The sequence below is a fragment of the Microbispora siamensis genome (assembly GCF_016863095.1).
Lineage (GTDB): Bacteria > Actinomycetota > Actinomycetes > Streptosporangiales > Streptosporangiaceae > Microbispora > Microbispora siamensis.
In genome coordinates, this window is record NZ_BOOF01000042.1 from 1 (window position 1) to 105,124 (window position 105,124).

Sequence of the window (105,124 nt, forward strand, 5' to 3'; positions counted from 1 at the left end):
TTGGTAGCGGGGACAGGATTTGAACCTGCGACCTCTGGGTTATGAGCCCAGCGAGCTACCGAGCTGCTCCACCCCGCGTCGGCTCTACGAGGTTATCCCGGTATCGGGCGGGAGGCAAACCGGAGCCCCGCGCCCGTGGGGACGCGGGGCTCCGGAAGGTCAGCCGCTCGGTGTGGGGCTGGGAGTCGCACCGGCCGGCGGGCTCCCGCTCGCACTCGGACTGGCGCTCGCGCTCGGGGCGGGAGACGCCGTCGCGGCGGGCGTCCCGCCCTTCAGCTTGGCCAGGTCGTCCAGCGCCTTCTTCAGCGAGGTCTGCGCATCGCCGTACGCCTTCCAATCGGGCGGGTTCGCCGACAGCGCCTTCTGCGAGTCGTCGTACGCCCGCTGGGCCCGGTCGAGCGCCGACGTCAGCGCCGAGGAGTTCTCCGGCGGGGTGACCTGCCCGGGCGGCTGGTTCGGCGTCTGCTCGGGCGGTGTCGCCACGGTGCCGCCGAACACCTGCTCCAGCGCGTTGCCGAGCGTGGGGCCGAAGCCGACCTTCTCGCCGTACAGCACGAGCACCCGGCGGAGGGTCGGATACTTGCCCGAGGTCTCCGCGCGCGGCTGGATGTAGACCGGCTCGACGTACAGCAGGCCGTTGCCGAACGGCAGCGTGAGCAGGTTGCCGTACAGCACGTCGGTGCCGCCGCCGCGCAGCAGGTTGAGCTCGGTCGACACCGTGGTGTTCGACTCGAACAGGTTCTGCGCCTGTGGCGGACCCTGGATCGCCGTCGTGCTCGGCAACTGGAGGATCTCCAGTGGCGGGTTCGGCGTGGCGGCCGTCGCGTCGACCGCCATGAACGCCGCCATGTTCTGCCGCTGGTTGGGCACGAACGTGGTCGTCAGCGAGAAACGCTCGGTCTCGCTGCCCGGCATCTTCATCGTCACGTAGTACGGCGGCTGCTTGCTCTTGCCGGTCGCCGGGTCCTCGGGGACCTTCCAGAAGTCCTGGCCGCCGAAGAACGCGTTGGCGTCGGTGACGTGGTAGGAGGTGAGGATCTCCCGCTGGGCCTTGAACAGGTCGGCCGGGTAGCGCAGGTGGGCGCGCAGCGCCTGGCTGATCTGCGACGCCGGCTTGACGACCCCGCCAAAGGCCTTCTCCCAGGTCTTCAGCACCGGGTCGGACTCGTCCCAGGCGTACAGGGTCACCGTGCCGTCGTAGGCGTCCACGGTCGCCTTGACCGAGTTGCGGATGTAGTTGATCTCGTCCCTGGGCACCTGCGGCACACCGAGGCGGCTCGACTGCACGTCGGTGGTCAGCGACTCCAGGCTCTTGCGCTCGGAGTAGGGGTAGGAGTCGGAGGTCGTGTACGCGTCCACGATCCACACGATCCGCCCGTCCACCACGGCCGGGTACGGGTCGCGGTCCAGCGTGAGGAACGGCGCGACCTGCTGGATGCGCTCCACCGGCTCGCGGTTGTAGAGGATGCGGGACTCGGAGTTGATGTTCGAGTTCAGCAGCAGGTTGGTCTCGCCGTACTTCACCGCGTAGAGCAGGCGGCGGAAGAAGTTCCCGATCGAGACGCCGCCCTTGCCCTCATAGGTGCTGTTGACCTGGCCCGTGTTGTTCTGCTGGTCGGCGCCCGGCTGTCCCTGCTGCGGGTAGTCGAGCTCGATCTTCTTGCCCGACTTGGGACCGCCGACGATCGAGTAGTCGGGCGAGTTCTCGCCGAAGTAGACGCGGGGCTCGTAGTCGCCGAGGTCGCCGACCGGCGGGATGTCGCGCTCGCTGAACTCCGGCAGGCCGCTGCTGTCCACCTTGTTGCCGGGCGCGGCGACGAAGCCGAACCCGTGCGTGTAGACCAGGTGGTCGTTGATCCAGTTGCGCTGCCCGTCCGGCGGGCGGCCGATCTCGCGGACCGCCACCACCGTGTCGCGCGGCTTGCCGTCGACGGGATACCTGTCGATGTCGAGCTGCTCGGGGAACTGGTAGTAGCCCTTGATCTGCTGCTTCTGCTGGAACGTCGGCGACAGCAGGCTCGGGTCGAGCAGGCGCATGCCGGGGATGGCCGACGCCTCGGTCTGCAGCACGGATGCGTCGGTGTCGGTCTTGGCGCTGTACTCCGTGACCTTCGCCGTGTCGACTCCGTAGGCCTTTCGGGTCGCGTCGATGTTGCGCTGGATGTACGCCTGCTCCTTGCTCTGCTGGTTCGGCTTGACCTGGAACTGCTCGACCAGCGAGGGATACACGGTGCCGATCAGGACCGCCGACAGCACCAGCAGCCCGAACGCCACGCCCGGGAACATCCCGCCCGGCCTGATGACGCCGGCGAAGAAGATCAGCGCGCAGATGAGGGAGATGACCGCGAGGATCCCCTTCGCCGGGAGCACCGCGTGCACGTCGGTGTACGACGCGCCGAAGACCTTGCCGCGGTCGGAGAAGACCAGGCTGTACCTGTCGAGCCAGTAGGCCGCGGCCTTGAGCAGGACGAACACGCCGAGCAGCACCGACAGGTGCGCCCGGGCGGCCCGGGTGGCGTGCACCCCGCCCGGCGAGGAGATCCGGAACCCGCCGTACAGGTAGTGCACGACCACGGCCGCGATGATCGACAGGACGACGGCCGTGAACAGGAAGTTCAGCAGCATCCGCAGGAACGGGATCGTGAACACGAAGAACGACAGGTCGAGGCCGAACTGCGCGTCCTTCTCGTTGAAGGGCGTGCGGTTCACGAACTGCAGCCAGATCCTCCACTGTCCGGCCGTGGACGAGCCCGTGAACAGGGCCAGCACGCCCAGGCCGACCAGGAAGACCAGCCGCCGGTGGGGATCGAGGGCCACCCGGTAGCGGTCGGCGCCCTGCGGCGCCCCGAACATCCCCGGCCCGAACATCGGGCGGGTGCGGTGCGCGAGCACCATGTTGCCGCCCACGACGGCGATCATCAGGGCGGCGCCCACGACGAACAGCACCACCTGGGTGAGCAGCATCGTGGAGAAAACCGAGGAGAAGTTCACCGAGTCGTACCAGAGGTAGTCGGTGTAGATCCCCGAGAAGACCAGCAGTAACACGACGATCGCCACGACGGCGATCAGCACGGGTATCAGAAGGCGCGGCCGTCGGGGCAAGCGCACCGCCCGTCCGGCTCCGGGGCTCCGGAAGCTCAACGCTCAACCCCTTGTCTCAGATTGGCAGGGCCATGATTGTCAGAGGGCAACGGTCCGTGCTTGGAAACCTACACTGCGGCCGGCGTGGTCGTGGTAACAGATCTGATCGTTCTCGTGACGCCCTCCCGCCTCAAGACGGGCAGGTCACGGCCCCGCGCCCGCGGCGTACGCTCAGCCGGCCGGGCAGACGGGGACCTCGCCCGAGTGATCGCGCAGGGCGTCGATTGCCTTGATCGCGCCGTCCAGCGTCTCGACCCGCACCAGGCGCAGCCCGGCGGGCGCGGCCTTGACGGCGTCGGCGCAGTTGCCGGCGGGCGTGAGGAAGACCGTGGCGCCGGCCCGGCGTGCGCCCACCATCTTCTGCTCGATGCCGCCGATCGGGCCGACCTGGCCGGCCGGGTCGATCGTGCCGGTGCCCGCGATCGACATGCCTCCGGTGAGCGCCCCCGGCGTCAGCTTGTCGTAGATGCCCAGCGAGAACATCAGGCCCGCGCTCGGCCCGCCGACCTCGCCGACGCTGATGTCGACCTTGAACGGGAACCGGTAGCCCGAACGCATCTGGACGCCGACCTTGGACTTGCCGTCCTTGCCCGCCACGGTGCCGACCTGCACCTGCGTCGAGGCGCCGGCGCGCCTGACCGTGAACGTCACCTGCTCGCCGGGCTTGTGGCTCTGCACGGACGACGCGACGGACGTGAGCTCGCCCACCGCCGTGCCGTCCACCGCCGTGATCTCGTCACCCGGCTTGAGCTTCCCGTCGGCCGGCGCCCCCTTGTCGGTCTGCGCGACCGTGACCACCTTCTCGATGGGGATCTTGAGCGCGTTCAGCGCGGCGGCGGTGGCCGACTGCTGCGAGTCGGTCATCTCCTGCGTGTTCTGCTCCGCGACCTGCTGGGCCGAGGTGGACTTCGGGAACAGCGTCTCCTCCGGCACCACGGCGACCGTCGGGTCGAGCCAGCCGCGCAGCGCGGTGAGCAGGTCGAGACGGTTGTCGGGCCCGCCCTGGTAGGCGACGGTGACCAGGCTCAGCCTGCCCTGTGTGGGATAGGTCTCATGGCCCGAGATCGTGATAACCGGTTTGCCCTTGACGTCCCCGATCGTGTTCTCGGTGGGGCCGGGGCTCAGCACGACGTACGGCACCGGCAGCATGGCGCCGATCACGGCCAACGCGAGCGCGAGGAAACCCGCGACCAGCAGGGTCAGAGCGCGTCGGGACATGGACGAACTCTATGCGTTCCGGGCTCCTGGCATTCCGCGGGCGCTAATCGCAGGCGCCGACCCACTCGGCGTCCCCGTCGGCGAACACCTGGTGCTTCCAGATGGGCACCTCGTGCTTGAGATCGTCGATCAGCCTGCGGCAGGCCTCGAACGCCTCGCCGCGGTGGGGACAGGCGGCCGCCACGACGACGGCGATCTCCCCCAGGCGCAGGTCGCCCACCCTGTGGACGGCCGCCAGCGCCGTCACCTGGTGGTCGGTCGCCACCTTCTCCGCGACCCTGCGCAGGTGCTCCTCCGCGGACGGGTGCGCCGAGTACGACAGGAGCGTCACCGGCCTGCCGCCGTCCTGCTCGCGTACGGTGCCGACGAAGACCGCCGTGCCCCCTGCGGCGTGGTCCTCCACCGCGCCCAGCACCTCGTCCACGGACAGCGGGGTGTCGCGAATGCCCAGCAATCGGATGACGTCCACGTTCCCGAGATTAGTGCCTGAACCCGATCAGGTGCGGCGCTTCCGCCGGGCGGCGCGGACGATCGCAGCCGTGCCGATGACCGCGACGGTCGCGCCCGCGGCGGTGATCGTGGCCTCCTTGCCCGACAGGCGGCGGCCGACGACCGCGTGCCTGCCCTCGGACAGTTCAAGCAGTTCCCGCAGGGCCGCCTCGTTGGTCCAGGCCGGCTTCCAGCCCGCCTCCCGCAGCGCCACGCCGTCGACCACCCACGGATAGACCACGTAGTGCAGGTCGGTCGCGGCGGTCGGCGTGATGCCGAGCCGGTGCAGCCGCTGTGCGGTGCCGAACGTCACACCCGCCGGCAGCTCGAACCGCTTGAGGCCGGAGATCTCCTCCACCTGCTCCATCTCCAGCCAGCCCTCGGAGCCGACCGCCACGACCCCGCCGACCCGGCCGAGGGCGGCGGCCTCCAGCGCGGACACCAGGTCGTCGACGTGGCAGAACTGCCAGCGCGGCAGGCAGCCCTTCACGACCAGCAGCCGGGGCGCCTCGAAGTGGCGGGTGATGACGGTGTCGACGCCCGGCCCGACCAGGGCGGCGGGCCGCAGCACGGTCACCTCCAGGCCGGGATGCGCCCGCAGCGACCGCCGCACCAGGGCCTCGATCTCCAGGTGATCGCCCACCAGGCCGGTGTCGGGCTCGGCCGCGACCGGGGCGTCCTCGGGCAGGGGCACCGGGTTGTCGGCGGCGGCGCCGTACACCATCGCGCTCGTCACCAGCACGACCCGCCGCACCCGGGCCGCGGCGCAGGCCGTGAGCACGGTCTGGGCGGCGCGCAGGTTGTAGCGGCGGCGCTCGGCGGGATCGGTGTCGAGCGACTCGTCCGTGCCGAGATGCACCAGGACGTCCACGTCGGAGATCCGGTTCGCCAAGAGCGGATCACGAATGTCGAGGACTCGCCAGGTGACGTCCGGGACGTCGCCGCGCTGCTCGTCGATGGCCACCACGCGGCGGAAATCCGCAGACGAGGCCACCTTTGCGAGGAACGCCCGGCCGAGACCGGAGGCGGCGCCGGTGACGGCGACGACGGGGGGACGCAGGCGTTTCGAGGTAGGCACGAGGTCCTCACTTTGCACTGATCCGCCCCACGGCGGATAACGTGGCGGATGTGGACTCCTCCATCCTGCACGAGGTGGCGCGGTGACTGACCTGCCAGGTCGCGAAAACGACCCCAACGACAATCCGTTCGCCATGTTCGGCAGCCCGGAGCAGATCGCCGCGGCCATGCGGCAGTTCGCCGACATGCTGTCCGCCTCGCCGGAGGCCGGGCCCGTCAACTGGGACATGGCGAAGAACATCGCACGGCACGCCGTGGTCGCCGAGGGCGATCCGAGCGTCATGGAGGGCGAGCGACGCCAGATCGTCGAAGCCCTCAACCTGGCCGACCTGTGGCTCAACGAGGTGACCACGCTGCCGAGCGGCGTGACCACCCCGCAGGCCTGGAGCCGGTCGGAGTGGATCGAGAAGACGATCCCGGTCTGGAAGCAGCTGTGCGATCCCGTCGCCGCCCAGATGGTGGAGACGATGGGCGGCACGCTCGGCGGGGCGGGGCTGCCGCCCGAGGCGCAGGCCATGGCCGGGCCGCTCATGGGCATGCTCAGGCAGATGGGCAGCATGATGGTCGGCCAGCAGATCGGCCAGGCCCTCGGCTCGCTCGCCCGCGAGGTGGTCGGCTCCTCCGACATCGGCCTGCCCCTGTCGGACACCGCCGCCCTGCTGCCCGGAGGCGTCGCCGCCTTCAGCAGCGGCCTGGAGACGCCCTCGGACGAGATCCGTCTCTACCTCGCGCTGCGCGAGGCGGCGCACCACCGGCTCTTCCAGCACGTCCCGTGGCTGCGGGCGCACCTGCTCGGCGCGGTCGACGAGTACGCCCAGGGCATCACGGTGGACGTGTCCGCCCTGCAGGACAAGCTCCAGGGGCTCGACCTCAGCGACCCGGAGCGCATCCAGGAGGTCCTGGGCGGCGGCGAGCTGCTCAAGCCCGAGGAGACCGAGCGGCAGAAGGCCGCGCTCTCCCGGCTGGAGACCGCGCTCGCGCTGGTCGAGGGCTGGGTGGCCACGGTGGTCGACGCCGCCGCGGAGGGCAAGCTCCCGTCCGCCGCTGCGCTGGCCGAGACCGTACGGCGCCGCCGTGCCACGGGCGGCCCCGCCGAGCGGACCTTCGCCACGCTGGTGGGCCTGGAGCTGCGCCCGAGACGGCTGCGTGAGGCGGCCGCCCTGTGGAAGGCCCTGGGCGACGAGCGCGGGATCGAGGGCAGGGACGCCGTCTGGGGTCACCCCGACCTGATGCCCACCGCGGACGACCTGGACAACCCCGAGTCGTTCGTGAAGGGCGAGGCCGAGTTCGACCTGTCCGCGCTGGAAGAGCCCAAGGAGCCCGGCTCCGGCGGGGAGACCGGCGAGTAGGGTTCGCCGCCTGTCGGTAGGCTGCGCCGGTGAGCCTGCATCGTGACGCGCAAGCCGTACTGGCCGGATGGGTCGCGCCCACCCCCGAGGAGGAGCGGCTCCGCGAGGAGTTCCTGACGCACCTGCGCAGCCACGAGGACGCGATGTGGCGCGAGTGCGCTCCCGGCCATCTCACGGCGACGACGGCCGTCCTGTCGCACGACGGCGAACGGGTGCTGCTGACCCTGCACCCCAAGGCCGGGATGTGGCTGCCCATGGGCGGGCACTGCGAGACATCCGACGCCACGCTCGCGCAGGTCGCCCTGCGCGAGGCCACCGAGGAGTCGGGCATCCCCGGCCTGGTCCTGCTGGACGGGCCGCTCGCCCTCGACCGGCACAAGGTCTGGTGCCACCCGCCGCACAGCTGGCATCTGGACGTCGAGTACGGCGCGGTCGCGCCGCCGGGAGCCGAGGCGGTGATCAGCGACGAGTCCCTCGACCTGCGCTGGTTCCCCGTGGAGGAGATCCCGGAGCTGAGCGACGAGGCCACCCGGCGGCTGGCCCGCCGCGCCCGGTCGCTCCGCCGCGCCTGACTTCTACACGATTCGTGCACGTCACTCTTACATCGCCGTGCGCAACCGCTGGCTAGGGTCGGACCGTGACCAAGGTTGACGTGGGCGGCGAGATCGTTTCTCCCCCGCGCCGGAGGCTCCGGGTCCCCCCGCTCCTGGCGTGGATCGCGGTGGCGCCGTTCGCGGTCTGGGCGGCGGCCCGGCTCGCCGGAATCGACAGCGCCGTCCACATCTGGGGAGTCGGCGTCGCGCTGATGACGGGCACGCCGTACGTCGCGGCCGCGTCGCTCCTGGCGGTGCCGATCGCACTGGCCGCCCGCCGCGCGGCCGTGATCGCGGTGGCGGTGGCGGCGTCGGTCCTCCTGGCGGCCGTGGTCCTGCCCCGTGCGGCCGGCTCGGCCCCCACGGCCACCGGGCCGTCGCTGCGGATCCTCACGGTCAACCTCTTCTTCGGCGCGGGCGACGCCGCGACCGTGGTGGACCTCGTACGCAGGCTCGATCCGGACGTGCTCAACACGCAGGAGCTCACCCCCGAGGCCGTCCGGGCGCTGGACGAGGCGGGCGTGGGGACGCTGCTGCCGTACCGGCACCTGGAGGACGGGCCCGGGCCCTCGGGCAGCGGGATCTACGCCCGCCATCCCCTGACCGCGGCGCCCGACTTCGTGCCCGAGGGCGGCCACAACATGCCGAGGGCCCGGCTCGCTCTGCCGTCCGGGCCGCCCGTGGAGATCGTCGACGTGCACACCCTCGCCCCGCTGAACGGCCATGACGTGGCCCAGTGGACCGCCGAGCTGGCGGCGCTCCCGGCCGCATCCCCCGGCGTCGTACGCGTCCTGGCCGGCGACTTCAACGCGAGCCTCGACCACGCGGCCCTGCGCGCGGTGCTGGGGCGGGGATACGCGGACGCGGCCGACGCGACCGGCGACGGCCTGACCACCACCTGGCCGGCCGACAGGCGGTACCCGCCGTTGATCACGATCGACCACGTGCTGTACGACGAGAGGGCGTCGGCGGTGAGCACCAGCGTTCACAAGGTCCCGGGCAGCGACCACCGGGCGTTCTTCGCCGAGCTTCGCCTCCCCCGGAGCCTGTGACCCCTACGAGCAGGACTCAGGTCAGCAGGGCCCGGGTGTTGTCCCAGCCTTCGAGACCCAGGTCGAGACGGGCCACGTCCTCCGGCTTCCTGAGCCGGTGCCAGCCGGGACCGGTGGCGACCATGCGAGGGCCCGGCGCCCGGCGGCGCATCGCCGCGACGACGTCGGGTTCGTCGAGGTCGGGCGCGGCCCACTCGGGGACCGGCAGGCGCGCCGCCACGGCGACGGCGCCGCCGCCCTCGGCCGGGCAGACCGCGAGATGCGCCCGCCCGAGCTCCCGGAAGAGCTTTCCGATCAGCAGCGGCGGCAGGTCGGGGGCGTCGGCGCTGACGATCACCGCCTCGTCCGCCGGAGGCAGCGCGGCGAAGGCGGCGGCGGGTGAGGCGATCGGCAGGACGGGCGTGCCAGGCCAGGCGATGTCCTCGAGCCCCGGCACGCCGGCCGACAGGATCACCGGCCGCACCAGTTCGAGCCCGGCGACCATCTCGTAGGTGTCCTCGGCCATCGCCGTCAGGAACTCGGCCGGGTCGACGCCGGGCGGAGCGGCGTCGGCCATGCCTGGCGTGACCAGCACCGCGGCGACCCTGGTCAACACTCCTCCGGCGCGCCGTTGGCCGCCATCGAGAAGCCCTCCAGGAAGCCCCTGGCGCGTTCCGCCCGGGGGTAGCGCTCCACGAGGGCCCAGAACCGCGGGCCGTGGCTCGGCACGAGCAGGTGGACGAGCTCGTGCATGATGACGTAGTCGACGACCCAGGCCGGCATGCCCCGCAGCCGCGCCGACAGCCTGATCGTGCCGTGGTCGGGGGTGCACGAGCCCCATCTGTGCAGCTGGTTCTCCACCCAGCGCACACTGATCGGCACGGCCTTTCCGTCCAGGTAGCGCGCCGACAGCTCCGTCGCCCGTTCGAGCAGGTCGTCGTCGCTCGGGTGTCTTCGCTGCTCCTTGGCCGCAAGGCGGTCGAGCATGCGGCGTACCCACTGCTCCTCGTCGGTCGTGCTCAGACCAGCCGGAAGCAACACGATGGTCTTGTCTCCATCGCGGTACGCGGAAACGGTTCGCCGCCGTCGTGCGCTCCGACGAACCTCGACTGTCTCGGGGGGCACATATGAAAGGTAGCCGACACGCGCCGAATTCCACAGGGGGTGGTACACGTTCTCCCTGGTCAATCGGGCGAACGTGACCTTGCGGGCGTGAAAACTACGGGGTTGCGGATATTCACCAACCACGATCACCCCGGTAATTATCCACAGCCCCGCTGGTTCCGACGCCGAGCCTTCCCGGCGTATGGCAAGGTCTTGCGACTATGAGACCTCGCCTCAAGCCCGTCCTGCGCCGGATCGAACGGGACGGCCGCACGCTGCAGTTCGGCGTCCATCCGCTGCGGGCCGTCGTGCTGACGGGCGTCGAGCCGCCCGTACGCCGCCTGATCGACGGACTGGACGGCACCCGCACCCTCCGGCAGGCGGTGGCCGGCAGCGGCCTCGACGAGGCGTCCGCCCAGGAGGTGGTCGCGAGGCTCGCCGCGCACGGCCTGATCGAGGACGCCGCGGCCCGGCCGGAACCCCTCGCCGGCCTGCCGCTGGCCGAGCGGGACCGCCTCCGCCCCGAACTGGACAGGCTGTCGCTGACCTCCACCGACGGCGGCATGAGCGCCCTGTCGGCGCGGCGGGCGGCCCGGGTCCGCGTGTACGGCGCCGGCCGGGTCGGCGCCCGGGTCGTCACCCTGCTCGCCGCGGCCGGTGTGGGCCACATCTGCGTGGTCGATCCCGGCACGGCCACCGCGGGCGACGTGGTCCCGGGCGGGCTCGGCCGGGCGGAGACGGGGATGACCCGCGAGGAGGCCGCCGTGCTCGCGGCCCGGCGGATCTCCCCCGCCGTCAACGCCTGGCCGGGACGGGCCGCCTCCCGTCTGTCCGACGGCGGGGTCCGCCCCGACCTCGTGATCCTCGCGCCCGCCGACCCGCTCGACGCCACGCTGGTCCACGAGATCGTCGCCGAGGGCGTGGCACACCTGCTCGTCTGCGCCTTCGAGGGGCACGGCTCCGTGGGGCCCTTCGTCGTCCCCGGGCTCACCCCCTGCCTGCGCTGCCTCGATCTCACCCGCCGCGACCGGGACCCTTCCTGGCCGCTCGTGGGCGCCCGGCTCGGGGGTTACCCGGCGGGCGAGATCGCCTGCGACGTGGTGCTGTCCTGCCTGGTCGCCGCGCAGGCGGCCGGTCAAGCGCTGGCCTATCTCGACGAGGGACGCGTGCCCGGCGGCCTGCTGGAGGTGTCGCCCGGATGGCGCTGGCGGCACCGCCGCCTGGACGCGCACGACAGGTGCGGATGCCTGCGCGACGACGTCGCCGGCCGCATCGCGTGAGTGTCACGCCTCTCACCAGCGGAAACTCACGTCACGGCAGCGATGGTGTGACCAACGTCATAGACCGCCTATTTCCCCGAATGGCTCGCGACCGCCGGAGCCGCTGCGGCCAGCCGATCGGAAATTGTGGTCGAAAGCACCCTTCATCGCCGACAATGGTCGTGTGAGTGACCTTCCCCACCGTGCCGTGACCCGCTCGGCGAAGCTCGCGACACTCCCCCTCGGGTTCGCCGGCCGCACCGCGCTCGGATTGGGCAGGCGGCTCGGTGGCGCCTCCGCGGAGATCGTCGCCCAGGAGATCCAGCAGCGTACGGCCGACCAGATCTTCAAGGTGCTCGGCGAGCTCAAGGGCGGGGCCATGAAGCTCGGCCAGGCTCTGTCGATCTTCGAGGCCGCGCTTCCGCCCGAGATCGCCGGGCCGTACCGGGCGACGCTGACGCGACTGCAGGACGCCGCGCCGCCGCTTCCGGCCACCACCGTCCACCGCGTCCTGACCGAGCAGCTCGGCGACGACTGGCGGGAGAACTTCCTGGAGTTCGACGACCGGCCGAGCGCCGCGGCGTCCATCGGGCAGGTGCACCGCGCCGTGTGGCACGACGGCCGCCCGGTCGCCGTGAAGATCCAGTATCCGGGGGCGGGCAAGGCCCTGATCTCCGACTTCAACCAGCTCGCGCGGCTCGGCAAGCTCTTCGGCGCGCTGCTGCCCGGCCTGGACATCAAGCCGGTCCTGGCCGAGCTGAAGGAGCGGGTGTCCGAGGAGCTCGACTACCTCAAGGAGGCCGAGGCCCAGCACGCGTTCGCCGAGGAGTTCCGCGACGACCCGGACTTCCACGTGCCCGCCGTGATCGCGGCCAACGAGCAGATCCTCGTCTCCGAGTGGATGACGGGAACCCCGCTCTCCAGGATCATCGCCGACGGCACGCAGGAGGAGCGCAACCACGCCGGTTTGTTGTTCGTCCGCTTCCTGTTCTGCTCTCCGGCCCGGGTCGGGATGCTGCACGCCGACCCCCACCCCGGCAACTTCTGGCTGATGGAGGACGGGCGGCTCGGCGTGCTGGACTTCGGGGCGGTCAACCGCATGCCCGGCGGCTACCCCGTCGCCTTCGGCACGCTCACGCGCATCTTCAACCAGGGCGACATGGAGACGGTCGTGCGCGGACTGCGCGCGGAGGGGTTCATCCGCCCGCACATCGAGGTCGACGTCGACGCCCTGCGGGCCTTCCTCGCGCCGTACGTCGAGCCGACCCGGGTCGAGGAGTTCGCCTTCAGCAGGCAGTGGCTGCGGGAGCAGGCGGCGACCGTGGCCGACCTGCGGCCGAACAACGTGGTCCGCCAGCTCAACCTGCCCGCGTCGTACGTGCTGATCCACCGCGTGCACGCGGCCGGCGTCGGCGTGCTGTGCCAGCTCGGCGCCACCGCCCGCTTCCGCGACGAGGTGGTGCGCTGGGTCCCCGGCTTCGCCGACGAGACGGGCGAGTCCGAGGACAGCGCGCTCGCCCTCACCTGAGCCGGCCGCTCGGGGCTATCGGCCGCCCCGGCTCTCGACCGTCCGCAGGTTCTGGTTGATGATGCAGCGGTTGATCCCTCTCTTGCAGTTGCCGTTGAGGGTGTTGGTGAAGACGCTGACGCTCGACACCTGCTGGATGCCCGCGAACGTGACCGCGCTGTTGGCCGCGGGGGCGTTCACGTTGCGCCGGCCCCCCGATATCTGCTTGGGCGGGCTCTTGATGGTGGGTGCGTTCGAGGTGTTGGTGCCCCCGGTGACCTGGGTCCCTCCGTCACCGTCGCCGTGACCGTGGCCGCTGCCATGACGGGCCACCCGGAACGCTCCGGGAACCGGCGCGGCCCCGGCCCCCGGCATGACCGAACCCCACAGTCCGATGACGAGCGCGGTGACGGCGAACCGTCGCGCAGCCGCCACGAGATCAAGCGCGCCTGACGTCCGGTCGCCCATCCAAGTCCCACCCACTGCTCGCGCATCGTTCCGCCTGCCGCCCGTGACCATCCGGCCCCGGTGGCGATCCCGCTCATACCCCGTGATCCCGGTGGGCTCCCACGGCAGGCGATCTTCTGTGCGTCCGGTGATCTCTTCTTTACGGAGTACGGCCTGCACGGAGTACGGCCTGCACGGAGTACGGCCTGCACGGAGTACGGCCTGCACGGGAACGGCCGAAGGCCCGGGCCGTTCGCCGGGCCCGGGCCTTCGGATCGCACTGTTCGCACCGTCGGTGGCGCGTCAGGGTCGCGTCAGATGCGCGCCAGCGCGGAACTCAGCCGCCGGGACGCGCGCTCGGCCTGCCGGCGTGCCTTCTGCACGCTCCTGATCCGGCCGGCCAGCCGCTCCTGCGCTGCCTCCTCGTGGAGGGTCCGTATTCGCTCGTGCGCCAGTTCTTGATGCAGATACAGGGTCGTGATCGGGGAGATGCTCATCTGGATCGGTTCCTTCCGGAATGAACTGCTGTGCTTGCTGGTCAGGCGGCGACAGGAGACTTGCGCGGGCGCCCACGGGGACGCTTGCGGGGCACGACGACCCCCCTCAGGATGAGCTCCCCGCCCCAGACGCCCCAGGGCTCCTCGCGCTCCAGCGCGCGGGCCAGGCAGGCCTTCTGGATCGGGCAGCCGCCGCAGAGCGCCTTGGCGAACTCCACGTCCTCGGGAGACTCGGCGAACCACAGGTCGGGGTCGGTACGACAGGGGATTTCGGCTTCGATCAGGTCCATGACCGGGGCCGCCATCTGCGTCACCTCTTTGAATGGATTGGTCTGGGTGTCCTCGTTGTGGGGTGTGGATTCGTGGCCGACAAACAAGAAGGCCGCGGATCCTGGTGCGGATCCGCGGCCCGGAGAGGGAGACCGGTCAGGGTATGACTGGTCCTCTCCAGGCATCGTGCGGACCCTGCGCACCGCCGCGAGCGGCGGTGCGGATCTGCTCATCGCCCATCGGCCGGTTGACATAGACCGGAAGGTGGGCGGGGTTGCGGTGGCTGGCCAGGCGGGCGAACGCGCCGAAGGCGGCCGAGCCCGCGACTCCGGCGACCGGAGCCAGGGCAGAGGCGGCCTCGCCACGCCGCAGTTTCGTCGGCATGACAATGGCGGCCGGGCATGCGGAGGCGAGCCACAGCGTGCGGGACGTCGTCATGTTCCTCACTGGACTCACCTCCATTTCAGTGCGATCGCGCCGGACGGAAGCGTCCGGCTGACATGTCCAAGACCCTAAACCGCCGCGGCAGGGCGGGCAACCTATTTTCTACCTGCGATTTTCACGACTTCGTGACATCGGGATGCAGCGCGGGCGACACCCGGATCAAGCATTCCTGGACCACGGAGACCGCCAGCTCCCCGGTGGCGGTGAACATCTGCCCGCGGGCGAGCCCGCGCGCCGCCCCGGACCAGGGCGACTCCTGGGCGTACAGCAGCCATTCGTCGGCACGGAAGGGCCGGTGGAACCACATCGCGTGGTCCAGCGACGCGCCGGACACCGCCGAGGACCCCCAGGCCAGCCCGTGGGCCAGCAGCACGGTGTCCACCAGGGTGAAGTCGCTGGCGTAGGCCGCGAGCACGACGTGCAGCAGCGGGTCGTCGGGCAGGTCGGCGTCGTACCGGAACCAGACGTTGTTCTCCGGGGTGACCAGGGCGGGGTCGTGGGCGGCCTCCCACGTGAGCGCGTTCACGTATCGCGCGTCCACCGGGCGCGGCTTGGCCAGCAGCTCGCGCCAGCCCGGCTCGTCGCCCACGACGTCGAGCATCCGCTCCTGGAAGGTCGGCAGGGTCTCGGGGTCCGGCACCCGCGGCATGCGCGCGGCCTGGTGGCTCACGCCCGGCTCCTCGATGTGGAACGACGCCGACATCGAGAAGATCGCCTTGCCGTGCTGGATGGCCGTGATGCGCCGGGTGGTGAACGACCGCCCGTCGCGCACCCGCTCCACGTTGTAGACGATCGGTACGGCCGGGTCCCCGGGCCGGATGAAGTAGGCGTGCAGCGAGTGCACCATCCGGTCGGACGGCACCGTACGGCCGGCCGCCACGAGCGCCTGCGCCGCCACCTGGCCGCCGAAGACCCGCTGGATGCGCTCCTCCGGACTGCGCCCCCGGAAGATGTCGAGCTCGATCGGCTCGAGGTCGAGCAGGTCCAGCAGCTCCTTCAGGGCCGAGTTCACAGGGGCCTCCAGCGCACGCGGGTATTACTCGTCGGTAACACTATCGGCGCCGCGGCAGAGCTCGAGGACCGCGTCGCCGTACCGCTCAAGTTTGACGCGTCCGATTCCGGCGATCGCGAGCAGGTCCTCCTCTGAGGTGGGCACCCGCTCGGCGATGGCCTGGAGGGTGACGTCGGTGAAGACGACGTACGCCGGCACCTTGGCCTCCTTCGCCTCCGCCGTGCGCCACGCCTTGAGCCGTTCGAGCAGGGCCTCGTCGTAGTCCGCCGGGCAGGTCGCGCAGCGGCCCAGCTTCTGCTCGGCCGCGACCGAGAGCGTCTTGCCGCAGATCCGGCAGTGCAGCGGCGCCGCCGACCGCTTCGCCCGGCCGCCCTGGCCTCCCGGCCGCTCGGGCCGGGCCAGGCTCGCCGTACGGGGGGACAGCCCGTCGAGGAAGCGCGACGGCCTGCGGGCGCGGCGGCCTCCCGGCGAGCGGGCGAGCGCCCACGACATGTGCAGGTGCTCACGGGCGCGGGTGATCCCGACGTACAGCAGCCGCCGCTCCTCCTCGATCTGGTCCGGCGTCTCCGCGTAGACGATCGGGACCATGCCGTCGGTGAGGCCGACGAGGAAGACCGCGTCCCACTCCAGGCCCTTGGCGGCGTGCAGGGAGGCGAGCGTCACGCCCTCGACCGGCGGCGCGTGCTGCTCCATCGCCCTGCGCTCCAGTTCGCCGACGAACCGGGGCAGGTCGGCGCCCTCGGCCGCCATGTCCTCGGCCAGGTCGGCGAGCGCCTTGAGCGACTCCCACTTCTCCCTGGCCTTGCCGCCGCCGGGCGGCTCCGCGGTGAGCCCGATGCCCGACAGGATCGCGTGCACGGCGGGCGCCAGCGGCTCCTCGGACGACGACCGGGCCGCCCCGCGCAGCAGCACCACGGCCTGGCGCACCTCGGGGCGCTCGAAGAACCGCTCCGCGCCGCGCAGCAGGTAAGGCACGCCGGCGTCGGTGAACGCCTGCTCGTACGCCTCCGACTGGGCGTTGACCCGGAACAGCACCGCGATCTCGCGCGTGGGCACGCCGTCCGCCATCAGCTTCTTGACCGTGAGCGCGACGCCGAGCGCCTCGGCCTGCTCGTCGTCGTACTCGGTGAAGACCGGTTCGGGTCCGTCCGGCCGCTGGGCGACCAGTTCCAGCCGGTGGGGCGAGCGCGCCATGACGCGGTTGGCCAGCGTGACCACCTGCGGGGTCGAGCGGTAGTCGCGCACCAGCCTGATCACGGCCGCCGAGGGGTGCTCGACGGCGAAGTTGGTCAGATAGTGGGGCGTCGCGCCGGTGAACGAGTAGATGGTCTGGTTGGGGTCGCCCACCACGCACACGTCGTCGCGCCCGCCGAGCCAGGTGTCGAGCAGCAGCTTCTGCAGCGGGTTGACGTCCTGGAACTCGTCGACCACGAAGTAGCGGTACTGCTGGCGGATCTGCGCCGCGACCTCGCGGTGCTCAGTCATCACCGCCGCCGTGAGCTCCAGGATCGTCTCGAAGTCGATCAGGTTGCGCTGGCGGCGCAGGTCCTCGTACCCCTCGAACAGCCGCGCCACCTCCTCGGGCGCGATCGGCGGGGTGCGGCGGGCCTTGGCGGCGGCGGCCGGGTAGTCCTCGGGGCCGATCTGGGTGACCTTCGCCCACTCGATCTCGCTCGCGACGTCGCGCAGCTCGCCGCGGTCGGGGTTCCTGCGCAGGCGCCTGGCCGCCTCCACGAGCAGCGGCAGCTTCGACTCGACCACCTGCGGCGGGTCGCCGCCGACCACGCGCGGCCAGAAGTAGCTGAGCTGGCGCAGGGCCGCCGCGTGGAACGTGCGGGCCTGCACGCCGGGCGCCCCGAGGCCGCGCAGCCGCTGCTTCAGCTCGGCCGCCGCGCGGGTCGTGAAGGTCACGGCGAGCACACCCTGCGGCTCGACGACCCCGGTGTGCACGGCGTACGCGATGCGGTGCGTGATGGCGCGGGTCTTGCCGGTCCCCGCCCCGGCGAGCACGCAGACCGGTCCGCGCACCGCCTGGGCGACCTCGCGCTGCTCGGGATCCAGACCGTCGAGGACGTCCAAGGAACGGCTCCCAACATGCGTTGCGGACGTTGTTACTGGCATCATCCTTCCAGCAGCCGACCGAGCGTGTCCCGGGGACCGGTCGGCGCACGACGCGACATCGGGGAGGAACACGCCGTGGCCACCGCGGTCCGAACTGCTTTAGGGATGGGCGTCGCCGCCCTCGCCGCCCTCATGCTCGCCCCGCCGGACGCCCACGCGGCCACCTCGGCGGGCGACCCCGTCCATCACCCCTCCGCCTCCCCGGCTCCGTCCGCGGCGCCCTCCGCCGGGCCCTCCCCGTCGCCCACCGCGAGCCCGTCACCCTCGCCGTCCCCGTCGGCCTCGCCCTCGCCGGCGCTCACGCCGCCCGACGTGCGGATCCGCACCTACGCGTACGGCTCGCACGCGCGCCAGATCATGGACGTGTGGTGGCACACCGCCGGCCCGCGGCGCCCGGCCGTGTTCGTCATCCACGGCGGCTGGTGGTCCGGGGGCGACAAGAAGTACATGACGTCGATCAGCCGCAGCTACTCCCAGCTCGGCTACACCGTCGTGAACCTCGACTACCGGCTGTCGGGCGACGCGGCCTGGCCGGCGCAGCGCACCGACGTGCTGACCGCCGTCAACGCCGTGCGCAGGCACGCGGCGTTCTTCAACACCGACCCCGACCGTTACGTCCTGGTCGGGTTCTCCGCCGGAGGTCACCTCGCCACCGCCGTCGGCGCGTACGGCGACGGCCGCCCGGGCCTGCGCGGCGTCGTCGGGATCTCCCCGCCCGTCTCGCCGCTGTCGGCGTTCGCGGACGGCAGCGTGTTCGGCAGCAAGGAGCAGCAGAAGCTGCGCAGGGCGGCCATCAGGCTGGCCGGCGGGTGCACGCCGGCCAAGTGCCCGCGCGTCTGGTCGAGCATGGAGGTGCCCTTCCACGCCTCGGCCGGTGACCCGCCGATGCTCACCGTCCACTCCTCGGAGGAGTTCGTCCCGCCCTACCAGAGCGAGATTCTCAAGGAGTCGCTGGAGAGCGTCGGGGTCCAGATGACCGTCAAGACGATGGCCGGCACCCAGCACAGCGCCCCGCTGTACCGGGAGCCGGGGGTCGCCGAGACCGTCCAGGCCTGGATCGTCGCCCGCCTGGGGCGTGTGGCCCCGTAGCCGGGAACACGCGGCGCGTCCGCGATGTTGCCATGACTGCTCTCGGCAACAGTGATGCGCACGGAAGGGACGACAGATGGCGCTGACGGTTTACACCACGAGCTGGTGCGGCCCCTGCAAGCGGTTGAAGAGCCAGCTCACCCGGGAGGGCATCGTCTTCAGCGAGGTCGACATCGAGCGCCACCCGGACGCCGCCGATTTCGTCGCGAGCGTGAACAACGGCAACCAGGTCGTCCCCACGGTGGTCGCGGACTGCCACACCATGACCAACCCCTCGGTGGCCGAGGTGAAGCGGCACCTCGAAGGCGCCTGCTGATTCACCAGCCGGTGTCGGGGATCGGCGCTCCGTACCAGGTCTCGATCAGCCGCCGGGCGATCGAGACCTGGCCGGGCAGCACCAGGTCGCCCGAACGCACCGCGGCCTCCAGTTCCTCCCGGGACAGCCAGCGGGCCTCGGCGATCTCCTCCAGGTCGGGACGCAGGTCGGTGGTGACGGCGCGGGCGAAGAAGCCGAGCATCAGGCTGCGCGGGAACGGCCAGGGCTGACTGCCGAGATAACGCGGCGCGGTGACGGCGACGCCCACCTCCTCCAGGACCTCGCGGACCACCGCGTGCTCCAGCGACTCCCCCGGCTCGACGAACCCGGCGAGCACCGACATCCGGCCCTGCGGCCACTCCGGGCCCCGCGCGAGCAGGATGCGGCCCTCGTCGTCGTGCACCAGCATGATCACCGCGGGGTCGACGCGCGGGAAGTGCTGGCTGCCGTCGCGCGGGCACACCCGCATGTGGCCCGACGCGGTGACGTCGGTGAGGCTGCCGCACCTCGGGCAGTACTCGTGCGTCGCGTGCCACGCCTCCAGGGCCACCGCGTAGACGAGGAGCCCGGCGTCGCGGTCGTCCAGCAGCACCGCGGCCTCCCTGAGGCCCGCCGCGTCGCCGGTGCTCTGGGGGGATTCGGGAAGCGGCGCGTTGACCGCGAAGTAGGCCACGCCGTCCTCGTCCACGCCCAGCAGGTAACGGGTGCCCTCCGGCGCCTCGGCCGGCGAGGTGAGCACCAGGGCCGCGCCGTCGGTGAAGCGGCGGACCAGCGTGCGGCCGTCGTGGATGAGGAGGACTCTCGTCTTCTCCGCCTCCCACGCGCGCCGCAGCCATTCCTCGTCGCCGCGCAGTGCCGCCGATCTGTCGATGGCGCTCCTCGCCAGGAGCAGGGGGCCGAGCAGTCCTTCGGGGATTTCCACGCCGTCATCCTTCCACTGCCGCCGCCCCGGCAATCTTCCGGCCAAGAGATCGCGATCCCGCTAGGATGCAGTCGCTTAGGTTAGCCTTACCTATGGAGGGCCGGTGCGGCTGTACCTCACCACGCTCAACCCGACCGACTCCGTGACCGGCGGATTCCTTCCCGCCGCGGCCGCGCTGGGCTGGGACGTGACGATACTCACCGACCAGCCTGATCGGTATTCGGGGTACGACGTCGTGGCGGCCGACGTCCGCGACCCCCGGGCGGTGATCGACGCGGTGGCCTCACACCACCGGCCCGATGTGATCTTCTCCAACTCCGACCATCTCCAGGCCGCCACCGCGCTCGCCGCCGCGTACTTCGGCCTGCCCGGCAAGGACTGGCGGGCCTGCGTCACCGCCAAGAACAAGGCGCTCACCCGCCGCGCCCTCGCCGCCGTCGAACCCGTCAGGTCCGTACGGCTGCCGCCCGGCGGGCAGGTGCCCGAGGACCTGCCGTACCCGGTCGTGGTCAAGCCCGCGCTGGGCGTGGCCAGCGAGGACGTCGTACTGGTGGACGACCGGGACGCGCTGGCCGCCGCCGTCGCGGAGATCAGGGAGCGGCGGCCTGAGGAGGTCCTGGTCGCGGAGGAGTTCCTCGACGGGCCGCTCCGCACGCTGGAGACGCTGGGCGACGGCGACGTGCGGCACGTGCTCGGCGGGTTCGCGACCACGCTCGGCCCGCTGCCGCACTTCGTGGAGGAGCGCCTGGACTGGCGGCCCCCGGACGCCGGCCACCTGCCTCACCTGAGCGCGGCGCTCGACGCGGCGGGGATCGGCTTCGGCGTGTGCCACACCGAGTATGCCGTCACCCGGGACGGCCCCCGCGTCATCGAGATCAACTACCGGCTGATCGGCGACAACTGCGACTTCCTGCTGGCGGACCTGCTCGGTGTCCCCCTGCACCAGTGGATCCTGCGCGTCCACGCGGGCGAACCGCTGCCGGTGTTCGATCCGGACGGCCTTCGCGCGGCGTACGGGGCCGTGGTGAGCCTCGTGGCCGAGCGCTCCGGCACGGTCACCGCCGCGCCGCCCGACCTCCACCCGGCGGACCTGTCCCCGCCCGGTACGGAGGACGGCGTACGGCTGTGGCACCGGGCGCTGCGCGAGATCGGCGATCATGTCGAGGTGACGGGCACGAACCGCGACTATCTCGGCCTGCTCCGCGCCGTCGGCCCGGACCGCGCGAGCGTCGACACCGCGATCGACACCTTCAGGAAGGAGCACCCTTGGGTGCTCGCATGATCCCGGCGGCCCCCGATGACCAGGAGACCACGGACCGGGAGCACTACCTGGCCGCGCGGGTGCTGAACGCCCTGCTGCGGGAGGACTACGCCGGGATCTCCGCCAGGGTCACCCACGACAAGGACGGGGTCGCGATCGTCCTCACCTCGGGACGGCGGGTCGGGCTCACGGCGGGCAACCCGTTCCAGGACTTCGCCACGGCCCCGTACGAGCGCCTGCGCCTGGCGGAGGTGCTGGAGACGCTGGAGGCCGTCGCCCACCCCGCCGACGCCGAGGGGGTCGCCGCCTTCGAGCGGGAGTGTCACGAGACGCTCGCGGCCCTGGAGACCCACCACCGGATGCGCGGCGAGGTGGCCCGGCGGCTGCGCGAGCGGCACGGCCTCATCCGCTACGAGTCGCTGGCGGCCGCGGTGGACCATCCGCTCTACCCGACGGCCCGGTGCCGCCTCGGGATCTCCCCCGCCGGCCTGGCGGCCTACGCCCCGGAGTTCGCCCCGGAGTTCGCCATGCGGTGGACGGCGGCGCCGCGCGAGCGGGTGACGCTCTCCCGGCCGGACCTCCCCGGCTGGTGGCCCGCGCCCGGAGACGTCGGGCTGCCGCCCGGCCTGGCCCGCACGCACGTGCTCCTTCCCGTCCATCCGCTGACGGAGCCGCTGGTGGCCGGGCTTCCCGGGCTGGTCGCGGGCCCGCGGCCCTTTGTGACCGTGCGGCCGACCCTGTCCACCCGTACGGTCGAGGTCTCCGAGCGCGTCCATCTCAAGGTGCCGCTCCCGGCGAGCACGCTGGGCCTGCGCAACCGCCGCTCGATCAAACCGGGCACCCTGCGGGACGGCGCGCTGGCCGAGTCGCTGCTGCGCGAGATCCTGGCGCGCGAGCCCGGCCTGCGCGTCTGCCTCGCCGACGAGCAGACCTACGGGCACGCGGAGCACGAATACCTGGGCTGGCTCGTCCGCGCCCTGCCCGAAGGGGAGATCGTGCCGGTCGCGGCCCTGCTCGCGCCGCTCGCCGACTCCGGTGGGCGGCTCGTCGTGCACGAGGTGGCCGAGCGCCACCACGGCGGCGACGTGGAGGCGCTGCTGCGCGACTACCTCACGGTGCTGCTCGCGTGGAACGTCACGCTGTTCGTCCGGTACGGCGTCGCACTGGAGGCCCACCAGCAGAACCTCGCGCTGGTGTTCGGCGACGGGCCCATGCGGCTGCTGGTCAAGGACAACGACGGGCTGCTGGCCTCGCCCCTGCGGCTGCACGCGGCGGGAATCGAGGCGCCCGGCTTCGGCGACGAGCGCATGCTGACCGACGACCCCTACGCGCTCGCCGACGTCTTCGTGACGATCACCCTGCATCTGGCCGCCACGGCCGTGGCCCACGGCGTACTGCCTGGCTCCGGCGCCGCGGTGGTCACACAGGCGCTCAGGGCCGCGCTGGAGCCGTACGGGGACGACCCGATGGCCCGGCTGCTGCGGGCCCGCACGCTGGAGGCCGCCCGTCTCACCGGCAAGTCGATGGTCGTCGCCGGGACGCTCGTGGCCAAGGACCGCACCGGGGCCAGGGACGTCAACAAGTTCTACGGCACGACCGGCCCCAACTATCTGAGGGGTGCCTGAGCATGGACCGCCTCCTGCTGGACCCGCACGCCGCCCCGGCCGAGGAGGCGGCGCTCGGGGCGCTGCTGCGCTGCTGGCTGCGCGAGGTCGGCGGCCCCCGTGGCCATGTGCGCGCCGCCGGGCCCCACCTGACGCTCCGTGTGGCCGGCACACTGGTGCGCGTACGCGCCCGCGGCGGCATCGCGCTGCGCTTCGACGGCCCGCCCGAGCACCTGGCGGAGGGACACTGGCGGCCCCTTGACCTGCCCTCCCTCGTCGCACTGGTGGAACGGGAGCTGGATGGCGGCAACGCGGAGTTCGCCGCCCAGGTGCGCGCCGGGCGGGAGGCGGTCGCCGCGATCCTGGCCGCCCGGGCGCGGGCCGTCCCGCCCGCCGACCCGTGGCTCGCCTCCGAGCAGGCCCTCGTGGCCGGGCACCCGTTCCACCCCGCTCCCAAGGCCCGCTCGGGCGACGGCTGGCTGGACTACGCGCCGGAGACGCACGCGCGGTTCGCGCCGCGGCTGCTCGGGGTGCGCGCCGACCTGGTCGCCCAGGAGGGCGACACGGCGGCGCTCGACGCGTTCGGCGACGCGCCTGCGGGATACGTCCCGCTGCCCGCCCACCCCTGGCAGCTCGACCTGCTGGCCGCCGAACTGCGCGAACCGCTCGCGGACGGGCGCCTGCTCGACCTCGGGACCGGCCCCCGCGCGGTCGTGCCCACCTCGTCGGTCCGGACCGTGTACGACCCGGGCACCGGCATGTGCCTGAAGTTCAGCCTGGACGTGCGGATCACCAACTGCGTGCGGAAGAACGCGTGGTATGAGCTGTCCGGCGCCGTCGAGCTGACCCGGCGGCTCGGCCCCGTCTTCGAGCGGCTGGCCCGGCGCTTTCCCGGCACACGGTGGCTGCCCGAGCCCGGCTACCGCTCGGCCGCCCTCGGTACCCGGCTGCTCGAAGGGCTCGGAGTGATCGTCCGTACCGGCCCGTGGGCGGTGTGCGGGCCGGGGACCACGCCGGTCCTCGCCGGCGCCCTGGCCGCCGGTGCGGACGGGGTGCCCGAGGCCGTCCTGGCGCGCCGGACGGCCGACCCGGTCGCGTGGTGGGAGGCGTACGTCGAGCGCGTCGCGTTCCCGGTGCTCGACGCCTTCTTCCGGCACGGCGTCGTGCTCGAAGCCCACGTGCAGAACGTGCTCGTCGGGTTCGACGCCGCCGGTTGGCCGGTCGAGGCGGTCTTCCGCGACCTGGAGGGCACCAAGCTGGTCGCGGGCCGCCACGACCTGACCGGCGTGCCGGGCGAGGTGGCGGGCCCCCTGTCGTACGACGCCGCGCGCGGCTGGGACCGGGTCGCCTACTGCCTGTTCGTCAACCACCTGGCGGAGGTGGCCGCGACAGCGGCCGATACAGGGGCCGATACAGGGGCGGACGGCGTGCTGCGCTCGTTGTGGGCGGTCGCCCGGGAGTGCCTGGAGCGCTACGTGGCGGACCACGCCACCGACCCGGCCGCGCCGCTGACCCGGTTGCTGGCCGGGGCGCCGCTGCCGGCCAAGGCCAACCTGGGCGTGCGCTGGGCGAGGGCGGCCGACCGGGCCGCCGGATACGTGCCCGTCCCGAACCCGTTCGGCGCGGCGGAAGGAGAGCGCCGATGAGCATCGAGGTTCCGGCGGGCGTGCGGAGGGCCGCCGAGTCGCTGGACGACGTCCCCGCCTACGTCTACGACCTGGCCGGGCTCGCCCGCCACGCGGCCGGCGTACGGGCCGCCCTGGCGGGAACGGAGATCTGCTACGCCGTCAAGGCCAATCCCGACCCCGAGGTGCTGCGGACGCTCGCGCCGCACGTGGACGGCTTCGAGGTCTCCTCCGGCGGCGAGTTCGCACACGTCAGGGCGGTACTGCCGGAGGTCCCGCTGAGCTTCGGCGGGCCGGGGAAGACCGACGCCGAGCTGGCCCTCGCCTCCTCGGCACACCGGTGGCACGTCGAGAGCCCGGCCGAGTTGCGCCGCCTGCGCGAACCGGCGGACGTGCTGCTGCGGGTCAACCTCGACGTGAACGTCACCGGTGCGGCCCTCGCGATGGGCGGCGGTGCCACGCCGTTCGGCATGGACCCGGACGGGATCGCCGAGTGCCTCGCCCTGCTCGGGTCCTCGCCGGTACGGCTGCGCGGCGTCCACGCCCACCTCGCGAGCGGCCTGGCCGCCCCCGGCCTGCTCGCGCTCGCCGAGGCCGTCCTCGCGTACGGCAGGAGCCTCGGGCTGCGCGAGTTCAACCTGGGCGGCGGCATGGCCGTCTCCTACACCCGCCCGGAGGAGCGGTTCGACTGGGCGGCGTACGGCGCGGACCTGCGGGCGCTGGCCCGGCCGGGCGAGACGCTGCGCGTGGAGCCGGGACGCGCCCTGACGGCCTACTGCGGGTGGTATCTCACGACGGTGCTCGACGTGAAGCGCGTCCACGGGGAGCGCTTCGCCGTGCTCTCCGGCGGCACGCACCACCTGCGGACCCCGGTCACGAAGGGACACGACCAGCCCTTCGCCGTCCTTGCGAGAAGCGGGGAGGGCGAGGACGGGCGGGTGACCCTGGTGGGCCGGCTCTGCACCCCCAAGGACGTCTTCGCGCGCGGGGTGACCGCCGCACTCGCCGTCGGCGACGTCGTGGCCTTCGCCATGGCCGGGGCGTACGCGTGGAACATCTCCCACCACGACTTCCTCATGCATCCGAAGCCGACGTTCCACTACCTGCGCTGAACCTCACCAGGACAGGGTCAGCGTGCCGTGGAGGACCTTGGCGGAGTTCGCGAGGCGGGCCTGGTTGAGCGACCTGATGACGTCGAGCCGGGCACGGTTCCGGTCGATGACTCGGTTCTGGGCCTCGACGTGGACCGTGCGGCGTACGGCGGAGTAGCCGGTCTCGGCCCGGCATTCCGCGTCCGCGACCGCCGTGTCGATCTCGGCCCGCGTGCCGCGCGGCTTGGGGCTCCGGCCGATCGAGTCGTCGTTGACGGTCGCCGCCCAGCGCCGGTCTCCGGCGGCCTGGTCGGTGCTCCGGTAGTCGAAGCCCTCCGACCGCATGCAGTCGCTCCACTCGCGTTCGGCCGCCGCGATCCGCGGGTCCTTGAGGGCGAGGTCGGCCGCGCTGTCGACGTAACGCGGAACCTCGTCCTCGTCGAACCTCTTGTCGGCATCCGCCGGGGCCACGCCCCGCGCTCCCCGGTTCAGCAGGGCGTCGGCCTTGGCCATGCAGCCTCCAGGCGGCACCGTCCGCCCGCGGAACCGCCGGACCTTCCCATACAGCACATAGAACTCATCGTCGGGGATGGAGTACGACGGGACGCCGGTCATCTCATCCGGATGCCGTCCTTCCTGCAGATATCCGGATTTCTTGGCCTTTTCAGGGTCGAGCCATCCGAGGAGATCGACGTTGCGCAGGTCGGTCACCGGTTCGACGGCGGGAAACCGGAAATCGAGCCCCACATGGCGCATGCATTCCTCCATCAGCATGAACCGGGCTCGTATTACCTGGGCGCGATCCTTCGCACCGAGACTGTAGGCGTCGAGAGGGAGCGTGAGATCCGGCGGTTCCGGGGAATGTAGCCCCGCCAACGCCGAACACCCGGCCACCGCCGCGACGCAGGCCACCGCCATCGCCATCCGCAAAACCGACATAGGCCATTCATAGCCGATCATGAATAGTCGGCGTCGGCGGAACAAGTATTCGCGCTCGCGGAGAATCCCGATCCCGGCGGGGGACGTTTGCGGCAGGTTCGTCGTTCATGACCGATTCACAGAGCCGGTTTTCCTCCTCTCGGTGCGGCTTTCCTTCACCTCGCCGCCCCCTCCGAAGAATCTCCTTCCCCTCACTCCCCTGTTACTTTCCGTGGCGTTCCGGAAACCTTCCGTACCATCAGATGGAGGAGCAGGAGAGGATGGCGACATGGCCCTCACGAAGCCGACCAAGCACGGCAGGCACGACCACCCCGTCCCACAGAAGCAGGACGCTCCCGTCCCCGACGATCTCGTCTCCGACGAGCACGAGCCCCCAGAGGCCGGGAAGCCCGAAGAGCCCCAAGAGCTCCCTGACGAGGTGCTGCACCTGTGCATGCAACTCCACGACGCCGGTTATCGGGCGGAAATTCGTCTCGGGCAGGTCGTCGTGACGCCGCCCATGGGAAGGGAGAGCACATACATCGTCGACAGGCTCTCCAATCTGCTGATCCCTCTGAAGCTGGCGAACGGCTGGCGGTTCCACCACAACTGGGGGGTGCACATCCCGCCGTACCAGGACCTTCGGCTGCCCGACCTGATGGTCGCCCCGGACGAAGTCGAGCAGCTCGATACCATGCGCATGCGCGGGTACTGCGCTCTTCTGGTGGTGGAGGTGTGCTCGCCCGGTACGTACAAGGTCGACTGGCAGGAGAAGCCGCTCGACTACGCGCGGGCGGGCGTACCGCTCTACCTGATCGTGGACCCCGTGACGTCTCCGCGCAGAGTGACGCTGATGAGCGATCCTCTCTCCGATCTGAAGCCTCTCGACTACCACCGGCAGGCGTACCGGCAGATCGTCACCGTCGAGGAGGGCGAGGTCCTGGAGTTGCCCGAACCGTTCGGGATCAAGATCGAGACGAGCGCGCTCTTCGACTAGTGCGGTGACCGCAAACGTTCATCGGGTCGGGTGATTACGCGACATGAGTAGCTGATCGTCCCAGCAGCCCTGCAACGGGTGACCTCGGGGTCAAGAAGCACAAAGGCCTGCCAATCGGCGAATGTCGGCGCGGATCGACCGCCGCAGCAACCATCTCAGCGCCGGCTCCAGCAACTTCTCAGAGGTCACGCGCGGGGTGACGCGCACGTGGAAGGTGAAGCGGCACCGTTCCTCGCCGAGCGGCTCGACCAGCCTGCCGCCCTCGGCGTCGATCCCCGAGGTGGTGCGCCAGGCAAACGAACGACCCGGCTCCACCTGGATGACCTCGCCGCCGTTGCGATAGGTCCGGCCCGCGAACCGCATCACCTCAGCAGTGGTCGTGCCCACCTGGACGATGCCTTCGGGTCGCGGCGCCATCGTCTTGACGCCCTTCCGCCAGCGTGGATCCTGGCCGTAGTCAGCGACGATCGCCCACACCAGCGCGGCCGGGCAGGCGATTTCCCCGTCCTCTTGAAGCTCGATCATCCGGCAATGCTAGAAGGCTGGTCGAGCTACAACTGAACCCGGTGAACGTTTGCGGTCACCGCACTGGGGATCCTGTCCGGAGGCCGCTGGAGGCGTCCGGGTCACAGTGCGACCAGGCGTCCGCCGCGCCCCTGGAGGCGGACAGCGGCCAGGGCGCCGGAGGCCGACGCGACCACGAGCAGCACGCCGCAGGCCGTCGCCACGGTGTGCGTATCCCCGGCGATGGCGGCGCGCAGGCCCTGGACGGCCCAGTATCCGGGAGAGGCCGGTGCCACGGCGGCGGCCCACCCCGGCAGTGCGTCGAGCGGGACGAGCGCGCCACCCAGGCTGCTGAACAGCATGCCGCCGATGTCGTACGCCGCCGACAGTTCGCCCGTGCTCCGGACAAGCACGCCGAGCAGCGCGCCGACTCCGAGCAGGGTGCAACTCCAGCAGAGCAGGACGCCCAGCAGCGGGAGCGGGTGGGGAACGCTCAGGTCCAGGGCGCACACGCCGAAGCCGATGATCAGCACCTGCTGGGCGAGCAGAGCGGCGAAGACGGGCACGGCCTTGCCGACGAGCATCTCCGCCGGGTGGAGGGCCGTGCCGCGCATGCGGTCCCAGGTCCGGCCGAGCCGTTCGGTGAGAATCGTATTGCCCGAGATGCTGAGCGCGAGCAGCGAGAAGGTGACCAGCGTGCCGACGACGGCCTGTTCCGTGCCCGCGGCCCGCCCCTGTGCGGCCACGTAGAGCGGGCGCAGCAGGGTGAGGAAGGCGAGCGGCAGGATCATCCGGCTCAGCAGCGGGCCGGGCTCGCGCAGCATCAGCAGCAGGTTGTGACGGACCAGGACGCCCGTACGGAACACGGACTCACGCGGCGACATCACGAGCCTTCCCGGCTTCCAGTGAGCGATAGAGATCGTCCAGGCTGGGACGGCGTACGTCGACGGAGGTGGGCGTACGGCCCGCGGCGAGCAACGCGGCAAGGTCGGCGCCGGGGTTGACGGTCGGCAGGCGCAGTTCGGGCTCGGCGGGGTCGGCGAAGGTGACCCTGAGCTCGCCCGGCAGGCCTCGGGTCAGCTCCTGCTGGGTGCCGCGCGCGACGACCCGACCGGCTCGGGCGAGCGCCACGGTCGCGTCGAGATCCACGAGTTCCGGCAGGTAGTGGGTCGTGTAGAGGACCGCGGCACCCGCCTCGGCACGCGCCTTGACCGCTGCCAGCAGGGCCGAGCGGGTCTCCGGGTCGGCGCCCGCGGTCGGCTCGTCCAGCAGCAGCAACGGCGGCGAGCCCACCATGGCGGTGGCCGCCTGCACGCGGCGGCGCTGGCCGCCGGACAGGACGCCGGCGAGCCGGTCCGCGAGCGGGGCGAGGTGAAGCTCGTCCAGGACGCGGGAGATCTCCGTGTCCCTGCGCCGCCCGCGCAGCCCGGCCAGCCCGGCGAACAGCCGCAGGTTGTCGCGCACGCTGACGCCGTTGTAGAGCGCGAACTCCTGCGGAGCCATGCCGAGCAGCCGACGTACGGCACGACCGGAACGACCCGCTATGCGTACCTGGCCCGCATCGGGGCGTACGAGGCCGGTGACGACCTCGACGAAGGTCGTCTTGCCCGCTCCGTTGTGCCCGATCAGGCCGACGATCTCGCCGGACGCGACCGCGAGGTCGAAGCCGTCGAGCGCGCTACGCCGGCCGTAGCGCTTCACCAACCCCTCCGCGACGAGCATCCCGCCCCCACCAGGTCTACACCGTATACGTCTACACTGTATACACGTGAGTGGCAGGAGGGAAGAGATCCTGGACGCCGCGCTGGCGATCGCCGACGAGCACGGCATCGGCAAGGTCTCGATGCGTGCGCTGGCCGAGCGTGTCGGAGTGACGCCGATGGCGCTGTATCGGCACGTCAGCGACAAGGCCGAACTCCTGGACGGCATGGTCGGCCGGCTCCTCGCCGGGCTCCTGCCGCCCGACGCGGGGCAGGATCAGGCGTGGGACGAACGGCTCGCCGCCCTCGCGCACGCCGTTCGTACGATGACCCGGCGACATCCCTGGGCGGCGCAGTTGCTCTTCTCCCGGCCGGCGGTCACACCGGACGCCGTACGAGTGGTGGACCTCATCTACACCGCACTCATCGAGGCCGGGGTTCCGGACCGCGAGGTGCCCCGGCTGGAGCGCCTGATCGCCACCTTCGTGATCGGATTCGCCGCCTCCGAGGCCTCCGGCCGCTTCGGCACCGGCTCCCTCGACCCGCGCGGCCGCCGCGGCCGGCTGCCCGAGGGCGAGCTTCCCGGCCACAGCAGGCTCGCGCCGTGGCTCGACCTGCCGTCCGACCTCGACACCGAGTTCGAGGCCGACCTGGACGACCTGATGCGTCTGATCAAGGCCGTCGCGGGCGGGCAGGACTGACCGCGGGCTCCCGCGGCGTGCGAGCCTCGCGATCCGGCGACGGCCGGCGGCTCCCCTGGGTCAGTCCTCGGGAACCCGCTGGATGAACGCGGTGAGGCCGTCCGCGTCGAGGAGGTCCACGGGACGGACGGTCTCGTTCGAGCGGACGTAGTGGAAGGCCGCCCCGACCTTCTCCAGCGGCACCCCGGCCAGCGCGGCCCACGCCACCCGGTAGGCCGCGAGCTGCACCGACGCGGTCTCCGCGGCCCTGCCCTGCGGCCGTTCGCCGGTCTTCCAGTCGACCACCACATAGCCGTCGCCCTCGCGGAAGACCGCGTCCATCCGCCCGCGCACCAGGCGGTCGCCGATCATGGTCTCGAACGGAATCTCCAGGTCGACCGGCTCACGCGCGGCCCACTCGCTCTCCTCGAACCGCTCCTGCAGCTCGGCGAGCTGGACGTCGGTCTCCGACATCTCGTCGGCGGCGCCCGGCAGCTCCAGGTCGTCGATCAGGCGCTGCTGGCCCCAGCGCGACTCCAGCCACCGGTGGAAGGTGGTGCCCCTGCGCGCCAGCGGGGCGGGCCTGCGCGGCACCGGCCGGCGCACCTGCCGGGCGAACGCCGCCGGATCCTGGGCCAGCGTGACCAGCGACGACACCGACAGCCGCGACGGCAGCTCCACGACCGCCCCGGCCCGCTGGCGGTTCGTCTCCCGCTCGCGCAGCAGCAGGTCGGTGTCGCGCGCCCAGGCCCGCATCCGCTCCCGGTCCCGGTCCCTGAGGAGCACGTGGCCGTCGGCCGCCGGGGGCGGGCCGTCGCCCATCATCGCCTCCTCCACGAGGCGGGCGCCGTCGAGGATCGCGTCGCGTACCGTGACGGACGGCCACTCGGCCACGGGCGGCTCGGCGAGCAGCGGGTTGTCCGAACTCTCCGGATCCTCGGCCCAGCGGACGACGCGGGCGCCCGCCTCGCGGATCTCCCGCAGGAACTCCGAGGGTTCCAGCGGCCGCGACGAGGTCCCCCAGCGGTAGCCGGAGGCGATCAGCAGGTAGTGCGCCCTGGTGACGGCGACGTACGCCAGCCGCCGCTCCTCCATCAGGTCACGGTCGCGGCAGCGCTCGTCGAAGGCGCCCAGCGCCTCCCGGTCCAGCCCGGCCAGCTCGGGCAGGTCCGCGCTGTCCCCCCGCAGCGGGTACGGCAGCTTGCGCGGGTTCTCCGTCCACCGCGAGTTGGTGACCGGGGTCGCGGGGAAAATGCTCCCCTTGATCAGCCCGCCCTTCTGGGAGGTGAGCTGCGACAGGCCCGGCACCACCACGACCGGCCACTCCAGTCCCTTGGAGGCGTGGACCGTCATCAGCTTGACCGTGTTGCTGTCGCCGACGCGCCCGGCCTCCAGGCCGAACTCCTCGCTCTCCGCCGCCTTCAGGTACGCCAGGAACGCGCCGAGCGTCGGGTCCTCGGAGTCTCCGGCGAAGCGCGAGGCGGAGTCGAGGAAGGCGTCGAGGTCGGCGCGGGCGGCCAGCGGGCTGCCTCCCCTGGCGGCGACCTCGACGTCGAGCCCGAGCCGGCGTTCGATCTCGCTGATCAGGTCGGGCAGCGGCTGCCCGGCATGGGCGCGCAACTGGCGCAGCTCGCGGGCGACGGCGGGCAGCCGCATCCGCGCGAGCGGGGAGAACCGTTCCAGCCAGTCGGGCCGGTCGGGCAGCTCGTCGAGCGCGTCGATCAGGCTGCCGCGCTCCTCGGCGAGGTCGGCGACGACCTGATCGAGCGGGTCCTCCGGGCGCGGCCCTCCCCTGGCCGCCCTGATCTCCTTGTTGAGCTCGCGGGCCAGGTCGCCGAGCACCTTGAGGTCGGCCGGGCCGATCCGCCAGCGCGGCCCGGCGAGCAGCCGGACCAGCGCGTCCCCGGCGGTCGGGTCGTACAGCGCCCGCAGGGTCGCCACGATGTCGGCCACCTCGGGCACGGTGAGCAGCCCGCCGAGGCCCACGACCTCCACGGGGATCCCCCGGGCCTCCAGGGCCCGGCGCAGGGCCGGGAACTGCGACCGCTTGCGGGCGAGGATCGCGACGTCCTGCGGCTGCAGGGCGGGGCCGCGCTTGGCCCGCTCGCCCTCGCCCCAGGGCAGGCCGTCGGGGGCGCCCTCGCCGTGCAGGATCCCGGCCAGGCCCTCGGCGATCCACTCCGCCTCGTCCTCGGCCGTCTCGTGGAAGGCGCACAGCACCCGCCCCCGGCCCGCCCGGTTGCCGCCCGGCACCAGCACCGGCACCTCACGGGCCTCCCGCCGCAGGGGCGCCTGGATCCGGGCCGCGACGCCGAGCACGTGCTCGCCGTTGCGGAAGCTGACCGACAGCCGCCGCACCTGCGCCGGATCTCCGGACGCCGACGGGAAGTCCCGGGGGAACCGGGACAGGTTGCCCGCCGACGCGCCGCGCCAGCCGTAGATCGACTGGCAGGGGTCGCCGACAGCCGTGACCGGGTGGCCCCCGCCGTACAGCGAACGCAGCAGCACGAGCTGGGCGTGGCTGGTGTCCTGGTACTCGTCGAGCAGCACGACCGAGAACCGGGACCGCTCGGACGCGCCGACCTCCGGGTGCCGCGAGGCGATCCGCGCGGCCAGCGCCATCTGGTCGCCGTAGTCGATGACCTCCCGGCCGCGCTTGAGCCGTTCGTACGCCTCGACCATCGGCAGCAGTTGCTCGCGGACGGCCTGGGTCTCCACCGGCTTGCGCTGCTCCTTGACGATGCGCCCGGTCAGCGAGGCCAGGCGCTCGCGCAGCCAGTCGCCGACCTCGCGTACGTCCGCCGGGTCGCGCAGGTGCTCGGCCAGCTCACCGGCCAGTTCGAGCACGGCGGCGGTGACGCTGGGCGGGGACAGGTCCACCCGGTCCATCGGCCCGTCGTACTGGCCGACCACCCGGGCCGCCATCTGCCAGGCGACGGCGGGCGTGACGAGCCGCATGGTGGGCTCGAGCCCCTCCCGCAGCGCGTGGTCGGTCACCAGCCGGGCGGCGTACGCGTGGTAGGTGGAGACCGTCGGCTCGGAGTCGAGCAGCTCGGGCTCGACCAGCCCTGCCGCCGCCAGCCCGGCCAGCCGCTGGCGCACCCGCTCGGCCAGCTCGGCGGCGGCCTTGCGGGTGAAGGTGAGGCCGAGGATCTGCTCGGGCCTGGCCAGGCCGTTGGCGACCAGCCAGACCACCCGCCCGGCCATGGTCTCGCTCTTGCCGGATCCCGCTCCCGCCACGACCACCATCGGCTCGGGGGGCGCCTCGATGACGGCCGCCTGCTCGGGGGTGGGCGGGAGGATCCCGAGCCGGCCGGCCAGCTCACCGGGCGTCAGCACACCTGTCCTCCGTTGTCGTTCACAGGGCAGGCGATTTTAGCGGCACAGGTGCGGCAGCCGTCGTTGACCGTGGCGACGAACACGTTGGCGGACATGCCGGTCGCCACCGTCTTGACCAGGCTCTCCGCCCAGTCGGGCTCGGGGTCGTCGGCGAGCGCCCGCTGCGCCTGCTCCCTGGCGTCCGCCGACTGGCCGGCCGCCTTGCCCAGGTGCAGCAGGGACGCGCCGCCCGGCTGGACGAGGCCGTGCCGTTCGAACGCCCCGAGCGTCGTGGCGAGCTGGTACACCCCGAGCTGCGGATGCCGGTCGATCTCGGTGTCCTTGGGCTTGCCGCTGCCGGTCTTGATGTCGATGATCACGGCACGGCCGGCCTCGTCCCGCTCGACCCGGTCCACCCGGCCGGTGATCTGGATGTCGTGACCCGGCACCCGTACGGTGAACGCCTCCTCCACCGCGACCAGGTCGCGCGGCTTGTCCTTCTGCCACCGGACGAACCTGTCGACCATCTGCTCGGCGACGCGGCGCTGCTTGCGGTTGAACCACAGCCCGCCGAAGTCGAACTGGTCCCAGATGTCGTCGAGCCGCTTGACGTAGTCGGTGCCGTCCTCGGTGGCCATCGCGGCGATCGCGTGGACGACCGTGCCGAGGCTCTGGGTGACGTTCGACGACCCGGCCCCGACCGCGGTCTCCAGCATCCAGCGCAGCCCGCACTTGGTGAAGCTCTCCACCGACGACGGCGAGATCTGGACGACGTCGTCGGGCCAGCCGAGCGGCCGGTCGTCGGAGATCGGGGTCAGCGCGTACCACTCGCCGGGATTGGCGCCGGGCACCCCGGCCTGGGCGAGCCTGGCGAGGTGCGCGGCGGCCTCGCGGCGCACCGCCTCGGGCTTGCTCGTGTCGCACACGGCCGCGCGCAGGTCGGCGACCAGCGCCGACATGCTGAGCCACCGGGCCCGGTCGTCCACGGTCGCCGGCTCCACGCCGCCGGGCAGCAGCTCGGTGAGGAACCGGGAGGGCCGTTCGTCGGTGTCCTCACCGCCGACGGCGGTGACGACGAGCCTCCTGCGGGCGCGGGTGGCCGCGACGTAGAACAGCCGCCGCTCCTCGGCGAGCAGCTTGGACGCCAGCGCGGCCGTCGCGGCCTGCGTGGTGTCGAGCGCCGAGCCGCCCGCGAACTCCACCAGCGCCTCGGTGCCGAGGAGCGAGCCGCGCAGGCGCAGGTCGGGCCACAGGCCCTCCTGCACGCCCGCCACCACCACCACGTCCCATTCCAGGCCCTTGGACCGGTGCGCGGTCAGGATCCGTACGGCGTCGCCCTCGGGGGCGGACTCGGCCAGCGAGTCGCCGGCGATCTCCTGGGAGGTCAGGTCGTCGAGGAAGACCGCGACCCCGGCCTTGGGCAGCCGGTCGGTGAAGCGGGCCACGTGGTCGAACAGGGCGACGACGGCGTCGAGGTCCCGGTCGGCCTGGGCGCCCCGCGCCCCGCCCGCGAGGCTGGCCTCCGTCCAGCGCTCGGCGAGCCCGCTGGCCTGCCAGATCTCCCACAGCGTCTCCTCCGCACCCTGGCCGTGCCGTACGGCCTCGCGGGCGGTCGTGATGAGCCGCGCGAGGCGTTCGGCCGGCGCCGCGACGTGCGGCTCGACGCCGCCCAGCTCCCGGGCGTCGCGCAGCGCCGCGACCAGCAGCTCGTCGGACGAGCGCGGGGTGAAGGGCAGCGCCGGCTGGCCCGCCTCCTCCGCCGCGGCGGACTCCGCGGCGACCGCCTCGTGCTCGGCGATCCGCAGGGCGCGGCGCAGCCGGCGTACGCCGATCATGTCGGTGCCGCCGAGCGGGCCGGTCAGCAACTCCTCGGCGGTCGCCACGTCGAGCGTGCCCGGCGCGACGGCGATCCGCAGCAGCGTGATGAGCGGCCGGACGCCGGGCTCCTGCACCAGCGGGAGCTCGTCGCCCGCGACCACGACGGGCACGCCGGCGGTGACCAGCGCCCGCCGCAGCAGCGGCACGTGCCGTACGGCGCTGCGCACCAGCACCGCCATGCGCGACCACGGCACCCCGTCGAGCAGGTGCGCCCGGCGCAGCGTGTCGGCCACCACCGCGGCCTCCTGGCTGGCGCTGTCGGCCAGCAGGACCTTCACCTCGCCCGGGTCCGCGTCCCCGACCGGGATCAGGTCGCGGTGGCCTCCGGTCCTGTTCTCGTGACCCGGTACGGCGGGCAGGCGGTAGGCGACGCGCCGGGAGGCCTCGAGCAGGGCCGGGCCGCTGCGACGGCACACGCGCAGCGCGACCACCGGAGCGTCCCGCCCGTCTCGCGTCGGGAACCGCTCGGGGAAGCGCAGGATGCCCTGCACGTCGGCGCCCCGGAAGCCGTAGATGGACTGGTCGGGGTCGCCCACCGCGATCAGGTCGCGCCCGTCTCCCGCGAGCTGCCTGAGCAGGAACTCCTGCGCCGGGTCGGTGTCCTGGTATTCGTCGACGAGCACCAGGTCGTACGCGTCCCGCTCGCGCCGCCGCACCTCGCCGTCGGCCAGCAGGCCGGCCGCCTCGCGGATCAGCTCCGAGTAGTCCAGTGCGGGCACAGGATCGAGGTCGAACCGGTCCTGGTAGCGGTAGGAGAACAGCCCGGCGGCCTCCCAGTCCGGCCTGCCGTGCTCGCGGCCCAGCTGCACCAGCGCGTCGCCGTACAGGCCGCGCTCGGCCGCCCGGGACAGGAAGTCGCGCAACTCCTCGGCGAACCCCCGGGTCTTGAGCAGCTCGCGCATGTCCGCGGGCCAGTGCCGCGCGCCGTCCTCCAGTTCGCCGTGCAGCAGCCGCCGGATCTCCAGCAGCTGCTCGGGACCGGTGAGCAGGCGCGGCGGCGGCTCACCGGCCAGCACCGCCTCCCGGCGCAGCAGCGCGTACGCGTAGCTGTGGAAGGTGAGGGCCAGCGGGGTCCTGGTGGTCCTGCGCATCCGGGCGGTGATCCGCTCGCGCAGTTCGCCGGCCGCCTTGCGGCTGAAGGTGAGGACCAGCACGCGCTCGGGGTCCACGCCGCGGCGCTCGACCCGGTCGACGACGGTCTCCACGATCGTGGTGGTCTTGCCGGTGCCCGGCCCGGCGAGCACGAGCAGGGGCCCGCTCTCGTGCTCCACGACGGCGCGCTGATGTTCGTCCAGCACGGGAGCCGCGCGACGTCCCACGCCCCCGCGCCGCACCAGCCGGTAGTTCTGACCACTCACAGCACAGCATTCCACCAGATCACTGGGACAGATCGTGCCCGAATGCCCACTCCGTGTCCTAGTGGGGGTGGATCAGCCGGCCGCCGTCACCCGTACGCCCGGCTCGTCGTGAAGGTCGCCGCGATGGGCCTGCCGGAGCCGCTCCAGCGTGCGGCCGGTCGAGGAGGCCGGATCGGCGGTGTACATGACGACCAGCAGGTCGGGCTCCCCGGGCAGGGCCAGGGTCTCGTACGCGAAGTCCAGGTCGCCGAGCTCCGGGTGCCGCAGCAGCTTGACCCCGAAGGTCTTCTCGGCCACCCGGTGCTCCTCCCAGAGGCGGGCGAAGTCCGGGTCGGCGGACAGGTCGGCGACGAGCGGGCCCAGCAGCGGGTCGTCGGGGTGCCTCCCGGCGTACAGGCGCAGGTGGGCGATGGTCTCGGCGGCCACGGCCGGCCAGTCGCGATAAAACGAACGCGCCCGCGGCGACAGGAACGTCTGGCGGGCCATGTTGCGCTCACCCGCGGGCATGGCCGAGAAGCCGTTGATCCGGTCGGAGAGGGCGTTCCAGGCCAGCACGTCCATCCGGGGCCCGATGACGCAGGCCGGCAGGGAGTCGGCCGCGTCCAGGAGCATCCGCACCCCGGGCCGGACATGGGCGAGGGGAGCCCGCTGGTCGTCCGGCGGGCGGAGGAGGCGGCGCAGGTGCGCCCGCTCGGTGCCGTCCATGCGCAGCACCCGGGCGACCGAGTCGAGCACCTCGTCGGAGACGTTGCGTACGCGCTGCTGCTCCAGGCGGATGTAGTACTCGACGCTCACGCCCGCGAGCAGCGCGACCTCCTCACGCCGCAGCCCGCTGACGCGCCGCCGCCCGTTTGCGGGGAGCCCGGCGTCCTCGGGCCGGATCCGGGCCCGGCGAGAGCGCAGGAACCGTCCCAGATCACCATCCATGCGCCCAAGACTAGTACTGCGGTTACCAGTAAAAGGCGTGCGCTGGGTAAGCCCGGCACGCCCCGCCAGAGTGGCTCTCGTCAAGCTCGAACGCGAAGGAGTCACGATGAGCTACGAGAACCTGGCCGGACGCGTCGCCGTGGTCACCGGGGCCGCCAGCGGCATGGGAGAGGCGACGGCCCGGCTGCTGGCCGCCTCAGGCGCGAAGGTCGCGCTGCTCGCCCGCCGCGCCGACCGGCTGGAGGACCTGGTCCGGAAGATCGCCGCGGACGGCGGCACCGCGCTGGCCGTGACCGCGGACGTCACCCGGGACGACAGCGTGGCCGCCGCCGTGGACCGTGTCCACGCCGAGTTCGGGGCTGTGGACCTGGTGGTCAACGCCGCGGGCGTGATGCTGCCCAACCCGATCGACGACGGCCGCATCGACGAGTGGACGCGCATGCTCGACACGAACATCGCGGGCGTCCTGCGGGTGACGCGGGCCTTCACGGCCGACCTGCTCGCCGCTGCGGCGGAGGGCCGTACGGCCGACCTCGTCAACATCTCGTCGATCGGCGCCCACCTCGTCTTCCCCGGCTACGCCGTCTACGGGGCGACCAAGGCCGCCCTCACCCACCTGTCCACGAACCTGCGTGCGGAGTTCGGCCCGCGCGGCGTGCGGGTGACCAACATCGAGCCGGGCCTGACGGCGACGGAGCTGGGCGACCACGTCGACAGCCCGGAGCTCGGGGCGCAGTTGGCCGGGATGTTCCAGGTCATCACGCCCATGACCGCCGAGGAGATCGCCGACCTGATCGGGTACACGGTCAGCCGGGCCAAGCACGTCAACCTCCGCCAGGTCGTCGTGCTGCCGACCAACCAGGCCTGAGCAGGCCCGCCGATCACGGTGTGTGCGGCCGGGTGAGTCGGGTCCGGACGAGGCCGATGAGCGAGGGACCGCCCCTGAAGCACCACAGGGCGATGACGGGATCGCAGATGGCGCAGCCGAAGGACGAGTCATGGGCGAAGGGAATGATCGGGCTGCCCTTGAGGTGGTGAAGGATGTCCCACCCGGTGTGCAGCAGCCAGGCGATCCCGATGAACGTCCACGACTCCAGGCCGCGGTAGGCGCAGTACGCGACGAGGGCGGTGAAGGGGAACTCCCAGCCGCCGAGGCCCCCGCCGCTGAGATAGGCGGCCCCCGCTCCGGCCACCATGACGGCGTTGAAGCGGCGGCGGTGCGGTTCGGGGATCAGCGACATCAGCACGGCGTAGGCGAGGCCGATCAGGATCGGCAGGACAAGACTCATGAGCGTGCGGCTTTCTGGGATGGCTCTCCGATGACGCGAGCAGACGGCCGCACCGCGAATGGTGACGGCGGACCCGCGTCAGAAAGCCAACCAGTCGGCCGGCATCCCTTCCCAGGGGAATTGACGACACATGCCGACGGGATCCCGCCAGGCGTCGGCGCGAGATGCCTAACCCCGGGCCGTAGCAGGCGTACCGGCCAGGAGGAAGAACCGGCGGGACCCGCCTACGCGGATGGACGTCCCTTGCCGGGCACGTCTCCGAGAGGGACATCGCGCAGGATGAGCAGCAGGAGGAGGGCACAGCCCACGGTGAGCGCGATGTCGGCGACATTGCCGACGAAGAGGCCACCGTAGTCGATGAAGTCCACGACATGCCCCTGGGCGAAGCCGGGCGGGCGGAAGAGGCGGTCGAGCAGATGGGAGGTGGCGCCGCCCAGCAGGGTACCCAGCACCAAAGCCCACGCCGGCGAACGCAGCCTCCGCCCGACGTACAGGATGCCGGCGACCGCGGCGGCCGCCGTCAGGGTGAACACCCACGTCGTCCCCTCGCCGATCGAGAACGCGGCGCCGGGGTTCAGCAACAGCCGCAACCCGATCAGCCGCGGGATCAGCGTGATGCCCTCACCGTCCGAAAGCGCGGAGATCGCCCAGAACTTGGAGGCCTGGTCCACGAGAAGAACCACCGCGGCCAGCACGAGCATTCGCCCGTACGGCCGCGTTCCCGATCTCGTCTCCTGCGAACCTCGTCCGTCCGACATCTCTACCTCCCAATCCGCGACGTTCTCGGTTCCGGTCAGGAGGAGAACACCTGGTCGATGACGCGGGCGGTGGCCTTGCCGTTGTCGTGCGGCGCGTAGGTCCGGACGAAGGCCGCGTAACGGTCGGCCAGCTTGGCGGTCACGGTGTCGATGTTCCGCAGGACCTCCACGACCTCGGGCGAGGTCTCCAGCCGCGGTCCCGGGCGCTGCGACTCCAGGTCGAGGTACAGCCCGCGGGACGAGCGATACTTGCCCAGGTCCGGCGTGAACAGCACGACCGGCCGCCCGGTCGCCACGAAGTCGAACATGACCGACGAGTAGTCGGTGACGAGCACGTCGGCGATCAGCAGCAGATCGGCGGTGTCGGGATAGGTCGTCACGTCGATCGCGAAGCCGTCGTGCGCGTTCACGTGGGGGAAGGCCTGCATCATGTGGCCGCGGACCAGCACCACGTGGTCGGCGCCGAGTGCCCGCTTCGCGTCCGCCAGGTCGAGCTTGACCGCGGCGTTCCTGCGGTCGTAGTCGCGGTAGGTGGGCGCGTACAGGACGACCCGCTTGCCCTCGGGAATGCCGATCCGGCGCCGGATCTCCGCCGCCAGCGCGTCACGGTCGCCGGCGACGAGGACGTCGTTGCGCGGGTAGCCCGACTCCAGGATCTCGCCCTCGTAGCCGAAGGCCTTGCGCAGCACGGACGACGCCCACGGGCTCTGCGACAGCAGCAGGTCCCAGCCGCGGACCTCCACGGCCTGGCGGTGCCACACCGGGGGCCGGGGCTCGCGCTTCATGTGGGCCTGGTCGCGGCCGATGTGCTTGACCGGCGTGCCGTGCCAGGTCTGCAGGAGCACCTGGTCCTCACGGGTGCGGAACCACTGCGGCATGAAGTTGTTGGAGACGATGTAGCGGGCGCGGGCCAGCGCCTCGTAGTGCTCCCGGCTGCCCTCGCGGACGACCGTGGGCACCACGCCGTCGCCGAGGCCCAGTTCACGCGAGCCCGGCGGGACGAACGCGCCGTCCCTGACGACCCAGATGTGCTCGCCCTCGTCGCCGCGCCGCAGCCGCTCCTCGTAGATGGCGCGCGGGTTGTCGGAGTAGGCGCGGCCGTCGAAGGAGACGTAGACGGTGGCCTCGCGCAGCGGCCGGGCGCGCTCGGCGGGGTAGAAGGTGCGGCTGAGCGCCCACACGCCCGCCGCGCTCCGCTCGTCGCCGGGCCGATCCTCGGCCGCCACGAGCACCGGCACGTCGTAGCGGGTGGCGACGAACCGGTAGACCCGGCCGCCGATGATCCGGGGGCTCTCGTCCAGCGCGTCGAGGCCGGCGTGGTCGAACCGGGCGGGCACCATGGCCGGGCCGTACCTGCCGGGCGGGGCCACCGAGACGTTCCAGGTGCCCTCGGCCAGCGGCACGGCCGATCCGAAGCGCGGCATCGCGCCGGGCGACAGCCGTACGGTGAACCGCTCGCCGTCGCGCTCGAGCGGCACGCGGATCGTGAGCCCGCCCCGGTGCCGCAGCACGAGGTCGCGCGGGCCCTGGTCGGGGTCGGGGTAGCGGCCGGTGAGCGTGATCGACTCGTCGTGCCACTCGGCCGAGGTGATCACGGGCAGGATCTTGTGGCCCGAGATGACGACGCGGTCGCGCCGGTCGCCCTGCACCGTGACCTCGCGCTCGCCGATGAGCAGACGGGTCTCCTCCGCGCCCTCCAGCATGACGGCCGCGGCCGGGTCTCCCTTGGGCTCGACCCACAGTCGCCGGGACTCCGCGTTGAGCAGGGTGCCGACCGCGAGCGACAGCGAGAAGCGGCTGCCGCCCTCGACCGGGGCGAAGTCGGCCGACATACGGTGCCCGCCGACGCGGGCCTTGCCCCTGGTGATGGGCCGGCCCGGCAGGAAGCCGGTGAGCTCGATGGTGTCGCCGTTCAGCTGCACGCCGGTGAGCTGGGCGCGGGTCGGCTGGTAGACCACCTGCAGCGCCTTGTCGGAGGTCCACACCGGCCGCACCCACCAGCGGGGGCGCACCTGCAGCCCGGCCGGGCGCTCGGTGCGGCCGATCACCGGACCGCGCAGCACGCCCTTGGCGCGGGCGGCGCGGCTCCAGATGACGATCTCGGCCCGCCAGGTGGTGGTGTCCTGGACGGTGTGGCGGCGGCGCAGCACCCGCTTCGCGCCGCGCACCAGGGCCCGCACCCCGGCGCGCCAGCGCAGGGCGAACGGATGCAGCTCGGCCGTGAAGCCGGCCCAGTCGTAGTTGCATCCGGGTTCGCGGGCGGCGTGGGTGGCCTCGGGGCGGTAGGTCCTGCGGGTCTTCATCGTGACCCGCGGCAGCCAGCGGGGGCCGTGCAGCACGACGGTGGCGCGGTTGAACCGCCCGCTGCGGACCGACAGGCCCGCGATGTAGGCGTGTCCGGTCACCCTCAGCCGGTTGCCCACCCAGGTGATGTCGTCGATCTGCGTGACCGGCACGAGGTCGGCTGCCCGCAGGCGCAGCAGCGAGGGGTCGCCGACCTCGACCGGCAGGTCGGCGTACCACCGCAGGCCCCGCCGGACCCGGCGGGAGGGCTCGGCCGCGGCGGCGGCGAGCTTGGCCAGCGCGTCGCTCTCGGCGAGCTCGCCCGGGTCCTGCGTCTCGATCAGGTGGCAGGCGACCCGGCGCCCGACCGGCAGCTCACGCTTGACCTTCGGATCGACCTCCGCGAGGTACGGCCGGAGCGCGTCGATGGTCTGGCGGCGGCGGGCGGGCCCGCGCTTGGCTGCGGCGTCGAGGCGCAGACCCAGGGGACCGACGATCGCCTCACGGTCGACCTCCCGGCGCTGCGCGGGGCTCAGCCCCTCCGCGCGCACGAGCGCGACCAGCGCGTCTATCGGCTCACCGCGGTCGTAAAGCTCCTGGACAGCCCGCAGTCGTTCAGCGACGACGTCGCCCGTGGGTGCGGGTGTCATACGGGAGGCACCACCCTTCGCCAGACCTGTGTTCAGAAAATGGTAATGCCCTCAGAACACTGCCGGACCTGACTCGCGGAAGCCTGTGGATTTCCTGTGAATCAGCGGGTGACGCCCCTGTGGCACGGGGTGACGAGCGGCACTACGCCGGGGGAAGGGCGCCCGTCCGACCGTCCGGGGCGCGGCCTGTCAGCTCCCGGGTCAGGGCCTCGAACGGGCTATCGTGATCACCGGCGACGGTCAGGCGCGGCCGTCCCAGCGGGCCGCGCGCATGTCGGCGCGGGCGCCGCGGACCGGGGTGCCCTCCTCGCGCCACCGGGCCAGGCACTCGCCCTCCAGGCCGGGCGCGGGGGTGCCGTCGGCGTGGATCACCCGCCACCACGGCACGGCTCCGCCCCACAGCGACATCACGCGGCCGACCTGCCGGGGGCCGCCCTCGCCGAGATACTCGGCGACGTCTCCGTACGACATCACCTTGCCGGGCGGGATCCGCTCGACCAGGTCGAGCACCCGCTCCGCGTACGGCGGCGGCTGGCCGCGGCCGTCTCTCAAGCGCTCCACTCAGTGGGCCCGGCCGCGATGATCTCTTCGAGCTTGCCGAACTCGTAGGTGGACGATCCGTTGATCTGCTCGACGACGCCGTTCCTGATGCCGTACGCCTCGCCGTCCTCACCCACGAGCCGGGCCCCCATGAGATCGGTGAGAAGTGCCAGCTGGGCGACCTGCCAGTCGGACCCGGGCTGGCCGGAGAGCCGTCCCGACCAGGTCGCGATCTGGTGCACGGAGTCGCCGTGGCGCGCGACGACCTCGCCCGCCTCGTGCGACCCGCGCAGCTCGAATCCGGCCCGTGCCGAGACGCTCGCGAGTTCGGCGTAGGCGAGCGGTGCATCCCGCTCTACGCGCAGCTCGTACCCCATGAGCCGCGACCCTAGCGAAACTTGACCTGGCTTTGTCACCGGAAACACGAACATCGGGATTACCGCGTCCGAAATGCTGCAGAACGGCGGCCAACATGTGATCACCGGCGGCATCTGGCTACCGGCGGCGCAGCGCGACGGCCGCGGCGCAGAAACCGCCGATTCCGAGGGCGACGGCGATGCCGTAGATCCAGAGCCTAACCGGATCCGGCCCCGGGCGCGCGGGCCCCTGCGCGATCGGGCCCTTGCCGAAATGCGCGTCGTCCTGCACGGACGACGCGTGGCCATATCCGGTCAGCTCCGCGGCCTTGCGCAGGGCCGCCGCCGCGTCCACGACTCCGAATCCGACTTTGTCGTCATAACCCGCGGGCGGGTGAGGACGGGAGGTCGCCGTCAAAGCGCGCGACACCAATTCCGGCGACAAATCCGGATATTTCGCCTTTATTAGTGCGATAGTGCCCGCGACGAGCGCGCTGGCCACCCCGGTCCCCGACACGGCCCCCTTGCGGCCCCCGGCGAGGGTGACGGGCACGCGGTCGCCCGGCGCGGCGACCAGGACCGAGAGGTTGTCGCTGCTGCCCGGGGTCTTGGCGCCCTTGCGGTCGACGGCGGCGACGCCCACCACCCCGGGATAGCCCGCGGGGAACGCCCAGTAGGAGGTGCCGTTCTGCCGGGCGTACGGCGACCGGCCGGCGTCTCCGACGGCCGCGACGAGCACCACGCCCCGCGCCAGCGCGAAGGAGATGGCGTCCCGCTCCACGCGGTCCACGCCGTACGCGGGGACGGGCAGGCAGATGACCTTGGCGCCCCGGCCGGTCGCGTAGCGGATGCCGCGGGCGAGCGGGCTGTCCTGTGTCTCCGCTGCCGGGCCCTCGGGCTCCGCGGAGCCGCCCCCGGGACGGCTCCGGACCACGGGGAGGGACAGCACCCGCGCCTCCGGCGCGATCCCGGACGTTCCCCCGCCGCGCCCGCTCCCGGCGATCGCCGAGGCCAGCGCGGTCACGTCGTCGCCCGGCCGCACCGTGTCGTCGCCGAACGTCGCGCCCGTCATGTCCGGCCCGCGCTCGACCCGGCCGCTCAACTCGGGCACGCCGGTGTCGGGCTGCCCGCCGCCGAGCAGGGCGACGGTCACGCCCGCGCCCTTGCTGACCTTCCAGGCGGCGGCGGCGTTGACGGCGTCGAGCGCCCACCGCGAATCCTCGCCGCCGGGCGCCGGCGCCGCCCAGACCGCCGGTCCGGTGCCCAGGAGGACGGCCGTCAGCGCCGCGCAGAGGGAGGCCGGCCTCAGCACGCGTTCCCCTGTGTGCAGCGGGGGACGTCCGGGGGCTCTCCGAGGGCGCGCGCGATGCGCCCGGCCACGGTCTCGGCCACGGGCCACATCTCGCTGTTCACCTGTTCCTCCAGGGGGACGGAGGCACGCGTCCTTCCGTCGGTGTACCCCACCGTGGAGAAGACGATGTACGGCCCGGCGCCCACCCATCCGGTGCGCTGGCGCTGGGCCGCGCCGAAGGTGTCGGTGACCGTGCCGGGAAAGGCCACGGGCCGTACGCCCACGCGGTCGTCCACGGGCAACTCGCCCGCCGCGTCGGCGCGGGCCTGCTCGCTGGGCAGCACGGCGACGCCCACGGTGACGGCGAACGTCGAGGTCTGGTCGACGTAGGTGGCGCGCAGCACGGCCTGGCAGCCGTACTTGCGCAGCACCGACGCCACCGGCGAGTCGACCGCCGCGGCGCACGCCGCCTCGGGGGCGATGCCCACCCTGCGCGCGTACTGCTGGGCGCGGCCGAGCGCCGTGTACGGAAGCTCCTCGGGGAAGACCATGCCCGCGGGCCAGGCGCGCCATCGCCGGGCCACGTCCTCGGCCACGTAGCGGGCGCGCTCGGCGTCGGTGAGCGGCCTGGACCTGTTCTCCTGGATCAGCCCGACCGACCCGAGCAGCACGTTCACCGCGGCGACGGCGAGGACCACACCCATGATCGTCAGGTAGAGCGAGCGGAAGCGGATGCCGCGCTCGAGTTCGGCCCGTTCCCTGGCCGCCTGGGCGGCGGCGGCCCGTCCCCTCGACGCCGTCCAGGGCCGCGCGCGGGCACGGCGGGCGGACGCGCCGAGCGGCAGTGCCCGCGGACCCGCCCGTCGGAGGCCGGACGGCGTCCGCGCCGTCTGCGGGATGCGGGACTGCTCAGGCGGCATACCTCGATGCTACGTCGGCAGGCCCGTCGGCCAAGGAGCCGGCGGCAGCGCGTCGTCCTCCTCCCGCTGTCGTCTGCGCGCCCGCCTGGTGAGCACGAGCAGGACGGCCACGCCCGCGCCCGAGCCGGCGAAGGCGCCGAGCGCGATGCCGCCGGACAGGAGGATCGCCCCCGTGTCGCGCCGTACGACCATGATCGGGTCGTGGTCGTTCGCGGTCGAGCGGACGGCACGCGACGGATTCTGCACGCCCGGCCCCGACGCCGTGGCGCGGTGGCGGGCGAGGGTGGCCGCGACGCTCAGCGCCCGGTAGGCGTTGACCACCCCGAACCCGGTGCCGGTGTTGTACGGCGCCCGGCGGGCCGGCGACGACGTGAGCGCCTGGGCGACGAGGGCGGGCGACATGCGGGGGTAGCGCGACTTGATCAGCGCGGCGACGCCGGAGACGAGCGCGGTCGCCTGGGAGGTCCCCCGGCCGACCCAGTACTCGTCGCCGGGACCTGCCCCGAGGACGTCGACGCCCGGCGCGGCCACCATCACCGAGGAGTTGCGGTTGGAGAACGAGGCCCGCCTCAGCGTGGACGTGACGGCGGCCACCGAGATCACGCCGGGGATCGCGGCCGGGTAGGAGTACGGCGCGGTCCTCTTGCCCGCGCCGTCGTTGCCCGCCGCGGCGACGAGGACGACGCCCTTGGAGATCGCGTACCTGATCGCCTTACGCTCGTCCTGCGTCGGCATGTCCTTCGACAGCGACAGGTTGATGACCTCGGCGCCGTGGTCCACGGCGTAGCGGATGCCCTTGGCGACCACGGCCTCGTACCGCGCGTCGGAGTTGAACGTCCGGAACCCCGGCTCCTCGTCCTCCAGGATCACCCGCACGGACAGCACCCTCGCCTCCGGCGCGATGCCGATGATGCCGTCGGCGCCGCCGGGACCGTGCCCGTGCCCGGCGATGAGCGAGGCCATGTACGTGCCGTGCAGGCGCACCGGCTGCACTCCGCGCGGGTTGGCCCCGGCCGTGTAGTCCCTCCCGGTGACGACCGATCCGGCGAGGTCGCGGTGATCGGGGTCGACTCCCGAGTCCAGGACCGCGACGGTCACGCCCCTGCCTTTCGTCAGCCGCCAGGCGTCGTCGACGTCGAGCGTGCGCAGCACGTCCTGCTGGCTGAGCCGTACGTCGTCGGCCCTGGCCGGGCCGGGCACGAGGAACGCGCCGCCCGACAGGGCGAGCGCGGCGGCCGACGCGGCCAGGACCTTCCGCCGGAGCGCGGTCAGCACTGCCACTCCTTGGCGGCGCAGTCCGGCGATGCCGGGGCGGTGAGGATCGCCGCGATCTCCTCGGCCAGGTCCTCGGTGAACGAGAACATCGTCTCCCGCTGCTCCCCGAGCGCCCGGGCCGGACGCCCGTCGACCTGCCCCGCCGTCGTCATCACGAGGTACGGCCCGGCCAGACGCAGGATCAGCGACTGGCGCCCGCTCGCGGTGAAGCGGTCGGTCACGGTGCCGGGAAACGCGAGGGGGCGCAGCCCGGGGGCGGCGGAGTTGACGCCGGGAAAGATGGGGATGGCCGAGCGCGCCCTGAGCTCGTCGGGGAAGACCGCCACGCCGATCGTCACCACGATGCCCTGGAGGGCGTCGAGGTAGGTGGCCCGCAGGATCGCCCGGCAGCCGGCGTCCTTCATCTGGCCCGCGATGGCCGCGTCGACGGCGCTGCGGCAGTCGGTGCGCGAGGAGATGCCCACCCGCCGCGCCGACTCGCGCGCGCCCTGCTCGCTGGTGTACGCCAGGGTGGCGGGAAAGATCCGGCCGGCCGGCCAGCGCTCCCACCGCAGCGCCGTCTCGGCCGCCTGTGCCTCGCGCAACTCCGCGGCGCTCGGTCCTCTGGTCAGTTCGGCGACGGCGGCGCTGGCCGCGATCCCGCCCACGATCGCGCAGACGACGGTGATCGCGGAGGCCACGGCCACGGCCGGCCAGGTCCGCGTCTCGCCCACTGCGCCTCCGTTCCCTTCGCGGCCTCCCTCCTCCAGTGACCTTAACGCGACCTACCGACCGCCATCCCCACAAATGCCCTCGGAAAGTACTTGACGCTTCGGAAAGTGAAAAGTACTTTCCTCACTGGAAAGAGGTGGTGACGCGAATGAACCCCGAGGAAGCGGCGCGGAGCCTGGCGACGATCCGGCAGACGCAGGCGAAGGCGCTGTCGGCCGAGCCCTGGTTTCCCACCTGGTACGGCGTCGGCGTGGGACTGTTCGTAACCGGCATGCAGTTCGTCACCGAGCCCGGCACCCCGGTCCCGGTGACGGTGGCCGTGGGGCTCCTGCTGTTCGCCGGCCTGGGCGCGCTGGTCGCCGTGCTGGTCCGCACTCGCAGGATCAAGGCCCACCGCAGTCTGACGCGCCCGAAGATGATCGCCGCCCTGATGGCCTGGATCGGCACGGCGATCGCGCTCTGCCTGGCCCTGGCCTTCACGATCGACGCCGCCGGGGTGGCCTACGCCCGGACGTACGCCGCCCTCGTGATGACCGCGTACCTGCTCGTCACCGGGCCCCTCGCCGGCCGCCTGCTCACCGGGATGCTGGTGCGCCGGGCGGTGGGCGGCTCGTGATGGAGCTCGACCCCGTCATCCACGCGCCGACTCGGCTGCAGATCGTGTCGCTGCTCGCGGCGGCCGAGGAGGCGGAGTTCGGGTTCGTCCGCGACACCGTCGGCGTCAGCGACTCGGTCCTGTCCAAGCACGGCAGCGCGCTGGAGAGCGCCGGATATGTCGCCGTACGCAAGGGATACGTGGGCAAGCGGCCCAAGACGTGGTTCAGGCTCACGGACAGGGGACGGGCGGCGTTCGCCGCGTACGTCGAGAACCTGCAGCGCATCGTCGCGCCCAGCGGCCTCAGCGTGGTGCCGGACGACCGCGTTCAGAGCGTGCACGGCGAAACGGCCGCCGCCTCCTCATCGGGAGGCGGCGGCCGTCGCCGTGTCGTCGCGGATCAGTAGGTCGGCAGGCTGGGGTCGACCGTCTTGATCCAGCTCAGCACGCCACCGCCCACGTGGACGGCGTCGGAGAAGCCGGCGTTCTTCAGGACCGCGAGCACCTCGGCCGAGCGGGCGCCCGACTTGCAGTGCAGCACGATCTTCTTGTCCTGCGGCAGCTTCTCCAGGGCCGAGCCGTTGAGGAACTCGCCCTTGGGGATCAGCACGGCGCCGGGGATGTTGACGATCTCGTACTCGTTCGGCTCGCGGACGTCGATGATCATGATGTCGTCGCCCCGCTCGCGCATCGCCTCGAGCTCGGCCGCGGTGATCGTGCTGCCCGCGGCGGCCTGCTGCGCCTCGTCGGAGAGCGTGCCGCAGAACGCCTCGTAGTCGATCAGCTCGGTGATCGAGGGGTTCTTGCCGCACAGCGGGCACTCGGGGTCCTTGCGGACCTTCACGTCGCGATACTTCATCTCGAGCGCGTCGTAGATCATGAGGCGGCCGACCAGCGGCTCGCCGATGCCGGTGATGACCTTGATGGCCTCGTTCACCTGGACGGAGCCGATCGACGCGCACAGCACGCCGAGCACGCCGCCCTCGGCGCAGCTCGGGACCATGCCCGGCGGCGGGGGCTCGGGGTAGAGGCAGCGGTAGCACGGGCCGTGCTCGGCCCAGAAGACGCTGGCCTGCCCGTCGAACCGGTAGATGGACCCCCACACGTACGGCTTGCCGAGCAGCACGGCCGCGTCGTTGACCATGTAGCGGGTGGCGAAGTTGTCCGTGCCGTCCACGATGAGGTCGTAGCCGGAGAAGATGTCCATCACGTTGTCGGTCGTGAGAGCGACGTTGTGGATGATCACGTTGACCAGCGGGTTGATCTCGCGCACGCTCGCGGCGGCCGACTCGGCCTTCAGGCGGCCCACGTCCGACTGCCCGTGGATCACCTGGCGCTGCAGGTTCGACTCGTCCACGACGTCGAAGTCGACGATGCCGAGCGTCCCCACCCCGGCCGCGGCCAGGTACAGCAGCGCGGGGGAGCCCAGGCCGCCCGCGCCCACACACAGGACCTTGGCGTTCTTGAGGCGCTTCTGACCCGCCATGCCGACGTCGGGGATGATCAGATGGCGCGAGTAGCGGCGCACCTCGTCAACCGTCAGCTCTGCTGCCGGCTCTACCAGCGGTGGCAACGACACAGTTCCACTCCCGTTTTCGTGCCAATGGTCGCGCTCGGCTCCATGGGCCCATCACAAGCTCTTCTCACAACTTAACCGGGGTGGCCCCGCATTCCCCAATCACGCTGTTCGGCGCAGGGGCGCCCTGGTGTAGGCCAGCAGGCGGCGCGCCTCCCGGGCCACGAGCTCCGGATACTCCATCTGCGCCACGTGACCGGCGTGCGGGAGTGTGACCAGGCGCACGTCGCGGAAGACCCGTCCGGCCCGGTGCGCCATGCGGGCGTGGACCAGCCGGTCGCGCAGGCCGTACACGACGAGGGTGGGCACGGCGACCCGCTCGGCCTGCCGCCAGAGGTTGTCGGGGCCCACGCGGAAGTACTCGCGCACGATCGCGCGGGCGCAGCCGACCATGGCCGCCCCCGCGTGCGGCAGGCCGTCGCGGCGGCGCAGTTCCTCTATCGCCTCGCGCAGCCGGTCCGGGTGGACCCGCCCGGCGTCGGCGTAGCACATGCTGAGCGTCGCCTGGACGCGCCGCTCCGGCGGCAGCGCGCTCAGCCAGCGGACGGCCAGTTCGCCCAGGCGCGGGGCGGCCGACATGGCGATCCTGGCCGGGCCGTACCTCGGCAGCAGGTCGGGCAGCGCCGGCGAGACCAGCGTCAGCGACCTGACGAGGTCGGGGCGCGTGGCCGCGACCCGCACCGAGACCGCGCCGCCCATGGAGTTGCCGAAAAGGTGCACCGGCCCCTCCCCCAGGGCCTCGACGAGCCGGACCACCGCCCTGGCGTGGGCGGGGACCGAATAGTCGCCGTCCGCGGGCTCCGGGGAGTATCCGGCCCCGGGCAGGTCGACGGCGACCCCCCGCACCTCGTCGGCGAGCTCACCCATCAGGTCGGTCCAGTTGGTCGCCGAGCCCGCCAGTCCGTGCACGTATATCGCGGTCTCCGGCGGCCCCTCCGGGGTCGTCCGCACATGGATGCGTGCGTCCCCCACCTCGATGAGCCGGCCGGGCCACGGTGGAATCGGCTCGACACCCACGTGTCCTCCCCTGTTCGCCTCGCGTTTCTCGACCATAACCCCGCCCGTACGCCGCCTCGGGCGGCACTCCCGCTACCCCAGCCGCGCGGGATCGATCATCCGGGTTCGCCCCGATCGGCGAGGAGCGACATAAGGCCAATATCGGCCCTATTCGGACATTTCGAAATGCGGATAGGAATCGCAATTCGGACCAAAGCCATCCTATCGGTGCCAACGATGCCAATAAAGCGATAAGTGAATGGCAAAAGCCGCCGACCGCCGTTTGTCACACGGACGGTGAGGAAAACAAGACAATGCAGGGATGATCCACCAAGGGTCATCAGTAAGGGCATTTTCCGAACGACTTGGAAAACGCCGGAGTGTCGGGGCAACAATCCTTCAAGGAGGACATGAAATGCCCAAGTTCAACAACCTGGTCGGGATCCTCGCGATCAGCGCCGCGCTCACCGGTGGCGCCGTCGCCCTGGGTACCACTGTCGCCGCCACCAGCGCGAACGCCGCGACCGTCATGGGCGGCTATGTGGGCGGCGGTGGCTACTACCCCTACGCGAACTACAACCGCAACCGGAACGCGCAGCGGCAGAAGAACAAGGCTCTGAACGCCAACAAGAACAAGAACAAGAACAAGACGAAGCAGTGGCAGCACGAGCGGCAGAACCAGGCCCAGAACCAGTTCCTGCTGCGTGACTTCACGCTCGTCCTCACGCCGTTCCAGAAGACGGACACCGACGCGCGGGCGCTTCCGTACAACTGGCAGTACGGCAACTCGCAGTCGTTCCCGACGACCCGTACGAACAGCTTCAGCGACCAGTTCAACAACCCGCGTCAGGACCAGGACTCCCTGGCTCAGCCGAAGACGAACACGGCCACCGAGGTCAACCCGCGCGTGAAGAAGAAGGACGTCGACGCGGACATCGACGTGGACGTGGAGAAGGAGAAGAAGGAGAAGAAGGAGTACGACAACGACTACCGGCCGTACATCGTGCCCTGACGGGATCCGCACGAGCGGCGTCGGTAGACGTCCCGGCCACGGCGGGTGACGCACCAGCCGACGGCCACCCGTACTCGTGACCGGCGGCCTCACCTGAGCCGGAACCCGCGAGCGACGGGAGATACGCGCGACCGGCGGAGCGGCGGCCACACCCGCCCGGCGGGACGGGCGGCGACCGGATGGCCGTGAGACACGGCGCCGGCGCCACCCGTGTCCGCCGCTCCGTCCGCGGTCGAGCGAGCAGTTGAGAGAGCAGAGCACCCGCGGCGTGTTTCGAGGAGAGGGCCGCCGGTGCCAGGCGAACGCATCGCGCCGCGTCACACACGACGGCGCCGAATCCACTACCACCCGCCCCGATCCCTCAGGGGACCGGGCCGGGGTCGCGATATTCAGAGGAGAAACACCCAGATGTCCGTGTTGAAGAACATCGCCGGGGCCCTCGCCCTCGGCACCGCGCTGAGCGGCGCGGCCATCGTGCTCGGTGGCGCCACCGCCGGCACGGCCAGCGCAGCGACCGTCATGGGCGGGTACGTTCCCGCTCCCTCCGGCGGTGTCCGCTACGTCCGGCCGAGCTACAACCGCAACTACAACACCAACCGGCAGGCCCAGGGGCAGAAGGGCCGTAACAAGAACAAGAACAAGAACAAGAACAAGAACCACGAGTGGCAGCACGCTCGTCAGTCGGAGACCCAGAGCCAGTTCCTGCTGCGTGACTTCACGCTCGTTCTCACGCCGTTCCAGAAGTCGTCGAACGGCTCCGCGGCGGTGCCGTGGAACGCCCAGTGGTCGCAGAACTCCACCGTCCCGACGACGAACACCACCGACTGGAACCAGATGCACAACCGGCCCTGGCAGGACCAGTCCTCGCAGGCCGACCCGCGCACCAACACGGCCACCCAGATCAACCCGCAGGCCAAGACCAAGGATGTCGACATCGACGTCGACGCCGACATCAAGAAGAAGGAAGAGGAGAAGAAGAAGAAGGACGACTACGAGCGTCCGGGGTACGAGCCCGTCCCCTGATCCGCGGCGTCCTTCGCATGGCCGGGATGACCGGTCTCGCTGAGCCTCGGGCCTACGGCCCGGGTGCCGGATGAATGTGCCCGTGCTCACCGGAGCGTGGAGTTCCGCGCCCATCGTGAGCACGGGCACTTTTCGTCGCCCCCACTTCGACCGCTCTTCGCCGCACCCACCCAGGGTTCGTCATCGGGGTCCCCGGCTTCCCTCGGCCGCCACCTCGGGGATTTCGCCCACCCCACCCCCACTCCACCGCGCCGCAGGCTCTGCTCGCGGGCCTCAATCGCCGGGGTCGCCTCGCCCGCCGCGGTCCGCTCCACGCCCTCTCGAACGCCCCCTGGAACGCCGCCATGCGAGACCGTCCACCCCCGTGCGATCCCGGCCTCGGCGGCCTGTCACTGACGCTCCGCGGCGTCTCCGGCCTCCGCCCCGCATCCCGCAGTCGAATCGGACATTACGGGACAAGTCGCTCTTTTCTCCTCCAATTCGTTCCATAGCCTGCTAATAGCTGATCAAAAGCCATAGAGGCGCGTTTGTCGGGTGATGCCGCCGGACATCAACGTATCGCAGGAACCCGGCCCACGGGGGCCATAGAGATATTTCTCTCGAATCTCCAACAGAGAAATATCGAAGGATGCGGGGAATTCTCAATCCTTTTCCAAGGGGGACAGCAATGCCCAAGTTCAAGAAGGTTCTCGCCGGACTCGCACTCGGCACCGCGATCGCCGGGGGCGCGATCGCCATGAGCGCCACGGCCGCGAGCGCCGGCTGCGAAGACGGCTTCTTCGGTATGGGCGGCATGCCCTGCAACAACAACTTCGTTCCCTTCAACTGTAACAACAACAACAACTGCCAGCCGTTCAACAATTGCAACAACAACAACTGGTGCAACAACAACCAGAACAACTGCTTCAACAACAACCAGAACTTCTGGAACCAGAGCGCCTTCTGCGACGACCTCGACAGCGACTCCAACTTCGCCATCGTCGGCCCGTGCGCCACGATCGCCTTCAGCGACAAGACCAACCGCAAGAGCAACTTCTTCAACAACGGCTGGTTCAACAACAACTGCTGGTGGAACAACAACCAGAACAACAACTGGTGCAACAATAACAACAACAACTTCTGCAACTGAGAAAGGCGGGGCCGGCAACGGCCTGCGAGACGACCGCGCCGCTCGGAATCCTGCCAGGTGAAGGGATGACGGAAACGGCCGGCCACACCGTCCTCCACCGCCTTGACAGGAGAACGGCGCCCTGAGGCGCAGTCACGTTCCCGTGGCGTCGAAGGCTCCGTGAGCACTCCACACTCCGGGAACGGCCGTTCGATCCAGCAGAAACAAGGGCTCCGGCGAGACTCTCGCCGGAGCCCTGACTTTTCCCCCGTACGGCGGGCTCAGGCGCCGGGTCAGGCACCGGGCCCGAAGCGACAGTTTCGCGCCCAGGTTCCTGACAGCACGCAAGCCCTCCAGGACGCCTTTCCCGGCCCGGCCGGACCGGCCCCGGCCTTGCGCAGCGGCACGCGGGCGGACGACGCCCACAACACCGCAGGCGCCTCAGGCGCCGTCACCTCCGCTTCCGCCTCACGACGCAGCTCCGATACGTGAACGCCCTCACCGGAAATCGGTCAATCGAGACATTTCTCTTCTAATACCTCTAAGTCAGTTCATAAGACTCTAACTAGTGATCAAAAGGCTTAGATGGCCGTTTGTCGGGCCAGCCTGCTGGAAATCATGACAGCACAGGAAGTTAGGGCTCAATCAAGAGCCCGAAGGACATTTCTCTCAGAAATGCCCTAAACAAATTCAGGGATACTGAATCCTGTCAAGGGGGACACGCATGTCCAAGCTCCACAAGATCATCGCTGGTCTCGCGCTGAGCACCGCCGCCGTCGGCGGCACGCTCGCCCTGGGCGCCGGTGCCGCCGGCGCTGCGACCAGGACCGGCGACGTGGACCGTCCCATCGTGAAGGACGGCCTGGCCAACGGCGTCGACGACAGCACGGGCGGCATCGCCCAGGGCAACCGGGGTATCGGCGAGCGCGGTGAGCGGGAGAACGTCTTCCCCGTCTTCTTCAACCCGAACAACAACAACTTCGATAGGAACGACCGCAACCACAACTTCAACCAGAACGACGACAACTGCTGGTGGAACAACCAGAACTTCTGGAACCAGGGGGCGTTCTCCGACAAGCGGGACGACTTCTCCGGCTTCGGCCTCGTCGCCAAGGACGTCGCGATCGGCTTCCAGGACAAGACGAACAAGGACAACACCTGGTTCAACAACAACTGGTGGAACAACAACAACTGGTGGAACAACAACGACAACAACTGGTGGAACCGCAACGACAACGACCGCGTGAACTGAGAAGGCAGGTCCAGCGGCTACTGCGAGACGATCGCGCCGTTCCGGGAAGATGACGGATCCGGAAAACCTCCCACGAGGTCTCCGACTCCGGCTCACGGACTGGCGCCGTTGAGTGCAGAGACACGTTCCCCGCCCGGCCGGCCGCTCGCTCACCGAGCGACGGCAGCCTGAACGGGAACGGCCGTCAATCCTCCTACAGTGACAACCAAGGGCTCCGGCGGGAAGGTTCCGCCGGAGCCCTGCTCTTTTCCCCTGACCGCGGTCATCGCCGCAACTCCCTTCCCTCCGCGGCCTTTCCTCCGTCCGCGATCGCGACCGCTTTCCGACCTCGCCGACCTCACCGACCAGCCCGGCCGACCCCCGAAAGGCGAACCCAGGTAAGCCGGCGCCCCCGCTCGCCGCACCCCGGACCGCGTCCACTCCTGGGGGGCAAATCGTACCTATCACTACATAAGGCGCATTATCCATCGAATCAAGCCTATACGCAGCTAATCATTAACTAAAAGCAGCAGACGTCAGTTTGTCGGGCCGCCCGGCAGGAAATCACCCTAGCGTCGGAAGCAAGGCTCAATAAGAGCCATGAAGAAATTTCCACCCGCCGCAGGCGGGTGGGAAATACCGATAAACGCAGGGCAATTCGAAATCGAATCCTGTCAGGGAGGAACCATAATGCCCAACCTCAAGAAGATCTTCGCAGGGCTCGCGCTCAGCACCATGGCCGTCGGCGGGGCCGTCGCCATGGGCGCCACGGCCGCCAGCGCCGACGACAACCCCTTCTGGACCAAGAAGGAGGACCGCCCCATCGTCAAGGACGGCGCGGCCAACGGCGTCGACGACAGCACGGGCGGCATCGCCCAGGACAACAAGAAGGGGGAGGACTTCTTCCCGCACGCGTTCTCCCCGAACAACAACCGGGAGCGCAACGACCGCGACCACAACATCAACGACCGACACCAGAACAACTGGTGGGACACCAACAACTGGTGGGGCCAGAACCTCTACAAGGACGACAAGTCTCAGCACGACGCATTCGGCCTCGTCGCCAAGGACGTCGCCTTCGGTTTCCAGGAGAAGGACGACAAGGCCTTCAACTGGCTCAACAACAACTGGTGGGCAGACCAGAACTGGTGGGACCACAACAACAACGACTGGTGGAACCGCAACGACCGCGAGCACAACAACAAGGACAACAACCACAACAACAACGTCTGATCCGCGAGGCCTGACGCCTCGCGCGACACCGCGCCGTCCGGTCGGGTGACGGGAGCCTGTGGGCGGGACCGCCCACGAGTGCCTCTCCGTCACCGGCCGGGGACGACGGCGCCGGTGAGTGCAACCAGGTGTTTCCAGCGCATCCGCGCACTGAGCGGCAGGAAGCCTGGAAGCGCCGTCCACCTGATGGCATGAGACAAGGGCTCCGGCGAGATCCTCGCCGGAGCCCTGACCTTTGCGCCCCCGTTCTCGCCCCGCCGACGCCTCACGCGCCGCCCTGAGAGGACCGGCTTCCGCAGACCGAAGCGAACCCGAACTGGGGATTGAGAGGCACCGCGACGGGGAAGCCAAGCCCGCCCTACCCCGGATTCCGCACAGACACGTCAGGCACGCATGTCGATCAGGTCAGCGGTCGCCTAACCCCAGGCATCGCGCCACAACGCGAGCCCAAATCCCCTCCGGCCGAGTTTGCCGGGAGGCCGCATCGGCAATTAAGACGCCACGGGCGATGACCGGACATACAGGACATCACCCGGACATTTCCGACAGTCACTGGGAATGTCGCACTCGGGCACTCCATCCTTCGAGGAGGACCTCAATGCCCAAATTCCGGAACGTCATCACCGGTCTGGCGGTCAGTACGGTAATGGCCGGCGGCGCGCTCGCCCTGAGCGCCACCACGGCTCACGCAGCCACCCCTGGCACCCCGACCATCAGCAGCAACTGGGGCCACGGCTGGGACCACTGCGGGCGTCGCGGTCGCGGCTGCCGTAACACGGCCGTCAACCGGAACGACTTCCGCTTCTTCAAGTTCAAGAAGGAGAAGAAGATCAGTCGGCCCGTCGTGGCCAACGCATCCGGTGACGCCGTCCTCGAGATCGACGGCGACGACGACGACTGACACTGACGGGTGACACCCACTCGTACGGGGCCGCCGGCGCGAAGCCGCGGTGTCCGGGCCCGCCCTGATCACGCCTCCGCCACCTTCGTGGCGATCGGGCGGCGGTGAACGGGCGACCGAGAGCCTGCGGCCCTGTACGGATCGCCCACCTTCCGTACCGTGAACAAAGCCCCGGCGGAAACGCCCGCCGGGGCTCCTCCGAAACGACCCGGGCTTACGCGGAGCGGCGGGTCTTCCGCTTCTTCGGCGCCTTCTCCTCCTCGTCCGCACCGTCAGAGGCGGCCTTCCTGGCGGCGGAGCCGGAGGCGGCGGCCTTGGCGGCTCTGCCGGGCGACTTGGCCGCAGGGGCGCCCTGGCGCTCCCGTTTGGCCGCCTCGACGCTGGCCCGCAGCGCGGCCATGAGGTCGACGGCCGGCCCGGCCTCGGCCGGAGCCTCGGGAGCGACGACCTCCTTGCCCGCCACCTTGGCCTCGATGACCTCCTGCAGCGCCTCGCGGTAGGCGTCCTTGTACTCCGTGGGATCGAAGTCCGCCACCATCGTCTCGATCAGGGACTCGGCCATCTTCAGTTCCTGGGGACGTACGTCGACGTCCTCCTCCAGGAACCCGAAGTCGGCCTCGCGGATCTCGTCCGGCCAGAGCATCGTCTCCAGCACGAAGACGCCGTCGCGGACGCGGAGCGCGGCCAGCGACTCGCGCTGCCGCAGGGCGACCTTCACGACCGCCACCTGTCCCGACCGCTCCAGAGCGTCCCGCAACAGCACGTACGGCTTGGCGCCCTGCCCGTCCGGCTCCAGGTAGTAGGACTTGGCGAAGTAGATGGGGTCGATCTGGTCCGCGGGAGTGAACTGCAGCACGTCGATCCTGCGGGAGGTGGTCAGCGGCAGGTCGGCGAAGTCCTCGTCGGTCAGCACGACCATCTCGCCGGTCGCGAGCTCGTATCCCTTGGCGATGTCGGAGTAGGGCACCTCTTCGCCGTCGATCAAGCAGACCCTCTTGTACTTGATCCTGCCGCCGTCCTCCCGGTGCACCTGGTGGAATGTGACGTCCTTCTGTTCGGTCGCCGAGTAGAGCTTCACCGGAATCGTGACAAGACCGAACGAGATCGCGCCTTTCCAGATGCTGCGCATAGCCACATTCTCGTCTCTGTGTTCGAACAACGCTATGGTGGGATTCAAGGGAGTTACCTCATGGGCAGGTACCCACTATGGCGGTGCCGTATCCGATCGAGCCGATGCTTGCCATTCCAGGAGAAATGCCCTCCGACCCCGAGGCGTACGCGCTGGAGGTGAAGTGGGACGGCATCCGGGCGCTCGCGTACGTCGACGGTGGCGTGCGGGTTACCGGGCGGCACGGCGCCGACTTCACCTCCCGCTATCCCGAGATCTCCGCCGCCATGGCCCCGCTGGCCGGGCGCAGGGCGGTCGTCGACGGCGAGGTGGTGGCCTTCGACCCCGAGGGCCGGCCCAGCTTCGCCCGGCTGCAAAGGCGCATGCACATCACCGATCCCGCCGGGGCCCACGTGCTCGGCCGGCTGCCGGTCTCCTACCTGCCCTTCGACCTGCTCCATCTCGACGGGCACACGCTGCTGGACCTGCCCTACCTGGACCGGCGGGCGCTGCTCGACTCGCTCGGCCTGGGCGCGCCGCCGTACCTCCCCTGCGAACCGGCGGTGCTGGAGGCGACCAGGCGGCAGGGACTGGAGGGCGTGGTCGCCAAGCGCCTCGACTCGCCGTACCGGCCGGGGCGCAGGGCGGAGTGGTGGATCAAGGTCAAGAACCTGCGTACCGCCGAGGTGGTCGTCGGCGGCTGGCGGCCGGGCAAGGGCCGCCGCGCGGGGGGCGTCGGATCGCTCCTGCTCGGCATGTACGCCGGGGCCTCTCCGGCCGCGTTCCTCTTCGTCGGCCACGTGGGCACCGGGTTCACCGACGCGATGCTCGGCGACATCCTCCGTCTGATTGAGCCGCTCGAGATCGGGCAGAGCCCCTTCTCTGACGGGCTTCCGAGGGAGATCTCCAGGTACGCCCGGTGGGTGCGGCCCGAGGTGGTCGGCGAGGTGGCGTTCACCATGTGGACGCGCGACGGGCGGCTGCGCAACCCTGTGTGGCGGGGCGTGCGCGGCGACAAGGTCCCCGCGGAGGTGCGGCGGGAGGAGCAGCGATGACGGAGAAGGTGCGGGTGAAGGTCGAGGGCCGCCTGCTTGTCCTGACCAACCTGGACAAGGTTCTCTATCCCGACACCGCGTTCACCAAGGCCGAAGTGATCGACTACTACACCCGGATCGCGCCGGTCCTGCTGCCGCACCTCAAAGGGCGCCCGCTCACGGTCAAGCGTTACCCGAACGGCGTCGACGGCCAGTTCTTCTTCGAGAAGAACGTCCCCGAGCACACGCCCGACTGGGTCCGTACGGTGACCCTGCCCGCGCCGGGCAGCACCAAGAACCGCGAGGAGATCGACTTCGCCGTCGTGGAGGACCTGCCGACCCTGGTCTACTACGCCAACCTGGCCGCCCTGGAGATCCACGTGCCGATGTGGCGGGTGGCCAAGGACGGCGAGCCGCAGCCGCCCGACACCCTCGTCTTCGACCTCGACCCCGGCGCCCCCGCCACGATCGTCGACTGCTGCCGGGTCGCCGTCCTGCTGCGGCAGGCCCTGGCCGACGACGGCCTGGAGTGCCATCCCAAGACCAGCGGCCAGAAGGGCATGCAGCTCTACGTCCCCTGGGACCGGGGCCCGGGCACCTCCGACTACGCCAAGGCGCTCGCCCGGCGGATGCAGGCCGAGCATCCGTTCGTGACCAGCGTGATGGCGAAGAAGGAGCGGCCGGGCAAGGTCTTCATCGACTGGAGCCAGAACAACCCGGCCAAGACGACGGTCGCGCCCTACTCGCTGCGCGCCGCCGCACGGCCGACCGCGTCCACTCCCCTGTCGTGGGAGGAGGTCGAGGCGTGCGACAGCCCGGACCAGCTGGTGTTCACCGCATCTGACGTGCTGGAGCGCGTGGCGGAACACGGCGACATGTTCGGAGCCCTCACCGTTTAGCCCGGCCGCCACCCTGGCCGTAGTGTTGGACCTGTCGCAGCCGACCTTCGAACGGAAGGACAAGCAGATGCCCGAGATGGACCCCCTCGACGAGGTGGTCGAGGAGATCTCGATCGAGGCGCCGGAGGCCGACGCGGTCGAGCAGCACCAGCTCGTCAAGGTCGCCGACGACAGGCGCTGGCCCGAGCGCGTCCCGTTCGACGCCGACCCGGCCGACGTGGCCGAGCAGGAGCGTACGGTCGACCTCGACGACGACGACTATCGCTGATCCGGATTACCGACACGTAGGATGAGGCCGCGGGGCGGGAGCCCCCGATGCGCATCTTGCAAGGAGACTGCCGTGACCGCTACCCCGGACGCCAAGCCCCGGGGCACCCGGCTACCCCGGATGGCCCGCCGCCGCCAGTTGCTGAGCGCGGCACAGGAAGTGTTCGTGGAGAACGGCTACCACGCGGCGGCGATGGACGAGATCGCCGAGCGGGCCGGTGTGAGCAAGCCGGTGCTCTACCAGCACTTCCCGGGCAAGCTGGAGCTGTATCTCGCGCTGCTGGATCTGCACGTCGACGACATGGTGACCCGGTGCCGGCAGGCGCTCGAGTCCACCACCGACAACAAGCAGCGGGTGCAGGCCGCCATCGGCGCCTTCTTCGACTTCGTCTCCAGCCAGGGCGAGGCGTTCCGGCTCGTCTTCGAATCCGACCTGCGCAACGTCGCGCCCGTACGGCAGCGGATGGAGCGCTCGCTGCACGAGAGCGCCGAGGCGATCAGCCGGGTGATCCAGGAGGACACCGGCTGCTCCAGCGACGAGGCGCACCTGCTCGGCGTGGGCCTGGTCGGCATGGCCGAGGTGAGCGCGCGCTACTGGCTCAGCAGCCACGGCTCGATCCCCAAGGAGGCGGCGACCCAGTTGATGGCGCGCCTGGCCTGGCGCGGCATCAGCGGTTTCCCGCGCACCGGCTGACCGGAATCCTGTTCGCTTCACGCGATCACCGGGCTGACCGCTCCCTGAGGCGACGACGATGGGTAGGGAACAGCCCTCGCGAAAGGGGAGCCCGATGGAAATAAAGATCGGCGTGCAGTCGGTGCACCGTGAACTCGTCGTGGAGACCGACCTGTCGGCCGAGGAGATCGAGGAGGAACTCCGCAAGGCGCTCGCCTCGGACAAGGGCGTCTTCTCGCTCACCGACACCAGCGGCCGCCGAGTGGTCGTCCCCGTCGACTCGCTCGGATTCGTCGAGATCGGCGAGGACGAGTCTCGCCCCGTCGGCTTCGGCGGGACGCTCTAGCCCGTCTCCGCGATCGTCACCCGCCGCCGACGGCGCGCGCCCACCGCGCGCGCCGTCCCGGCGGCTGACCGTGTTCTCCGCTGACCGTGTTCTCCATGGACCGGCCGACCGGGATCCGCGCGGGTCAGGTGCGTCCGTAACCGCATCCGCGGGGACGGCGGGTCAGATCCGCGTGATGGGGATCCCGCCTCCCGCTGATCGTCGGACAGCCCGCGCTTCCTCTCCGCAACACCGCACGCGGAGTCCAGGTGTTCGGCCCACATCTCGTCAAGGAAGTGCCGTAGCGGCGCGAGGCCCTCATGCTCGCACCGTACATCCGTTTGCCACGTTCGCGACCCATGAACGCCGGACCGGCAGGCGCGCGGGACGGGCTCCCGGCCCTCCCGATCGCCATCGTTCCGGAAATCTGGCCAGGTCGGCGGGGATCGATGGCGCGAATCACCCGCGTCGACGACCTCCGCGCGGAAGCCGTGACGATCACGGGCCGGGCGTGAGGCCGAGGGCGGCCATCCGCTTGCCGTGCTCCTCGGTCAGCCTGGCGAACATCCGCCCGATCTCCGCCAGGTCTTCGCCCTTCTCACCCACCAGCAGGGCGGCGAGCTGCGGCCGGGCGGCGGCGAGCCGCTGCCCCTGGCTCAGCGCCTCGCCGACCATGCGACGGGCCCACAGCGCGAGACGGCCGCACAGCCGCGGGTCGGCGTCCAGCGCGGCGCGCACCCGCTCCACCGCGAACTCCCCGCGGCTCTCGTCGGTCAGCACCTCGTCCACCAGGGCGCTGATCGAGGGAGTGGTGTGGCGCGCCGCCTCACGGTAGAAGTCGCCCGCGATCCCCACGCCGACGTACGCCTTGATGAGCGCCTCGTACCAGTCCTTCGGCCTTGTCTGGGCGTGCCAGGCGTCGATCGCCTCCACGAACGGGGCCATGGCCTCCTCCGGATCGACGCCGAGCGAGGCCAGCCGGTCCCGCAGCACCCGGAAGTGCCCGTACTCGGTCGCGGCCACGTCCCCGAGGGCGGCCCTGTCGTTCAGCGTCGGAGCCAGCAGGGCGGCGTCCTCGGCCAGCCGGAGGAAGGCGGTGAGCTCGGCGTACGCGAGGACACCGAGCAGGTCCACAGTCCCGGGAGAGGAATCACTCATGGGTGCAGCGTACGGCTCCGGGGCCTGCCCGCCGGTGCCGTGCTCGTCACCGGCATCTCTCGCGACACAGCAAGAGCTTTTAGCGAGAAGACGCAGAAAACGGTTCCGTGTTGTGGTATCGAGTAGACTGCTTCGTGGAAGTGCGACCGCACTATGTGGATCAGTACGGTGTCGATCACCGTATCGATCCCTGTGTCGATCCGGGGCCACCCCCGGACCCCCAGGAACCACTGGATGCCGCGGTCGCTGATTCACGACGAGGGCGCGACTGTCCGCGAGGACCCGGACCGGGGAGGCTCTGCCGGCCGGATGTCCCGGAGGGCCGCCTTCGCACTGATTGAGGCAGGCCACGCTGACAACGACGTTCCGAGACCTGGGAGTCATCCCGGAGATCGCCGATGCGCTCGAGACCGAGGGCATCACTTCACCATTCCCGATTCAGGAGATGGCGCTCCCGCTGGCGCTGGCCGGCCAGGACGTCATCGGACAGGCGCGCACGGGCACCGGCAAGACCTATGCCTTCGGCGTCGCCATGCTCCAGCTCGTCGGCAAGCCGAGGAAGAACCGCAAGAAGCCACGCGGCCTGGTCCTCGTCCCGACCCGCGAGCTGGCCCTCCAGGTGACCGAGGACCTGGTCCTCGCCGCCGGGAAGCTGGGATCGCGCATCCTCACCGTGTACGGCGGGCGCGCGTACGAGCCGCAGATCGAGGCGCTCAAGAACGGCGTCGACGTCATCGTCGGAACGCCCGGGCGGCTGCTCGACCTGGTCAAGCAGAAGCACCTCGACCTCGGCCAGATCACCATGCTCGTCCTCGACGAGGCCGACCGCATGCTGGATCTCGGCTTCCTTCCGGACATCGAGCGGATCATCAAGCTGGTGCCGGAGAAGCGGCAGACCATGCTGTTCTCGGCCACCATGCCCGGCGAGATCGTGAACCTGTCCCGCCGTTACCTCACCCAGCCGACCCGGGTCAGGGCGGAGAGCGGCACGGCCGAGGCCGAGACGACCACGCTGACGACGCAGCACGTCTACCGCACGCACCGCATGGACAAGATCGAGATCCTGGCCCGCCTGCTGCAGAGCAGGGGCGCCGGGCTCACGATGGTCTTCTGCGAGACCAAGCGGGCCTGCGACATGGTCGCCGAGCAGCTCAAGGACAAGGGCTTCGCGGTGGCGGCCGTCCACGGCGACCTCGGCCAGGGCCAGCGCGAGCAGGCGCTGCGGGCGTTCCGCAGCGGCAAGATCAACGTGCTGGTGGCCACCGACGTCGCGGCGCGCGGCATCGACATCGACGACGTCACCCACGTCGTCAACTACGACTGCCCGCAGGACGAGAAGGCCTACGTCCACCGGATCGGCCGTACGGGCCGGGCGGGCCGCACCGGCGTCGCGGTGACCTTCGTCGAGTGGACCGAGCTGACCCGCTGGAAGGTCATCAACAACGCCCTCTCGCTGGACTTCACCGAGCCCGTCGAGACCTATTCGAGCTCCCCGCACCTGTACGCGGACCTCGACATCCCCGAGGGCACCAAGGGCGTGCTGCCGCGCGCCCAGCGCTCCCGCGCCGGCCTGGAGGCCGAGGAGATCGAGGACCTCGGGGAGACCGGGCGCACCCGCTCCCGCGGCAAGTCCGGTCGAAGTGATCGGGAGGAGCGCCGCGAGCGCCCCGCCCGTACCCGGGAGCGGCGGCGGACCCGTGGGGGCCGCCTCCAGGACGCCGAGGCTCCCTCCGGGGAGACGGCCGAGGCGCCAACCCCGGTGGAAGCCCCTGTGGAGACTCCCGTCGAGACCACTGTGGAGACCACTGTGGAGACCGCTGCCGAGGCCGCGCCGGGGCGTCGTGGACGCAGGGGCGCGAACGCGGCGGCCCTGACCGGCGCGCTGGCCGACGTCACGGCCGTACGGCCCGGCAAGGACGGCCCAGTCGACGGCCCAGTGGACGGCGCCGAGGCTGGTGACGAGGCCGGAGGCGGACGGGAGCCGGAGGCGGCGACCACGCGCAGGACGACCCGCCGCAGGACCCGCGCCGCCGACCGCGCTTCCGACCATGCCGCCGACCATGCCGCCGATCAGGCGCCCGTGGCCGAGGAGCAGGTGGAGGAGCGCCCGGCCCGGCGCCGCAGGACCCGCGCGGCCGACATCGGCGAGCAGGCACTTCCGGTGGAGGAGCCGGCCGGGAAGGCGCCGGTGGGCGAGGCCGCCCCCGAGCCCGCCGCCGAGCCCGCCGAGCGGCCGGCCCCGAAGCCGGAGCGGGAGCCGGAGCGGATCATCCCGGCCAGTCCGTTCATGATCGTGTTCAGGTCCCCCGACCTCGCGACCGATGACGACGACCCCGCGCCGTCCGCCGCGAGCGAGCGCGCCCAGCAGCGGCGCCGCCCGCCCCGGCCGCGGCCCCGCCGTACGGGGTGAGGGGCCGGCACAGGCCCGTTCGTCGATGAGCACGACCGCAGGGGCAGGGAGGGCACCGGACAACCGGCGCTCTCCCTGCCCCCGTTGCTTTGAGGGCCGCTCCGCCCGCAGTGGGTATGACCTGGACAGGAGGCATGCGCAATGACCGTCCGAAACCCGCGTAGTCGCTTCGGAAGTGTCGCCGGGATCTTCCCTGGGTATCGTGATGCCACGTGAGTGAGCGAGCCTTCAGCAGACGGTCCAGGACGTGGGGCCGGTCCGGCCCATCGGTTCCCGGGATCCGGGGTGAGGTGGAGGAGGCCTCGTGAGCACGCCACGGTTCCTGACCCTCCCTCCGGGTGTCAGCAGTGAGCAGATCGAAACGCCGCTGGGCTCGTTCGCGGCTCTCGAAGCGCTTCCGGTCAGCGGTGTCCCCGAGCGCTGGCCCGCCCTTCTCGTCCCCGGTTTCACGGGGTCGAAGGAGGACTTCATCGCCGTGCTGCAGACGCTCGCGCAGGCCGGCCGCAGGGTGATCGCGGTCGACATGCGCGGGCAGTACGAGACGCCGGGCCCGGACGATCCGTCGGCGTACTCGTGCGCGGCCCTCGGCGCGGACATCGACGCGATCGCCGCGGTGGTCGGCCAGGGCGAGCCGGTCCACCTGCTGGGACACTCCTTCGGCGGGCTGGTCGCCCGCGAGACGGCGCTGAACGGCACCGCCAAGCTCGCGTCGCTCACGCTCATGAGCTCGGGGCCCGCGGGCATCGTCGGGCCGCGGGAGCGGATGGGCCGGGTCATGCTGGCCGAGCTTCCGGAGTACGGCCTCGACTACATGTGGTCGAACCGGATGGAGCCCGAGGCGCTGGCGGCGGGCGTCCCCGACGACATCGTCGCGTTCCTGCGCAAGCGGCTGCTCGCCAACCACCCCACCGGTCTCGTGGCGATGGCGCACGAGGTCCTGGGCGCGTCCGACCGCTGTGCGGAGCTGGCCGGGTGCGGGCTCGACCTCCTGGTCCTGTACGGCGAGCACGACGACGGCTGGCCGCCGCTGCTGCAGGCCGAGATGGCCCGCAGGCTCGACGCCGAGTGCGTCGTGGTGCCCGGAGCGCTCCACTCGCCGGCCGTGGAGGCCCCCGAGACCACCGCGGCGGCCCTGACCCGATTCTGGAACACGGCGGAGAGCCGGCTGCTCCAGCACCAGCACGGATGACCCGGTCCCCATGCCCGGGACGAGCCGCCTGACCGCCCAGCCGCCGGAGTCCGCGACGTGGCTGGTCCACGTCGACCGGACCATGTGGGTGGGCGGGGTGCGCGGCCTGATGCTGCAGGCCCTGCATCCGCTGGCGATGCGGGGCGTGTGGCAGAACTCCAACTTCCGGGAGGACCCCTTCGGCCGGCTGCGCCGCACGGCGGACTTCGTGGGCCGCGTGACGTACGGCAGCCCCGAGGAGGCGGAGGAGATCGGCAGGCGGGTGCGCGCGATCCACCGGACCCTGCGCATCCGCGACCCCGACACGGGCAGGACCCACCGGGTGGACGAGCCCGAGCTGCTGCTGTGGGTGCACTGCGCGGAGGTCATGTCCTACCTGGAGGTCGTCCGCCGTGCGGGCGTCCCGATCAGCGACCGGCAGGCCGACCAGTACCTCGCGGAGCAGCGGCACAGCGCCAGGTACGTCGGGCTGCACCCGGACGACGTGCCCGGCTCCGTCGACGAGATGAACGACTACTTCGCCCGGATGCGGCCGGTCCTGCGGGTCATCCCCGAGTCGGCCGCCGCCGTGCGGTTCCTGCTCTGGCCACGCCTGCCGGAGAACATGCGCTTCCTGTCCCCGGCCAAGCCGGTCTACTTCCCGTTCGGCGCGCTGTGCTACTACACGCTGCCCGACTGGGCCCGCCGCCTGTACGGCGCGCTACCCGAGGTGCCCCAGATCGCGGTCACGGCGGCGTTGCGGGCCTTCCGGCTGACCATGAACACGATCCCCGACGTCGTGCACCAGCAGGTGCTGGACGACGGCACCAGGGCCATGCTGCGGGCCTCGCGCGAGCGCCTGGGCGCCGCCGGATACGACGTCGGCAAGGGCCTCAGGGCGCTGGTCGATCCTCGCCGCCGTCCCGGCCGTACGACGGGCTGACCGGCGTCTCCGCCAGGCCGTCCCAGGGGAGCCGGTCGGGGGAGGCCGCCCGCCCCTCGGGGCAGTGGCGGCGGAAGTCGCACCAGGAGCAGATGGGGCCCGGCTCGGGCGGGAACAGCCGGTCGATCTCGGGCGGCACCGCGAGCGCCCCCGCGCCGTCCTCCCGCCTCGGTGCCGGAACGGCGCCCTTCGCGCGGCCCGCCCCCGCGTTCTGAGCCCATTCGCGGTAGGCGTCGTCGGCCTCGGCCGCCTCCGTCGCGATGTCCTCGGCCCGGCGCAGGTGACGGGCGAGCGACTCGTCGGTGTGCTCCCACTCCGCGACCGTCCCGGTGGGCAGGTGGTGCAGCTCCACCCGGTGACAGGCCCGGCGCATCATGCGGGACGAGGCGATCGCGTAGACGGCCAGCGCGATCGACGAACGGGCGTCGTCGGAGGTCGGCGGGCGGCGGCCGGTCTTGTAGTCGACCACGACCAGTTCGTCCCCGCGCCGGTCCAGCCGGTCCACGCGGCCCGAGACGGCGATGACCGACGTACGCGTGGCGACGGTGCGCTCGACGCCCACCGGCTCGTCACCCGGGTCCAGCGTGGCGACGTAGGAGGAGACCATCTCGCGGGCCCGGTCCCGCCACGTGGCCGACTGCTCCTCGTCCCTGAACCCCTCGCGGATCCAGCCGTTGGTGAGCAGCACGGCCGCCATCACCGGCGTACGCCGGTCGTACGGCTCCCGCCACCACGCGGCCAGCGCGTTGTGGACGGAGGCCCCCACGCTGTTGTGCGCCCACGGGGGCCCCTTCTGCGGAGCGGGCCGGTCGAGATAGGTGAACCGGTAGCGACGCCTGCAGTCGAGCCAGGTGTTCAGCCGCGACGGGGTGCAGGTGTAGAGCCGCCTCGGCATGCCGTCGAGGCCGAGCTGCTCCACGGCCCTACTCGTCGAGGTTCAGCTTGATGCCGGACGCCCCGGTGCCGTCCACGAGCGGCGGCGCCGATTCGGCCTCCTGGGCGCCGGTCAGCGACCCCGACAGCCAGCGGTCGAACTCGGGCTCCAGGTCGCCGATCCTGCCCTCCTCGCCGTGCGCGGGGAGCACCCTCGTCTCGTGCGGCAGCGTGAACAGCCGCTCGCCGATCGAGGTGAGCTGGTCGGCGAGCGCGGGGTACTCCCCACCGAGCTTGCCGGGGCCGTCCATGAGCAGGGTCTTGCCGGTGAAGACCGCGCCGAGGCCCTCGCAGTAGAGCGAGACGCCGCCCGGCGTGACGCCCGGCGTGGAGAGCACCTCCAGCTCGACGTCGGCCACGGAGAACAGTCCCTCGTCCTCCATGTCGATGTCGGGCCAGGTCTCCTCCCAGGTCTGCCGCCACAGGCGCTTGTCCTTGGGGTGCACGGCGATCACGGCCTCGTCCCTGGCCGCCACCTCGATCGCGGCGCCCACGTGATCGGGCAGGCCGTGGGTGCAGATGACGGCGAGGACCTCGCGGTCGCCGACCTTCTCCAGGATCTTGTCGGCGTCCCGCGCCGGGTCGATGACGATGACCTCGTCGTCGTCGCCCACGATCCAGGTGTTGTTCTCGACCTTGTGCTCGTCGCCTTCGATGTCCACCAGGCCCGAGGTCACCACTCGTTCGATGCGCGCTGTCACGGCTCAGAACCTTACTATCCCTCGCGGATCCAGCCCGCCGTTCAGACATCCCCGTCGAGGCGCGGCGAGAAGGCGCCGAAGGGCAGGTCGAGCGCCTGGTCCTGGTCCCGCAGGTCGCGCAGCGACAGGTTGGCCAGCGCGATGAAGCAGCCGGCCTCGACCGGCCAGGCGACCGTCCACAGCCAGTTGCCGAGGGCCTCGCCCACGTAGACGGCCCGGTCTCCCGGCACTCCCCGCCCCGCGCACCACAGCGCCGTCGGATGGCCGCGCGCGTCGATCTTGGCGTGCGGGGGCCCGGCGTCGAAGCCGGCTCCGGGGTCCGGGCCCGGCAGCCCGGCGTACGCGGCGCCGAGACCGATGCCGGGTTCCTCTGCGATGAGCAGCATGTCGGCGGGACCGTGGGTGACCGACGGACCGGAGAGGGCGACGACGCTCGCCCTCGTGCCGGTGCGCTCGTCACCCACCTCGGCGAAGCCCGTCACCAGCCATCCGGAAGGCAGTGGCCACGGCAGCCAGACGGGCACCCTGGCCGCCTCGCACAGGGCCTCCAGAGCGGCCTGCGAGGGCCGCCGGGGCGGCTGGAAGGGCAGGACGTCCCCGTGGGCGGCGCATCTCCAGGAACTCGACCAGACGTTCGGTTCGTGTAGCGGCCCGAAGCACCGCGGACATGTTGGCGCGGTTCTCACAAATATTCACGGTGCTTCCGTGATGTCCGTACGTCAAGAGTCTGCCCGTTATCTAGTCGTAATCTTGGTGATGTGCGGTGCATCAGATGTGTGGGCGCGATCGTCGCCGACGCCGACGGGCGTCTGCTGCTGGTGCGGCGGGGCCGCCCTCCCGGCGAGGGGCTGTGGTCGCTGCCCGGCGGAAGGGTCGAGCCAGGCGAGACCGACGAGCAGGCGCTGCGCCGCGAGCTGCGCGAGGAGACCGGCCTCGACGTCACCGTCGTACGGCTCGCAGGGACCGTGCTGCGGCCCGCCCCCGGCGGCGCGACCTTCGAGATCCACGACTACGTGGCGACCGCCACGGGCGTGCCGGTCGCCGGGGACGACGCCGCCGAAGCCCGCTGGTGGGCGCCGTCCGACCTCGTACGGCTCCCGCTGACCGACGGCCTCGCCGACGCGCTCGCCGAATGGGGGGTCATCGGTCGGTGACCGTGCTGCGCCAGATCGTCAGATGGTCGTCGGCGTAGCCGGCCGACCTGCCGATGGCCACGACCCGGTCGCCGGAGACCGCCACCGCGCCGAGCCACTGCGCCCCCTGGCCGCCGAGGCCGTCCTGCGTGAGTGTCCGGCGCGACCAGTCCAGCCCGTCCTCGGACACCCAGGCGGCGCTGTCGGCCTCGCCGCCGTCCGCGGGCGACCGGTGCGATCCGACGGCGACCAGTCCCCGCCCTGTCGCCGTCACGTCGAGGACCGAGGCGGCGGCGTCGGCGGGCAGCGTGCCGTACTCCCAGCTCGCGCCGTCGTCGGTGGACAGCGCGGAGAACGGGCGGGGGCCGTCCTCGGTCATCGCGGTGCCGACGGCCACCACGCCGGCCTCGGTCGCGACCACGTGGCGCAGCCCGGCCGAGGTGGTGTCCGGCGGCAGGACCCGGCCGCGGGCGTTCCAGTTGAGCCCGTCGGAGGAGACCCAGACCACCCCCGTCTCGCGGTCGGCGGTGCCCGACCCGCCGACGGCCATGAACCCGTCGCGCGTCGCCGTGACGTCGTAGAGGCGCACCCCAGCCCCTCCGGCCGGCATGCTGCCCGGCGCGGAACGGGTGAACCGCTTGAGGTCGGGGCTGAACCACAGGGCGGGCAGCGTCCCGGTGGCGGACCGGTCCTCCCCCGCCAGCACGTAGCCCTTCGGACCGGCGGCCACCACGCCCGGCGCGAGCAGGAAGTGGCCCGCGGGCACCTCGATCGCCGGACCGGGCCGCCAGTTCTTCCCGTCGGCCGAGGTGACCAGCAGCGGCCGGGTCACCGCCGGGTCGGTCGTCGTGCTGCCGACGGCGAGCCATCCCTTTGGGCCGTGCGCGACGCCGCTGAGCGCCTGGCGTCCCGGCCCGCCCAGCAGGTCGGGGAACGGCGCGTCCTTCCAGTTGGCCCCGTTGTTGCCGCTCGTCCAGATCGCGGCGTCGCCGTTGGCCGCGCCCACGGCCACGAACGTGCCGCCGGAGGCGGCGACGTCCGAGGTGTCCCTGGCGAGCCGGTTGAGCCCGGCGATCTCCTTGAGCGGCACGGTGTGCGCCGCCTCGCCCTTCCCCGCGGTGATCAGCACGGGGAGGTTCTCCACGTCGCCGGGCCCGCGCTTGTCGCCGCCCGCCACGAGGACTCCGGCGTCGGTGATGGCCAGCCCGCGCAGCGTCCCGGGGATCCCGCCGAGGTCGGCGCTCCTGGTCCACTTGCGCCCGTCCTGGCTGGTGTAGACGGCGTACCGTTCCCAGGCCGACTCGGCGACCGCCGCCACGCCCGCCGCCGACGCGGCCAGGCCGCGCACGCCCGTCCCCTCCGCGCCGAGCGGCCCTATCGTGCCGCACTGGGTCCAGTCGGCGCCCTCGGGCGAGCAGTAGACCCGGACCTCGCCCTCGTCCGACTTCTGCCGGGTGGGCACGAGCACGAAGCCCTTCTTGGTCACGGCCAGCGCCCCTGGCTCCGCTCGTACGTCCGCCAGGGCCGCGGCCGTGCGCAACCAGGTGCGGCCGCCGTCGTCGGAGCGCAGGACGACCGAGATCGAGTCGCCCGACCCCTGATTACCGGAGCCGGGATCGGCGAGCGCCACCACCCGGTCGCCCCGGGCGGCCACCGCCCGCATCGCCCTGACCTTGTCGGGGGTGCCGATCTGGTCGGTGTCCACCCTCGTCCAGCCGACGCCGTCGGGTGACACCCAGGCGACCGGACCCGCCGTGCCGTCCCGCAGGGTCGTGGCGCCCACGGCGAGGAAGCCGGTCGCGGTCCGCGCCACGTCGGTGATCCTGTCCTGGCTCCAGAACGCGGTGAGCCGGGCGGGGTCCACCGCGGTCCAGGACCGGCCGTCGGAGGAGACCCACATGCCGCGCGCGGCCGGGCCCGCGGAGCCGGGCGCGTCGGTCCCGACGGCGAGCCAGCGGCCGTCGCCGCCCGCCACCCTGCCGACCGCCCCCGGCGCGGACTCGTACCCCGGGGCGTCGGCGACCCGGCCCGTCTGCCAGTGCGCGCCGCCGTCGGCGGACACGAGGAACAGCGGCCGGGCGAGCGGGCTGGTCGTGTCGCTGCCGGCCGCCACCACCGTCGCGCCGGCCGCCGCGAACGCGTTGAGCACCTGGCTGGAGCCGTTGCCCGGCAGCCCGGGCGCCGAGAACGCCGCGTCGCCCGACTGGCCGTCACCGGCGGCGAGGCGCAGCCCTGCCGTGGACGGGCCGCCGGCCCACCTGACGACGGCCACGCCCAGCACGGCTGCCGCGACGAGGACCAGGGCGATCACCGCAGGAGCGACCAGCCGGGCGAACCGCGTGGGTAAGCGCGGGGGGAACCGCCGGACCGGTAGCACCCGCCTGTGGCGGCGTCCGCCGCCCGGACGGGGCGGGCCGGCGGCCACGAGCACGTCGGGCCGGGCGGGGCGGCCCCCCGGCGGACGCCCGATGCGCTCGACCGGCTCGACCGGCGGCTCGTCGTGCTCGGGCTCGACCGGGATCTCGGGGCTCAAGCGGATGCCGCCGGACTCCCCCAGGCCGTGACGCGAGGCGGGCTCGGGCGGCGTGTGCGCCCACACGTGCTCCCCGCGCTCGCCGTGGTCCTGCTCGCCGTGGTCCTGCCGGTCCTGCTCGCGCAGCGGCCCCGAGGGAGGGGTGTCGATCTCGGGAGCGCCGGGCCCGTCCGGGTTCTCTCGGGGGATCTGGGCACGCCGCCGCCGCGGCGGGCCCGAGGCGACCAGCTTGTCCGGCCGGTTCACGATCCGGCGACGCCGGCCCTCCTCCTGCCCGGGAGACTCCTGTGCGGTGAACTCCCCCGGCGACCTGGCACCCTCGCCATGCCAGGTCGCCGGGGCGTCCGCGGGGCCGGGCGGGCCGGTCGCGCCGCGGTCGCCGGGCTCGCCGGGGTCCTCGGGACTCCGGCCGCCGGAGCGGCTGTGGCGCGGTTCGCCCGTCCCGTGCGGCCCCGTCCCGTACGGCGCCGCGTACGGCCTGCGGCCGGTCCTGGGCCCGCGGTCGCGCGGTGCCGCCCGCTCCGGCCCGTCGCCTGCGTCCGTTCCGGGGCGCGGGGCCCAGATGCCGCCGGGTAACTGTGTGCCGCCGGGTAAGTCCGGGTCGGCCGAGTCCGGGTCGGCGATCTTGCGGTAGGGCCGGGTGTCCTCGTCGTCTCCCGGCTCGCCCGTGTCGTCCGGCACCGCGTCATCGGGAGCTGCGTCGTCAGGAATTGGGGCGGCGAACGGAGGCATCGCCCACGGAGACGGGCCGGGCGGCCGGTGGTGCAGCTCCGGCGGGGGCACGGAGGAGGGTTCGCCGTCGCGTCGACGGTCGCGCTCGTGGGGGCCCGAGGCCACGCTCAGTACCTCCTCCCCGGAGAGGTCAATCCGGACCGTTCCACCTGTGGTACGGCAAAGCGATCACAGTGATACCCCATCACGGATCCAGAGCAACACGGGAAAAGCGTGGGGGCCATACCTCTCTAGTGAGATTTATCGGGAGAGGGTCTGAATTGCCCACTTTCGGGCGATTATCAGCACGCCGATGCCGAAAACCGCGAACTGGACGGCCGATCCGATCAGCGCCTCCCAGGGCACCTCGCCCTGTTCCATCGCGCTCCCCATGTCCCCCGAGGCCGCGACGACTCCGAACGCCACGATGTTGTTGGTCGCGTGCAGGGCGATCGGCGCCTCCAGTCCGCCGGTGCGGACCGCCAGCCACCCCATGAGCATGCCGAACGCGAAGACGTAGGCGATCCCCCAGCCCGTGTAGCCGTGCGAGGCGGCGAAGGCCGCCGCGCCCACCAGGATCGCCGGCCACGGATTGCGCAGGTACGCCCCGAACCCCTGGATGATCCACCCGCGATAGGCGTACTCCTCCGCCGCCGACTGGAACGGCACCAGCAGCAGGATCACGATGACGGCCGGGAGGAACTGCTCCCAGCCCGCCCAGCGGAATCCGGGATCCACCCCGGCGGACATCAGCGTCCCCGCCTCGACCGCCTGGCCGAGCACGACCGACACCAGCGCGACCAGCAGGCAGGCCCCCAGCCACCGCCACCGCAGCCGCAGGGCCACCGACGACAGCGACCCCGGCGGTCTTCGCTGGAACAGCCAGGCCGCGCCGAGCACCAGCGGCAGCAGCAGCGCGATGACCCCCAGCTGGAACCCGAGGTCGAGGACGGGATCGGCGAACAGCCGGGTCCCCGTCCGCACCATGGGCACGCCGGTGACCAGCGAGACCACGAAGGCCACCAGGCCGACGGCGATCGAGAGCGCCAGGAAGGCCACGATGATCGCCGCCGTGCCGAGGATCGGCCGCCACCAGCGGTGCAACGGCGTACGGGCCAGGCGGTCGTAACGGGTGCCGGGCGGGGGCGGGACGTCCCAGCGGGTACGCGGGGGCGGCCCCCACGCATACGGCTGTGCGTACGGCCCCGGATACGGCCCCGGATATGACCACTGCGGCTGGGCCGCGGGGTGTGGCGGCGGCTGTGGCAGCGGCTGCGGCGGACCGGCCGGCCAGGCGGTCCCGCCCGCGTACGGCCCGGGCGCCAGGTAGGGACCGGGCATCTGGTTCGGGCCGGCGGCCTGATCCGGGCCCGGTGTCCGGGCCGGATCCGGCTGTGGTTCGTTCATGTGTCCATTCTTCGCGTACCGCGGGCGATCAGCTGGGCGGGGTGAAGGAGCCGGACCGGGGAAGGCCGGCGGCGCGGCCCTTGGCCGCCACCACCAGGGCCATCTTCCGCGACGCCTCGTCGATCATCTCGTCCCCCAGCATGACCGCGCCCCGCTTCTCGACCGTCGTGTAGTACTCGTACGCGTCGAGGATGAGCTCGGCGTGGTCGTAGTCCTCCTGGGACGGCGAGAACACCTCGTTGGCCGCATCCACCTGCGACGGGTGGAGCACCCACTTGCCGTCGAACCCCAGGGCGGCCGACCGCATCGCCACCCGGCGGAAGCCGTCCAGGTCGCGGATCTGCAGGTATGGCCCGTCGATCGCCTGGAGGCCGTGCGCGCGGGCGGCCATCAGGATGCGCATCAGGATGTAGTGGTAGGCGTCCCCCTCGCCGTACCCGGGGGGCTGCTCGCCCACGACGAGCGTCCGCATGCCGATCGAGGCCATGAAGTCGGCCGGTCCGAAGACCAGCGTCTCCAGCCGGGGCGAGGAGGCGGCGATGTCGTCCGCGTTGACGAGGCCCCTGGCGTCCTCGATCTGCGCCTCGATGCCGATGCCGCCCTCGGGCAGGCCGGTGGCCCGCTCGATCTGGCCGAGGAGGGTGTCGAGCCAGGCCACGTGGGAGGCGTCCGCGACCTTCGGCAGCATGAGGCAGTCGAGCCGGTCGCCGGCGCCTTCGACCACCTCGATGACGTCCCGGTAGGTCCAGCGGGTGGTGAGGTCGTTGACCCGGACGACGACCGTCTTCCCCGTCCAGTCGCCCTCCCTGAGCGCGGCGACGACGTTGCGGCGCGCCTCGTCCTTGGCGCCGGGGGCGACGGAGTCCTCCAGGTCGAGGAAGACCTCGTCGGCGGCGAGGCCCTGGGCCTTCTCCAGGAAACGAGGGTTGCTGCCGGGCACCGCCAGGCAGGAACGTCGAGCGCGCATGGGCACACCGTAGCGCGGTGAATAAGCTCTTACTCATGAGGCCGGCGGTGATCGAAGAGGGCGCGAAGAAGTCCAACGTGCTGTGGCTCGGCCTGCCGTCCGGGGTCCGGCTGGCCTGGCACGTGTGGCACGACGGCGCGGTCTACGTGGTGACCGGCGGAGGGGAGCAGTCCCTGCCCGGGCTGGCCGAGGTCGCGGCCGGGCGGGGCGAGATCAAGGTCGTGCTGCGCAGCAAGGACAACGGCGCAGAGCTCGTCCGTTTCCCCGCCGTCGCCGAGGTGGTGGACCAGGCGGCCGCCCCCGAGGCCGTGGCCGCGCTGGCCAAGGAGCGCCTGAACGCCCGCGACGCCGCCGGTCTGACCGCTCGCTGGGCCGAGGGGTCCACCGTCGTACGGCTCGTCCCCAGACCCTGAAGACACAGGGCCTGACCCCGTCAGACGCGTACGGTCTCGGCGGCGTCGGCGGCCTGGCGCTCGGAGCCGAGCCGAACGGTCGCGGTCTGGGCCAGCAGGGCCCCGGCGAGCACGATCACGCCTCCGGTGATCTGGGCGGCCCCCAGGCGCTCGCCGAGCAGCACCCAGGCGATCACCGCCCCCGCGATGACCTCCACCGAGGCGACCGTCGCCCCGACGGCGGCCGACAGCCGCCGCACGGCCGTGACCCCGGTCGTGTACGCGACGACCGTGGCCACCACGACCAGCACCAGGGCGACCACGGCGACGGGGACCGTGTGACCGGAGACCTCGACGGCGCGGGTGAACGCCGGCCAGTCGATGTTCCAGGGCCGGGAGACGGGCAGCAGGACCACCGCCGAACCGAGCATGCCCCAGCCGATCAGCCCCAGCGTGTCCACGTCGTCGCCGAACGAGTCGCTCATCAGGAAATATCCGGCGCAGCAGGCGGCGGCCACCAGGCCGAGCAGCAGCCCGAGCGCGTCGAGGCGCAGGCCCTCCCAGACCTGCACGACGATCGCCAGCCCCACGATCGCGATGAGCGCCCCCAGGTAGGCCGAGCGCGGCAGCCGCAGCCGCCGGACGAACCGCACCCACAGGACCACCAGCACCGGCGAGGTGTACTCGAGCAGCAGCGCCACGCCGACCGGCAGCCGGGTGATGGCCATGAAGAACAGGCCCTGCACGGCCGCCACGGCGATCACGGCGTACGCCGCGAAGAACAGCAGGCGGTCGCGGGGGATGCGCAGCGCGCGCGGCCTGACGACGGCCAGGACCGCGAGCAGGAGCACGCCTGCCCCTGCCATGCGGACCCATACGGCCTCCAGCGGGGTGAGCCCCGCCATGCCGAGGAGCTTCGCCATCGGTCCGGAGAACCCGAAGCAGAAGGCCGAGACGCCCGCGATCGCCAGGCTGACAGCCCTCATCGTCACCTGCCCATGTAATTACCAATAAACGGCTTTGATCCTGTCATAACCCGGAGCGGTCCGCATCCTTGCGTAACCTGACAGAGTGGATCGGATCTTCGTGGCCCGCCTGGCGGGGCTGGCGGTCTTCGACCCGGCCGGCGACCAGATCGGCCGGATCCGGGACGTCGTCGTCTCGCTGCGGGGACCGCTGCTCCCCCGGGTCCACGGCTTCGTCGTCGAGGTCCAGCCACGCCGCCGGGTCTTCCTGCCGATCACCAGGATCACCAGCATCGAGGCCCGCGCCCTCATCTTCACCGGCAAGCTCAACATGCGCAGGTTCGAGTGCCGGGACGCCGAGACCCTGGCCATCGGGGAGATGCTCGACCGCACCGTCGAGTACAAGGGCGAGCGGGTGACCGTACAGGACCTCGCCATGGAGCAGCCGCGGCCGTCCGACTGGCTCATCACGAAGGTCGCGGTACGCCGCGGGACGCGGCGCAGGGGCGAGACCCTGATCGTCGACTGGGACGAGGTCACCGGCTTCGCGGGGATCCAGAAGGACCAGGGCGCGGCCAACCTGCTCGCCGTCTTCGAGGCGCTGCGCCCGGCCGACCTGGCGAACATGCTGCACGAGCTGCCCACCAAGCGGATGGCCGAGGTCGCCGCCGCCCTGGACGACGACCGGCTCGCCGACGTGCTGGAGGAGCTGCCCGAGCGCGACCAGGTGCTCGTGCTGAGCCGGCTGCACCGGGAGCGTGCCGCCGACGTGCTGGAGGAGATGAGCCCCGACGACGCCGCCGACCTGCTGCAGGAGCTGCCCGCCGAGCAGGCCGAGGGGCTGCTGCGGCTCATGGTGCCGGAGGAGGCCGCGCCGGTCCGGCGGCTGCTGACCTACGGCGAGTTCACCGCCGGCGGCATGATGACGACCGAGCCGGTCGTCCTCCCGCCGACCTCCACCGTGGCCGAGGCCCTGGCGCACATCCGTCAGGAGGAGCGGCCCCCCGCCATCGCCGCCCAGGTGTACGTGACCCGCCCGCCGACCGAGACGCCGACGGGGCGCTTCCTGGGGGTGGCGCACTTCCAGCGACTGCTCAGGGAGCCGCCGTCGACGCTGCTCGGCAGCGTGATAGACATCACCGTGGACCCGATCAGGCCCGAGCTCACGGTGCACGAGGTGGCGTCCTACCTCGCGACGTACAACCTGGTCGCGGTCCCCGTCGTGGACGAGCTGAGCCGCCTGCTCGGCGCGGTGACCGTCGACGACGTGCTCGACCACATGCTGCCGGAGGACTGGCGGGAACGCCCATGACAGAACGCCTCGACCAGCCGCGCGAACTGACCTACCGCCTGCGGCTCTACTACGACCCCGAGGCGTTCGGCGAGTTCTCGGAACGGTTCGCCCGGTTCCTCGGCACGGCGCGGTTCATCGTCTACATGACCGTGTTCGTCGGGGTGTGGCTGCTGTGGAACGTGTTCGCGCCGTACAAGTTCGACCCCTATCCGTTCATCTTCCTGACCCTGATGCTCTCGCTCCAGGCGTCGTACGCCGCGCCGCTGATCCTGCTGGCGCAGAACCGGCAGGCCGACCGCGACCGCATCCAGTACGAGCAGGACAGGGTGACGGCCGAGCGCAACCAGGCCGAGATCGAGTACCTCACCCGGGAGATCGCCGGCCTGCGTATGGCGCTCGGCGAGGTGGCCACGCGCGACTACATCCGCTCGGAGCTCCAGCGTCTGCAGGACGAGCTGACCGCGGATCCGCCTAGATCGCGTGGGGCGGGTTCGGAGGATGCCCGCTGAGTCCATAGCATGGATTCATGGCACCATCCCCTGAACTGGTCATGGCCGCGCTGGCGACGGTGAACGACCCGGAGATCCGCCGGCCGATCACCGAGCTCGGCATGGTCAAGAACGTCGACATCTCCCCCGACGGGGTGGTGCGCGTTGGCGTGTACCTGACCGTCGCCGGCTGCCCCCTGAAGGACACCATCACCCGCGACGTCACCGGGGCCGTGTCCCGGATCGACGGCGTGTCCCGCGTCCACGTGGACATGGACGTCATGAGCGCCGAACAGCGCAAGGAACTGCAGACGAAGCTGCGCGGCGACCGCGGGCCGGAGAAGGAGATCCCCTTCGCCAAGCCCGGCTCGTTGACCCGCGTGTTCGCGGTCGCGAGCGGCAAGGGCGGCGTCGGCAAGTCGTCGGTCACGGTGAACCTCGCCGCGGCGATGGCCTCCCAGGGCCTGAAGGTGGGCGTCGTCGACGCCGACATCTACGGCCACTCGGTGCCGCGCATGCTCGGCGTGAGCGAACGGCCCACCAAGGTCGAGGACATGATCATGCCGCCGGTGGCGCATGACATCAAGGTCATCTCGGTCGGCATGTTCAAGCCCGAGGGCAACACTCCGGTGGTCTGGCGCGGCCCGATGCTCGACCGCGCGCTGTACCAGTTCCTCACCGACGTCTACTGGGGCGACCTCGACGTCCTGCTGATGGACCTGCCCCCGGGCACCGGCGACATCGCGATCTCGGTCGCCCAGCGCCTGCCCACGGCCGAGATCCTGGTCGTGACGACCCCGCAGCAGGCCGCCGCCGAGGTGGCCGAGCGCGCCGGGTCGATCGCCGCCCAGACCCACCAGCAGATCGCGGGCGTCATCGAGAACATGGCGTGGCTGCCCTGCCCGCACTGCGACGAGCGCATCTCGGTGTTCGGCGAGGGCGGCGGCCAGACCGTGGCCGACGCGCTGACCCGCACGCTGGGCGCGCGCGTGCCGGTGCTCGGCCAGGTGCCGATCGACATGCGGCTGCGTGAGGGCGGCGACGAGGGCAAGCCGCTCGTGCTGACCGACCCCGACGCCCCGGCGGCCGCGGAGCTGCGCCGGATCGCGGCCGGGCTCGGCAAGAAGTCGACCAGTCTCAAGGGCCTGAAGCTCGACATCTCCCCGGTCAAGCACTAGCCAGACCGGGGCCGGATCAGGTCGCCTCGTTGTCGTACGGCGGGATCTCCCCCACGCCCAGCTCCGGCGTGGGGGCGACCGGCTCGGCCGTCGTCGTCGCCGAGGTGCCGTTCCAGTCGTTCTCGAGGTCGTCGAGCAGGTGCTTGCGCACGAAGTTCTTGGGGTTGAGGTCGGCCGGGTCGAAGTTGGCGAACTCGGGCCCCATGTTGGCCTGCAGGTCGGCCTTCGCGTTGTTGGCCATCTGCCGGAGCTGCCGCAGCGTACGGCCCGCCTGCGAGGCGGCCTGAGGCAGCTTCTCCGGTCCGAAGACGAGTAGGGCGATCACCACCAGCGCCAGGGCCTCCCCCCAGCCGAGTCCGAACATGGCGATCTCCTCCTGCACGTGCGACTGAAATCAGACTAATGCCCGCGCCCCGAGCTGTGGACAGGGGACGCCCTGCTTCATGCGCCCGGCTTCAAGAAGGCCTGTTCATGAAGGCCTGTTCATGAGGGTCGCGCGCTGGGGGCGGGGGCCGCGCCGACCGTGACCGTCGCCGTCCGCACCTCGCCGTCGTGCCGGAACTTGATCCGCACCTGGTCGCCTGGGGCCTTGCTGCGGATGGTGACGATCAGTTCCCGGCTGTCGCTCACGGGCTGGCCGTCGACCTCCAGGATGACGTCCCCCGCGTGCAGGCCCGCCTTCGCGGCCGGACCTCCCGGCGTGACCGGCACGGCGCCGCCCTCCGTCTGCGTCGCGATCCGCACCCCCTGGCCCTGGTAGCTCTGGTCGATCGTGATGCCGATCCTGGAGGTGCGGGCCGTTCCGGTGGTGATGAGCTCCTGGGCGATCCGGCGCACCTGGTTCACCGGGATCGCGAAGCCGAGGCCGATGCTGCCGGACTGCTGGCCCAGCAGGGAGCCGCCGACGGTGGCGATCGCCGAGTTCACCCCGATCACCTGGCCCGCGGCGTTGACCAGGGGGCCGCCCGAGTTGCCGGGGTTGATGGCGGCGTCCGTCTGGATCGCGTTGATGAGCGCGTAGTCAGACCCGGTGCTGCCGCCCGCCTCGACGGGCCGGTTGAGCGAGCTGACGATGCCGGTGGTGACCGTGCCGCTCAGGCCGAGGGGCGAGCCGACCGCGATGACCGGGTCGCCGACCACCACGCCGTCGGAGTTGCCGAGGGGCAGCTCCGGCGCCTTGACGGTCCCGTCGGGCTTCACGACCGCGATGTCGGAGTTGGGGTCGCGGCCGACGACGCGCGCCCCCGAGGAGGTGCGGTCGTTATAGCGGATGCGGATCTCCCCGGCCTGTCCCGCGACGGCCACGACGTGGTTGTTCGTGACGATGTAGCTGCCCTTGATGACGAAGCCCGACCCGGTGCCCGACTCGCTGTTGCCCTTGACCTCCAGCGAGACCACGCTGGGCAGGACCTTGGCGGCCACCCCGGCCACCGACTCCGGCGGCCGGGCCGTGGGCTGTTTCGACGGCGTGCTCAGCGCGTATCCGGGGTCGATGCCGGAGGACGGACGCGTCAGCAGGAACGTGCCCCAGCTCGCCACCCCGCCCGCCACGAGCGCGATGACCACGGCCAGGGCGGCGTACAGCGCGATGTTGGGGCCGCGCGGCTCCCGCTGCGGTGCGACGGGGTACAGCGGCGGCGGGGCCCAGCCGGGGCCCATGCCGTACGGGCCGGTGGACGGCGGAGGGCCGCCCGGAGAGTCCTGCGGCTCCTCCCCCGCGGGAAGGAACTCGGGCCGGTCCGACGCGCCGAACGGACGCGTGTTGTCGGTCATCGCGGCAGTCACTCCTCGCACACGGCGTCATCCGCTGGGCAGCCGCGGTAACGAGGAAAGCGGCACACGACGGCTACGGTGTCCGATCGTATGCCGATTCCTCGTATCAGCGCGAAAGCCCCCTGGTGACGCTGGGTGACGGGGTGGGTGACACGCTCACCACGGGCGCCCTGTTCTGTGCGGGATGCTGTACGAACATCTGGCCGGGCGTCGGGTTCGGGGTGGCCGTGGATCCCCCGGCCATGAGCATGGTGCCGAGGGCGACTGCGGCGCCGGCCATTCCCACGGCGACGTATCCCGCCCGTCGGGCCCTGCCGGGCCGCCCGGGCCCCGATCGTCCCTCGTCCCTGCCCCGGGGCCGGTTGTCCATGGGCCCTGCGGCGTGCATGCCGGGTAGCCGCCCGGCTCCGAAGGCCGGGTGGTCGGGAAAGGGCCGCATACGCGGCGGCAACGGCCCTCCCGGCTCCGCCATGCGGAGCAGCGACATCGTGAGGTCCGCCGGCATGGCGGGCGGATCCATGGACCGCAGGCGGGTCTTCAGCGCCCGCATCGCGTCGACTTCCGCACGGCAGTCCGCGCAGAACGTCAGGTGCGCGAGCGCGCGTTCCCGCTCGTTGTGACTGAGTTCGCCGTCGATGAGCGCGGAGACGCGCTCGCCAAGATGACTCACAGTCCCTCCCTGCTGATTGAAGGGGGGGTTTGATCGCCGTTCCGGTTCGCGGAGGGCGCCCGGTGGTCGAGTGCCTCCCGCAGTTGGGCGCGGCCGCGGTGAATGCGGCTGCGCACCGTGCCGAGTTTCACGCCGAGCGTCGCGGCGATCTCCTCGTAGGACAGTCCCTCGATGTCGCACAGCACCACGGCCGCCCGGAACTCCGGTGCCAGGGAGTCGAGCGCGGCCTGGATGTCGGGCTCCAGGTGCGCGTCGTCGTACGCCTGCGCCGGGGACGGCTCGCGGCCGTGCAGCCGCTCGGCGGCGTCGTCCGCCAGCCCCTCGAAGCGGATGCGCTGCCTGCGCCGCGCCATGTCGAGGAAGAGGTTCGTCGTGATCCGGTGCAGCCACCCCTCGAACGTGCCCGGGGTGTAGCTCGACAGGGACCGGAAGACCCGGACGAAGACCTCCTGCGTGAGGTCCTCGGCGTCGTGGACGTTGCCCGTCAGCCGATAGGCCAGCCGGTAGACCCGAGCGGAATGAGTTCGGACGACCTCCTCCCAGGTGGGAGGCGTCCAGTCGGACACCGAAGTCTCCGCCTGGTGGTCGTGCTCGTCCACCGGCATTCCTCTCTGCAGGATCGTCGCTACAGCCATAGTGCCTGGTTTCGCCCCTTCCTGCGCACCGCGGGCTGAGCGGTCTTGAACAAAGACCGTTCAAAGCGTGCAACGTCCCCGTTGTGGCGTGAGTTCCCGTTCCGGTCCGACTCCCCTAGGCTGCGTCCAAGATGAAGCAGGGGAGGGAGAGGCCGATGGCGACACCGGCCAGCCTGGAGTACGCGGAGGAGTTCGTCCCGGAGGACGAGATCCTGCGGACCGCGCGCCGGCGTGGCATCGAGGTCGGGGCGCGCCCGATCCTGCCCGGGTGCGGAGCGGCGCTCTGCTTCCTCGCCACCGTGGCGAACGCGCGCTCGGTGGTGGAGGTCGGCACCGGATGCGGGGTCTCCGGCCTGTGGCTGCTGCGCGGCATGCGCCCGGACGGGACGCTCACGAGCGTGGACGTGGAGCCCGAGCACCAGCGCATGGCGCGCCAGACGTTCGCGGAGGCGGGGTTCTCCGGCAGCCGCATCCGCCTGATCGGCGGCCGCGCGCTCGACGTCCTCCCCCGCCTCGCCGACGGCGGTTACGACATGGTCTTCTGCGACGCGGCCAAGCAGGAGTACATCGACTACCTCACCGAGTCGGTGCGGCTCCTGCGCCGGGGTGGGGTCGTCGTCTTCGGCGACGCCTTCTGTGACGACCAGGTGGCCGACCCCACCCAACGCGACCCCGACACGGTCGCGATCCGGGAGCTGGGCAAGCTCGTCAGGAACGACGAGCGGCTGCGCCCGCTGATGCTGCCGCTCGGCTCCGGGCTGCTGGCCGCCGTCAAGCTCGTCTGACCGGAGCGCTCACGTCATCTTGTACGCCCGCAGCAGGGTCTGCTTCGCCCCGCAGCGGGCGAACCGCAGCTTGTACGGCTTGCTCACGCAGGCCCAGAACTCGATCTTTCCGCTGTTCATCTTCCGCGTCTTCTGCTCGACGCAGTCGACGTCCTTGTAGAAGTTCATATAGCGGTAGGTGTGACCCTTGTAGCGGATCTTGACCATGGCGTAGCGGTGGTCGGTGCTGCGGTCGCAGATGATGACCGTGTTGCGGTCGGTCAGCGTGGCCTCCGCCAGGGCGTTGCCGTGGCCGTCGCCGATCCGCGCCGTCGCGAGCGGCGAGGCGGACGCGGAGGCGGCGGTGCCGACGGTGGCGGTGGCGAAGGCCAGACCGGCGACGGCCGCGGCGAACAGCAGCTTCTTCATCGCGGTTCCTTTCCGTTTTGTGCGACTTCCACTGTTTTCTTCCAGGGGGTTGGAGAGCGGAAGTCGCCGGAAAGTTCGCAGCGGCGGTCAGGCGCCGTTCACGGAAACGGCGGTGAGGTAGCGGAGGAGCAGGCGGACGCCGAAACCGGTGCCGCCCTTGGTGATCTCGCCCTCGTCGGAGGTGGACCGCGCGGGCCCCGCGATGTCCAGGTGGGCCCAGGGCCGCCCGCCGGTGAACTCCCGCAGGAACAGGGCGGCGGCGATCGACCCCGCCGCGCCCGACATCGTCCTGTCGACGTTGGCCAGGTCGGCCACGTCGGAGTCGAGCATCGCGCGGTAGTCCTCCACGAGCGGCATCCGCCACAGCCGCTCCCCGCCGGCCTCCCCGGCGGCGATCAGGTCCGCGGCCAGCGTCTCGTCGGTGGCGTAGAGCGCGCCCAGGTTCACGCCGAGCGCGACCTTGGCCGCGCCGGTCAGCGTGGCGACGTCGATCACGATGTCCGGGTCCAGTTCGGCGTCCGCGTACGCCAGGGCGTCGGCCAGCACGAGACGGCCCTCGGCGTCGGTGTTCAGCACCTCGACCGTGCGCCCGCCGTACTGGGTGATGACGTCTCCGGGCCGCTGTGCCGAGCCGGAGATGGAGTTCTCCGCGCACGCCACGAGGCCGGTGACCCGCACCGGCGCCTCGAAGGCCGCCAGCGCGCTCATCGCGGCGATGACGGCGGCGCCGCCCGCCATGTCGGTCTTCATCGCCTTCATGCCCTCGGTGGGCTTCAGGGACAGGCCGCCGGTGTCGAACGTGATGCCCTTGCCGGCGAGCACCACGTGGGCGCGCGGGCTCTCCGGCGTGTAGGAGAGCTGGACCAGGCGCGGCGGGCTGACCGATCCCTGCCCGACCGCCCGGATGCCGCCGAACTCGCCGAGCTCGGGCCCCTCCCACACGCGTACGCCGAGCCCGGATTCGGCGGCGACCGCCTTCGCCTGCTCGGCAAGCCAGGCGGGCGTCTTCACCGAGGACGGGGTGTTGACGAGGTCGCGGGCGAGCGCGGTGGCACGCGCGACCGCCTCGCCGCGCTTCAGGTCCCGCTCGTCCCCGCCGACGAAGACGATCTCCCCGACCGGCTTCGTGCGGCTGTTGCCGATGGTGAACGTGTACGCCGCGAGCAGCGCGCCCTCGACCAGGGCGGCCGCATCTCCCTCGGACGGGACGACGACCGACAGCGACGCCCTGCCCTTCGCGCGCCTCGCGACGGCCGCCCCGGCCTTGCGCAGCGCGGCGGCCGAGCCGTCGCCGGTGCCGTACAGCAGGACGCGCCGCACGCCGCCGTCCCTGACGGTGGGCACCTCCACGACCTCGCCCGGCTCTCCCTTGGCCTCGTAGTGCGCCAGCAGCGCGTCCACCGGCACGGGGGACTCCAGCCAGGGCGCTGCGGCAACGACCGGTCCAGCGCTGAAAGGCACGGCCACCAGGTCGGCGTCCGGCGCGGGCCCGGCACCGTGAGGACCGGTGACGCCGTGAGAACCGGTGAGGACCGGCGTGGTCTCGATGGGCACGTCCACCTCCAACAGGGCGGCCCCGGCGCGGGATCACCCGCCGCCAGGGCCGTGAATCGAACAGGTCGGCTGACGGATCAGCCGACCACCTTCTTGAGCGCGTCACCGAGGGCGCTGGCCTCGTCCGCGGACAGCTCCACGACGAGTCGGCCGCCACCTTCGAGAGGGACCCGCATGACGATGCCCCGTCCTTCCTTGGTGACCTCCAGCGGACCGTCACCGGTCCGCGGCTTCATCGCCGCCATGCGTGTATCCCTTCCCGCGTTGTCGGCCGCCCCGGAGGGTAACCGGCGTATTCACGTTTCTGTGATGTTCTATTATCCCGCCTCCGAGCTCAAAAAGGTAACGGCCCGGATCCGGTCAGTGGATCAATGCGGCGGGACACGCGTTGTGGGCGGACCGGACGTGACCCCACACTGGGTGGGGTGAACGCCCGAGCCGCGCTTTTCGATCTCTATGGGGACCACCTTCGCACCCGTGGCGGCCGTGCCTCCGTGGCCGCGCTCGTGAGGCTGCTCGCGCCGCTCGACATCGCGGCGCCGGCCGTCCGTACCGCGATATCCCGCATGGTCCGGCAGGGCTGGCTCGACCCCGTACGGCTGCCGCAGGGACCGGGGTACGCGGTCACGCCGAAATGCGAACGCAGGCTCGACGAGACGGCGGCCCGCGTCTACCGGCGGGGCGACACACCGTGGGCCGGCCGCTGGCACGTCCTCGTGCTCGAACCGGTCAGGGACCGGGCGCGGCGCGAGCGGCTGCGCGCCGACCTCGCCTTCCTCGGGTACGCCCCACTGTCGGAGACGACCTGGATCGGCCCGCGGCCCTCGCCGGAGCTCGACGCGCTGCGGATCCCCGGCCACCGGTTCGACGCCGCGTACGAGGGCGACCCGCGCGACCTGCTCGCGCGCGCGTGGGACCTGGACGCCATCGGCAGCGCGTACGAGGATTGGCTGGCCAGCGCGGCGGACCTGGTGGGCTCGCTGCCGGAGGACGCCCCGGACGATCGGGTCTTCGCGGTCCGCAGCAGACTGGTGCACGGCTGGCGCAACTTCCTGTTCCGCGACCCCGGGCTGCCCGCCGACCTGCTGCCGCCGGGCTGGCCGGGTGAGAAGGCGCGCACCTTCTTCGAGCAGGAGGCCGCCCGGCTGCTGCCAGCCGCCGCCGCGTTCGTCGAGCGCAATCTGACCACGAGCTGATGACGACCTGAATGGAGCCGCCCGAGATGACCGTGACGTATGACGTCGACGAAGCCGTCGCCACGATCACGCTGAACCGCCCCGACGCGATGAACTCGCTGACCGTCGCGATGAAGACCGCCCTGCTCGCGGCCGTGCGGCGGGCCGCAGACGACGCGTCGGTGCGGGCCGTGCTCCTGACCGGCGCGGGCCGGGCCTTCTGCGCCGGGCAGGACCTGCGCGAGCACGCCGACAACCTCGACCGGGGCCTCGGCCTGGCGAACACCGTGCGCGAGCACTACAACCCGGTCGTGCTGGCCGTCGCCACGATGGGCAAGCCCGTCGTGGCCGGGGTCAACGGGGTGGCCGCCGGGGCGGGGGCCTCACTGGCGTTCGCGTGCGACTTCCGGGTGGCGGCCGAGAACGCGAAGTTCTCGATGGCGTTCACCGGGATCGGGCTCGCGCCCGACTCCGGCGCGTCCTGGACCCTCCAGCGGCTCGTCGGCCCCGCGCGCGCCCGGGAGATGCTGCTGCTCGGCGACGTCGTGGACGCGACCAGGGCTCTGGAGCTCGGCCTGGTCGGGCAGGTGGTCCCGGCCGACCGGCTGGCGTCCGCCGCCCGCGACCTCGCCGTACGGCTCGCGCAGGGGCCCACCCGGGCGTACGCCGCGACCAAGGCGGCGCTGGATCACGCGGCGTCGTCCTCCCTCGCCGAGGCGCTGGAGCGGGAGGCGGAGCTTCAGGACGAGTGCGCGGCCACCGCCGACCACGCGGCGGCGACCAAGGCGTTCCTCAACAAGGAGCGGCCCCGCTTCGAAGGCCGGTAGGCGCTTCGAAGCCATCAAACACAGCGAGGGCCGATAGGCGCCTCGAAGCCATCAAACACGGCGAAGGGCGCTGACCTGGGCGGTGACGGCCTCGCGTACGTGGCAGTCTGCGACGTGGTCGTTCACCAGGCCGATGGCCTGCATCAGGGCGTACGCCGTGGTGGGGCCGACGAAGCGGAAGCCCTGCTTCCTGAGCTCCTTGGCCAGCGCCGTGGAACCGGCGGTGCGGGCCGGGACGTCGGCGAGGGTGGCCGGGACCCTGCCGGGCTCCTCGGCGTACTTCCACACCAGCGCCGACAGCCCACCCGGCACCTCCAGGGCGGCGCGGGCGTTGGCGACGGCCGCCTCGATCTTGGCGCGGTTGCGCACGATGCCCGCGTCGGCGAGCAGGCGCTCCACGTCGACCTCGTCGAAGACCGCCACCGCCGGGATCGAGAACCCGGCGAACGCCTTGCGGAAGTTGTCGCGCTTGCGGAGGATCGTCAGCCACGACAGGCCGGACTGGAACGCCTCCAGCGTGATCCGCTCGAAGACCAGGTCGTCCCCGCGGACCGGACGGCCCCACTCCTCGTCGTGGTAGGCGACGTAGTCGGGCGACGTGCCCGCCCATCCGCAGCGGACCAGCCCGTCGTCGTGCACTGTCACCATGCCTCTTCCGCGTCGGCGCGGTCGCCGTCCCAGCCCTCGCGGGCCGTGGCCGAGGGCACCTCAGGCTCACGCTCGGCCCGGCTCCCGGCGTCGTCCGCCTGCTTCGTTTCGGCCTGCTTCGTCTCCTCGCGGGCCTGCGGCCGCGCGTAGGACAACTCGGCCACGCGCTGCTCCAGCACCGCGATGCGGGTGTCGCGCTCCCCGAGCGCGACCGAGACGCGGTGCAGCGTCTCGTCCACCGCCTGGGTGCTGTAGCCGACGAGTCCGATCGGCAGTTGGAGCGCGATCAGGTCGGCGGGAGTCATCTGACCGGCCGCGGGCAGGTCGAGCGGCGGCGCGTCAGGGGGGAACTCCGCCATCTCGCCGCCGTGTCCCAGCGAGACCATGACCACGCAGGCGATCACGGCGAGTCCGGCGATGACGAGTACGACCAGCACATACGAATCGTGCCACAACTCTTTTGCGTGCGAGCATGGAAGCATGACGCGCGTGATCGGGCCCGACGACGAGATCGAGCCCGGCTGGGTCGAGGCCGCCTCGCTGCCGGAGGTGTCCGCGCTGGCCCGGGCGGGACACACCGTCGTGGTGACGCTCCCCGGCGACGAGACCGAGGCGATCGCGGCCGCCGCCGCCTACGCCTGGGCGGGCGCGAGCGTCTTCCGGACGTCCCACGACGTACGGCAGGCCCTCGACATGACCGAGGCCCTGCTGGGCCGCCGTCCCCCCGCCCTGACCCGCCGCGGCCTGGCCTGATCAGGACTCGCCCAGCTCCTCGCCCGTGGGGCTGAGGTGGAGGGCAGGCCGCTCCAGCAGGTCGAGCGCCTCCTCCACCGTGGTCGCCCACGAGATCGCGTCGAACACGTTCGGCCGTGTGAAGCCCTGCTCGTACATGCCGTCGACCAGGTCGCGCAGCGGCCTGTACAGGCCCCACGGGTCGAGGACGACCAGTGGCCGCTCGTGCATGCCGAGCACCCGGGAGGTCCAGATCTCGAACAGCTCCTCCAGGGTGCCGATGCCGCCCGGAAGCACGAGGAACGCGTCGGACCTGGCGTCCATGATCCCCTTGCGCTCGCGCATGTCGGCGGTGACGATCAGCTCGGCGGAGTCGGTGTCGGCGATCTCGACGTCGACCAGGGCCTGGGGGATCACGCCGACCGTGTGGCCGCCGCCGTCGCGGACGGCCCGGGCGACCTCGCCCATGCAGGAGACGATGGCGCCCCCGCTCACGAGGCCGTGGCCGCGGCGGGCCAGTTCGGCGCCCACCTCCCGGGCGAGGTCGAGGTACTTCCGGTCGATCTTCTGGCTGGACGAGCAGTACACGCAGACGAACACATCGCAACCCTACTGAGTGGCGGCGCGCCGGTCGGCCTCCACGATGAGACGCACGGCCTCGTCGGGGTCGTCGGTGACCGAGACCAGCTCCACGTCCTGCGGCGAGACCTTCCCGGTGGCCAGCAGCGTGTCGCGGATCCAGTCGATCAGCGGCGACCAGAACGAGACGCCCATCATGATCACCGGGAACGAGGTGACCTTCCGCGTCTGCACCAGGGTCAGCGCCTCGAACAGCTCGTCGAGCGTCCCGAACCCGCCGGGCAGGGCCACGAACCCGCTGGCGTACTTGACGAACATCGTCTTGCGCACGAAGAAGTAGCGGAACTCGATGCCGAGGTCCACATAGTCGTTGAGGCGCTGCTCGTGCGGCAGCTCGATGCCGAGGCCGACCGAGATGCCGCCGGCTTCGAGTGCGCCCTTGTTGGCCGCCTCCATCACGCCGGGACCGCCGCCGGTGATCACCGCGTAGCCCGCCTTGGCGAGCGCCGCGCCGAGCTTCACCCCGAGCTCGTACTCGGGGCTGTCGGGACCGGTGCGGGCCGAGCCGAAGACGGTCACCGCCGGGGGAAGGTCGGCGAGGGCGCCGAAGCCCTCGACGAACTCCGACTGGATGCGCAGGACGCGCCAGGGGTCTTCGTGGAGCCAGCCGGTGGGGCCGCGGCGGTCGAGCAGGCGCTGGTCGTGGGTCGAATCCGGGACGAGGCCGCCGCGGACCAGCGACGGACCCTGCCGGCGTTCGGGTCGGGTGTGGTTCATGACGGTCACGCTAACGGTCGGGGCCGGGAACGATGCAAGACGCACGCACTGCCCGGGCGCCCGCGTCCCAAACGCCCCGCGGCGCGCCGAAAAGAATCTTGAAAAAGATCCTCGGAAGGATGGAACCGGTCGTCGCCGAGGCTCCGTCTAAGAAACGAGGGTGCTGCTCGGGACGAAAGTGGCTTTCCCCACCAAATGGCCGGTGAGGAAAGCCACTTTCTTCTATCTACGGCCAGTTCTACGGCCGGTTTCTGCGGCCGGTCGGGCTCACTCGCCGAGCCAGGCCGTCATCCGCCGCTCGCTTTCGACGATCTTGGCCAGGCTCACGTTCTCCCCCGCCGTGTGGGCGATGTCCGGGTTGCCCGGGCCGCAGTTGACGGCGGGCATCCCGAGGGCCGAGAACCTCGCGACGTCGGTCCAGCCGAGCTTGGCCCGGGGCGTGCCGCCGATCGCGGCGGCGAACGCCGCGGCGACGGGGTGGGTGAGCCCCGGCCGCGCGCCCGGCGCTCCGTCGGTGAGCCGCACGTCGAAGCCGTCGAAGACCTCCTGGACGTGGGCGAACGCCTCCTCCAGGGTGCGGTCGGGGGCGAAGCGGTAGTTCACGGTCACCACGCACTCGTCCGGGATCACGTTCCCGGCCACGCCGCCGCGTACGGCCACCGCGTTGAGCCCCTCGCGGAACTGAAGGCCGTCCACCACCGGGCGCCGCGCCTCGTATCGGGAGAGGACCTCCAGGACCGGCGCGACGCCGTGGATGGCGTTGACGCCCTCCCACGACCGGGCGCTGTGCGCGCGTACGCCCTTCACCGTGACCTCGGCGCGCAGCGTGCCCTGACAGCCGCCCTCGATCAGCCCGTCGGTCGGCTCCATCACGACCGCGAAGTCACCCGTGATCCATTCGGGGTGCGTGCGGGTGAGCCGCAGCAGGCCGCTCCGCTCGGCCTCGATCTCCTCGCAGTCGTAGAAGACGAAGGTCAGGTCGCGGTTGGGCTCGGCCAGCAGGCAGAGCTTGAGCTGGACGGCCACGCCGCTCTTCATGTCGGACGTCCCGCAGCCGTACAGCACACCGTCCTCGACCCTGCTCGGCAGGTTGTCCGCCACCGGGACCGTGTCGATGTGCCCGGCGATCACCACGCGCTCGGCCCGGCCGAGTTCGGTCCGCGCCACCACCGCGTCGCCGTCCCGCAGCACCGTCAGGTGCGGCAGCGGATCGAGCGCCTCCTCGATGGCGTCCGCCAGCGCCTTCTCCGCGCCGCTCACCGATTCGATGTCCACCAGCTGCGCCGTCAGCGCGCCCACGTCCTGGGCAAGGTCAAGCCGCATGCCATCCGACCTTAATCCACGGGTTCACGCGATCTGCACGGTGGCGACGGGCTTGGCGTCCTTGCGCCAGCCGTCGTGCCCGCTGGCGGCCGTCCAGGTCACGCCCGCGAAGCGCACCTGGCGCAGGCCGTACTTCTGCGCGTGGGTGACGTACCAGGCGGCGATCAGCCAGCCGCGCTTGGGCGCGGAGTCCGAGCCGAGCGCCCGCACGAGCTGCTTGCGCGCGGCGTCGGGCTGCGGCGAGACCGGCTTGTCGGACGGGGGATACCAGCAGTGGACGGCCTGGGGCACGCGCCCCATGAACGCCGCCGAGAGGATCTTGGCGTTGTACTCGTGGTCGGCGTAGGCCGAGCCGTCGGCGGAGCGCTGCACGGCCTGGGCCGCCTCGTGCAGCGGCAAGGTCCGGTAGTGCTTCACCTTCTCCAGCGCGGCGAAGAACTTCCGCGCCGCGTAGACCGGGTCCTGCAACTGCTCGGCCGTCCCCCAGCCCTGCGAGGGCCGCTGCTGGAAGACGCCCACCGAGTCGCGGTCGCCGTACGGCAGGTTGGCCAGCTTGGACTCCTGGATCGCGGTGACGTAGGCGATCTGGAGGGCGCGTTCGGGCAGCTTGCGCCGCACCGCGACGGCGGCGATGGTCGCGGCCACCTGGGCCTGCTCGATGTCGAGGTCGAGGGAGCCGTCCGGGGTCTTGATCATGCAGTGTTCGCCGAGAGCGAACGGCTCGGTCCGCTTCAGCAGGTGATAGGCGCCGTAGAAGATGGCCCCGCCCAGCAGGACGACGATGACCATGACGGTCACGACAGGTTTGGTAAGGCGCCGTTCCACGTAGCAGAACCTACCCGTGTGATCAGGGCAGCCGATCCACTCGAATGGAACCGGGAGTGAGCGGGCGGGCGTAGGACGCCTCCCACTGGCCGCCCTGCACACGCTGGAACGACAGCAGGCGGCCGTCGCCCGCCCGGTAGTCGGCGAAGTCGAGCAGGCCGCGCTCGGGCAGACCGGTGGTCCCCTCGGAGCGGAAGGCGGCCGTGCCGCGCTCGATGGGATAGAACTCCAGGCCGTCCACGATGAGCATGTGCCTGGCCGGCACCATGCCCTGGGTCGGCACGTCGGTCCATAACAGGACCTCCAGGTGGAGGGGCTCGCCCTCCTTGCCCGGCCGTTCCTCGACCGACAGCCAGTTGTAGCGCCGGGCACCCTCGTCCAGCAGATACTCCGTCCACTTCTCGCCCTGCATCGTGCAGTGCAACGCGCCGACGGCCCGATAGCGGGCGGCCTCCACGTAGACGGTGTCGCCCACCCTGATCGTGCGGGGATCGAAGAAGTCGGAATCGGCCGCGGGGTCACGCGGCTGCGATTCTCCCGGAGCGGCGGGCGGGGTGCGGACCGGCTCGCGCGCACGCGTGCGCCGGGCGGTGGCGAAGGCGCCCAGCACGACGACGACCGTGGCGAGGCCCAGCACGATCACGATCGCTGTCGTCATGGCGCGCGATCCTACTGGAGGCGGCTCACCGCCGCATCGACGCGCTCGTCCGTGGCGGTGACGGCGATGCGGACGTGGCCGCGCCCGGCGGCGCCGTAGAACTCGCCCGGCGCGACGAGGATGCCCCGCTCGGCCAGGGCGCGCACCTGGTCCCAGCAACCGGTGCCGTCGGTGGCCCACAGGTAGAGCCCGGCGTCCGAGTGCTCGATGCGCCAGCCGGCCCGCTCCAGCGCGGGCCGCAGCACCGCCCTGCGCCGGGCGTACCGCTCCCGCTGCTCGTCGGCGTGCGCGTCGTCGTCGAGCACGGCCGCCGTCGCGGCCTGGACCGGGGCGGGCATCATCATGCCGGCGTGCTTGCGCACCTCCAGCAGCCGCCGTACGAGCCGGGGGTCGCCGGCGACGAAGCCGGCGCGGTATCCGGCGAAGTTCGACCGCTTCGACAGCGAGTGGACCGCGAGCAGGTTCTCGTGGGAGCCCTCGCACACGTCCGGGTGGAGGACGGAGACCGGGTGCTCCTCCCAGCCCAGCTCGATGTAGCACTCGTCGGACGCGACGATCGCACCGCGCTCGCGCGCCCACGCGACGACCTTGCGCAGGTGCTCGGCGGGCAGGACCCGCCCGGTGGGGTTGGACGGCGAGTTCACCCAGACGAGGGGCACCCGCTCGGGGCCCAGCGCGAGGAGCCCGTCGGTCGCGTAGGGCTCGGCCCCGGCCAGCCTCGCGCCCACGTCGTAGGTGGGATAGGCGAGCTCGGGGAAGACCACGCGCTCGCCCGGCCGGACGCCGAGCAGCGTCGGCAGCCAGGCCACCAGCTCCTTGGAGCCGATGGTCGGCAGCACGTCGGCCGGGTCGACCGTGACGCCGTGCCGCCGCCGCAGCCAGCCCGCGGCCGCCTCACGCAGCCGCGGCGTGCCGTACGTCAGGGGATAGCCGGGGCTGTCGGCGGCGGCGGCGAGCGCCTCACGGGCGACCGGGGGCACCGGGTCGACCGGCGTGCCGACCGACAGGTCGACGATCCCGCCGGGATGCGCCCGTGCCAGGTCCTGATAGGGCACGAGCCGATCCCATGGGAAGTCCGGCAACGCAAGCAAAGAAAATCCCCCAGTCGTCACGGACCGCGCTGATCGAATGCGCTGATCAGGCGTCGGTCAGTGGTCCTCACCCTGCGGCGGGAGCGCCGCGACCAGCGGGTGATCCTTGTTGATCTTGCCGACCTTCGAGGCGCCGCCGGGCGACCCCAGCTCCTCGAAGAAATCGACGTTGGCCTTGTAGAAGTCCTTCCACTGCTCGGGAAGGTCGTCCTCGTAGAAGATCGCCTCTACGGGGCACACCGGCTCGCACGCACCGCAGTCCACGCACTCGTCGGGGTGGATGTAGAGCATGCGTTCGCCCTCGTAGATGCAATCGACGGGGCACTCCTCGATGCACGCCTTGTCCAGGACGTCCACGCAAGGCTGCGCGATGACGTACGTCACCTCGGGCTCCTTCTGGGTTGCACGGCTCGACCGCGGGTTGCTAGCCCTAGTATTGCGGTGCCTGCCGACTAGCCGGAACAGGAGGGGGGCAATCGTCGTGGCCCCTCGGCTCGGAGCCCGTCTCGTGGTCGCCATCACCCCCGCCGACGTGGGCAAACGGGTGACGACGCGGCGCAGAGTGCCCGGCGGGCACCGGGACGCCGTCGGCGTGTTGGAATCCTGGCACGACGGGGTGCTCACCGTACGGAAACGGGACGGAAGCCTCGTCGAGATCGCCGAGGACACCCTGGCCGCCGCCAAGGTCGTGTCCGGTGATCTTTCGCCGTAGCGAGGATCGGCCAGATGGATGCATCGCAAGGCCGAGGAGGAGCCCATAGCGGAGCTATGGGCGTCTTTCCCGGGCCCCGCGGAAATTCCGAGCCTGCGAGGAATTTTCGTGGGTGGGGCGAGAACGCAGCGAGGCGCCATCTGGGCGACCGCAGTAGGCTGGAAAGATCACCGGACACGGCCAAGGTCGTGCCGCCCGCGCCGCCTGCCCGGTAATCCCCCCGCGCCCGGTAATCGGCGTGCATGACGTGGACGCCGACTCGGTAATGGCCCAGCGCGCCGCCGCGAACGACCGCCGCGGCGCGGGGAGCATACGCCGCGTGACCATACGTGCCTGCGTCGTGACGATCTCCTCGGCGGCCCTCCTCCTGTCCGCGGCCTCCGCGTGCTCGAAGCCGTCGTCGTCGGACAAGCCGCTGCCGCCCCTGAACCCCCAGGCCGACAGCCTGGAGTCCGGGTTCGGCACCATGGACAGGCTCGTCGAGGCGGCCAAGAAGGAGGGCGCGCTCACGGTCGTGGGCCTGCCCGGCGGCTGGGTCGGCTACAAGGAGATCATCGCCCGCTTCTCCGACAAGTACGGGATCAAGGTGACCTCGATCGTGCCGGAGGCGAGCAGCAAGCAGGAGATCGACACCGCGGCCCGCCTGAAGGGGACGAATCAGGCGCCGGACGTGTTCGACCTCACCCTTGAGGTCGCGGTCGCCAACGCCAAGCTCTTCGCGCCCTACCGGGTGACCGGCTGGGCGGACATCCCCGACGAGGCCAAGGAGCAGCGGGGACGCTGGTACGCCGCCTACGGCGGATACATGTCGATCGGCTACGACCCGAGGAAGGTCCCCGCCCCCGCGTCGTACGGCGCGCTGGTCAGGCCGGGGACGATCGTGGCGCTGCCGGGCGACCCGCGCCGGGTGGCGTCGGCGTTCAGCGCCGTGATGGCGGCCTCGCTCGGCAACGGACTGCCGGACGCCGCGCGGGGCGTGGACCTGTTCGCGCGGCTGAAGAAGGGCGGCATGCTCGGCCGGCCCGACCAGGCGACCGCGGTCGTGGACTGGGACTTCATGAACGCGGCGCGGGCCGCCTCCGGCCGCGGCGCGGCGGCCTGGCGGGTGACGATCCCCAGGAACGAGGTGCTCGCCTCCTACTACATGCAGGCGATCAGCGCCGACGCGCCGCACCCGGCCGCCGCCCGGCTGTGGGAGGAGTTCCTGCTGTCCGACGAGGGCCAGAACCTCTTCCTCAAGGCGTACGCGCGGCCCGCCCGGATGGAGGCGATGGAGATGCGCGACACGCTGGACGGGGACGCCGCCGCCCGGCTGCCGGAGGCGTCCGGCGACCCGGTGATCCTGAACATCCCCGAGCAGGATCAGGCCAAGTCATACGTGACCGCGCATTGGGCCCAGGCAGTCGGCTGAGCCACTCGATCTCGCAGAGGCGACGGAAGCCGTAAAGTGTGTCGTTATCCCAGCAGTCTCACCAGTCGGCATGAGATTGCGGCAATCCCGACACCGGGCACCACGTGTCAGAATGCGAGCCGATCTTGAGGTACGAAACTCCCAGTCTCACCCGATGGAACGCTCGCGCCTACGACAGCTCCTTCGGCTACGTCTCGGCTCAGGGCGCGCCACTGGTGGAACTGCTCGACCCGCGCCCCGGTGAGCGCGTGCTCGACCTCGGGTGCGGCACCGGTGTGCTCACCGCCGACATCGCCAGGCGCGGCGCCCACGTGCTGGGCATCGACGGCTCCCACTCCATGATCGAGCAGGCCATCGCGCACCATCCCGGACTCGACTTCACCGTGGGCGACGGCTACGACTTCACCGTCGCCCAGCCGTACGACGCGGTCTTCTCGAACGCCGCGCTGCACTGGATGAGCCGCGACCCCGACGCGGTGATCGACTGCGTGCGGGAGGCGCTGCGGCCGGGCGGCCGGTTCGTCGCCGAGATGGGCGGCGCGGGCAACTGCGCGGCCCTGACCTCCGCCGTGCTCACCGCCTGGCGTGAGTACGGCCTGCCCGAGCCCGAACTGCCGTGGTACTTCCCCAGCCCGGCCGAGTACGCCCACCGCCTGGAGAAGGGCGGCTTCACGGTCCGGCTGCTGGAGTATTTCGACCGCCCCACCCCGCTCGACGAGTGCCCGAACGGCGCGGCCGACTGGGTCCGGATGTTCGCCGGCTCGCTGCTCGACCGGGTTCCCCCGGCGGCCGTGGAGCCGCTGCTGCGCCGGGTCAACGAGCTGGCCGCCCCCGCCCTGCGCCGGGAGACCGGCTGGATGGCCGACTACGTCCGCCTCCGTTTCGCCGCGGAACGTCACTGACATCTCCACCACGACGGGGCGATTTGCCAGACTATGGACTGGTCTTTGTGAGTGATGGGGAACGCATGAACTTCTGCCTGAGTGACCTCGTGCCACCGCTGCGCTGGAGTGACGCTGCCCGCATCACGACCCTGGCCGACCGGCCCGGCCTGCCGGACGCGTGGTGGCGGACGCTGCCCCTGCACCGGGTGCTCGCCGTCCTGGACGCCGAGGCGCTGGGCGACCTGCTCACCGAGCTCGCGCTCGACCACTGGCCGGCGGCGGCCGTCGGCGACGTGCTGCCCGCGCTGCACGTGCTCGATCCCGACGAGGCCGACGACCCCCAGGTCGCGATCGCGCTCGACCGGGCGGGGTCGTGGCACGGCCTGCTCGCGCTGTCCGGCCGGGAACTGGCCGACCAGCCGTTCGTCAAGGCCCGCCCCGTGCTGACCGCTCTGTTCACCGCCGTGTTCTTACGGATGTCCCCGGACGAGGCCGAGCCTGTCTCCGAGCCGATATCCGAGCGGGTCGAGGATCCTCCGGACGAAGAGGTCGCGGAACAACCGGAACACGAGGTCCCGGACATCCCCGAGCTGATCGACGCCGCGTTCGGCGGCCTGGACGACCAGACCTGGATGGTGGCGCAGAACCGGGTCTTCGCCGACGAGCCGTCCGACCCCGAGCAACTGGCCAGGCTGCTGGCCGTCCACCCCGCCGTCATCCACGATCTCGAAGCGGCCCTGCGTGACCGGCTGTCCCGCTGGCTCGCGCTGCCCGAGGCGAAGCCGTACAACGAGCATCTGGCCTGGCTCACCGACACCTTCGGAGCCGCGGTCCCCAAGGAGCGGTTCGTCACGGCGGCCGAGTGGCACGGGCGCGAGCTGCGCTCGCTGGAGGTGCCCGCCTGGCGGTTCGTGCTCGCCACGCTCCCCGGCCACCGCCTCTTCGGCGACTGGCTCGTGGCCGGCGACATCGAGGAACTGCGGGAGAGGACGCGGAGCCTGATCGCCTCGGCCGAGCGCCCGCCGACCGTCCCCCGGGCACTGGAGATGATCGGCTCTCTCGGCATCCGTCCCGACGTCGCGAGGCAGTGGCTGGAGAGCGTGCCGCAACTGCGCGCCCAGAAGGCGTCCGAGATCGCCCCTGACCGGCAACAGGACCGGCAACAGGACCGGCAACAGGACCGGCAACAGGACCGGCAACAGGTCGGGCTCAAGGACGTGGCGCTGACCCGGCGGTGCTTCCGGCAGCCGGACGGCAGGTGGTGGCTCAGGGTGGACGTCTCCGGCGACCACCTCCAGGGCGGCGAGGTCCCACTGCCCAGCGGGTTCGCCGCGTACGTCGGCCTCGCGCCGGGCGAGGACCGCACCGTGCGCAGCGCCGCCGGTGAGGTCGGCCTCTCCTGGCACGCGCGGCCGGCCCTGGGCTCCCTGCAGCGGATTCTCAGCGAGGTCTCGGCCGAGGAGGGCAGCCACATCTTCCTGACCCTGTCCGAGGAGGGCATGCTGCGCGTACGGCACCTGCCGGCGGCGAACGGCGGTGACGAGACGAGCCGCGCGCTGCGCCTGGTGGGCTACACCGCGCCGAGCGGCACGCCCGAGCAGGCGGCGCGGGTGATCGCGACGCGTGTCGGACTCTCCGCGCCCGTCGGGCGGCCCGAACTCCTCGCGCGGCTGCGAGAACGCGGGGACCGCGACCTGCTGACCCTGCTGGGATAGCCGATGCCCCGGCTCGCGATCTCCCCGGAGTTCCTGCGCGGGCTCGGCGCGCTCACCCGGCCGGTCCGCCGGGACGTCGCCGTCGCGGTACGCCGGTTCCTGCTGAACGCGTCCGCCGCGCCGCACCCCGAGAGGGTGCGCAACTGCCGCGACCCCCGGGTCGCCACCCTGCGGCTGGCCGACCGCCACCGGGGGGTGGTGGTGCGGCAGGAGGACGTCTACTGGCTGCTCACCGTGCTGCCGGACGCCGAGGCGTGGTCGTACGCGCAGCGGCATAGGGTCGGCGTCAACACGGCCATCGGGATCGTCGAGACCTGGGACGCCGAGGCGCTGGAGCGGATCGAGCCGGCCCTGCGCCGCGCGTCGGAGACCGGCGGCCGGCCGCTGTTCGAGAACTGGTGCGACAACGACCTGCTGAACATCGGCATCGACCCCCGCCTGCTGCCGCTGCTGCGGCTGATGACGTCGGAGTCGCATCTCGCGGCCGTGGAGCCGCTGCTTCCGCACAGCCAGTACGCGCCGCTCGCGGCGCTCGCCCGCGGCGGCTCGCTGGCGGCGGCCTGGCGCGAGCTGGACGCCTGCCGCTCCCGCGTCGCCGACGAGATCGACCCGGAGGACCTCCTGGCGGCGCTGCGGCGCAGCCCCGACCGGGCCGCGTTCGCCGCCGACGCCGCCGAGCTCGAGCGCATCCTCACGCTGCCCGGCTGGTGCACGTTCCTCTATCCCCCGCAGCACACGTACGCCAACTGGCCGGCGTACGAGCAGCCGGTGCTGATCACCGGGGGCGCGGGCACCGGGAAGACGGTCATCGCACTGCACCGGGCGGCCCTGCTGGCCCGCGCGGCCACCGGCCCGGTGCTGCTGGTCACGTTCTCGCAGAGCCTCGCGACCGAGCTGTCCGCGCGGCTCGACATGATCATCGACGACGAGGTGGTCCGCAAGCGCGTCGAGGTGGGCAACGTCGACAGGATCGCGCACCGCATCGTCGCCGAGGCGGAGGGCCGCGCCCCCGCCCTCGTCTCCTCCGACGACCTCGCCGAGCTGTGGCAGGAGGCGGCCGGCAGGCGCTTCGGCAGCGCGTTCCTGCTGCGCGAGTGGGAGCAGGTGATCCTCGCGCAGGACCTGCGGACACTGGAGGAGTATCAGGCCGCCGCCCGGCCGGGCCGCGGCGTCCGGCTCGACGCCGAGGCCAGGACGATGGTGTGGGAGGCCGTCCAGCAGGTAGTACGGCGGCTGCGGGAGTCCGGCCGGCGCACCCTGCTCCAGCTCGCGTCGGAGGCGGCGGGCCTGCTCGGGCGGGCCGTGGGCGACCTGCTGGGCGACGAGGCGCCGGGGCGGGAGCCGTACCGGCACATCGTGGTGGACGAGGCGCAGGACCTGCACCCCGCCCAGTGGCGGCTGCTGCGGGCGGCGGTCCCCGCCGCCCCGAACGACCTGTTCATCCTGGGAGACCCGCACCAGCGCATGTTCGACACCCGGGTCGCGCTGGCGGACGTCGGCATCCCCGCCCGCAGGTTCCAGCTGAAGATCTCCCACCGGCTGCCCACCGAGATCCTGTCGTGGGGAGTGCGCCTGCGAGGCGGTGGTCCGGCCGACGGCCTGGTCGCGGGCAACGCCGCGATGTACGGCTACCGCGCGCTGGATCACGGCACGCGCCCGATGGTGCGCGGGTACGTGAACGCGGAGGCGGAGATCGCCGGGCTCGTCTCCACCGTGGCCGAATGGCTGGAGGAGGGCGTGCCGACCGCCCAGATCGCGGTGGCCGCGCGCACCTCCGACCTCGTGCGTACCGCGCGCACCGCACTACGCGAAGCGGGCATCACGGTCAAAGTCACCTCCCTTCACGGCATGAAAGGGCTGGAATTCCGCCGGGTGGCCGTGATAGGCGTGGCTGACGGAATCGTGCCGGCGCCCGACGCGCTGACCCCGGCCGACGAGGACCCGACGGCCCGGGCGCACGATCTGCAACGCGAACGGGGGCTGCTCTACGTGGCGTGTACGCGGGCGGGGGAGCTGCTCTACGTGTCCTATTCGGGGCGCGCCAGTCCCTTCATCCCGGCCTGACGTCCGATCCCCTAGTCTGAACTGCGGATATATTCCCCTTGCCGGTTGGACCTGCATGAATCTCAGCCTTAGCGACATCGTGCCTCCGCTGCGCTGGACCGCGCCCAGCCAGGTAGAGCCGATCGCGAGCGACCCCGGTCTTCCCGACGCGTGGTGGCAGGCGCTTCCCCTCGACCGGGCCTGTGCGGCGGTGGGAACCGGCCAGGTCGCCTCCCGGCTCGCCGACCTCACCATCGCCTGCTGGGCGCACCTGGTCCTCGGCGACATCCTCCCGCTGCTGAGGTTCACCCACCCCGAGGAGAGCCTCCAGACGCCTGGCCCCCGGGAGAGCGTCCACGACCTGTACGTCGACGTGATCGACAAGCTGCTGGCCACCGAGCCCGCGCGGGAGCCGGCCGGGGCGCCGGTCCCGCCGGCCCTCCCCGAGCGGCCGATGCCCGAGATCATCGACGAGATCTTCGCCCGGCTGGACGACCGCCAGCGGGCCATCGCACGCGACCGGCTCTACTTCGACACCTCCCAGCAACCGGGCCAGGCCCAGCGGGCCACGCTGGACGAGCTGGCCCAGCGCTTCTCGGTCACCCGGGAGCGCATCCGGCAGATCGAGCGCGACCTGCGCGACCACGTGATGGACTGGCTGAACGGCCCGTCCGCCGCGCCGCTGAACGCCCATCTGTCCTGGCTGCGCACCCGGCTGGGCTCGGCCGTGCCCGCCGACGACCTCGCCGCCGCCGTGCCGTGGCACCGCACCGAGCTGATCACGCTCGCGATCCCCGCCTGGCGGTTCGTCCGTACGCTCCTGACCGGGTACGAGCAGGTGGACGGCTGGCTGGTCGCGGGCGGCGCGGACGAGCTCAGGGAGAAGACCCGGCAGCTGTTCACCGACGGCCCCCGGCCGCTCGAGGAGGCGGTCTCCCTCGTCGCCCAGCTCGGCATCCGGGAGGACGTCGCCGAGCGCTGGCTGGCGTCGGTGCCGCACCTGCGGGTCATGGAGGGCCACGTCGTCCCCTGGCCGCGCAGCATGGGAGACAAGGCGGAGGCCGTGCTGGCGGTCGCCCGCGCCCCGCTCGCGCCCGAGGAGATCCAGACCCGCATCGGCGAGGACTACAGCCTCGTCGGCATCCGCAACCAGCTCGCCTCGGACGAGCGGTTCATCCGGCTCGACCGCAGTAAGTACGGCCTGCGGCGCTGGGGCGGCGACGAGTACCTCGGCATCCGGGAGATGATCATCCGGGAGATCGAGCGCGCGGGCGGCGAGGCGTCCGTGAGCACGGTCGTGGACAACCTCACCTCCCGCTACGACGTGAGCGAGAGCTCCATCAGGGCGTACGCCGGAGGGCCCGGGTTCGAGCGGACCCAGCGCGGCTACATCAGGGTGGCCGCCCAGGACCAGGCCGAGCCGTACCAGCCGCGCCGGGACGTCTCGATGACCCGCCGCTGCTTCCGCAGCAGGGACGGCCGCTGGTGGCACCGTGTCGACGTCAACGCCGAGCACCTGCGCGGCTCGGGCTCCCCGCTGCCGACCGGTTTCGCCGCGCACCTCGGCATGGCGCCCGGCGGCCAGCTCACCGCCTCCACCGCGTCGGGCGAGGTGGTGATCAGCTGGCACAACCAGCCGACCATCGGCTCGATCAGGAACGTTCTCGCCGAGTACAACGCGTCCGAGGGCGACCACGTCTTCCTGACGGTCTCCGACGGCGGCGAACTGCTGACCCGCTTCCTGCCCGTGGCGGGGGCCGGGCTGCCCGCGATCAACCAGGCGCTGCACCTGATCGGGTACACCGCTCCGGTGGCGTCGGAGGCCGAGGGCCTGCGGCTCATCGGCGCCCGCATCGGTCTGCCCGAGGGGGCCGCCCGCGAGGAGATCCTCGACCGCCTGCGCGAACGCGGCGACCGCGACATCCTGCGCTTCCTGACCTGACACGGGGGTGGGAGAGATGTCGGGGGCAGCACGTAGGCTCGGAGCATGTTGCGGCTCCACGACACCCTGAACCGGCAGGTCGTGCCCGTCGCCCCGGCCGGCTCGCGGATCCTGCGGATGTACACCTGCGCCGCGCACGGGCCCGCCGGTCTCGCCGACCTGCGCCCCGCCCTGCTCGCCGACCTGGTCCGCCGCGTCGCCGAACGCGCCGGGCTGCGGGTGCTCGCCTGCCGTAACGTCTCCGACCTCCTTCACCCGGACGGCGGTAACGGCGATGCCGCGTCTCTCGACGCCGACACGCTCGCGCTCAACATGCGCGCCCCCGAGCACTCCCCCAGGACCAGCGAGACGATGGGCCTGGTGATCGAGCTCATCGGGCGGCTCATCGAGCGCGGCCACGCGTACGCCACCCCGGAGGGAGCGGTGTTCTTCGACGCGGCGTCCTTCCCCACGTACGGCGAGATCTCCGGCAAGCCGGGCTCGGCGTCCGACTGGCCCCTGTGGGAGCCGCTGCCGGGACCGGCCGACGGCGGCGCCGGAGCGGTCTGGGACGCGCCCTGGGGCCGCGGGCTCCCCGGCCGCGACATCGAGTGTTCTGCCACGCCGCTGCGGTTCCTCGGCCCGCGCTTCGACCTGTACGTGGGCGGGGCCGACCTGTGCTTCCCCCACCACGAGAGGGCGCGGGCCCAGTCGAACGCCGCGACAGGTCAGGAGGCGGCCGTTCACTGGGCGCACTCCGGGCGCCTGCTGTTCGAGGGCCGCCCGGCAGGCATCGGAGACGCCGTGCCGCTGTCCGGCGTCGTCGCCGCCGGTCTCGATCCCCTCTCCGTACGGCTGGCCTTGCTGGAGCAGCACTACCGGCGGCCGGTCGACCTCACCTGGGACGCGCTCCGCGCCGCCGACGAGGAACTGCGGCGGCTTCGGCGGCGAGTCGCCGAATGGGCGGAGTCGCCGAGCCGCCCGATCGACGACGCCCACGCCGAGCGCGTCCAGCGGGCGCTGGACGACGACCTCGACACGCCCGGGGCGCTACGCCTGCTGCGCAACCTGGAGGCCGACGAGTCGGTCGCGCCGGGGGCCAAGTTCGAGACCTTCCTCCACTTCGACCACGTGCTCGCCCTCGACCTGCCCGCCGACATCGGCCGCATCTGACGGGCACTCCCCGCGTACGCCGGACGGGCCGGCTCCGGCGCCCGTCCGTTTGTCGGGCGTGGTTCTCGATGTGGACGGGCTTGGTTCTCGATGCGGTCGGGCTTGGGCCGACCCGGCAGCCCCCGCTCCTTTCGTGCACGAGTGCAGCCCGGCAGCTCAACCTGTCGCTCCAACAATTCGCTGCTCAAAGAGTGTGCGAGGCGCGACGGCGTGAAAGAATTCATACAAGTATTCGAATCTAGCGAGGAGGATCGCGATGGATCTGTTTGCTGTCGATCCCGACCGCTCTCCTCGTTCGAATAATGCTGGTGGCGACTGGTGGGATCGGTTGACCGCCGACTCGCCGTTGTGGGCGTCCGGGGACTCACGTGCCTGCGGCTGTGGAGCCGGGAACGAGGAGGTCGCGGACGATGCCGGTGCTGCGGATGGCTCGGAAGCCGGTGCTTGTGGGTCAGGCGCCGGTCGAGACCGGGCCCGGTCGTCGTGGGTGTTGGTGGGTTCTCTTCGTGAGTCGGCGCAGGAGTTGGCGCTGACTCCGCTTCCGGAGGATGTGGACATCTGTCTGGCCGAGGCCGAGGAGTTGATGTTCGCGCGGGATCGGATCACCTCCGCGTTGGCTGATC

General features: G+C 71.7%; 103 protein-coding genes, 1 tRNA gene and 1 pseudogene. 47 read left to right on the forward strand and 58 right to left on the reverse strand.

Features of this window, described 5'->3' with window-relative positions:
• Window position 1 precedes the first annotated feature (1 nt).
• The 5 genes from Msi02_RS31575 to Msi02_RS31595 form a co-directional block, all read right to left on the reverse strand.
• Window positions 2-78: transfer RNA gene (locus Msi02_RS31575), tRNA-Met, on the reverse strand.
• 81 nt (window positions 79-159) lie between these two features.
• The gene (locus Msi02_RS31580) at window positions 160-3,072 is read right to left on the reverse strand and encodes a UPF0182 family membrane protein (protein ID WP_308441843.1); all 2,913 of its coding nucleotides are present in this window, start codon (window positions 3,070-3,072) and stop codon (window positions 160-162) included.
• Between the two features lie 240 nt (window positions 3,073-3,312).
• Entirely contained in the window at window positions 3,313-4,359 is a 1,047-nt protein-coding gene (locus Msi02_RS31585) for a YlbL family protein (RefSeq protein WP_204051584.1), read from the reverse strand.
• A gap of 43 nt (window positions 4,360-4,402) precedes the next feature.
• Entirely contained in the window at window positions 4,403-4,828 is a 426-nt protein-coding gene (locus Msi02_RS31590; RefSeq protein ID WP_079315445.1) for a molybdenum cofactor biosynthesis protein MoaE, read from the reverse strand.
• A gap of 27 nt (window positions 4,829-4,855) precedes the next feature.
• Window positions 4,856-5,926, reverse strand: coding sequence for an NAD-dependent epimerase/dehydratase family protein (locus Msi02_RS31595; RefSeq protein ID WP_239108881.1), 1,071 nt, complete (start codon window positions 5,924-5,926; stop codon window positions 4,856-4,858).
• A gap of 82 nt (window positions 5,927-6,008) precedes the next feature.
• On the opposite strand from Msi02_RS31595, the gene Msi02_RS31600 reads away from it, so the two are divergent.
• From Msi02_RS31600 to Msi02_RS31610, 3 genes are all read left to right on the forward strand, one after another.
• Window positions 6,009-7,274, forward strand: coding sequence for a zinc-dependent metalloprotease (locus Msi02_RS31600; RefSeq protein WP_372974687.1), 1,266 nt, complete (start codon window positions 6,009-6,011; stop codon window positions 7,272-7,274).
• Between the two features lie 29 nt (window positions 7,275-7,303).
• Window positions 7,304-7,846: an NUDIX hydrolase gene (locus tag Msi02_RS31605; protein ID WP_079315448.1), complete on the forward strand. Its 543-nt coding sequence runs from the start codon at window positions 7,304-7,306 to the stop codon at window positions 7,844-7,846.
• 65 nt (window positions 7,847-7,911) lie between these two features.
• Window positions 7,912-8,919, forward strand: a complete 1,008-nt coding sequence (locus tag Msi02_RS31610) for an endonuclease/exonuclease/phosphatase family protein (RefSeq protein ID WP_239108884.1) — start codon at window positions 7,912-7,914, stop codon at window positions 8,917-8,919.
• A 16-nt stretch (window positions 8,920-8,935) separates the two neighbouring features.
• On the opposite strand, the gene Msi02_RS31615 is transcribed toward Msi02_RS31610, so the two are convergent.
• Both Msi02_RS31615 and Msi02_RS31620 read right to left on the reverse strand, forming a co-directional pair.
• Complete coding sequence (locus Msi02_RS31615) at window positions 8,936-9,511, reverse strand: glycosyltransferase family protein (protein ID WP_204051586.1); 576 nt, start codon at window positions 9,509-9,511, stop codon at window positions 8,936-8,938.
• Entirely contained in the window at window positions 9,508-10,023 is a 516-nt protein-coding gene (locus tag Msi02_RS31620) for a M48 metallopeptidase family protein (RefSeq protein WP_204051587.1), read from the reverse strand. Before Msi02_RS31620 ends, Msi02_RS31615 begins: the two co-directional genes overlap by 4 nt.
• Before the next feature lie 200 nt (window positions 10,024-10,223).
• On the opposite strand from Msi02_RS31620, the gene Msi02_RS31625 reads away from it, so the two are divergent.
• Together Msi02_RS31625 and Msi02_RS31630 are read left to right on the forward strand one after the other, a co-directional pair.
• The gene (locus Msi02_RS31625; protein ID WP_204051588.1) at window positions 10,224-11,282 is read left to right on the forward strand and encodes a ThiF family adenylyltransferase; all 1,059 of its coding nucleotides are present in this window, start codon (window positions 10,224-10,226) and stop codon (window positions 11,280-11,282) included.
• Between the two features lie 163 nt (window positions 11,283-11,445).
• Window positions 11,446-12,789 carry an ABC1 kinase family protein gene (locus tag Msi02_RS31630; RefSeq protein ID WP_204051589.1) on the forward strand — a complete coding sequence of 448 codons (1,344 nt, stop codon included), beginning with the start codon at window positions 11,446-11,448 and terminating at the stop codon, window positions 12,787-12,789.
• A gap of 15 nt (window positions 12,790-12,804) precedes the next feature.
• On the opposite strand, the gene Msi02_RS31635 is transcribed toward Msi02_RS31630, so the two are convergent.
• The 6 genes from Msi02_RS31635 to Msi02_RS31660 form a co-directional block, all read right to left on the reverse strand.
• A complete protein-coding gene (locus tag Msi02_RS31635; protein ID WP_204051590.1) occupies window positions 12,805-13,203 on the reverse strand; it encodes a hypothetical protein in 399 nt (132 codons plus the stop codon).
• A 326-nt stretch (window positions 13,204-13,529) separates the two neighbouring features.
• Window positions 13,530-13,712 carry a hypothetical protein gene (locus Msi02_RS31640; protein ID WP_079315453.1) on the reverse strand — a complete coding sequence of 61 codons (183 nt, stop codon included), beginning with the start codon at window positions 13,710-13,712 and terminating at the stop codon, window positions 13,530-13,532.
• A 41-nt stretch (window positions 13,713-13,753) separates the two neighbouring features.
• Complete coding sequence (locus Msi02_RS31645; protein WP_079315495.1) at window positions 13,754-14,017, reverse strand: WhiB family transcriptional regulator; 264 nt, start codon at window positions 14,015-14,017, stop codon at window positions 13,754-13,756.
• 121 nt (window positions 14,018-14,138) lie between these two features.
• A complete protein-coding gene (locus tag Msi02_RS31650; protein ID WP_204051591.1) occupies window positions 14,139-14,420 on the reverse strand; it encodes a hypothetical protein in 282 nt (93 codons plus the stop codon).
• A gap of 121 nt (window positions 14,421-14,541) precedes the next feature.
• The gene (locus Msi02_RS31655) at window positions 14,542-15,438 is read right to left on the reverse strand and encodes an acyl-CoA thioesterase (protein ID WP_204051592.1); all 897 of its coding nucleotides are present in this window, start codon (window positions 15,436-15,438) and stop codon (window positions 14,542-14,544) included.
• 24 nt (window positions 15,439-15,462) lie between these two features.
• Window positions 15,463-17,517, reverse strand: coding sequence for an ATP-dependent DNA helicase UvrD2 (locus Msi02_RS31660; RefSeq protein ID WP_239108887.1), 2,055 nt, complete (start codon window positions 17,515-17,517; stop codon window positions 15,463-15,465).
• 117 nt (window positions 17,518-17,634) lie between these two features.
• Here Msi02_RS31660 and Msi02_RS31665 point away from each other — a divergent pair, with 117 nt between their 5' ends.
• Entirely contained in the window at window positions 17,635-18,648 is a 1,014-nt protein-coding gene (locus Msi02_RS31665; RefSeq protein WP_239108889.1) for an alpha/beta hydrolase, read from the forward strand.
• Between the two features lie 76 nt (window positions 18,649-18,724).
• Entirely contained in the window at window positions 18,725-18,964 is a 240-nt protein-coding gene (locus Msi02_RS31670; RefSeq protein ID WP_030507399.1) for a mycoredoxin, read from the forward strand.
• A gap of 1 nt (window position 18,965) precedes the next feature.
• On the opposite strand, the gene nudC is transcribed toward Msi02_RS31670, so the two are convergent.
• Window positions 18,966-19,886, reverse strand: a complete 921-nt coding sequence (nudC, locus tag Msi02_RS31675; protein ID WP_079315457.1) for an NAD(+) diphosphatase — start codon at window positions 19,884-19,886, stop codon at window positions 18,966-18,968.
• 103 nt (window positions 19,887-19,989) lie between these two features.
• On the opposite strand from nudC, the gene Msi02_RS31680 reads away from it, so the two are divergent.
• The 4 genes from Msi02_RS31680 to Msi02_RS31695 are packed head-to-tail and all read left to right on the forward strand — an operon-like array spanning window position 19,990 to window position 25,488.
• On the forward strand, window positions 19,990-21,168 hold the full coding sequence (locus Msi02_RS31680) for an ATP-grasp domain-containing protein (RefSeq protein WP_204051593.1): 1,179 nt from the start codon (window positions 19,990-19,992) through the stop codon (window positions 21,166-21,168).
• Window positions 21,153-22,772, forward strand: a complete 1,620-nt coding sequence (locus Msi02_RS31685) for an IucA/IucC family protein (protein WP_239108891.1) — start codon at window positions 21,153-21,155, stop codon at window positions 22,770-22,772. Before Msi02_RS31680 ends, Msi02_RS31685 begins: the two co-directional genes overlap by 16 nt.
• 2 nt (window positions 22,773-22,774) lie before the next feature.
• On the forward strand, window positions 22,775-24,397 hold the full coding sequence (locus tag Msi02_RS31690) for an IucA/IucC family protein (RefSeq protein ID WP_204051594.1): 1,623 nt from the start codon (window positions 22,775-22,777) through the stop codon (window positions 24,395-24,397).
• Window positions 24,394-25,488 (forward strand): type III PLP-dependent enzyme domain-containing protein, encoded by a 1,095-nt coding sequence (locus tag Msi02_RS31695; RefSeq protein ID WP_204051595.1) that lies wholly within the window; start codon window positions 24,394-24,396, stop codon window positions 25,486-25,488. Before Msi02_RS31690 ends, Msi02_RS31695 begins: the two co-directional genes overlap by 4 nt.
• 3 nt (window positions 25,489-25,491) lie before the next feature.
• Here the strand turns inward: Msi02_RS31695 and Msi02_RS31700 are convergent, their stop codons facing one another.
• Window positions 25,492-26,223: a hypothetical protein gene (locus Msi02_RS31700; protein ID WP_204051596.1), complete on the reverse strand. Its 732-nt coding sequence runs from the start codon at window positions 26,221-26,223 to the stop codon at window positions 25,492-25,494.
• A 451-nt stretch (window positions 26,224-26,674) separates the two neighbouring features.
• On the opposite strand from Msi02_RS31700, the gene Msi02_RS31705 reads away from it, so the two are divergent.
• Complete coding sequence (locus Msi02_RS31705) at window positions 26,675-27,382, forward strand: Uma2 family endonuclease (RefSeq protein ID WP_204051597.1); 708 nt, start codon at window positions 26,675-26,677, stop codon at window positions 27,380-27,382.
• 90 nt (window positions 27,383-27,472) lie between these two features.
• Here Msi02_RS31705 and Msi02_RS31710 read toward each other — a convergent pair whose 3' ends face one another.
• From Msi02_RS31710 to Msi02_RS31720, 3 genes are all read right to left on the reverse strand, one after another.
• Window positions 27,473-27,907 carry an SRPBCC family protein gene (locus tag Msi02_RS31710; protein WP_142564211.1) on the reverse strand — a complete coding sequence of 145 codons (435 nt, stop codon included), beginning with the start codon at window positions 27,905-27,907 and terminating at the stop codon, window positions 27,473-27,475.
• A gap of 101 nt (window positions 27,908-28,008) precedes the next feature.
• On the reverse strand, window positions 28,009-28,770 hold the full coding sequence (locus tag Msi02_RS31715; protein WP_204051598.1) for an ABC transporter permease: 762 nt from the start codon (window positions 28,768-28,770) through the stop codon (window positions 28,009-28,011).
• The gene (locus Msi02_RS31720; protein ID WP_239108892.1) at window positions 28,757-29,587 is read right to left on the reverse strand and encodes an ABC transporter ATP-binding protein; all 831 of its coding nucleotides are present in this window, start codon (window positions 29,585-29,587) and stop codon (window positions 28,757-28,759) included. The genes Msi02_RS31715 and Msi02_RS31720 overlap by 14 nt, the downstream gene beginning before the upstream one ends.
• A 67-nt stretch (window positions 29,588-29,654) precedes the next feature.
• Here Msi02_RS31720 and Msi02_RS31725 point away from each other — a divergent pair, with 67 nt between their 5' ends.
• The gene (locus Msi02_RS31725; protein WP_204051600.1) at window positions 29,655-30,287 is read left to right on the forward strand and encodes a TetR/AcrR family transcriptional regulator; all 633 of its coding nucleotides are present in this window, start codon (window positions 29,655-29,657) and stop codon (window positions 30,285-30,287) included.
• A 60-nt stretch (window positions 30,288-30,347) separates the two neighbouring features.
• Here Msi02_RS31725 and Msi02_RS31730 read toward each other — a convergent pair whose 3' ends face one another.
• The 3 genes from Msi02_RS31730 to Msi02_RS31740 form a co-directional block, all read right to left on the reverse strand.
• Window positions 30,348-33,605, reverse strand: coding sequence for an ATP-dependent helicase (locus tag Msi02_RS31730; RefSeq protein ID WP_204051601.1), 3,258 nt, complete (start codon window positions 33,603-33,605; stop codon window positions 30,348-30,350).
• The gene (locus Msi02_RS31735; protein ID WP_204051602.1) at window positions 33,599-36,820 is read right to left on the reverse strand and encodes an ATP-dependent helicase; all 3,222 of its coding nucleotides are present in this window, start codon (window positions 36,818-36,820) and stop codon (window positions 33,599-33,601) included. The genes Msi02_RS31730 and Msi02_RS31735 overlap by 7 nt, the downstream gene beginning before the upstream one ends.
• Before the next feature lie 72 nt (window positions 36,821-36,892).
• The gene (locus Msi02_RS31740) at window positions 36,893-37,747 is read right to left on the reverse strand and encodes a helix-turn-helix transcriptional regulator (protein WP_204051603.1); all 855 of its coding nucleotides are present in this window, start codon (window positions 37,745-37,747) and stop codon (window positions 36,893-36,895) included.
• A gap of 106 nt (window positions 37,748-37,853) precedes the next feature.
• Between Msi02_RS31740 and Msi02_RS31745 the strand changes: the two genes are divergently transcribed.
• Window positions 37,854-38,615 carry an SDR family oxidoreductase gene (locus Msi02_RS31745; protein WP_204051604.1) on the forward strand — a complete coding sequence of 254 codons (762 nt, stop codon included), beginning with the start codon at window positions 37,854-37,856 and terminating at the stop codon, window positions 38,613-38,615.
• A gap of 13 nt (window positions 38,616-38,628) precedes the next feature.
• On the opposite strand, the gene Msi02_RS31750 is transcribed toward Msi02_RS31745, so the two are convergent.
• From Msi02_RS31750 to Msi02_RS31790, 9 genes are all read right to left on the reverse strand, one after another.
• Window positions 38,629-39,036: a DUF6010 family protein gene (locus tag Msi02_RS31750; protein WP_204051605.1), complete on the reverse strand. Its 408-nt coding sequence runs from the start codon at window positions 39,034-39,036 to the stop codon at window positions 38,629-38,631.
• Window positions 39,037-39,260: 224 nt separating this feature from the next.
• Window positions 39,261-39,737 (reverse strand): signal peptidase II, encoded by a 477-nt coding sequence (locus Msi02_RS31755; RefSeq protein WP_204051606.1) that lies wholly within the window; start codon window positions 39,735-39,737, stop codon window positions 39,261-39,263.
• A gap of 92 nt (window positions 39,738-39,829) precedes the next feature.
• Window positions 39,830-42,727: a CDP-glycerol glycerophosphotransferase family protein gene (locus Msi02_RS31760; protein ID WP_204051607.1), complete on the reverse strand. Its 2,898-nt coding sequence runs from the start codon at window positions 42,725-42,727 to the stop codon at window positions 39,830-39,832.
• A gap of 240 nt (window positions 42,728-42,967) precedes the next feature.
• Window positions 42,968-43,279 carry an MGMT family protein gene (locus Msi02_RS31765; protein ID WP_079315496.1) on the reverse strand — a complete coding sequence of 104 codons (312 nt, stop codon included), beginning with the start codon at window positions 43,277-43,279 and terminating at the stop codon, window positions 42,968-42,970.
• Window positions 43,276-43,644, reverse strand: a complete 369-nt coding sequence (locus Msi02_RS31770) for a hypothetical protein (RefSeq protein ID WP_079315472.1) — start codon at window positions 43,642-43,644, stop codon at window positions 43,276-43,278. Before Msi02_RS31770 ends, Msi02_RS31765 begins: the two co-directional genes overlap by 4 nt.
• A gap of 118 nt (window positions 43,645-43,762) precedes the next feature.
• Window positions 43,763-44,935 (reverse strand): S8 family serine peptidase, encoded by a 1,173-nt coding sequence (locus Msi02_RS31775; protein WP_204051608.1) that lies wholly within the window; start codon window positions 44,933-44,935, stop codon window positions 43,763-43,765.
• Window positions 44,929-45,834, reverse strand: a complete 906-nt coding sequence (locus Msi02_RS31780) for a hypothetical protein (protein ID WP_079315473.1) — start codon at window positions 45,832-45,834, stop codon at window positions 44,929-44,931. The genes Msi02_RS31775 and Msi02_RS31780 overlap by 7 nt, the downstream gene beginning before the upstream one ends.
• 9 nt (window positions 45,835-45,843) lie before the next feature.
• Entirely contained in the window at window positions 45,844-47,109 is a 1,266-nt protein-coding gene (locus Msi02_RS31785; protein WP_204051609.1) for a S8 family peptidase, read from the reverse strand.
• Window positions 47,103-47,822, reverse strand: a complete 720-nt coding sequence (locus tag Msi02_RS31790; RefSeq protein WP_239108893.1) for a hypothetical protein — start codon at window positions 47,820-47,822, stop codon at window positions 47,103-47,105. The genes Msi02_RS31785 and Msi02_RS31790 overlap by 7 nt, the downstream gene beginning before the upstream one ends.
• Window positions 47,823-47,968: 146 nt before the next feature.
• Between Msi02_RS31790 and Msi02_RS31795 the strand changes: the two genes are divergently transcribed.
• Together Msi02_RS31795 and Msi02_RS31800 are read left to right on the forward strand one after the other, a co-directional pair.
• A complete protein-coding gene (locus tag Msi02_RS31795) occupies window positions 47,969-48,436 on the forward strand; it encodes a hypothetical protein (RefSeq protein ID WP_204051610.1) in 468 nt (155 codons plus the stop codon).
• Window positions 48,436-48,822 (forward strand): winged helix-turn-helix domain-containing protein, encoded by a 387-nt coding sequence (locus Msi02_RS31800; RefSeq protein ID WP_204051648.1) that lies wholly within the window; start codon window positions 48,436-48,438, stop codon window positions 48,820-48,822. The genes Msi02_RS31795 and Msi02_RS31800 overlap by 1 nt, the downstream gene beginning before the upstream one ends.
• On the opposite strand, the gene moeZ is transcribed toward Msi02_RS31800, so the two are convergent.
• Window positions 48,816-49,994, reverse strand: a complete 1,179-nt coding sequence (moeZ, locus tag Msi02_RS31805; RefSeq protein ID WP_204051611.1) for an adenylyltransferase/sulfurtransferase MoeZ — start codon at window positions 49,992-49,994, stop codon at window positions 48,816-48,818. The two genes, Msi02_RS31800 and moeZ, sit on opposite strands and share 7 nt — an antisense overlap.
• A gap of 99 nt (window positions 49,995-50,093) precedes the next feature.
• Complete coding sequence (locus Msi02_RS31810) at window positions 50,094-51,008, reverse strand: alpha/beta fold hydrolase (RefSeq protein ID WP_204051612.1); 915 nt, start codon at window positions 51,006-51,008, stop codon at window positions 50,094-50,096.
• A gap of 394 nt (window positions 51,009-51,402) precedes the next feature.
• Between Msi02_RS31810 and Msi02_RS31815 the strand changes: the two genes are divergently transcribed.
• From Msi02_RS31815 to Msi02_RS31840, 6 genes are all read left to right on the forward strand, one after another.
• Window positions 51,403-51,999, forward strand: a complete 597-nt coding sequence (locus Msi02_RS31815; protein WP_204051613.1) for a hypothetical protein — start codon at window positions 51,403-51,405, stop codon at window positions 51,997-51,999.
• Window positions 52,000-52,407: 408 nt separating this feature from the next.
• Window positions 52,408-53,022 carry a hypothetical protein gene (locus Msi02_RS31820; RefSeq protein WP_204051614.1) on the forward strand — a complete coding sequence of 205 codons (615 nt, stop codon included), beginning with the start codon at window positions 52,408-52,410 and terminating at the stop codon, window positions 53,020-53,022.
• Between the two features lie 667 nt (window positions 53,023-53,689).
• On the forward strand, window positions 53,690-54,151 hold the full coding sequence (locus tag Msi02_RS31825; RefSeq protein WP_204051615.1) for a hypothetical protein: 462 nt from the start codon (window positions 53,690-53,692) through the stop codon (window positions 54,149-54,151).
• 703 nt (window positions 54,152-54,854) lie between these two features.
• Window positions 54,855-55,382, forward strand: a complete 528-nt coding sequence (locus Msi02_RS31830) for a hypothetical protein (protein ID WP_204051616.1) — start codon at window positions 54,855-54,857, stop codon at window positions 55,380-55,382.
• Window positions 55,383-56,051: 669 nt separating this feature from the next.
• The gene (locus Msi02_RS31835) at window positions 56,052-56,594 is read left to right on the forward strand and encodes a hypothetical protein (RefSeq protein WP_079315480.1); all 543 of its coding nucleotides are present in this window, start codon (window positions 56,052-56,054) and stop codon (window positions 56,592-56,594) included.
• Between the two features lie 598 nt (window positions 56,595-57,192).
• Entirely contained in the window at window positions 57,193-57,495 is a 303-nt protein-coding gene (locus Msi02_RS31840) for a hypothetical protein (RefSeq protein WP_204051617.1), read from the forward strand.
• Between the two features lie 214 nt (window positions 57,496-57,709).
• Here Msi02_RS31840 and ku read toward each other — a convergent pair whose 3' ends face one another.
• Entirely contained in the window at window positions 57,710-58,624 is a 915-nt protein-coding gene (gene ku, locus Msi02_RS31845; protein ID WP_204051618.1) for a non-homologous end joining protein Ku, read from the reverse strand.
• A 104-nt stretch (window positions 58,625-58,728) separates the two neighbouring features.
• On the opposite strand from ku, the gene ligD (Msi02_RS31850) reads away from it, so the two are divergent.
• The 5 genes from ligD (Msi02_RS31850) to Msi02_RS31870 all read left to right on the forward strand — a co-directional run bounded on the left by ligD (Msi02_RS31850) (window position 58,729) and on the right by Msi02_RS31870 (window position 61,822).
• Complete coding sequence (gene ligD / locus Msi02_RS31850; RefSeq protein WP_275414194.1) at window positions 58,729-59,658, forward strand: non-homologous end-joining DNA ligase; 930 nt, start codon at window positions 58,729-58,731, stop codon at window positions 59,656-59,658.
• Window positions 59,655-60,536 carry a non-homologous end-joining DNA ligase gene (gene ligD / locus Msi02_RS31855; RefSeq protein ID WP_204051620.1) on the forward strand — a complete coding sequence of 294 codons (882 nt, stop codon included), beginning with the start codon at window positions 59,655-59,657 and terminating at the stop codon, window positions 60,534-60,536. Before ligD (Msi02_RS31850) ends, ligD (Msi02_RS31855) begins: the two co-directional genes overlap by 4 nt.
• Before the next feature lie 22 nt (window positions 60,537-60,558).
• The gene (locus Msi02_RS31860; RefSeq protein WP_239108895.1) at window positions 60,559-60,804 is read left to right on the forward strand and encodes an Rv3202a family protein; all 246 of its coding nucleotides are present in this window, start codon (window positions 60,559-60,561) and stop codon (window positions 60,802-60,804) included.
• A 72-nt stretch (window positions 60,805-60,876) separates the two neighbouring features.
• Window positions 60,877-61,497 (forward strand): TetR/AcrR family transcriptional regulator, encoded by a 621-nt coding sequence (locus Msi02_RS31865; RefSeq protein ID WP_030507436.1) that lies wholly within the window; start codon window positions 60,877-60,879, stop codon window positions 61,495-61,497.
• A gap of 94 nt (window positions 61,498-61,591) precedes the next feature.
• A complete protein-coding gene (locus Msi02_RS31870; protein WP_079315485.1) occupies window positions 61,592-61,822 on the forward strand; it encodes a DUF3107 domain-containing protein in 231 nt (76 codons plus the stop codon).
• Between the two features lie 477 nt (window positions 61,823-62,299).
• Here the strand turns inward: Msi02_RS31870 and Msi02_RS31875 are convergent, their stop codons facing one another.
• Window positions 62,300-62,959: a ferritin-like fold-containing protein gene (locus tag Msi02_RS31875; protein WP_079315486.1), complete on the reverse strand. Its 660-nt coding sequence runs from the start codon at window positions 62,957-62,959 to the stop codon at window positions 62,300-62,302.
• 445 nt (window positions 62,960-63,404) lie between these two features.
• Here Msi02_RS31875 and Msi02_RS31880 point away from each other — a divergent pair, with 445 nt between their 5' ends.
• The 3 genes from Msi02_RS31880 to Msi02_RS31890 all read left to right on the forward strand — a co-directional run bounded on the left by Msi02_RS31880 (window position 63,405) and on the right by Msi02_RS31890 (window position 67,480).
• On the forward strand, window positions 63,405-65,369 hold the full coding sequence (locus Msi02_RS31880; RefSeq protein ID WP_204051621.1) for a DEAD/DEAH box helicase: 1,965 nt from the start codon (window positions 63,405-63,407) through the stop codon (window positions 65,367-65,369).
• 304 nt (window positions 65,370-65,673) lie between these two features.
• A complete protein-coding gene (locus Msi02_RS31885) occupies window positions 65,674-66,558 on the forward strand; it encodes an alpha/beta fold hydrolase (RefSeq protein WP_079315488.1) in 885 nt (294 codons plus the stop codon).
• Window positions 66,559-66,568: 10 nt separating this feature from the next.
• Window positions 66,569-67,480: an oxygenase MpaB family protein gene (locus tag Msi02_RS31890; RefSeq protein ID WP_204051622.1), complete on the forward strand. Its 912-nt coding sequence runs from the start codon at window positions 66,569-66,571 to the stop codon at window positions 67,478-67,480.
• On the opposite strand, the gene Msi02_RS31895 is transcribed toward Msi02_RS31890, so the two are convergent.
• Genes Msi02_RS31895 through Msi02_RS31905 form a run of 3 tightly spaced genes read right to left on the reverse strand, consistent with a single transcriptional unit; the run spans window position 67,431 to window position 69,800 of the window.
• Window positions 67,431-68,399 carry a RecB family exonuclease gene (locus Msi02_RS31895; RefSeq protein WP_079315490.1) on the reverse strand — a complete coding sequence of 323 codons (969 nt, stop codon included), beginning with the start codon at window positions 68,397-68,399 and terminating at the stop codon, window positions 67,431-67,433. The two genes, Msi02_RS31890 and Msi02_RS31895, sit on opposite strands and share 50 nt — an antisense overlap.
• Before the next feature lie 4 nt (window positions 68,400-68,403).
• Entirely contained in the window at window positions 68,404-69,114 is a 711-nt protein-coding gene (locus Msi02_RS31900; protein WP_079315491.1) for an MBL fold metallo-hydrolase, read from the reverse strand.
• 41 nt (window positions 69,115-69,155) lie between these two features.
• Window positions 69,156-69,800 (reverse strand): DUF6758 family protein, encoded by a 645-nt coding sequence (locus tag Msi02_RS31905; protein ID WP_079315492.1) that lies wholly within the window; start codon window positions 69,798-69,800, stop codon window positions 69,156-69,158.
• A 72-nt stretch (window positions 69,801-69,872) separates the two neighbouring features.
• On the opposite strand from Msi02_RS31905, the gene Msi02_RS31910 reads away from it, so the two are divergent.
• Window positions 69,873-70,268 (forward strand): NUDIX hydrolase, encoded by a 396-nt coding sequence (locus Msi02_RS31910; protein ID WP_239108896.1) that lies wholly within the window; start codon window positions 69,873-69,875, stop codon window positions 70,266-70,268.
• Here the strand turns inward: Msi02_RS31910 and Msi02_RS31915 are convergent.
• The 3 genes from Msi02_RS31915 to Msi02_RS31925 form a co-directional block, all read right to left on the reverse strand.
• Entirely contained in the window at window positions 70,255-73,461 is a 3,207-nt protein-coding gene (locus Msi02_RS31915; RefSeq protein WP_204051623.1) for a beta propeller repeat protein, read from the reverse strand. The two genes, Msi02_RS31910 and Msi02_RS31915, sit on opposite strands and share 14 nt — an antisense overlap.
• A 291-nt stretch (window positions 73,462-73,752) precedes the next feature.
• Window positions 73,753-74,898 carry a CPBP family intramembrane glutamic endopeptidase gene (locus Msi02_RS31920; RefSeq protein ID WP_204051624.1) on the reverse strand — a complete coding sequence of 382 codons (1,146 nt, stop codon included), beginning with the start codon at window positions 74,896-74,898 and terminating at the stop codon, window positions 73,753-73,755.
• 28 nt (window positions 74,899-74,926) lie between these two features.
• Window positions 74,927-75,865, reverse strand: coding sequence for an HpcH/HpaI aldolase/citrate lyase family protein (locus Msi02_RS31925; RefSeq protein ID WP_079319389.1), 939 nt, complete (start codon window positions 75,863-75,865; stop codon window positions 74,927-74,929).
• A 35-nt stretch (window positions 75,866-75,900) separates the two neighbouring features.
• Between Msi02_RS31925 and Msi02_RS31930 the strand changes: the two genes are divergently transcribed.
• Window positions 75,901-76,278, forward strand: a complete 378-nt coding sequence (locus Msi02_RS31930) for a hypothetical protein (protein WP_204051625.1) — start codon at window positions 75,901-75,903, stop codon at window positions 76,276-76,278.
• 20 nt (window positions 76,279-76,298) lie between these two features.
• On the opposite strand, the gene Msi02_RS31935 is transcribed toward Msi02_RS31930, so the two are convergent.
• Window positions 76,299-77,243: an EamA family transporter gene (locus Msi02_RS31935; RefSeq protein ID WP_204051626.1), complete on the reverse strand. Its 945-nt coding sequence runs from the start codon at window positions 77,241-77,243 to the stop codon at window positions 76,299-76,301.
• A gap of 85 nt (window positions 77,244-77,328) precedes the next feature.
• Between Msi02_RS31935 and Msi02_RS31940 the strand changes: the two genes are divergently transcribed.
• Genes Msi02_RS31940 through Msi02_RS31950 form a run of 3 tightly spaced genes read left to right on the forward strand, consistent with a single transcriptional unit; the run spans window position 77,329 to window position 80,182 of the window.
• Complete coding sequence (locus tag Msi02_RS31940; RefSeq protein WP_239108898.1) at window positions 77,329-78,534, forward strand: magnesium transporter MgtE N-terminal domain-containing protein; 1,206 nt, start codon at window positions 77,329-77,331, stop codon at window positions 78,532-78,534.
• Window positions 78,531-79,025, forward strand: a complete 495-nt coding sequence (locus tag Msi02_RS31945; protein ID WP_079319391.1) for a DUF1003 domain-containing protein — start codon at window positions 78,531-78,533, stop codon at window positions 79,023-79,025. The genes Msi02_RS31940 and Msi02_RS31945 overlap by 4 nt, the downstream gene beginning before the upstream one ends.
• Before the next feature lie 17 nt (window positions 79,026-79,042).
• A complete protein-coding gene (locus Msi02_RS31950; RefSeq protein ID WP_179155449.1) occupies window positions 79,043-80,182 on the forward strand; it encodes an Mrp/NBP35 family ATP-binding protein in 1,140 nt (379 codons plus the stop codon).
• 16 nt (window positions 80,183-80,198) lie between these two features.
• Here Msi02_RS31950 and Msi02_RS31955 read toward each other — a convergent pair whose 3' ends face one another.
• The 4 genes from Msi02_RS31955 to sigE form a co-directional block, all read right to left on the reverse strand.
• Window positions 80,199-80,546 (reverse strand): sec-independent translocase, encoded by a 348-nt coding sequence (locus tag Msi02_RS31955; RefSeq protein WP_079319413.1) that lies wholly within the window; start codon window positions 80,544-80,546, stop codon window positions 80,199-80,201.
• Between the two features lie 119 nt (window positions 80,547-80,665).
• Window positions 80,666-81,955 carry a S1C family serine protease gene (locus tag Msi02_RS31960; protein ID WP_239108900.1) on the reverse strand — a complete coding sequence of 430 codons (1,290 nt, stop codon included), beginning with the start codon at window positions 81,953-81,955 and terminating at the stop codon, window positions 80,666-80,668.
• 106 nt (window positions 81,956-82,061) lie between these two features.
• Window positions 82,062-82,625, reverse strand: a complete 564-nt coding sequence (locus Msi02_RS31965; protein ID WP_079319393.1) for an anti-sigma factor family protein — start codon at window positions 82,623-82,625, stop codon at window positions 82,062-82,064.
• Window positions 82,622-83,230 carry an RNA polymerase sigma factor SigE gene (gene sigE / locus Msi02_RS31970; protein ID WP_204051653.1) on the reverse strand — a complete coding sequence of 203 codons (609 nt, stop codon included), beginning with the start codon at window positions 83,228-83,230 and terminating at the stop codon, window positions 82,622-82,624. The genes Msi02_RS31965 and sigE overlap by 4 nt, the downstream gene beginning before the upstream one ends.
• Before the next feature lie 185 nt (window positions 83,231-83,415).
• Here sigE and Msi02_RS31975 point away from each other — a divergent pair, with 185 nt between their 5' ends.
• Complete coding sequence (locus Msi02_RS31975; RefSeq protein WP_143737743.1) at window positions 83,416-84,045, forward strand: O-methyltransferase; 630 nt, start codon at window positions 83,416-83,418, stop codon at window positions 84,043-84,045.
• Between the two features lie 9 nt (window positions 84,046-84,054).
• On the opposite strand, the gene Msi02_RS31980 is transcribed toward Msi02_RS31975, so the two are convergent.
• The 3 genes from Msi02_RS31980 to Msi02_RS31990 all read right to left on the reverse strand — a co-directional run bounded on the left by Msi02_RS31980 (window position 84,055) and on the right by Msi02_RS31990 (window position 86,252).
• Window positions 84,055-84,453, reverse strand: coding sequence for a hypothetical protein (locus Msi02_RS31980; RefSeq protein WP_204051627.1), 399 nt, complete (start codon window positions 84,451-84,453; stop codon window positions 84,055-84,057).
• Between the two features lie 87 nt (window positions 84,454-84,540).
• Window positions 84,541-86,001, reverse strand: coding sequence for a leucyl aminopeptidase (locus tag Msi02_RS31985; RefSeq protein WP_204051654.1), 1,461 nt, complete (start codon window positions 85,999-86,001; stop codon window positions 84,541-84,543).
• 83 nt (window positions 86,002-86,084) lie between these two features.
• Entirely contained in the window at window positions 86,085-86,252 is a 168-nt protein-coding gene (locus Msi02_RS31990; RefSeq protein WP_076433904.1) for a DUF3117 domain-containing protein, read from the reverse strand.
• A 126-nt stretch (window positions 86,253-86,378) separates the two neighbouring features.
• Here Msi02_RS31990 and Msi02_RS31995 point away from each other — a divergent pair, with 126 nt between their 5' ends.
• Both Msi02_RS31995 and Msi02_RS32000 read left to right on the forward strand, forming a co-directional pair.
• Window positions 86,379-87,203 (forward strand): PaaX family transcriptional regulator, encoded by an 825-nt coding sequence (locus tag Msi02_RS31995; RefSeq protein ID WP_239108901.1) that lies wholly within the window; start codon window positions 86,379-86,381, stop codon window positions 87,201-87,203.
• A gap of 89 nt (window positions 87,204-87,292) precedes the next feature.
• Window positions 87,293-87,943, forward strand: a pseudogene (locus Msi02_RS32000) (enoyl-CoA hydratase-related protein); the annotation flags it as partial.
• On the opposite strand, the gene Msi02_RS44640 reads toward Msi02_RS32000, so the two are convergent.
• The 3 genes from Msi02_RS44640 to Msi02_RS32010 all read right to left on the reverse strand — a co-directional run bounded on the left by Msi02_RS44640 (window position 87,922) and on the right by Msi02_RS32010 (window position 89,094).
• A complete protein-coding gene (locus Msi02_RS44640; RefSeq protein WP_373308325.1) occupies window positions 87,922-87,981 on the reverse strand; it encodes a hypothetical protein in 60 nt (19 codons plus the stop codon). The pseudogene Msi02_RS32000 and the gene Msi02_RS44640 overlap by 22 nt on opposite strands.
• Window positions 87,982-88,060: 79 nt before the next feature.
• Window positions 88,061-88,657, reverse strand: coding sequence for a DNA-3-methyladenine glycosylase I (locus Msi02_RS32005; RefSeq protein ID WP_204051630.1), 597 nt, complete (start codon window positions 88,655-88,657; stop codon window positions 88,061-88,063).
• The gene (locus Msi02_RS32010) at window positions 88,651-89,094 is read right to left on the reverse strand and encodes a hypothetical protein (RefSeq protein WP_079319399.1); all 444 of its coding nucleotides are present in this window, start codon (window positions 89,092-89,094) and stop codon (window positions 88,651-88,653) included. Before Msi02_RS32010 ends, Msi02_RS32005 begins: the two co-directional genes overlap by 7 nt.
• A gap of 43 nt (window positions 89,095-89,137) precedes the next feature.
• On the opposite strand from Msi02_RS32010, the gene Msi02_RS32015 reads away from it, so the two are divergent.
• Complete coding sequence (locus Msi02_RS32015) at window positions 89,138-89,410, forward strand: hypothetical protein (protein WP_193204847.1); 273 nt, start codon at window positions 89,138-89,140, stop codon at window positions 89,408-89,410.
• Here the strand turns inward: Msi02_RS32015 and Msi02_RS32020 are convergent, their stop codons facing one another.
• The 7 genes from Msi02_RS32020 to fdxA form a co-directional block, all read right to left on the reverse strand.
• On the reverse strand, window positions 89,411-89,989 hold the full coding sequence (locus Msi02_RS32020) for an LOG family protein (RefSeq protein WP_204051631.1): 579 nt from the start codon (window positions 89,987-89,989) through the stop codon (window positions 89,411-89,413). It lies immediately after the preceding gene.
• A gap of 9 nt (window positions 89,990-89,998) precedes the next feature.
• Window positions 89,999-90,745: an LOG family protein gene (locus tag Msi02_RS32025; protein WP_204051632.1), complete on the reverse strand. Its 747-nt coding sequence runs from the start codon at window positions 90,743-90,745 to the stop codon at window positions 89,999-90,001.
• A gap of 267 nt (window positions 90,746-91,012) precedes the next feature.
• On the reverse strand, window positions 91,013-92,068 hold the full coding sequence (gene dapE, locus Msi02_RS32030) for a succinyl-diaminopimelate desuccinylase (protein WP_204051633.1): 1,056 nt from the start codon (window positions 92,066-92,068) through the stop codon (window positions 91,013-91,015).
• A 24-nt stretch (window positions 92,069-92,092) separates the two neighbouring features.
• Window positions 92,093-92,857 carry a hypothetical protein gene (locus tag Msi02_RS32035; RefSeq protein ID WP_308441846.1) on the reverse strand — a complete coding sequence of 255 codons (765 nt, stop codon included), beginning with the start codon at window positions 92,855-92,857 and terminating at the stop codon, window positions 92,093-92,095.
• Window positions 92,858-92,915: 58 nt separating this feature from the next.
• Window positions 92,916-93,551, reverse strand: coding sequence for a DUF4178 domain-containing protein (locus Msi02_RS32040; RefSeq protein WP_204051635.1), 636 nt, complete (start codon window positions 93,549-93,551; stop codon window positions 92,916-92,918).
• An 11-nt stretch (window positions 93,552-93,562) separates the two neighbouring features.
• On the reverse strand, window positions 93,563-94,642 hold the full coding sequence (gene dapC / locus Msi02_RS32045; RefSeq protein WP_079319407.1) for a succinyldiaminopimelate transaminase: 1,080 nt from the start codon (window positions 94,640-94,642) through the stop codon (window positions 93,563-93,565).
• 57 nt (window positions 94,643-94,699) lie between these two features.
• Complete coding sequence (gene fdxA / locus Msi02_RS32050) at window positions 94,700-95,026, reverse strand: ferredoxin (RefSeq protein ID WP_030507471.1); 327 nt, start codon at window positions 95,024-95,026, stop codon at window positions 94,700-94,702.
• A gap of 97 nt (window positions 95,027-95,123) precedes the next feature.
• Between fdxA and Msi02_RS32055 the strand changes: the two genes are divergently transcribed.
• The 8 genes from Msi02_RS32055 to Msi02_RS32090 all read left to right on the forward strand — a co-directional run.
• Window positions 95,124-95,354, forward strand: a complete 231-nt coding sequence (locus tag Msi02_RS32055) for a putative acetyltransferase (RefSeq protein ID WP_204051636.1) — start codon at window positions 95,124-95,126, stop codon at window positions 95,352-95,354.
• Between the two features lie 319 nt (window positions 95,355-95,673).
• Entirely contained in the window at window positions 95,674-96,765 is a 1,092-nt protein-coding gene (locus Msi02_RS32060; RefSeq protein WP_204051637.1) for an ABC transporter substrate-binding protein, read from the forward strand.
• Window positions 96,766-96,890: 125 nt separating this feature from the next.
• Entirely contained in the window at window positions 96,891-97,667 is a 777-nt protein-coding gene (locus tag Msi02_RS32065) for a class I SAM-dependent methyltransferase (RefSeq protein WP_183542493.1), read from the forward strand.
• Window positions 97,668-97,732: 65 nt separating this feature from the next.
• Window positions 97,733-99,364, forward strand: a complete 1,632-nt coding sequence (locus Msi02_RS32070; protein ID WP_204051638.1) for a hypothetical protein — start codon at window positions 97,733-97,735, stop codon at window positions 99,362-99,364.
• 3 nt (window positions 99,365-99,367) lie between these two features.
• Window positions 99,368-101,428 carry a UvrD-helicase domain-containing protein gene (locus tag Msi02_RS32075; protein WP_204051639.1) on the forward strand — a complete coding sequence of 687 codons (2,061 nt, stop codon included), beginning with the start codon at window positions 99,368-99,370 and terminating at the stop codon, window positions 101,426-101,428.
• A 55-nt stretch (window positions 101,429-101,483) separates the two neighbouring features.
• Window positions 101,484-103,349: a sigma factor-like helix-turn-helix DNA-binding protein gene (locus Msi02_RS32080; RefSeq protein ID WP_204051640.1), complete on the forward strand. Its 1,866-nt coding sequence runs from the start codon at window positions 101,484-101,486 to the stop codon at window positions 103,347-103,349.
• 45 nt (window positions 103,350-103,394) lie between these two features.
• On the forward strand, window positions 103,395-104,501 hold the full coding sequence (locus Msi02_RS32085; protein ID WP_204051641.1) for a cysteine--tRNA ligase: 1,107 nt from the start codon (window positions 103,395-103,397) through the stop codon (window positions 104,499-104,501).
• A gap of 256 nt (window positions 104,502-104,757) precedes the next feature.
• On the forward strand, window positions 104,758-105,124 hold a 367-nt coding region (locus Msi02_RS32090; RefSeq protein WP_204051642.1), incomplete at its 3' end, for a hypothetical protein.

Excerpts from the sequence above, each read along its gene's own strand:
- Msi02_RS31585 (WP_204051584.1), bottom strand. The coding sequence starts at position 4,359 with ATGTCCCGACGCGCTCTGACCCTGCTGGTCGCGGGTTTCCTCGCGCTC.
- Msi02_RS31625 (WP_204051588.1), top strand. The coding sequence starts at position 10,224 with ATGAGACCTCGCCTCAAGCCCGTCCTGCGCCGGATCGAACGGGACGGC.
- Msi02_RS31640 (WP_079315453.1), bottom strand. The coding sequence starts at position 13,712 with ATGAGCATCTCCCCGATCACGACCCTGTATCTGCATCAAGAACTGGCG.
- Msi02_RS31645 (WP_079315495.1), bottom strand. The coding sequence starts at position 14,017 with ATGGCGGCCCCGGTCATGGACCTGATCGAAGCCGAAATCCCCTGTCGT.
- Msi02_RS31650 (WP_204051591.1), bottom strand. The coding sequence starts at position 14,420 with ATGACGACGTCCCGCACGCTGTGGCTCGCCTCCGCATGCCCGGCCGCC.
- Msi02_RS31670 (WP_030507399.1), top strand. The coding sequence starts at position 18,725 with ATGGCGCTGACGGTTTACACCACGAGCTGGTGCGGCCCCTGCAAGCGG.
- Msi02_RS31690 (WP_204051594.1), top strand. The coding sequence starts at position 22,775 with ATGGACCGCCTCCTGCTGGACCCGCACGCCGCCCCGGCCGAGGAGGCG.
- Msi02_RS31695 (WP_204051595.1), top strand. The coding sequence starts at position 24,394 with ATGAGCATCGAGGTTCCGGCGGGCGTGCGGAGGGCCGCCGAGTCGCTG.
- Msi02_RS31700 (WP_204051596.1), bottom strand. The coding sequence starts at position 26,223 with ATGCGCCATGTGGGGCTCGATTTCCGGTTTCCCGCCGTCGAACCGGTG.
- Msi02_RS31705 (WP_204051597.1), top strand. The coding sequence starts at position 26,675 with ATGGCCCTCACGAAGCCGACCAAGCACGGCAGGCACGACCACCCCGTC.
- Msi02_RS31710 (WP_142564211.1), bottom strand. The coding sequence starts at position 27,907 with ATGATCGAGCTTCAAGAGGACGGGGAAATCGCCTGCCCGGCCGCGCTG.
- Msi02_RS31715 (WP_204051598.1), bottom strand. The coding sequence starts at position 28,770 with ATGTCGCCGCGTGAGTCCGTGTTCCGTACGGGCGTCCTGGTCCGTCAC.
- Msi02_RS31740 (WP_204051603.1), bottom strand. The coding sequence starts at position 37,747 with ATGGATGGTGATCTGGGACGGTTCCTGCGCTCTCGCCGGGCCCGGATC.
- Msi02_RS31745 (WP_204051604.1), top strand. The coding sequence starts at position 37,854 with ATGAGCTACGAGAACCTGGCCGGACGCGTCGCCGTGGTCACCGGGGCC.
- Msi02_RS31750 (WP_204051605.1), bottom strand. The coding sequence starts at position 39,036 with ATGAGTCTTGTCCTGCCGATCCTGATCGGCCTCGCCTACGCCGTGCTG.
- Msi02_RS31755 (WP_204051606.1), bottom strand. The coding sequence starts at position 39,737 with ATGCTCGTGCTGGCCGCGGTGGTTCTTCTCGTGGACCAGGCCTCCAAG.
- Msi02_RS31760 (WP_204051607.1), bottom strand. The coding sequence starts at position 42,727 with ATGACACCCGCACCCACGGGCGACGTCGTCGCTGAACGACTGCGGGCT.
- Msi02_RS31770 (WP_079315472.1), bottom strand. The coding sequence starts at position 43,644 with ATGGGGTACGAGCTGCGCGTAGAGCGGGATGCACCGCTCGCCTACGCC.
- Msi02_RS31780 (WP_079315473.1), bottom strand. The coding sequence starts at position 45,834 with ATGCCGCCTGAGCAGTCCCGCATCCCGCAGACGGCGCGGACGCCGTCC.
- Msi02_RS31795 (WP_204051610.1), top strand. The coding sequence starts at position 47,969 with ATGAACCCCGAGGAAGCGGCGCGGAGCCTGGCGACGATCCGGCAGACG.
- Msi02_RS31800 (WP_204051648.1), top strand. The coding sequence starts at position 48,436 with ATGGAGCTCGACCCCGTCATCCACGCGCCGACTCGGCTGCAGATCGTG.
- Msi02_RS31815 (WP_204051613.1), top strand. The coding sequence starts at position 51,403 with ATGCCCAAGTTCAACAACCTGGTCGGGATCCTCGCGATCAGCGCCGCG.
- Msi02_RS31820 (WP_204051614.1), top strand. The coding sequence starts at position 52,408 with ATGTCCGTGTTGAAGAACATCGCCGGGGCCCTCGCCCTCGGCACCGCG.
- Msi02_RS31825 (WP_204051615.1), top strand. The coding sequence starts at position 53,690 with ATGCCCAAGTTCAAGAAGGTTCTCGCCGGACTCGCACTCGGCACCGCG.
- Msi02_RS31830 (WP_204051616.1), top strand. The coding sequence starts at position 54,855 with ATGTCCAAGCTCCACAAGATCATCGCTGGTCTCGCGCTGAGCACCGCC.
- Msi02_RS31835 (WP_079315480.1), top strand. The coding sequence starts at position 56,052 with ATGCCCAACCTCAAGAAGATCTTCGCAGGGCTCGCGCTCAGCACCATG.
- Msi02_RS31840 (WP_204051617.1), top strand. The coding sequence starts at position 57,193 with ATGCCCAAATTCCGGAACGTCATCACCGGTCTGGCGGTCAGTACGGTA.
- ku (WP_204051618.1), bottom strand. The coding sequence starts at position 58,624 with ATGCGCAGCATCTGGAAAGGCGCGATCTCGTTCGGTCTTGTCACGATT.
- ligD (WP_275414194.1), top strand. The coding sequence starts at position 58,729 with ATGCTTGCCATTCCAGGAGAAATGCCCTCCGACCCCGAGGCGTACGCG.
- ligD (WP_204051620.1), top strand. The coding sequence starts at position 59,655 with ATGACGGAGAAGGTGCGGGTGAAGGTCGAGGGCCGCCTGCTTGTCCTG.
- Msi02_RS31870 (WP_079315485.1), top strand. The coding sequence starts at position 61,592 with ATGGAAATAAAGATCGGCGTGCAGTCGGTGCACCGTGAACTCGTCGTG.
- Msi02_RS31875 (WP_079315486.1), bottom strand. The coding sequence starts at position 62,959 with ATGAGTGATTCCTCTCCCGGGACTGTGGACCTGCTCGGTGTCCTCGCG.
- Msi02_RS31880 (WP_204051621.1), top strand. The coding sequence starts at position 63,405 with ATGGCGCTCCCGCTGGCGCTGGCCGGCCAGGACGTCATCGGACAGGCG.
- Msi02_RS31890 (WP_204051622.1), top strand. The coding sequence starts at position 66,569 with ATGCCCGGGACGAGCCGCCTGACCGCCCAGCCGCCGGAGTCCGCGACG.
- Msi02_RS31920 (WP_204051624.1), bottom strand. The coding sequence starts at position 74,898 with ATGAACGAACCACAGCCGGATCCGGCCCGGACACCGGGCCCGGATCAG.
- Msi02_RS31925 (WP_079319389.1), bottom strand. The coding sequence starts at position 75,865 with ATGCGCGCTCGACGTTCCTGCCTGGCGGTGCCCGGCAGCAACCCTCGT.
- Msi02_RS31930 (WP_204051625.1), top strand. The coding sequence starts at position 75,901 with ATGAGGCCGGCGGTGATCGAAGAGGGCGCGAAGAAGTCCAACGTGCTG.
- Msi02_RS31935 (WP_204051626.1), bottom strand. The coding sequence starts at position 77,243 with ATGAGGGCTGTCAGCCTGGCGATCGCGGGCGTCTCGGCCTTCTGCTTC.
- Msi02_RS31945 (WP_079319391.1), top strand. The coding sequence starts at position 78,531 with ATGACAGAACGCCTCGACCAGCCGCGCGAACTGACCTACCGCCTGCGG.
- Msi02_RS31950 (WP_179155449.1), top strand. The coding sequence starts at position 79,043 with ATGGCACCATCCCCTGAACTGGTCATGGCCGCGCTGGCGACGGTGAAC.
- Msi02_RS31955 (WP_079319413.1), bottom strand. The coding sequence starts at position 80,546 with ATGTTCGGACTCGGCTGGGGGGAGGCCCTGGCGCTGGTGGTGATCGCC.
- Msi02_RS31960 (WP_239108900.1), bottom strand. The coding sequence starts at position 81,955 with ATGACCGACAACACGCGTCCGTTCGGCGCGTCGGACCGGCCCGAGTTC.
- sigE (WP_204051653.1), bottom strand. The coding sequence starts at position 83,230 with ATGCCGGTGGACGAGCACGACCACCAGGCGGAGACTTCGGTGTCCGAC.
- Msi02_RS31975 (WP_143737743.1), top strand. The coding sequence starts at position 83,416 with ATGGCGACACCGGCCAGCCTGGAGTACGCGGAGGAGTTCGTCCCGGAG.
- Msi02_RS31980 (WP_204051627.1), bottom strand. The coding sequence starts at position 84,453 with ATGAAGAAGCTGCTGTTCGCCGCGGCCGTCGCCGGTCTGGCCTTCGCC.
- Msi02_RS31990 (WP_076433904.1), bottom strand. The coding sequence starts at position 86,252 with ATGGCGGCGATGAAGCCGCGGACCGGTGACGGTCCGCTGGAGGTCACC.
- Msi02_RS31995 (WP_239108901.1), top strand. The coding sequence starts at position 86,379 with ATGCGGCGGGACACGCGTTGTGGGCGGACCGGACGTGACCCCACACTG.
- Msi02_RS32005 (WP_204051630.1), bottom strand. The coding sequence starts at position 88,657 with ATGGTGACAGTGCACGACGACGGGCTGGTCCGCTGCGGATGGGCGGGC.
- Msi02_RS32015 (WP_193204847.1), top strand. The coding sequence starts at position 89,138 with ATGACGCGCGTGATCGGGCCCGACGACGAGATCGAGCCCGGCTGGGTC.
- Msi02_RS32025 (WP_204051632.1), bottom strand. The coding sequence starts at position 90,745 with ATGAACCACACCCGACCCGAACGCCGGCAGGGTCCGTCGCTGGTCCGC.
- dapE (WP_204051633.1), bottom strand. The coding sequence starts at position 92,068 with ATGCGGCTTGACCTTGCCCAGGACGTGGGCGCGCTGACGGCGCAGCTG.
- Msi02_RS32035 (WP_308441846.1), bottom strand. The coding sequence starts at position 92,857 with ATGGTCATCGTCGTCCTGCTGGGCGGGGCCATCTTCTACGGCGCCTAT.
- Msi02_RS32040 (WP_204051635.1), bottom strand. The coding sequence starts at position 93,551 with ATGACGACAGCGATCGTGATCGTGCTGGGCCTCGCCACGGTCGTCGTC.
- Msi02_RS32070 (WP_204051638.1), top strand. The coding sequence starts at position 97,733 with ATGAACTTCTGCCTGAGTGACCTCGTGCCACCGCTGCGCTGGAGTGAC.
- Msi02_RS32075 (WP_204051639.1), top strand. The coding sequence starts at position 99,368 with ATGCCCCGGCTCGCGATCTCCCCGGAGTTCCTGCGCGGGCTCGGCGCG.
- Msi02_RS32080 (WP_204051640.1), top strand. The coding sequence starts at position 101,484 with ATGAATCTCAGCCTTAGCGACATCGTGCCTCCGCTGCGCTGGACCGCG.
- Msi02_RS32085 (WP_204051641.1), top strand. The coding sequence starts at position 103,395 with ATGTTGCGGCTCCACGACACCCTGAACCGGCAGGTCGTGCCCGTCGCC.